A 113,508-nucleotide genomic window follows, 5' to 3' on the forward strand; every position below is an offset into this window, starting at 1 on the left:
AGGCGCAAAACGCTTTTGTCATACCCAGAACGTAGCGCGACGTACTGATGCTTGCCTTCCGTGGCTTCGCGTAGTTACCGCTGCGGAAAAATCCACACATCCTCCGCCGGGAGCGTCAGATGGCAGTGTTCGGCATCGCGCAGCGCCGTTCCGTAGGCGCGCAGCGGAAAGTCGTCGCCTTCGGTACGGAACAGGTACTCCCAGCGGTCGCCGAGGTACATGCTGGTCAGCAGCGGGAGCTGGAGGCTATTATCCTGCGCTGCGCCGTCGAGACGCAGGCGCTCGACGCGGATCACCGCCGTCGCCGGCTGGCCAACGCTGACCCCCTCGCCCGCTCGACCCCACAGCGTCCAGCTGGCGCCTTCAACCCTCGCACGACCGTTTTCCAGCGCCGTCACCTTACCGTGCAGACGGTTATTGCTGCCCATAAACTCGGCGGCGAACAGCGTCGCCGGGCTGCCGTACATCTCCTGCGGCGTCCCCTGCTGCTCAATGACGCCATTGTTCAGCAGCAGAATACGATCGGAGATGGCCATTGCTTCATTCTGATCGTGGGTGACCATCAGCGCCGACAGGCCCAGCTTGATGATCAGCTCGCGCAGAAACACCCGCGCCTCTTCGCGCAGTTTGGCATCAAGGTTGGAGAGCGGTTCATCCAGCAGGATCACCGGCGGGTTGTAGACCAGCGCCCGGCCGATGGCCACCCGCTGCTGCTGGCCACCGGAGAGCTGGTGCGGATGGCGGTTGCCGAGGTGCCCCAGCCCCAGCTGATCCAGTACGCGCTGCACCCGCTCTTTTATCTCCCCGGCGGCGACTTTACGCAGCTTCAGCGGATAGGCCACGTTGTCGAACACCGTTTTGTGCGGCCACAGGGCATAGGACTGGAAGACCAGGCCCAGGTTACGCTCTTCGGCCGGGATCTCGCTGCGCGGCGTGCCGTCGTACACCGTACGGTTGCCGATGGCGATCCGTCCGCTCGTCGGTTTTTCCAGCCCGGCCACCGCCCGCAGCAGCGTGGTTTTGCCGCTTCCCGACGGCCCCAGCAGCGACACCACCTCTCCCCGGCCAAGCGTCATGGACACCCCCTTCAGCACCGGGTTGTCGCCATAGGTGAGATGCAGATTTTCTACCGATAACTCAATCATGTAATTTCACTCCAAAGCGCAGGGCGATACCAAGGCCAATCACCACCAGCAGAATATTGATAAAGGAGAGCGCCGCGACGATATCGATGGCCCCCGCCGCCCACAGCGACACCAGCATCGAGCCGATGGTTTCGGTACCCGGCGACAGCAGATAGACGCCGGTGGAATACTCACGCTCAAAGATAAGGAACATCAGCAGCCAGGAGCCAATCAGCCCATAGCGCGACAGCGGGACAGTCACGTGGCGGGTGATCTGCCCCCGGGAAGCGCCGGTGCTGCGCGCCGCCTCCTCCAGCTCCGGGCCCACCTGCAGCAGCGTCGAAGAGATGAGCCGCAGGCCGTAAGCCATCCATACCACGGTGTAGGCCAGCCAGACGCTGAAGATGGTGTTGCGCAGCGCGCGCAACTGCACGATAAGGTGCTCCCGCAGCCAGTCGGCCACCGGCAGCGCCGAGAGCCAGCCGTGCTTCAGCGACTGATCGAGCCACATCGGCACAAACAGGAACACCCACAGAAAGGCCAGCCCGGCCAGCAGCCCCGGGACCGCGCGCGGGACCAGCACGCTGTAGTCAAGAAAGCGGGTGACGTTGTCCGCTTTGCGGTGCATGGCGATACCGACAAACAGATAGCAGATCACCGCCAGCGCGCCGCCGACGATGCCGATAGCCATCGAGTTGACGATCGCCCGCAGCAGGTTGGGCTGCTGCCAGATATTGTGGAACGTCGTCAGCGACAGCTCATCCCACAGCGACACCCCGACGCCCCAGTTGGAGATAAAAGCGCGCAGCGCCACGCCGAGCAGCGGCACGCCGATGGTCACCGTCAGCCAGGCCACCACTACCGCCCCGGCCACCCAGCGCCATTTGCCCAGCGGCAGCGCCCGCGCCTGCGACGCCTTGCCCTTCATGGTGACAAAACGGTTGGCGGTGCGCATCAGCCGCCGCTGGAGCATCACCAGCGGGATGGTGATGCAGATCAGCACCACCGCCACCGCCGCCATCAGATGGTAGGAGGGGGTGCCGAGCTTGTTGGTCAGCTTATAGAGATAGGTCGCCAGCACCATGTTGCCCTCAGGGTCGCCCAGCACCAGCATCAGACCGAAAACCTCCAGACCGAGGAAGAAGAGCAGCACGCAGGCGTAAAGGATGGATGGCCGCACCATCGGCAGACTCACCGAGGTCATCACCTGCAGCGGGGTAGCGCCGACGGTGCGCGCCGCCTCTTCCACGTCGGAACCGACGCTGCGCAGCGCCGAAGAGATATAAAGATAGGCGTGCGGAACGTGGGTTAAGCCGGCGATGACCACAATGCTGAACATCGAGTAGATATTCCACGGCACAAAGCCGATCAGCTGCTGCGCCCACTGGGAAAAGAAGCCTACCGGCCCGGCGGCCACCACGTAGCCAAAGCCCAGCACCATCGGCGAGACGAAGATCGGCACCAGGATCAGCGGCTCAATGATCCGCCGGCCGGGTAAATCGGTGCGCACCATCAGAAACGCCAAAATACCGCCCAGCGGAATGGCAATAATCACCAGGCCAAAGGCCAGAATAAAGCCTGACCTTAACGCCAGATAAAAATCCGGGTCGGTAAAAATAAAGGCAAACGCTTCCAGACTCCAGGATTTGGAGCGGGAAAAGAATGGCGCGGAGAGAAAACTCTGCACCACAATAAATAACAACGGGACGTAAATCACCAGCGCCGTGATGCACACCACCACGCCGCGCGGCAGCCCCTGCCACTTTCTGCGTAATACATTCATGGTTCATCCCTTTGGTCAGGAGAAAAAACCCGCCGGGTGTGAATAAGGGGCATCGGCGATGCCCCGAAGGAGGATTATTTCGCGGCGGCGCTGCGCCATTGTTTAATAAACTGCAGACGTTTTTGCGGCTGTAAATAATCGAGCAGCGTTTCGTTGACCGGGATCGGTTTTAACGCTTTGCCCAACAGCGCGGTCATACCATCGATATCATTTTTACCTTCAATATCGCGACGAATAGAGGGAATATCCGCCTGGCTGGCGAGGATCTGCTGGCCTTTTTCCGACAAGACATAATCCAGCCACAATTTCGCTGCATTGGGATGTTCGCTCTCCTGGCTAATAAACGAGACGCGGGAGAGCACCAGCACGTAATCTTTCGGATAGGCGATGCCTAAAGAGGGATCGTTTTTCGCCCGTGCTTCGGCATAGGAACCAAGAATGTTATAGCCGATCAGGTTTTCGCCAGAGGAGACGCGCTCCATCATCGTGCCGGTGGAAGACTGCACTGTCAGACCGCCTTTAGCGATATTCGCCAGGTCGGCAAAATAGTTCGCGTCGGCCTGGCTGTCCTGCACCGCCAGCATAAAGCCGAGGCCCGATTTTTCGATATCGTAGGTGGTGACTTTGCCTTTAAATTTATCGGCCTGGCTGGCGATCAGTTTTGCCAGCGCGGTATGCGAATCCGGAACCTCATTCTGCGGGATCAGCCGTTTGTTATAGATAAACACCACCGGCTCGTAGGTGGTGCCATAGGCTTTCTGCTGCCAGACCGCCCAGTCGGGTAATTGCTTCACCTCCGGCGAGGCATATTGTTCCGCGTATTCGGTAGCTAATTTCAGCGCGGTATCCATCGACGAGCTCCACACCACGTCCCCGCTGCCGCCCCCGGCGGCCTGCTCGCTGATATAGCGGTTATACAGCTCGGTGCTGTTCATGTCGTTATATTCGACTTTAACGCCCGGATATTGCGCTTCAAATCCTTTAATTAACGGCCCGGCCGCTTTGGTATCGGTGGTGGAATAGATAACCACCTTGCCCTCTTTTACGGCGGCATCCACCGTTTTTTGATAATCCGCGGGATAGCCCGCAGGCACCTCCGCCCAGGCGGCACAGGCGAAAACGGCCGTCAGTGAAACCACTAAACCACTTATTTTCTTATACATGATACCAACCTTTAATCATCAATTAATAAACACAAATTTAACATATAGTGGTATCAGCTCCCCTTGCAACGCCGGGGATGGCTTTTTTCTGGCTTTTGTGACACTGGCAGAATTTAAAAATGTGGTGTTTATGGCGTTAATTAAAACGCGATCCCGGCCCCGTTTTTTATCGCCTGTCGCCTGACTCAGACGCAGTGACGTTCCGCCGGAAGCCCCCGCCCTTGACCTTCTGCGCCGGGCGGCGCAGCATAAAACGGCAAACATAACAAAATAACAACAGACTACAGGAGAGAATCAGTGCCTACAGGACACCGCTTTCTGGCGACGGATCTGCATCAGTTTGTCGTCTCACTGTTTACCCATCTCGGCAGTACCCCAGGGGAAGCCACCCTCGTCGCAGACCATCTGATCGCCGCCAATCTTGCCGGGCATGACTCCCACGGCGTCGGGATGATCCCAAGCTACGTGAAATCCCACGCCGGTGGTTTTCTGCAGCTCAACCGCCACGCCACGGTGACCAAAGACGCCGGCGCCGTGGTCACCCTCGACGGCAACGCCGGCTTCGGCCAGGTGGTCGCCCACGAAGCGATGCAGTTAGGCATTGAAAAGGCGAAGCAGCATGGTATGGCGGCAATCGCCCTGCGCAATGCGCATCACGTCGGGCGCATCGGCTACTGGGCCGAGCAGTGCGCCGCCGCCGGGCTGATCTCCATTCACTTCGTCAGCGTGATTGGCGACCCGATGGTCGCCCCGTTCCGCGGGAAGGACAGCCGCTTCGGCACTAACCCGCTGTGCGTGGTGTTCCCCCGCGAGGGCCATCCGCCGCTGCTGCTGGACTACGCCACCAGCGCCATCGCCTTTGGTAAAACCCGCGTCGCCTGGCATAAAGGCGAAGCCGTGGCCCCCGGCTGCCTGATCGACGCCAAAGGGCTCCCCACCACCGACCCGGCGGTGATGCAGACTTCGCCGCTGGGCGCCCTGCTCACCTTCGCCCAGCACAAAGGCTATGCCCTGGCGACGCTGTGCGAAGTGCTCGGCGGCGCGCTCTCCGGGGGGCAAACCACCCATCAGGAGAGCCTGCAGACCAGCGTTGACGCCATCTTTAACTGCATGACCACGGTGATCCTGCGCCCGGACGCGTTCGATGCCCCGGACAGCCAGGCGCAGACGGAGGCCTTTATCGCATGGTGTAAACAGTCGCCGCACGATGCCGATGCCCCGGTGCTGGCGCCCGGCGAATGGGAGGCTGCCAACCGCGAAGCGCGGCTGGCGCAGGGGATCCCGCTGGATGCCGGCAGCTGGCAGGCTATCTGCGCCGCCGCGCGCGACGTCGGCCTGAGCGAATCGCACTTCGACCGGTGCCGCCCTCTCGCCTAGCCACGTTTACCCCCGCAGAGCGTCTGACGTCGGCGCTCTGCGTCATCGTCATTAGTGACGAGGTCACGTTCCCGTCATCGCACCATTTTAATTTTCACATGTAAATCAACAAATTAAATTCTGGCACAAGACCTGCATAGCGCAGCAGGCCTGCGTCTGCATCACGACCAGGCGTTACCGCGATCGTTGCCCGTCGGGCCCGGCGCGACAGCGATCCTCTGTTCACTGTTAACAGGTCTGTTACTGATGAAAAAAATCACGAGCGTGTGCCCCTACTGCGGGGCGGGTTGCAAACTTAAACTGGTTGTCGACAACAATAAAATCATTCGCGCGGAAGCCGCCGACGGCGTCACCAACCAGAACCAGCTGTGTCTGAAAGGCTACTACGGCTGGGATTTTCTTAACGATACGCAGCTCCTGACGCCCCGTCTCAAACAACCGATGATCCGCTACCAGAAAGGCGGCGCCTTCACGCCGGTCAGCTGGCAGGAGGCGATTCGCTATACCGCCAGCAAGCTCAGGGAGATCAAAGAGAAGCATGGCCCGCGCGCCATCATGACCACCGGCTCCTCGCGCGGCACCGGCAACGAAACCAACTATGTGATGCAAAAGTTCGCCCGCGCGGTGCTCAACACCAATAACGTCGACTGCTGCGCCCGCGTCTGCCACGGCCCCTCTGTCGCCGGGCTGCAGCAGGCGCTGGGCAACGGGGCGATGAGCAACTCGATCAGCGACATCGAAAACTCGAAATGCCTGCTGGTCTTTGGCTACAACTGCGCCGACTCCCATCCAATCGTCGCCCGCCGGGTGATCAAAGCCCGGGAAAACGGCGCCAAAATCATCGTCTGCGATCCGCGGCGCATTGAAACCGCGCGCATTGCCGACCGTCATCTGCAGCTCAACAACGGCAGCAACATGGCGCTGGTGAATGCCTTCGGCTATGTACTGCTGGAGGAGGAGCTGTACAACAAAGCCTATGTCGAACGCTATACCGAAGGGCTGGATGCTTACCGCGAAGCGGTGAAGGATTATGCCCCGGAAGCGGTGGAAGCGATTGTCGGGGTCAGCGCGCAGGCGATCCGTGAGGCGATGCGCATCTTCGCCGCCGCCCCTTCCGCCACTATTATGTGGGGCATGGGCGTCACCCAGTTTGGCCAGGCGGTGGACGTGGTGCGCGGTCTGGCAAGCCTGGCGCTGCTCACCGGCAACCTGGGGCGGGCGAACGTCGGCGTGGGGCCGGTCCGCGGGCAAAACAACGTGCAGGGCGCCTGCGATATGGGCGTGCTGCCGAACCTGTTCCCGGGTTATCAGGAGGTCACCGACCCCGCCGTGCGGGAGAAATTCGCCGCCGCCTGGGGTGTCGACCCGGCGCTGATGGATGACCAGGTCGGCACCCGCATCACCGAGGTGCCGCATAAAGCGCTGACTGGCGAGATCAAAGCCTACTACATCATGGGTGAAGATCCGCTGCAGACTGAAGCCGACCTCGGCCTGGTGCGCAAAGGCATCGAGGCGCTGGACTTTGTGGTGGTGCAGGACATCTTCATGACCAAAACGGCGGAAATTGCCGATGTCCTGCTGCCGGCCACCTCCTGGGGCGAGCACGGCGGCGTATTCACCTGCGCCGACCGTGGGTTCCAGCGGTTTGAACAGGCGATCCCTCCGGCGGGGAATGTGAAGCGCGACTGGGAGATCATTAGCCTGCTGGCCAGCGAAATGGGTTATCCGATGCACTATGAGAACAACCAGCAGATCTGGGACGAGATGCGCGAACTCTGCCCGCTGTTCTACGGCGTGACCTGGGAGAAAATGGGCGATATGGGCCATGTCCAGTGGCCATGCCCGACCCTCGACCACCCCGGCACGCCGTGGCTGTATAAAGACAACCGCTTCGATACCCCATCGGGCAAAGGACAGCTGTTCGCCACCGCCTGGCGCGCGCCGGCGGAGCGCCCGGATGACGAGTGGCCGCTGGTGCTCTGCACCGTGCGGGAGGTGGGGCATTACTCCTGCCGCTCAATGACCGGCAACTGTGCCGCGCTGCAGTCGCTGGCCGACGAGCCGGGACGGGTGCAGATGAATCCGTTGGATGCGCAACGACTGGGGATCGCTGACAAACAGCTGGTGTGGGTCAGCTCCCGACGCGGGAAGGTGATCACCCGCGCCGACCTTAGCGATCGCATCAATCCGGGGGCGGTCTATATGACCTATCAGTGGTGGGTGGGCGCCTGCAATGAGCTGACCCAGGATAACCTCGATCCGATCTCCAAAACACCGGAAACCAAATACTGTGCGGTGAAAGTGGAAGCGATAGCCGACCAGCAATGGGCGGAGCGCTACGCCTGGACGGCCTACAGCGATATGAAGGCGCGACTGAAAGCCGCCGCCGACGTCTGACCTCAGGGAGCGCGCCGCGCTCCCGCTGCCGGTGGGTTACGCCGCCGGCAGCTGTTTCTCCACCAGCGCCACCCACATGGCCACCCCGGGACTAATCAGCGCATCGTTAAAGTCATAGCTGGCGTTATGCAGCGGCTTCGACGGGGTTTCGCCGTCGGTGCCTATCCAGAAATAGGCTCCCGGACAGGCCTCCAGCATGCAGGCAAAATCTTCGGAGGCCATCGACGGCGCCTGGTTCCAGCGCACCGCTTCCGCGCCGAGGGTGGCGATGGCCACCTCGCGCACCTGCTGCGCCTGCTGCGCATGGTTTTTGGTCACCGGATAGCCCGGGAACCAGCTAATCTCACCCTGCACATCGGACACCTGCGGCTGGGTCGCCACATAGCTTTCGATAAGCTCACGCACGCGGGCGCGAACGCGATTGCTCAGGCAGCGGAAGGTACCGCGCAGCACCACGGTGTCCGGCAGGACGTTGATCGCCTCGCCGCCGTTTATCTGGGTGATACTGACCACCGCGGAATCCTGCGGCGACAGGCGGCGGGAAGGAATGGTCTGCAGCGCCATAATCAGCTGCGCCGCCGCGACGATCGGATCGGCCCCGCTCTCCGGCATCGCCGCATGACAGCTCTTTCCGCGCAGGGTGATCTCGAAGGCGTCCAGCGAGGCCATCATCGCGCCATCGCTGAGCGCCACTTCACCAAGGGGGATCCCCGGCCAGTTATGCAGCGCGTAGATGGCGTCCATCGGGAAGCGCTCGAACAACCCCTCTTCCACCATTTTGCGCGCGCCGCCGAGGTTCTCTTCCGCCGGCTGGAAGACAAAGTGGACGGTGCCGCTGAACTGGCGGGTCTGCGCCAGATGGGCGGCCGCCGCCAGCAGCATCGCGGTGTGACCATCGTGGCCGCAGGCGTGCATCACCCCGGGACGGCGCGAGCGATAGCTGACGCTCCCCAGCTCGGTGATCGGCAGGGCGTCCATATCGGCGCGCAGGCCGATGACCGGCCCGGGACCGTTTTCCAGCGTCGCCACGACGCCGGTGCCGGCCAGCCCGCGGTGTACCTGCAGCCCAAACGAGGCCAGCAGCTCCGCAACGCGGCGCGAGGTCTCCTGCTCCTGATATCCGAGCTCAGGCGCGGCGTGAAATTCACGTCGCCAGCCAACGGCTTCGGCGATCAGTGACGGCGATACGGCCATGTATTACTCCTTTCCTGCATAGCGTAATGCTGAATAATCGGTCATGCGTCGCGTTTTTTCCCCGTCGCTCACCGACGTCGGGTCGCTGCCGCTCCCTCCGTTATATCCTGTCGTTAACACGCTGACAACGTCACGAAATGCGGCGGCGGCGCGGCGTACAGCCCTGTCGCCGCCCGGCGGTCCTTTTTTGGTAGTGATTTCAACGGTGACAACGGCCAGGCGATTAATTATTATGCAACTCAGGACGGCAATTTGCCGAAGGATCCACTACTGACCTCTCCTTCATCGGAAATAAAATGTTTAACCCAGACCAGAATCGTCTTGCTCCCACGCTGGCGATGATCATGGCCGCGTCGCTCGTGGGATTTATCACCGGCTATACGGTGCCGTTAATCAGTCTTGAGCTGGCGCAGCAGCAGATCGCGCCGCTGTACGTCGGCCTGCTGGCCGCCCTGCCGCCCGCCGGCATGATGATCTCCTCTTTCCTCTCTCCTGCGCTGTGCCGGCGCGTTGAAATGGGCGTGCTGCTGAGCGGCAGTCTGATCCTGCTGGCGCTGGCGACCATCGCCTCATGCATGACCACCGATATGACGCTGCTTTTGCTGCCGCGCCTGCTGACCGGCCTGGCCTCCGGGGTCATTATCGTGCTGGGCGAAAGCTGGATCACCGGCGGCGCGGCGGGCAGCCAGCGCGCCACCCTCACCGGCATCTACGCCTCGGCCTTTACCGGCTGCCAGCTGGCCGGGCCGTTACTGATCTCCGTCGGCCCCGCCTGGCAGGCCTCGGCGCTGATGGCGATCGTCGCGGTCACCGCCGTCTGCCTGCTGATGCTGCGCCATCTGCCCACCGGCACCCGCGAAAGCCTCGGGGAGCGCGCCAGCTGGCGCAGCCTCGGCGCTTTCCTGCCGGTACTGGCCTCCGGGGTCTTCTGCTTCGCCTTCTTCGACGCCAGCATCCTCGCCCTGCTGCCGCTGTACGGCATGGACAAAGGGCTGAATGAAGGGATGGCGGTGCTGCTGGTCACCGTGGTGCTCACCGGGGATGCGATGTTCCAGACCCCGCTCGGCTGGCTGGCTGACCGGGTCGGCATTCGCCGCGTGCATCTGTCCTGCGCGGTAGTCTTCAGCCTGTCGCTGCTGGCCCTGCCGCTGATGCTCGGCTCGCGCATTCAGCTGATGGCCATTTGCCTGCTGCTGGGCGCCGCCGCGGGCGCGCTTTATACCCTGTCGCTGGTGCGGGCGGGGAAAACCTTCAATGGGCAGAAGCTGATTATGATTAACGCCCTGTTCGGCTTTTTCTGGTCCGCCGGCAGCGTCGCCGGGCCGGTGGTCAGCGGCATGCTGATCGGCATCACCGGCTACGATGGCCTGATCGTCACCCTGGTGGCCAGCGGCGTGCTGTTCCTGTTGATTCAATGTCTATGCAAAAACGAGAAAACCCTGCTTGCCAGTGAGCAGGAAGAGGAGATGGACGAGGCGACGGAGTCCGCACGGTAGTTTTGAGGGGCTGGCCTGGCGCCAGCCAGCCCGCTCGCCAGCAACCAGGCTGAGGTTTTACGCCATCAAACCTGCTCCAGGAGGACATCATGTTTTCATACATCATGCTTGGAACCAATGACCTGCCACGCGCCATCAAATTCTATGACCCGTTAATGGCGCTGCTGGGACACGTCAAAGCCGGCCGTAACGAACAGGGGGCGTCCTGGGGGACCTTCAACGGCAATCACACCTGTGGGCTGTGCGTGGGCGTTCCTTTTGACCAGCAGCCTGCCGGGGTGGGCAATGGAACGATGGTGGCGCTTAACGCCCGCTCCGTCGAGCATATTGCGGAACTGCATGCCCTCGCCCTGCAACTCGGCGGACGTGACGAAGGCGGTCCCGGTCACCGGCCGCAGTATGGCGACGGTTTTCACAGCGCCTACGTCCGCGATCCCGACGGCAATAAGCTGGCGTTTGTTTATTATGCGTCTGCAGATTGAATGGCTGCAGCGGAGGTGACTTTTTCAGGCGGAGGTAAGGGAGTCAGGACGGCCAACTTCGCCGTCCTTATTTCACCGAAAATGGAATAGCCAGCAGCTCAAGCACGGCGGATTTTCTGAGCCGTCGGGTTAGCTACGGTGCCGCTTAAGCACAATTCGGCGTCGCGCATACAGCGTTTCCGCCGCCAGCTGAAAATGATATTCCATCGCCTTCAGCTTTTTCGTCTTGAGCTGTTTTAGTGGAATACCCTCGATATGCCCTGTCGCGACCAACCACCGGATTTCAGCCGTACTCAGCTTGAGCTGTTTTTTCAGTATTGATAGCAGGCTGATGCGAAATGGCTGACTGACGCTGACGCGCACCGTTATCCGCTGACATGCCATCAGCGTTACCGACCATTGCTCGTGAATACGAAAATCAGGTTGCCCCGACGGCTCGGCGCGGTTGCGCTTCAGCGTCGCGAGGTCAGCGGCATAATAGTGAACCATAGCTGCATCGTTCTGCATCAGACGCTGAAGCAGTTTACGGTTTATCTTGCTGACGTGCAGCCTGGAAAACAGGGCGATATTCCAGGTGTAATCGCAGCGCGTGCATTTATAGATGCTCCAGATATCCAGCAGCTTCTTTTGCGAATTCACCCGGATGGCGCCGGAAGGCGCGAAGTCGCGTTTTACATTGCAGGCGGGGCAGCGTTTGGCAATGTGCTGATACCCCACGGGCGTGACCGTCCATGTAACTGTCATAACGTACCTTTTTTAACCCATACGAAACCGAGTCCGTTATTAACGGACCATGATTTTTGGCGTATAAAAAATAGTTAATCGCTATTTTTCAGTGGGTTAAAAAAAGATTTCCAACGTTATTTTCCTGGAGAAGTCCTCATCGGCACCCTGAGATTAACAAAGGGGTTATCGCGGGATATATGAGCCCAGTCAATGTTTGCGCGGATGATTAAAAGCTTCGTCAATACACCCAGAATGCTCAGCGGGCTGGCCTGACGCCAGCCCGCTCGGTTTACAGCACCTTGCTGAGGAACGCGGCGGTGCGTGGGTTGCTCGGCGCGCTAAAGATCTGCCCCGGCTTGCCCTCTTCCTGAATCACGCCCTGGTCGATGAAGATCACCCGGTCGGCCACTTCGCGGGCAAAGCCCATTTCATGAGTCACGATCACCATGGTCATCCCCTCGCTGGCGAGGTTTTTCATCACCTCCAGCACGTCGCCCACCAGCTCTGGATCCAGCGCCGACGTGGGCTCATCGAACAGCATAATCGACGGCTTCATCGCCAGCGCGCGGGCGATGGCTACCCGCTGCTGCTGGCCGCCGGACAGGCTCGAGGGCCAGGCGTCGCGCTTATCGCTTAAGCCCACCTTCGCCAGCAAGGCTTCCGCCAGGTCGACCGCCTGCTGGCGCGGCATATTGCGCAGATTCATCGGCGCCATAATCAGGTTTTCCAGCACCGTCATATGCGGGAACAGGTTAAAGCGCTGGAACACCATGCCGACGCTTTCGCGCATCTTGTTGAGGTCGGTGGTCCGGTCGTGGGCGGCAAAGCCGTTAACCACCACCTCGCCTTCGCTGACCGTTTCCAGGGCATTCATGCAGCGCAGGAAGGTACTTTTTCCCGAGCCGGACGGGCCGATGATGCACACCACTTCCTGCGGTTTAATATCGCAGCTAATGCCGCGCAGCACGTGGCTGTCGCCGAAGCGCTTATGTAAGTTATTAATGTGAATCACTTTTGCCAAACCTCTTTTCCAGACGGTTAACCAGCTGCGCCAGCAGGAAGGTGATCACCCAGTAGACCAGAGAGATGGTCAGGTAGGGTTCCCAGTAGGTGGCGTAGGCGCCGGAGACGGTGCGCGCGGCGTAGGCCAGATCGGCCAGGCCAATCGCCGAGGCCAGCGACGAGTCTTTGACAATGGCGATGGCGTTGTTGCCCAGCGGCGGCAGAATGCGGCGAAACGCCTGCGGCAGGATCACCTTGCGCATGGTTTTCCACCACGGCATGCCCAGCGCGCGGGAGGCCTCCATCTGCCCTTTGTCGATCGACTGGATGCCGGCGCGGAAAATCTCCGACACATAGGCTCCGGCGTTAAGGGTGATCGCCACGATGCAGGAGAGGAACGCTCCGTAGCTGGCGCGCAGCTCGCGGGCAAAGTCGGCGCTCATCAGGCCGCCGGTTACCAGCAGACCGTCGCGCGGGTTGATAAACAGCGGCACCAGCGCAAAGTGCACCACCATAATCTGCACGAACAGCGGCGTACCGCGGAAGGCGCTAACGTAAAAACGCACCGGAAACTGCACCAGGTAGCGGAGAATATATTTCCACGGCCCGTGCTCGGCCTTCGCCATCCGCCCGAGACCGAGAGTTAACCCCCACAGCGTCCCGAGGATCACGCAGATAATGGTACATTTAATCGTCATCAGGGCGCCGTCCACAAACAGCGGGCCGTACTCCTCGATGATCTCCCAACGGAATCCCGTCATAGTCCTTCCCTAAAAAATACGGCTATCGCCTGGGCGATAGCCGTGGTCACTGAAAAAGGTGGATTATTGCGCTGGCAGCGTCGGCACGTTGTCGTCGAACCAGGTTTTATAGATTTTGGCGTAAGTCCCGTCAGCAACAATCTTTTGCAGCCCGGCGTTGATCTTGCCCAGCAGTTCGCTGTTGCCTTTCGCCACCGCAATACCGAAATACTGACGCTCAAATTTGGCATCCGGCACCAGCTTGAACTGCTTCTCCGGGTGCTGTTTGATGTAGTACTTCACCACCCCGACGTCGCCAACCGCGGCGCTGACGCCGTCCTCAAACAGCTCCTGAAGCATCAGCGGGGTATTGTCGAAACGCTTGATCGCGGTGCTGTTTTTGCCCAGCACCTCAGAAACCACGATATCGCCGGTGCTGGAGTTCACCACCCCGACCTTCTCGTTTTTCAGGGCCGCCAGCGAATCCACCTGCGAGTCCTGGGCGACGACGATAGACTGCTCGGCCGGGAAGTACGGCGCGGAGAAATCGACCATCTGTTTGCGCTTATCGGTGATGGTGATCCCGGAGATGATGATGTCGCGGTCGCCGGTGTTCAGCGTGGCGAAGATGCCTTCCCATGGGGTATTGACCAGCTTGACGTCAAAGCCTTCGGCTTTAGCGATGGCTTTGATGATGTCGATGTCGAAACCTTCCAGCTGTTTCTGGCTGTTTTCAAATTCAAACGGCCGGTAGGTGCCGCCGGAACCGACGGTATAGGTTTCCGCAGCCGCCTGTCCGGCTGCCGTCAGCGCGGCCATCATGAAACACGCCTTGAGCAAATTCTTGACCATGAGATTTCCTTTTTATGCATTTATTTTGCATAAAAATACACACACTGACTTTTATATGCAACCGGAAACCTTCCCGCTGGTGAATTATCTCTTCAACTGCCCCGTTTACCGCCGGATTTACCGATGGCCCGGTGCAGGTCGTTGATTCGTTTCAGGGATTTCACCGTTTTTTGTGGCGTGGTGGAGGCCACCGACAGGACAATCATCTCCAGACAGACCAGCACCGTGCCGTGCAGCGGCATCCGGCTGCTGTCCCCGCCGCGCGGGACGTCGATCACTACCTGCGCCTCCTGGCTGAAGCGCGAGTCCACCGCCTGGGTCAGCAGGATGGTCGGAATACCCAGCCGCTTCGCCTCGCGCAGGGTGGTCATCCCTTCGCGATGGGGGGATTTTTGTCCCATCATGATCAGCACATCGCCGCGCTGCAGGCCGATAAGCTGCTCGGCGAGGCTGAAGCCCGTGCGGTTCATCACATACGCCGGCAGGCCAATGCGGCTGAACAGCCGGGCGGTGTACTCGGCGAGGATCCCCGAGGCGCCGATGCCGAAGATCCCTACCTGGCGCGCGTCGCTGAGCAATGCCACCGCCTGGGCCACCGCCGCGCGGTTGTCGGCTCGCGACAGGACCTCGCAGACCCGCTGATGGCCTTCAAGCACAAAATCAATACTGGAGTTGACGTCGCTGGAGAGCGCCGTGACCGTCGAGCGCATCTTTTCCGCCGAGGTGACCGAGGTGCCGAACCAGCGCTCCATGGTCTGCTTAAGCTCGCGAAGCCCGGCGAAGCCCAGCGCCTGGATGGCGCGTACCACCGTGGCGTCGGAGGTCTGGGTCGCCGTGGCGATCTCCATCGCCGTATGCTCCAGCACCACCTCGCGGTTGTCGTTGATATAGCTGACCACGGCCCGTAGCCGGGGGGAAAGCTGGTGCGCCCGGGCGCGATAGCGTTCGCCGAACAAGTCGACTTTGCCCTTCTCTTTTTTTACCGCGCTTTTCATTTGGCCTCCGCCGGGATGGGCCTGCCGGCAATATGCGACTGCACCTGGGCCACCATCAGAGACAGCGCGGCGTAGGAGTTAGAGATCACCTCTTCCCGCGGCAGCAAAATATAGTGCCCGATGCGGCAGGCGCGCATAAAGTCGCACCAGTCGGGCATCACGCCTTCCATCGCCTGCAGCTCATCCTGCGGCTTACCGCCGGTATCCGACCGCCAGGTGGCGAAGACAAAATCGGCGTCCAGCTCCGGCAACTGTTCAGCGCTGACGTCAATGCGCTGACCGTCGGGGATCCGCTCAATCAGCGGCGGAAAGCGGAACCCGGCGTCGCGCAGCACCCGGCCCAGCGCATGATACGAATGATGCACCGTGACCTTGCCGTTGTTCGCCTGGATCACGGAGACGCTGTACTGCGGTGGATTGACCATCGCTTTCAGCTGTTTGATTTGTTCCTGATAGCGGCGCTCAAGGATCGCCAGCCGCGGCTGGGTGCCGGTCAGCTGCGCCAGCTTGCGGTAAATCTCCGGGGCGCTACCCTGCAGATGGTCGATGCTCACCGTCGGGGCAATCTTCTCCAGTTGCTCCACTGACACATGGCGGCTGGGCTCGGTGATAATCAGATCCGGCTTTGCGGCGGCTACCGCTTCCAGATCGATATCGGCGGTGCCAATAAAGCGGATATCGCTGTTGTCGAAATCGACACCGGTGAGCTGGGCGCTGGCGCGCAGATAGTGGCTGCCGTCCGGGCGCGTCCGGCCGTGGCTGGCGATCGGCGGCACCCCGAGCTCAATCAACGGAATGGTAATATCGAGATCGTGCATCGAAACAATGCGCTGCGGATGCAGCGGGACGGTGACCGTGCGGCCTAAATCATCGGTGAAAGTTTGAGTTTGTGGGGCGGCGGCGCTGACGGCCCCCGTCAGCAACAGCAGCAATGAGACGAACCAACGCATACTACCTTCCTGGTTAAAGGGCATCACGGCGACGCCAGAGCAAGACAACAAAGAATGGGCAGCCCACCAGGGCAATGACAATCCCCGCCGGGATCTGCAGCGGGGCAAACGCCAGCCGGCCAAGGGTATCGGTTACCAGCACCAGCAAGGCGCCAATCAGCGCGCTGCCGCACAGCAGCGATACCTGGCCGCCGCGCAGCACAAAACGCGCCATATGCGGCGCCATCAGGCCCACAAAGCCCAGGCTGCCGACGCAGGAGACGCTGGCCGAGGTCAGCAGCACCGGCGCGAAAAAGCGCAGCATCGTCAGCTGCTGCAGACGTACGCCGAGGCCGATGGCGGTCCGGTCGCCCAGCAGCGCCACGTCCGCCGCCCGGGCGGTACAGAACAGGATGATGGCCCCGGGCAGCGCCCAGCAAAAGGCCACCGCCAGCAGCGGCCAGGTCGCGGCCTGCAGGCTGCCCGCCAGCCAGATCATCGCCGTCTGCACGTCGCGAACGTCGGCGGTGGTCATAAAGATGCCGACCGCTGCCGCCAGAGTCCAGGAGACGCCGATGCCAATTAAAATAAAGCGCGGCCGCGAACAGTCGCGCGCCAGCGTCAGGACCAGCAAGGCCACCGCCACGCCGCCGACCATTCCCGCCAGCGGCCGCCAGACCAGGCCTACCGCCGGGAAAAACAGCACCAGCGCCAGCACCACGATGCTGGCCCCCTCTTTGACGCCAATCAGCCCCGGGTCGGCCAGCCCGTTACGGGTGATGCTCTGCATCGCCGCGCCGGCCATCCCCAGCATGGCCCCGCACAGCAGCGCCATCAGGATCCGCGGCAGGCGGATATCAAACAGAATAAAGCGCGGCTGCTCGCCCATATCCTGCGGCGCCAGCAGGGCCCGCGCCAGCGTCGACGCGGGCAACGGAAAGCTGCCGCGGCTGAGGCTGTACAGCCCGAGCGCCAGCAGCATCAGCATCATGATGGCGGCAATGTTGAGCGCCGCCGGGCGCAGCAGCAGCTGGCGGGAGGCGATAACCAGCGGCCGAAAACCGGCCCGGTGAACGGCGCGCGTCATTTAAAAAACCTCGCGGCGATAAAGATAAACAGCGGTGCGCCCACCAGGGCGGTCATCGCCCCGGTCGCCAGCTCCTGCGGCGCGACCAGCGTCCGGGCGGCGATGTCCGCCAGCACCAGCACCAGCGCCCCCACCGGCGCCGCCAGGGGCAGCGCCAGACGGATATCTTCCGTCACCAGACGGCGCACCACGTGCGGCACCACCAGCCCGACAAAACCGATCGGCCCGGCCACCGCCACCGCCGCACCGCACAGCAGCGCAATCGCCAGTAGACCCAGCAGCCTCGTCTGGACGAGATTAATGCCAAGGCCCAGCGCCACCTTATCCCCCAGCGCCAGCACATTAAGCCGTGGGGCAATGAGCAGCGCGACGCCAAGGCCGATCAGCGCCGGAACCAGCGCCGTCTGCAGCGTGCTCCAGTTCAGTCCGGCCAGGTCGCCGGCCAGCCAGGTACGCATCGCCAGCAGCGTCTGTTCATCGAGGATCAATATCGCCGCCGTCACCGCCGACGCAAACGCTGACAGCGCCACTCCGCACAACGTGATGCGCAGCGGCGTCGCCCCGCCGCGCCCGGCAGAGGCCAGCGCCATCACGCCACCGAACAGCAGCCCCGCGCCGCAGGCGGCGGTCAGCGGGCGCCCGGCGGGAAAAGCGCCGAGAGACAGGCCCAGCGCCGAGGTCGCCACCACCGCCAGCGAGGCGCCGGCGTTAAGGCCGAGAATATGCGGCTCGCCAAGTGGGTTACGGATCACCGTCTGCAGCAGCAGCCCGGCGACGCCGAGCGCCGCGCCGGTCAGCAGCGCTGCCGCCAGCCGCACCAGGCGCAGATCGACGATGATTCGCTGGTCGAAGTTGCGCGGATTGTACTCCAGCAGCGCCTGCAGCACCGTCTGTGGGGCGATCCAGCGGGCGCCTAAGCCAAGATGCACCAGCGAGGCGGCGATAAGCAGCAGCGTTAGCAGCAAGAGCGCCAGTCGGGGGCGGGCATGACGCCGCGCGGCGTACATAACGGCGGCGCTCATGCGTCAACGGCCTGGCGGGCGCGAAACGGCATAAAGAACGGTTTGCCGGTTTGCGGGTTAATCGACATCTGCACGTCAACGTCAAACACGCGTTTAATCAGCTCAGGGCTACAGACATCGTTGTCGCTAATCGTGCCGGCGATGCGCCCCTGTTTGAGGAATACCAGCAGATCGGCGTAGTTAACGGCAAAGTTAAGGTCATGGAGCACCGTCACCACCGTGCGGCCATGTTCGCGGGTGAGAGTCTGGAGCAGCTCGAGGATATCGACCTGATAGCGCAGATCGAGCCAGGTGGTCGGCTCATCGAGCAGAATGGTGGCCGTTTGCTGGGCCAGCGCCATGGCGATCCAGCAGCGCTGACGCTGGCCGCCGGAGAGGCTGTCCACCGGCAGATGGGCGAATTCGGCGGTACCGGTTAAGCGCAGCGCCTCCTCCACCGCCAGCTCATCGGCCTCGGACCACTGGCGCATCAGCCCTTGCCATGGGTAGCGCCCGCGCGAGACCAGCTCGAAAACCGTTAACCCTTCCGGGGTCAGCGGCGATTGCGGGAGGATGCCCAGCTGGCGCGAGACGGCCTTCGTCGGCATCTGGTGAATGGCTTGCCCGTCCAGACGCACGCAGCCGCCGAGCGGTTTCAGCATTCTGGCGATGGTCGAGAGCAGCGTGGATTTACCGGAGCCGTTCGCCCCGGCCAGCACCGTCATTTTGCCGGTGGGAATGGTCAGGTTGATATCGTCAACGATCAGGGTCTGGCCGTATCCGGCCGACAGGGCATCCAGTACGATCCCCTGCTCTGCAGGTTTCACCCGCTGTGGCATAACTCGCTCCTGCGCCGCAGCGTTCCAGGCCATCGCTGAACAGTCTGCAGTCAAACAAAAATAAATCTCATTCTCTTTTGATCATGACGGGGATAGATGTAGTAGTCAATACTCGCCATCGTCATCCGTCCGTCGCGAGCACTACAGCGAGGCTGCGCAACAGTAAAACCAACAAAATCATTTAATATCAATAAAATAACAACACACCACCTCATTGAAAAGACGTGATGACCCCGCCATTCCCCACCGCCAATTTTTTATCTTACATAACATTTACTACTACATCCCTTCATGATTGAATGATTCTCAATTACACATCTGAAGGCGCGTTCAGACGCTAAACAGAGTGCTTTTATTATTCAGGGCAATGATTTTATTGGCTTAATCTGACCGCAAAGGCAGATTCGTTCACGAGAAACAGATAATGACTCAACCCCATGTCGCCTGCAGAGCGTTGCAAGGGCGCGCGCTTTTTTCGCTTCTTTTTTTAGCCTCACCGGGATTAATGGCCGCCGACAATAGCGCGGCGAAAAGTAATAACGACGCGGAAGAGACCATCACCGTGGTGGCCGACGGCGCGCAGCAGAGCGCCACCAGCGGCTATCAGCCACTCAGCTCCGCCACCGCGACGCTGACCTCGATGCCGCTGCTGGATATTCCGCAGGTGGTTAATACCGTCAGCGATCGGGTTCTCGAAGATCAGCACGCCACCTCACTCGATGAGGCGCTGTATAACGTCGCTAACGTGGTGCAGACCAACACCCTCGGCGGTACCCAGGACGCCTTTACCCGCCGCGGCTTCGGCGCCAACCGCGACGGCTCGATCATGACCAACGGTCTGCGCACCGTGCTGCCACGCAGTTTTAACGCCGCCACCGAACGGGTGGAAGTCCTGAAGGGGCCAGCTTCGACGCTGTACGGTATCCTCGACCCCGGCGGGCTGATCAACGTCATCACCAAACGGCCGGAGCGGCAGTTCTCTGGTTCGGTTTCCGCGACGTCCACCAGCTTTGGCGGCGGTACCGGCAGCTTCGACGTCACCGGCCCCATCGAAGGCACGAATCTGGCGTACCGGCTGATTGGGGAATACCAGAATGAGGATTACTGGCGCAATTTTGGTAAAAACAAAAGCAGCTTTATCGCCCCTTCCCTGACCTGGTTTGGTGAACGGGCGACGGTGACCGCGTCCTATTCGCACCGCGACTACAGCGCGCCTTTTGACCGCGGCACTATTTTCGATCTGAATACCGGCCATGCGGTGAACGTCGATCGCAAAACCCGCTTCGATGAAGCGTTTAATATTACCGATGGCTATTCCGATCTCGCTCAGCTTAACGCCGAGTATCGCCTTAACGACGCCTGGACCGCGCGCTTCGACTACAGCTACAGCCAGGATAATTACAACGATAACCAGGCGCGGGTGGTGGCCTATGATTCGGCGACCGGCAACCTCACCCGCCGGGTCGACGGTACCCACGGTTCAACGCAGAAGATGCACTCCACCCGCGCTGACCTGCAGGGCAACGTGGTGGTAGGCGGTTTTTATAACGAACTGCTGACCGGCGTCGCCTATGAGAATTACGATCTGTTGCGCACCGATATGCTGCGCTGCAAGAACGTGAAAGGCTTTAACATCTATCATCCGGTCTACGGCACCCTCGACACCTGTAATACCGTCTCCGCCTCCGACAGCGATCAGCGTATCCAGCAGGAGAGCTATGCCGCATACGTGCAGGACGCGCTGTACCTGACTGACAACTGGATCGCGGTCGCTGGCGTGCGCTACCAGTACTACACCCAGTACGCCGGTAAAGGCCGACCGTTTAACGTCAATACCGACAGCCGCGATGAGAAATGGACGCCGAAAGCCGGCCTGGTCTACAAGGTGACGCCGAACGTCTCCCTGTTCGCCAACGTCGCCCAATCGTTTATGCCACAGTCATCGATCGCCAGCTATATCGGCGAACTGCCGCCGGAAGAGTCCACCTCTTACGAAGTGGGCGCCAAATTCGACCTGTTAAACGGCATTACCGCCAATATCGCGCTGTTTGATATTCACAAGCGCAACGTGCTGTACACCGAGAGCATTGGCGATGAGACAGTGGCCAAAACGGCGGGCAAGGTGCGTTCCCAGGGCGTGGAAGTGGACCTGGCCGGGTCCATCACCGATAACCTCAGCGTGATCGCCAGCTACGGCTACACCGACGCCAAAGTGCTGGAAGATCCGGATTACGCCGGGAAACCGCTGCCAAACGTACCGAAACATACCGGCTCGCTGTTCCTGACCTATGACATTCATAACGTCTATAACAGCAATACCCTGACCGTCGGCGGCGGCGGTCATGCGGTCAGCAAGCGCTCCGGCACCAACGGCGCGGATTATTATCTGCAGGGCTATGCGGTGGCGGATGTGTTCGCCGCCTATAAGATGAAGCTGCAGTATCCGGTGACGCTGCAGGTGAATGTGAAGAACCTGTTTGATAAGACCTATTACACTTCCTCGATCGGCACCAATAACCTCGGCAACCAGATTGGCGACCCGCGCGAAGTGCAGTTCACAGTGAAGATGGATTTTTAAGCCGGACCATGGCGTCGCGCCGGATGTTCATTGCCGGGCGGCGCTGCGCTTGCACCGGCCTACCTTTCCGTGACCTTTGTCGCAGCCGCCACCGGGCAATGCGTTCAGCTTACCAGTCCTCCTCCTGGCCGAGGATGCGCAATATATCCTGACGATGCTGCAGCAGTTGCGGGTTATCGCGATGACGGGGAAAATCCAGCGGCAGCGCGAACTCGGCGATAATCCGCCCTGGACGCGGCGACATCACTAGCACCCGCTCGCACAGCAGCAGCGCCTCTTCGATATCGTGGGTCACCAGCAGGCTGGTATACCCCTGCTGCTGCCAGAGGGCGATCAGCTCCCGCTGCATGCTGATGCGAGTCAGGGAATCCAGCTTACCCAACGGCTCGTCGAGCAGCAGCAGGCGCGGTTCGTTCAACAAGGCGCGCGCCAGCGCCGCACGCTGCGCCATCCCCCCGGACAGCTGCCGCGGCCACGCCTCGCTGAAGGCCTGCAGCCCGATGCGGTCAATCAGCGCGTCGGCCTTCGCCTCCAGCCCCTTTTTGCCCTGCGCCTGCGGGCCCAGCAGCACGTTCTGCCGTACCGTCAGCCATGGGTAGAGCGTCGGATCCTGAAACACAAGGATCCGCTCCGGCCCCGGGGCGCCGGGCGCCGCACCGTCGATCTGCATCTGTCCGCTCTGCGGCGCTTCCAGCCCCGCCAGCAGCCGCAGCAGGGTTGATTTACCGCAGCCGGAAGGGCCCAGCAGCGCCACGCTTTCCCCCGGACGCAGCTGTAGACTGATATTCTCCAGCACCGGTACCGTCTGTTTGCCAAGCGTAAACGCATGATGAAGATGGCTGATGGATACCGCCGCGCCGCGCGCTATCGCCGGCGAATCTGACGTCACTGTTACCATTGCATTCCTCCTCGCTGCCAGCTCAGCAGCCGGTCACGCAGCATAAATAATCCGCTTATCAGGCCGGAGCATAACAACGCCATCACCAGCAGCGCGGCGTACATATTCGGATAGGCCGCCCAGCCCTGGGCCCACTGGAGGTAAAAGCCGATCCATGACTTCACCCCGACCATTTCGGCGACAATCAGCACCGAAAACGACGCGCCGAGCCCCATAAACAGGCCGACAAAGACGTTCGGCAGCGCGGCGGGGATCGCCACCCGCAGGATCAGGAAACGCTGGCTGGCGCCGAGGGTCCGCGCCACGTCGTACCACGCCTTATCAATGCCCATCACTCCGGACCAGGTCAGCACCGTGACCGGGAACCAGGTGCTCAGCGCGATCAAAAACACGCTGGCGCCGAAGCTCGAGGGAAAAATAAACAGGCACAGCGGCAGCAGCGCGGTGGACGGCACCGGGCCCAGCAGACGTAACACCGGATGAACCCAGTAGCCAATCCGTTGCGACCAGCCGATGGCCAGACCGGTGATGAACCCGCTGCTGGTGCCCAGCAGCACGCCGAGCCCCAGCAGCCCCAGCGAGTGCAGCAGGCTGTCGAGCAGGCGCGGCCAGTCGTCGTGCAGCACCTCGATCAGCGCCTGCGGCGGCGCGAAAAACGGCACCGGTAGCACGGCGCTCTTGGCGGTCAGCCCTTCCCAGACAGCAAACAGCACCGGCAACAGCGCCAGCCACTTGCCGGCATGCCGCACACGCGCGCCGCGCGCTCGCCAGTAGCGATAGCTCAGCGCCAGCAGCAGTAATCCACTGCCGAGGGTGAATTGCGCCAGCGCCCACCCTTCGCTAAACGGCCAGCGCCGCCCGGCATCGGGCCAGGTCAGAGTAAACAGACCGCCCAGCAGCCACAGCGCGGCGGCCAGCAGCCCTTCTCCCCACAGCGGCGCGCGGCCGGTGGGGCGCGCCAGAGCCTGCTCAGGCGAATACGTTGGCATAGATACTCTCCGCGAACTGATGGGGATCGGTACCCGGCTTGATCACCTGCACCCGCTGCAGGTCGACCGCGTACTGCGTCAGCTCTTTCACGAATGCTTCGCCCACCGCATGATGGCCGTGGCCCTGCCCGTGCAGGATGCCGCTCACCTCCGCTTCACTGGTGTTCAGGGCATGGGCGAGGAAGGATTGCGCCACGCTTTCCGGATGCGCAGCGGCATAGCTGTGCGCCTCAAGGATCGCCTGGGTGAGCGCGGCGGCGGCCGGTTTATGGTCCCGCGCCAGGCTCCCGCTCACCCCCAGCACGCAGCAGCTGAGGTTGGCATAATCCCCGGTCATATTGCTGGCGATCAGCTGATACTTGCCGGTCTCCAGCAGACGATAGCTGAATGGCTCGCTGCCGCTGATGGCGGCGATTTCGCGCTTGTCCAGCGCCACGCTGAGCAGATCCGCCGGGTAGACTTTCCACTGCACGTCGCTGATCGGGTCGATACCGTGGCGCTTAAGCAGAATGGCGAAGAAGTTTTTATCCGGCCCGGCCATATCAGTGACGCCGATGGTTTGTCCCTTCAGGCTCTCGAGGCCGCCGAACGGCGAGTCTTTGGCCGTCAGCAGGTTCAGACAGCCGCCGTGGGTTCCGGCGGTGAGCTTGACGTCAAAGCCCTGCTCCAGCGCCTTCAGCCAGCGCAGCGCCATCCCCACCCCGGCGTCGGCCTTACCGGTGGCGATCGCCTCCAGCAGCACATCGGTGGAGTTGCCGAAGTTAACAAACTCAACGTCGAGGTTATATTTACTGAAAATCTTCTGCTGCTCGGCGACGGCGACCGGCGCAAGGCATACCGCGCTTTTATTGATCGCCAGCTTGATCTTGTAGGGCTCTGGCAGGCGCAGCGCCGGATGGGCATCGCCGCTGGCCATGTTCGCCATATCGTGAGCCCACAGCGGCAGAGAGACCCCGGCCAGCGCCAGGCCGCCGCTGAGCTGTAAAAAACGGCGGCGGGAAAAAGTGTTTCTGGTCATGGTGTCACCTCGGCGGCGGGCACGCTAAAGCTGGGGTCAAAGGTCGGCTTCACGTCCAGCCGGGTGCGGATCAGGCCGTTGGCGAGATAAAAGTCCGCCGTTGCCTGCTGCTGGGTCACCGTTTCCTCTGCCAGCGGCTGCCACTGCGACTGGCGGTTGGCAAATTGCGCGCGGGCGATCTCCGCCGGGAAGCGGATGATCTCCCCCAGCGTTTTGCCGTAGCTGTCGAGATTGGCGTAGGCCCAGCGCTCAGCGCCGGCCAGGCGCTGGAGATAATCCTGCAGCGCGGCGCGTTTTTGCGGATCGTTAAGCGCGGAATCCGTTGCCGCGAGGAAGGTATTCCCCGGCAGCAGCCCTTTGCCGCTCACCAGAATCTGCCCCTCGTTGGTCTTCACCATCTGGGTGGTGTAGGGCTCCCAGGTCGCCCAGGCGTCCACCGAACCGTTAAGCAGCGCCACTTTGGCGTCCACCGGGCCGAGGAACACCCACTGCACCTCCTTCGGTGAAATCCCCGCCTGCTCCAGCGCTTTCAGCGCCACGAAATGACCAATCGACCCTTTACCGGTGGCGATGCGTTTGCCTTTTAAATCGGCGCCGCTTTTTAACGTGCTGCCGGGGGAAACCAGCACCGCGGTCCCCGCCGGGTTGCTTTTATCCACGGCAATGGCCTTGACCGGCGCACCGTTGGCCAGAGCAAACAGCAACGGCGCATCGCCGATGATCCCCGCGTCCACGGCGCCCGCGTTGAGGGCTTCCGCCAGCGGCGCGGCGGCCGGGAACTCGGCCCACTTAATGTCGTAAGGGAGATTTTGCAGGGCGTTGGCCGCCTCCAGCTGCGAACGCATACCGCCTTTTTGATCGGCGATCCGCAGGGTGATCCGCTCCTGCGCTGTCGCGTAGCCGCCCAGCGCCAGCAGCATCAGCGCTGCCGCCACCCGGCCTGAAAATGATAGACGCATCGTGATTATCCTTGTGATTGAAAGACGAAGTTGCCGGCTGCCAGCCAGGCGCTGTCGCTCTGTGGGGTATGTACCCGTCCGCAGAGCACGTTGCGGTAGTGGCGTTCCAGCGGGTTCTGTCGGCTCAGGCCATGATTGCCGGTCAGCTCGAGCGCAATATTCACCGCCTGAATGGCGTTGTCGGTGATGGTGACTTTCGCCAGATTGGCCTCGATAGCGGAAAAGCGCAGCGCGGCGGCCTGCTCCAGCAGGCTGCGGTTGACCAGCAGCAGCCCGGCGATCTGCCCGACTTTCTCCTGCACCCGTGGCAGACTAGAGAGCGGATGGCCGAGACCGGCGGGTACCCGTCCCGCCAGCCACCTCACCAGCCAGTCGTGAGCGGCGTGGGCAATGCTGTCATAGATCGCCGCCAGCAGCGCCGTCTGCCGGTTGGCGAACAGGCGAAACGGTTCGGCCTCCGCGGCGGGTGGCGCATCGGCCGGCCAGACATCCACCGCGTGCTCTGCCGCCACCCGCACGTGGTTAAAAATAACTTCATGGCTGCCGGTGGCCCGCATCCCGGCGTGATCCCAGCTTTTCACCACGCTGATGCCCGGGCTGTCGCCAGCCACCAGCCAGGTGCCCACCAGCGGCGGGTTATCATCGCTTCTGGCCCACACCGCCAGCCAGCGCAGCCCTTCAATGCCGGTGGTATAAATTTTATGGCCGCTGATGTCCCAGCCCTCCGCGCGACGGGTCGCCACGGTGTCCGGCAGGCCGCCCCGTGCCGGGGAGCCCAGCTCCGGCTCGACGCGCAGGCTGTTGATCAGGCCACCGTGTTCGACAGCATCGTGAAAAACCTGCTGGCGCAGCGGCGCGTGCCAGGCGTCGTTTTCCGCCAGCCGCAAATGGTGCAGATACTGCATGCAGACGATCAGCGCTGTCGCCGGCTCTCCCCAGGCGATGGCGGCGATGGCCTGCTGCAGCTGGGCCAGAGTGGCGCCCGCGCCGCCGCAGGATGACGGCACGGCGAGACTTAACCAGCCCCCCGCGCGCAGATGGTCGATATTACGCTGGGGAAACTCGCCGCTGGCATCAAGGCTGGCCGCCTGCTCCGCCATCTGCTGGCGGAGCGCCGTCAGCTGCCGGGCCCAGTCGTCGCGCTCAGGATGGATCACGATGCGCGCTCCGCCACCGCACGCCGGGCAGCTTTTTCCCGGGCGATCGGCAGCAGCGCCCGGCCATAGTCGGCCGCGTCGTTCAGCGGATCGAAGCCGCGGATCAGGAAGTTACGCACCCCGAGGTCGTAGTAATCGAGCAGCGCATCCGCCACCTGCTCCGGGGTGCCCACCAGCGCGGTGGAGTTATGTCCGCCGCCCACCAGCTGGGCGATGCCGGTCCACAGGCGTTTGTCCACCACTCTGCCCTGCGCCGCGGTAGCCCGCAGCCGCTGGGCGCCGATGCTGTCCGGTTTGGCTTTGAACCCGCCTCCGCGCTGCGCCGCCTGCTCGGTGGCGACGTGCAGGATATGCTCGGCTTTCTCCCAGGCTTCGGCTTCGCTGTCGGCGATAATCGGCCGGAACGAGACGCTGAAGCCGATATCACGCTGGTGTTTCGCCGCTTCGGCGCGCACGCGCTGGATGGTCTCTCCGGTTTGCGCCAGCGACTCGCCCCACAGGGCGAAGACGTCGGCATGTTTGCCGGCGACGGCGATGGCCGCTTCCGACGAGCCGCCGAAGTAGATGGGAAGATGCGGTTTTTGCAGCGGGCGAATGGCGGACCAGGCCTGCTCGGCCTGATAAAAATCGTTGTGAATATCCACCGGCTGCTCGCTGGTCCACACCTGGCGCACGGTGTCGAGGAAGGCGTCGGTGCGGGCGTAGCGCTGGTCGTGGTCGAGATAATCGCCATCCCGGCGCTGCTCGGCATCGTTGCCGCCGCTGATGATATGCACCGCCAGCCGGCCCCCCAACAGGTGCTCAAGGGTGGCGAATTTGCGCGCGGCGAGGGTTGGCGAAACAAAACCGGGGCGATGAGCCAGCAGGTAATGGATTTTCTGCGTCGACAGCCCCGCCAGGGCCGTCACCAGAAAGCCGTCGGGTTGATCGGACCAGTGGCCGACCAGCAGACGATCAAACCCGGCGGCTTCATGGGTTTGCGCAAAGCGAACGATATAGTCGCGGTCAAAGATCGGCCCCACCGGGGCAATCGTTTCGGAAGAGAGGCGGTGGCCAATCATGCCGAGAAACTGAATGCTCATGAACAACTCCTTGCGTCAGGGTAATGGAGTGGCCGCGACAGCGGCGCTGGTCATTACCCTATACAGAGTGTGTTAATGAGCAAAATGCATTTTTATCATATCTTAATATGCTGAATTAGCATTAAACAAAAATGCATAGTGCTTTCAGTCGGATACTGTCAGCTGCTGCACCACTTTGCTGGCGAAAAAGGTCAGCGGCGCCTGCAGGTTTGCCAGATACTGGGCGTGGATCAGCCACAGTGAGACCGCAGGCTGAAAATCGCTGAGATTGAGGACCGCGATCTCGTCCCGCCACGGGCTGTTGGCCAGCGCCGCCCGCGGCACCAGACCCAGTCCCAGCCCCTGCGCCACCAGCGCTATCTGCAGCTGCGCGCCCGCGCTTTCGACATTAAGCTTCAACCGCAATCCCTGACTCTGCAGCTCGCGAATGAGCCCGGCGCGCAGGCCACAGCCGTCGGGGTTAAGGATCCAGCCCTGTTCGGCGCACTCCCGCAGGGATGACGCGCGCAAATTCAAACGCCGGCCGACGATCGGCACCACCTCCAGGGGACACAGCAGCCGTCCGCTATAGCCCTCGTCGAAGCTTTGCTGGGCCGGCCCCATCGCCAGCATGCCGTCCAGCTCGCCGTTTTCCAGCCGACGCTGCAGCTGTCCGCTCCAGCCGCAGGTGATCTGCGGCGACAGTCCGGGAAACTGCTGGCTCAGCGCTGACAGCGCCGCCGGCAGGGCAATCTCGCTGAGACTCTGCGGCACACCGAGACGCAGCGCGCCGCGCGGCTCGCCTTGCGGATCCAACAGGCTGTAGAGTTTTTTCGTCTCACGCTTAATGCTCAGACACTGCTCGTACACCCGGTGTCCGGCGGCGGTCAGGGTCAGCGGGCGGGTCTGGCGCTCCAACAGCGTCACATTCAGCTCCTGTTCCAGACGCTGAAGACGCCGGGTGATGGCCGACTGGGTGATCCCCAGATATTCCGCGGCCTGATTGAGGGAGGAAAACTGCACCGTGGCCAGCAAAGCGTCAATATCGTCAATGCGCATAGGATCCTTATGTGAAATTTGCATATTAATATATGCGTAAATTGCATTTAAATAATATTAACGCCTCTGTTAGCGTTTTGACCAGTCCCTCTCACAGGAACCGCACATGACTGCACCACGACTGGAAAAATTACGCCATTTCATTCATGAGGTAGACCGCCTGCACCGTGAGCACCACCAGACCGCCCCGCTGCTTGACGCCGTGGCGCAGCGACTGGCGGCGCTGGTGCGTTACGACGACTGGCTGCCGGAAGAGTACACCCTGCCGCATCCGCACCATTACCAGCAGTATCTGCTGCATGCCGACTCCGGGGAGCGCTTCTCGATTGTCAGCTTCGTCTGGGGACCGGGGCAAGCGACGCCGATCCATGACCACCGGGTGTGGGGGGCCATTGGTATGCTGCGCGGCGCGGAGGAAAACCAGCGCTACCAGCTGGATGCCGATGGCATCCCGCGCGCGCTGGGCGCCGCCACGCTTCTGGAAGCAGGCCAGGTGGAGAAAGTCTCCGCTGACGATGGCGATATTCATCGCGTCAGCAATGCGCTGGCGGATCGCGTCTCCATCAGCATTCACATCTACGGCGGCAATATCGGCGCGGTGAAGCGCGCCGTGTATACCCCGGAAGGGCAGCAGAAACCGTTTATCTCCGGCTACTCTAACCGCCATTTACCCAATATCTGGGATTTGTCCCGCGAACATCAAGGATAACCACTATGCCCACCTACGCTTATCGCCAGGCCGCCGGGATACGCCAGGCGCTGCTCGACCGTCGTGAACTGGCGCTGATCGACGTCCGTGAAGAGGCCGATTTCGCCACCGCTCATCCGCTGTTTGCCGTCAATCTGCCGCTCAGCAAACTGGAGCTGGAGGTCCGCCGGCGGATACCGCGCTTCACCACCCCGCTCACCGTCTACGACAACGGCGAAGGTCTGGCGGAGATCGCCGTCGAACGGCTACGGGCCTGGGGCTATCAGGATGTGGCCCTGCTGACAGAGGGGCTCGCCGGCTGGCGCCGCAGCGGCGGCGAGCTGTTTCAGGATGTCAACTCCGCCAGCAAAGCCTTTGGTGAACTGGTGGAAAGCGTGCGTCACACGCCGTCGCTCAGCGCCCAGGAGGTTCAGGCGCTCATCGACAGCCGGCAGGAGGTGGTGATCGTCGACGCCCGGCGCTTCGATGAGTACCAGACCATGAGCATCCCCGGCAGCATCAGCGTGCCCGGCGGCGAGCTGGCCCTGCGGGTGGAGAGCCTGACGCCCTCCCCGCAGACGCCGGTTATCGTCAACTGCGCCGGACGCACCCGCAGCATCATCGGCACCCAGTCGCTGATCAACGCCGGCGTGCCAAACCCGGTCCATGCCCTGCGCAATGGCACTATCGGCTGGACGCTGGCCGGCCAGACGCTGGCGCACCAGCAGCAGCGGCAATACGATCCCTCCGCCCGCGCCTCCGGCGCCCGGGCCGCTGAGGTGGCGCATCTTGCCGAACGGGCCGGGGTGGCGGTCATCGATGAGGCCACGCTGCAACGCTGGCTGCAGCAGAACGACCGCACTACCTTCCTGTTTGATGTCCGCAGCCCCGAGGAGTACGCGGCGGGTCACTATCCCGGCAGCCTGAGCGCGCCAGGCGGCCAGCTGCTGCAGGAGACCGATCACTTCGCCAGCGTACGAGGGGCGCGAATTGTGCTGCTGGATGACGATGGCATCCGGGCGGCGATAACCGGCTCGTGGCTGGCGCAGATGGGCTGGGAGACGGCGCGGCTGAGCGCGCTGTCGGCCAGCCAGTTGAGCGAACGCGGGGTGCCGGCCGCCGAGGTGCCGCCCGGCCCGCAGGCGGAGGAGATAAGCCCGACGCAGCTGGCGCAACAGCTGGACGAACCCGGTACGGTGGTGCTCGATTTCACCACCAGCGCCAACTTTGTCGCTCGCCATATCCCCGGCGCGTGGTGGCTGACGCGCTCGCAGCTGCGCCAGGCCCTGGATGTGATCCCTCCCGCACAGCGATACGTGGTGACCTGCGGCAGCAGTCTGCTGGCCCGCTACGCGGTGCCGGAGGTGGCGGCCTTGACCGGTAAACCGGTGCAGCTGCTTACCGGCGGGACGCTGGCGTGGATCGCCGCCGGTCTGCCGCTGGCGCATGGCGACAGCGGCCTCGCCGTCGAGCGCCGTGACCGCTATCGTCGTCCGTACGAAGGAACCGATAATTCCGCCGAGGCCATGCAGGCCTATCTGGAGTGGGAGTATGGCCTGGTGGATCAGCTGGCCCGCGACGGCACCCACGGTTTTCGGGTGCTCTAGCGCGAGCGCGCCTCAGGCCTCGCGCAGGATCCACGAATACTGAAAGCTCTTCGGCGCCGGAAAATGGGTCCGGCGTCGGTAGGAGCCCAGCGACTGCGGGGTGCAGTAGGTGCAACTCCCCAGCCATTCAACGCTCGCCGGCGACACTCCCGCCTCTGCGAAGATCGCTTCGGCAAAGGCGCGCAGATCAAACCACAGATTATCGCTGCCGCGTGCGGCGGCTTTGAGCGGATCGCTGACCGGGCCCGAACGGGAATGAAACAGCCGCTGGCGATGGCGGGCCACCCGATCACCGCCGGGCTGGTCCAGCAGTTGCTGATAAAATCCGGCGGAGACTTCGTAACAGCAAGGGTGAATATGCGGCCCCACGGCGATGACCAGATCGGCCAATGCCACCCCCTGCTGGCGAAAACAGGCCAGACTGTTGTCGACAATGCCGCTGACCAGCCCCTGCCAGCCGGCATGCACGCTGCAGACGAAGCGACCGTCGCGCGAGGCGATCAGCATCGGCAGACAGTCGGCGGTCACCACCCCCACCTTTTGCCCGGCTACCGCGGTAAACACCGCGTCGGCGTGCGGGCGCGTCGGCAGCGGCTGCTGATAATGATGAACCTCATTACCATGCACCAGCTTCACCGGAGCCAGCTCGGCATAGGGAAAGGCGGCGGTTTCGTGGACATCGAGAAAAGCGTGGCGGATGCCAGGGATAGCATTGAGCAAACGGGAGGTGTAAGCCATAGGGACGATAAGCGTCAGGGAATGATGTCTTACCATAGGCCAGGTGACGCGGACAGGCAAGGCGGCGGCCCGGCATTTTTTTGCCAGACCGCCGGATGCGTCTCAGACAATCGCGGCGCGCTGCTGACGATGCATCAGCCAGAACACCGCCACGCCGGCCAGCACAATGCCGGGCGCCGAGGCCGCCATCACCCCGATGGTGCCGGTGCCGAGAGCCAGCATCTTGCCGGCCAGCAGCGGGCCGCTCATTGCGCCAAGACGGCCCACCGCCACGGCGGTGCCGACCCCGGTGGCGCGGATCGCCGCGGGGTAAAAAAGCGGCGCCAGGGCATAGAGTACGCTCTGGCCGCCGGTGGCGAACAGGCCGGCGACAAACCCCGCCAGCAGCATTCCGTTTAGCGACGACGCGCTGCCCAGCGCCAGCAGGGAAGCCAGAATCCCGCTGTAGATCAGGAGCGACATCCGCAGCGGGGTGAGCTTATCCATTAGCGCTCCCAGCAGCAGCGTGCCGCAGGCGGCGCCGATCTGTAGAGAGAACATCACCCCCGCCGCCTGGCTGGCGCGGAATCCCTGGCCCACCAGCAGCATCGGCAGCCAGTTGATCAGCATATAGACCACCAGCAGGGTGAAAAAATAACCCAGCCACAACAGCAGGGTGGCGGCGGCATGCCCTGGGGCAAACAGGGTGCGCAGCGGCACGCTGGCCTCCGCGCGCTGAAACGCCTGCGACTCCGGTAGCCAGCGCATCAGCAGCGGGATCAGCAGTAACGGGACCACGCCGCCAATCCAGAAAATAGTCTGCCAGGCCGCGGCGAGACCGGAAAAGCCCAGCGCTGCCGCCAGCGCGGCGCCAATGGGTACGCCGCAGTACATCAGGCTTACCGCCCGGCCGCGGAAGCGTGAGCCAGCGGCTTCCGAGGTTAAGGCAATCAGGTTAGGCAGTGCCGCCCCGAGCCCGACGCCGGTGAGCAGGCGCGCCAGCAGCAGCGTCGGGAAGCTCCATGCCACCGCAGTGGCCAGCGAGAACAGGCCAAACAGCAGCACCGACCCCAGCAGAATGCGCTTGCGCCCGTGGCGGTCCGCCAGCATGCCGCCCACCAGCGCGCCGGGCAGCAGGCCGAGGATCCCGGCGCTGAAGATCCAGCCCATCTGCATTTTATCCAGCGCAAAGGCCTGCGCCATGCCGACGGCGGCGATCCCCGCCGCCTGCAGATCCAGCCCTTCCATCAGGGCCACCATAAAACAGAGCCCGATGGTAACCACCAGGCGCGAGGGGTTTGCAGTCGTTATCTTGGTCATAGGGTACCTTGGCGATAGCCGAACAAACGGAGCAGGTGACTGGCGGCAGATGCTTTGTCAGCCGCACGTTTTTCGTTATTTATTGCGGTTCAGCAGATCCAGCGCGACGTCGACGATCATATCCTCCTGGCCGCCGACCATCCGTCGCTTGCCCAGCTCGACGAGAATATCCACCGCGCTGAGGCCATAGCGCTCGGCCGCCGCTTCGCTGTGGCGCAGGAAGCTGGAGTAAACCCCGGCGTAGCCCAGCGCCAGCGTTTCGCGGTCGACACGCACCGGGCGGTCCTGCAGCGGCCGCACCAGATCATCGGCCGCGTTCATCAGGGCGTAGAGATCGGTGCCATGCTGCCAGCCGAGCTTGTCGGCGGCGGCAATAAACACCTCCAGCGGCGCATTGCCCGCCCCCGCCCCCATCCCGGCCAGGCTGGCGTCAATGCGATCGCACCCCTCTTCCACCGCGACGATAGAGTTCGCCACCCCGAGGCTCAGGTTATGGTGGGCATGCATCCCGGTGGCGGTCTCCGGCTTCAGCACCGCCTTCAGGGCACGGAAACGGTCGCGAATGTCGTTCATGTTCATCGCCCCGCCGGAATCCACCACATAGATACAGGTCGCGCCATAAGATTCCATCTTCAGCGCCTGCTGCGCCAGCGCCTGCGGGGAGATCATATGGCTCATCATCAGAAAACCGACGGTGTCCATTCCCAGCTCGCGGGCATAGGCAATATGCTGCGCCGCGACGTCCGCTTCGCTGCAGTGGGTGGCGACCCGCACCACCCGCGCCCCGGCCTGATACGCCGCTTTCAGATCGTGCAGCGTGCCGATGCCCGGCAGCAGCAAGGTGGCGATTTTCGCCTGGCTGACCGCCGCCGCCGCCGCTTCAATCCACGCGATGTCGCTGTGAGCGCCAAAGCCGTAGTTGAAGCTGGATCCCTGCAGGCCATCGCCATGGGCCACTTCGATGGAGTCGACCCCAGCCTTATCCAGCGCGCCGGCGATCTGCTGCACCTGCGCCAGGGAATACTGGTGACGGATGGCGTGCATGCCATCGCGCAGCGTCACGTCCGAGATATAAAGTTTTTTACCGTTCATGCTGTCGCTCCCGCCGCGCTGTTCATTGCCCCAGCCATTTGCTCCGCCGTCGCCAGCGCCGCCGAGGTCATAATATCGAGGTTGCCCGCGTACGCTGGCAGATAGTGCGCCGCCCCTTCCACTTCGAGGTAAATCGCGGTTTTCAGGCCGGAAAAACAGCCGACGCCGGGCAGGTTGACCGGCTTATCCTCGGGGATAACCTCAAACTGCACCTGCTGCTTCAGCCGGTAGCCTGGGACGTAAGCCTGCACTGCCGCCGCCATTTCGGCGATCGAGGCGGCAATCGCCTCCTGCGACGCCAGCTCGCTCAGGACGTAGACGGTATCGCGCATCATCAGCGGCGGCTCCGCCGGGTTCAGTACAATAATCGCTTTGCCCTTGCCCGCGCCGCCGACTTTTTCAATCGCCTGCGAGGTGGTTTCGGTAAATTCGTCAATATTGGCCCGCGTGCCCGGTCCGGCGGATTGGCTGGCGATCGAGGCCACGATCTCCGCGTAATGCACCTTCGCCACTCGCGAGACCGCGGCGACCATTGGGATGGTCGCCTGCCCGCCGCAGGTCACCATATTGACGTTGCCCTGATGGAGATTGGCCGCGAGGTTGACCACCGGTACGCAGTACGGGCCAATCGCCGCCGGCGTCAGGTCGATGACGCGGATCCCCGGCTTCGCTTCGCGCAGCGCGGCATCGTTTTTGATGTGCGCCCCGGCGCTGGTGGCGTCAAAAACAAAATCGATGTCGGCAAATTCCGCCATCTGCATCAGGCCGCCCACCCCTTCGTGGGTGGTCGCGACGCCCATGCGCCGGGCGCGGGCCAGGCCATCCGACTGCGGGTCGATGCCGACCATCACCGCCATCTCCAGATGCTGGCCGTGGCGCAGGATTTTAATCATTAAATCGGTGCCGATATTCCCGGAGCCGATAATGGCGACTTTACGTTTACGCATCACGATGTCCTTCTCCGGCGGCGACGAAGCGTGCCGCAACTGAGCCAATACCTTCGATATGGGCGACAAAGCTGTCCCCCTCGTTAATCGCCACCATCGGGCCTAACGCCCCGGTCAGCACGATATCCCCCGCCCGCAGCGGTTCGCCGAGACTCGCCAGCTTGCGCGCCAGCCAGACTGCGGCGTTCAGCGGATGTCCCAGGCACTCGCTGCCGCGGCCGCTGGAGACCAGCTCCTGGTTGCGGGTCATGTGCATGGCGCACTGCTTCAGATCCAGTCCTGCCGGGCGCTGCGCCGGGCCGCCAATGACGTACAGGCCACAGGAGGCGTTATCGGCGACGGTGTCGACAAAGCCGATTGACCAGTCGCGAATGCGGCTGCCCACCACCTCCAGCGCCGGCAGCACCCATTCGATGGCGTTATACAGCTCATCAAAGGTGGTATCGGCATGCGGCAGATCCTGCTTCAACACCAGGGCGATCTCGGCTTCCACTTTGGGCTGCAGCACGCGGCTAAACGGCACCTCGGCGTTGTCGCCGTAGCACATGTCGGCAAACAGGGTGCCGAAATCCGGCTGGTTGACCCCCAGCTGCTGCTGCACTTTGGGATGGGTCAGGCCCACCTTGCGGCCCACTACCCGCCGGCCATGGGCCACGTGGTGCTGGACGTTCAGACGCTGGATGGCATAGGCGGCGTCGGCATTGTCGACGCCGAGGATATCGCGCAGCGGGGCGATCGCCTGGCCGGTCTGTTCCGCGTCGCGCAGCTGCCGGGCCAGCGCGTCAAGAGAAAAAGTCATCATTTACTCCTTAAGCCCGTGCGAGGAAATTGAGCACCAGCTGATTAAAACTGTCGGCATGTTCCCACTGCGCCCAGTGGCCGCAGTCGCGGTAAATATGCAGTTCCGAACCGGCGATCCCGGCGAGCAGGCGCAACCCGGCATCCATCGGCACGAAGCGGTCATTGCGTCCCCAGACGATCAGGGTTGGCGCGGTGATTTCGCCCAGCCGCGGGCCAAAGTCAGGAAACTGCTTCGGGTTGGCTTCGAGGCTTTTGACGAAGTTGTCCAGATGATCGCGACGCGACAGCATATTGTTGAGACGCGCCTCGAACAGCGCCTCGGTGAGGTCGCGGGTGTCGAAGACGAAGATGCTCATCATCTTCTTCAGGTTTTCTATGGTCGGCTCGCGGTACAGGGCGTTCAGCAGCTTGATGCCCTCCGTCGGCATCGGCGTAAACAGGCTCATGCCGCCGGTCCCCCCGCCCATCAGCACCAGCTTCGCCACCCGCTCCGGCCAGCTCAGAGTGAAGGCCACCGCGCTATGGCCGCCCATCGAGTTGCCCAGCAGATGGACTTTATCGATCCCCAGCTGATCGACCACGCTTTTCAGAATCCGGGCGTTGAGGTCCGAACGCGAGCCGCTGTTGACGATAGCATCGCTTTTGCCCCACCCCGGACAGTCGAGGAGCAGCACGCGATAGCCCGCCTCGACCAGCGGGTCAATGTTACGGCTGAAGTTGGCCCAGCCGGTGGCCCCCGGCCCGGATCCGTGCAGCATGACCACAGTCTCTTTCCCGTCGCCGCAGTCATTGATATGGATGCGCAGCGTGCGGCCCCCCTCGTTGACATTGAGGAATCGGCTGGTGGCGGCTTCGGTTTGCGGTTGATAGCTCATGTTAGTCTCCCGGTTAATCAAATCTCGGTGGTGGCGCTCAGCGAGCCGAACCCGGCGATCCACTCGGGGATCGGCCGGTAATAGCGGCCTTCACTGCGCCAGCGGCCAAAAGCGGATAGCGCGGCAAAAGCGGCCACCCAGGTCTTAATTTCGTGCGTCGATTTCCCGGCCATCGCCGACAGCTCGTCGTTGCCGATCGCATCCAGCTCCGCCAGCCGCCCCTGCTCCAGCAGGCTCATAAAGCGGTTGTCCCAGACCGGGTTGAGGGGATGGAGCGAGCGCTGGTCTTCGGTAAACCGCCTGGCGGCGTTGATCACCCGCTGCTGGCGCCGTTCGCGTTCGTCCGGCGGCAGCTGTTTTCCGCTGCCGAGCAGGCGATCGCGCAGATGGGCGTCGGCCTTCGCCAGCTCCGGCACCGGCGGCTGGTGCGAGAGTCCGCCCGAGCCGAGGATCAGCACCCGCTTATTGAGGGTATTGAGAAAGCGGCCCATCGCCTCGCCCAGCAGCCGGGTACGTTGAAAACCCGGCAGCGGCGCGGCGACGCCGTTAATAAACACCGGCAGCACCGGCACACGGTCCAGGCCACCCAGCAGAAACTCCAGCGGCTGGGCGAAGCCATGGTCCACCTGCATGTTGTACGATACCGCCAGGTCGATACCGCTGTTGATCACGGCGTGGGCGCAGGCTTCCGCCAGCTCGGTCGGCACCGGCAGGTCGCCGGCGGCGCTGGCGAAGTCGCCAATGGCGGTGGCGCCGACGCCGAGGCAGAACGGCGGCATCACGTCATAGAAAAAACCGTTGTAGTGATCGGGAGCGAAGAGTACCACCAGCTCGGGCTCGAAAGCGGAGATCCGCCGCCGGGCGTCAGCAATCACCCCGTTCACTTCATCAAGGACCGCCTGCTCCGGGTCCACGAATCCCACCAGCGGAGTGTGGGAGAGACAGTGCAAATAGGCATCCATATCAGGCCACCTTCTCTTCAGTGCGGGCGGTATCCCCGGTTGCGAGGGTCATTTTTTCCGCCAGGGCGGTCAGCTGTGCGCCGAGGGTCTGCGGGATGGCGAGAGCGGCGACAAAGCGGTCCGATCTGACCACGGCAATGGCGGTGTTATGCTGAGCAAACCAGCTCTTCAGGCGATTTTGCGTATCGCCTACCCGCAGCGTGCCGGGGGCGTTATCCTGCTCGCGATGGATCTGCACCGCCGGCACCACCTGGATAAAGCGCACGCCAATCGCGCGCCAGCGAGCGATCTGCCCGGCGTCGAGCCCCCACTGCGGGTTGCAGCCCCAGCCGATAATGGCGAAATTCGCGCCGATGACGTCGTCGAGCAGCACGCTCTCGCCGCTCTCCAGCGTCACCTGCGGTTGAATAAACATTTTGCCCACCGGCGAGGTTTTGCCGGCGCCGTCGGTCAGCAGCGCCCCCTCGCGGTACTGCGGCATCGGCTTAAAGCGCATTTCGAGGAAGTAGCGCTTCACCGGCGGCAGGTAGTTCAGCAGCCAGGAGAGACCGTCGCGCACGGCCCCCTGCCAGCGCTTAGGCGGCGCCAGCACGTTGCCGGCGGTGACCGACAGATCAATCATCGCTTTCGCGTGGTCGCGGCGCTCCTGCTGGTAGCTGTCGAGCAGCGCCTCTCCCGCTTTACCGTTGACCACCAGCGCCAGCTTCCACGCCAGGTTGAAGGCGTCGCGCATGCCGCTGTTGTATCCCTGCCCCTGCCAGACCGGCATGATGTGCGCCGCGTCGCCGGCCAGCAGCACCCGGTCAATGCGAAAACGCTCGGCAAGGCGGGCATTATGGGTGTAGACCCGCTGGCGGATCAGCTCGACGCGGTCCGGGTCCGGCAGCACTTTGCTCAGCAGACGACGCATATTGTGCGGCTCGCTGAGCTGGGCTTCGGTTTCTCCGGGCATCACCATAAATTCAAAGCGGCGCACGCCATGGGGCAGCGCGGCGGAAACGTAGGGTCGCACCGGGTCGCAGCACAGGTAAACGTGCGGGGTGGCCAGCGGGTCGTTAGCGATATCGATGACGATCCACTGATTCGGCGCGGTCTTGCCTTCGAAGGGGACGTTCAGCGTACGACGAATAAAGCTGGCGCCGCCGTCGCAGGCCACCAGCCAGTCCGCGCGCACAGTCTCCCGCTCGCCGTCCGGTCCTTTAAGATTTAACGTGACACCGTCACCGTTCTGGCTAAAGGCTTCTACTTCGCGGGAGAAGAGGCAGCGGACCTGCGGGAAACGCTGCAGGCCGTTATACATCACCGCATCGACCTGCGGCTGAATGAAGGCGTTGCGCCGCGACCAGCCAAACTCATCGGTCATCGGTTGGATATCAGCAAAGCAGCGCCCCTTCGGGGTCAGAAAGCGCATGGCGTGCCACGGCGTGGTGTGCGGCAGCACGTCGTTCACCAGCCCTACCGCCTGCATCGCCCGCAGGGATTCATCGTCAATGCCGATGGCCCGCGGGTAATCGATCAGTGTGTCGAGCTTTTCCACCAGCAGCACGCTGATGCCCATCTGGCCAAGGTAGTTGGCCATCATCAGGCCAACCGGACCGGCGCCGGGGATGGCGACCTGAGCGGTATGCTGCACGGCGGGTTGAATATCGGGTGTAGATGTTGTCATTTTCAGCGACCTCACGACTCGGAAACTGCCCGGCTGACAGGCAATTTGTTAATCATGTGTAAACGTATTTTTATAATGGGCTGAGTATAGGGAGGGGGTTTTCGGCTACAATCAAAACATCGCCGAATGTGCACCAGGTGCACAACGCTGTTTATAAAGCATTTTAAGGAAGGATTTATGCGTGACGATGGGTCCACTGAGTACAAAACGGTGCGTGGGTTAAGCCGGGGTTTATTGTTATTAAAATTGTTAAATAAATTCGACGGCGGCGCGACGCCGGGCCTGCTGGCGGAGTTTAGCGGCCTGCATCGCACCACCGTGCGCCGGCTGCTGGAGACGCTGCAGGAGGAGGGTTTTGTCCGCCGCAGCCGCTCCGATGACAGCTTCCGGTTGACCATTAACGTCCGCCAGCTGAGCGATGGATTTCGTGACGAACATTGGATTTCTGCCCTCGCCACGCCGCTGCTCGGCGAGCTGCTGCGCGAGGTGCAATGGCCGACAGACATCACCACCCTCGACGTCGACGCCATGGTGGTGCGCGAGACTACCCACCGCTTCAGCCGACTGTCGTTTCACCGCGCGATGGTCGGACGGCGGCTGCCGCTGTTGCTCACCGCCTCCGGGCTGACGTGGCTGGCCTTTGCCCCCGACGCGGAGCGCGACGCCATCGTCAGCATGCTGGCCGCCCGTCCGGAAGCTGAGTATCAGCTGGCCCGCGAACCGGAACGGCTGGCGGCGATCCTCGCCCGCACCCGCCAGAACGGCTATGGCGAAAACTTCCGCGGCTGGCGGCAGGAGGAGAAAATCGCCTCCATCGCCGTGCCGGTCAGCAGCCAGCAGCGGGTTATCGGCTGCCTGAATCTGGTCTATATCGCCAGCGCGATGACCATTGAGCAGGCGGCGCAGAAGCATCTTTCCGCCCTGCAGAAGGTGGCGAGGCAGATAGAGGCCCGCATGGAAGAGGAAGAAGTGTGGTACGAAATGCCCTGATCGTGATGAGGGTAAATGCGATCACCCATTGCGCCCGGCTTCGTTATATAATTTAATACATAACGAATTTTTCACGCCATTCGGGCCACACCATGTCAAAACACCCCTTACTGCTGGGCCTGACGCTGCTCAGCGCCAGCCTGTTCACCGACCAGGCCTTCGCCGACCGCACCGTCACCGACCAGCTGGGTCGCCAGGTCACGCTCCCCGACCACATCACCCGCGTCGTGGTTCTGCAACATCAGACGCTCAACCTGCTGGTGCAACTGCATGCCGCCGAGGATATCGTCGGCGTCTTAAGCAGCTGGCAGAAACAGCTCGGGCCGCAGTTCGCCCGCTTTATGCCTGAGATCGGGCAACTGGCGACCCCGGGCGATCTCACCCAGGTCAATATTGAAAGCCTGCTGGCGCTGCGTCCGCAGGTGGTTTTTGTCGCCAACTATGCGCCGCCGGCGATGATCGCGCAGATCCAACAGGCCGGGATCCCGGTGGTGGCCATCTCGCTGCGCCAGGACGCCGCCGGGGAAAAAAATAAAATGAACCCCACCATGGCTGACGAAGAGCAGGCCTATAACGCCGGGCTGGTGGAGGGGATCCGCCTTATCGGCGAGGTCGTCGAGCGCCAGCCCGAGGCCGAGGCGCTGATTCACTACACCTTTGCGGCGCGCAAAAAAGCCAATGCGCCGGTGGCCGATATTCCACCGAACCAGCGGGTGCGGGTGTATATGGCCAACCCCGATCTGAATACCTACGGCGCCGGTAAATACACCGGGCTGATGATGGCGCACGCCGGGGCGCTGAACGTGGCGGCCGCCAGCGTAAAAGGCGCCCGTCAGGTGTCGCTGGAGCAGGTACTGGAGTGGAACCCGCAGGTGATCTTCGTCCAGGACCGTTATCCGCAGGTGGTCAAACAGATAGAGAACGACCCGCAGTGGCAGGCGATCGATGCGGTGAAACACCACCGCGTGTGGCTGATGCCGGAGTACGCCAAAGCCTGGGGTTACCCGATGCCGGAGGCCCTGGCGCTGGGCGAGCTGTGGATGGCGAAAAAACTCTATCCTTCGCGCTACCAGAGCATCGATGTGGACAGTAAAGCCAGGGATTACTATCAGCGTTTTTACCGCGTGGCGTGGACGCCAGATGCGCGCTAACCACCATCCCTGGCGGTTGCAGGGTAGCCTGGCGCTGGCGACGCTGGCGATCGCGGTCGCCTCGCTCTGTTTCGGCCAGTACCCGTTAAGCCTGCGCGCCGTTGGCCACACCCTGGTCCATTTGCCGCCAGGTGAAGGGGTGATCGGGCAGATCGTCTGGTCGGTTCGCCTGCCGCGCGTGGTCATGGCTCTGCTGGCCGGGGGCGCGCTGGGGCTGTGCGGCGCCACCTTGCAGGGCGTGTTCCAGAACCCGCTGGTGGACCCGCACATCATCGGGGTGACCGCCGGCTCCGCCTTCGGCGGCACGCTGGCGATCCTGTTGGGCGTCGGCGGTCTGCTGATGATGGCCTCGACCTTTTTCTTCGGCCTCATCGCGCTGGGGCTGATTTACGCCCTCGCCGCCCTGCAGGGGCGGGACAGCACGCTGGGGCTGATTCTGTCCGGGATCATTCTCAGCGGCTTCTTCGCCGCGCTGGTCAGCCTGATGCAGTACCTCGCCGATAGCGAAGAGACGTTACCGAACATTGTTTTCTGGCTGCTCGGCAGCTTCGCGACCGCCAGCTGGCATAAGGTTCTGCTTATGTCCCTGCCCATGGCGCTAGCCGCCGGGGTGCTGTGGAAGCTGCGCTGGCGTATCAACCTGCTGGCGCTGGAGGAACGCGATGCCCGCAGTCTTGGCGTTCCGGTGGCCGCGCTGCGTCGCGGCGTGCTGGTGTGCTGTGCAGTGCTGGCGGCAGCCCAGGTGGCGGTCAGCGGCAGCATCGCCTGGATGGGGCTGGTGGTCCCGCACCTCGCCCGTCTGCTGGTGGGCGCTGACCATCGTCGCCTGCTGCCCACCGCCTTCTGGCTTGGCGCCGCGCTGATGCTGGTGGTGGACGATCTGGCGCGCACGCTGACCCAGGCGGAAATCCCGATCGGGATCATCACTGCCCTGCTCGGGGCGCCGCTGTTTACCTTTTTACTGGTGCAATCCCGGCGCCGGAGTACCGCCCGATGAACAGCTCATTATCGCTGGAAGCGCTACGCTACGGCCACCGTCAGCCGCTCTTCGCCCCGCTCACGCTGACCTGCCGGCCCGGTGAGATCTGGGCGGTGCTGGGCGCCAATGGCCGGGGAAAAAGTACCCTGCTGGACACCCTGACCGGCGTGTTGCCGCCGCTGGGCGGCCAGGTGCAGTGCGAGGGGGGCATCGCCCTGGTCCCGCAGTCGTTTCGTCCCGCTTTTCGCTGGCGCGTGAGCGATGTGGTGCTGATGGGCCGTGCCCGTCATGTGGATCTCTTTGCCCAGCCTGGCGAGGAGGATGCCCGGCGGGTTGAGAACGCGCTGGCGCAGCTGGGGATTGCCGCCCTGGCCGGGGATGACTTCGGCGCCCTCTCCGGCGGCCAGCAGCAGCTGGTGCTGATTGCCCGCGCGCTGGTCAGCGCCAGCCAGAATATCCTGCTGGATGAGCCCTGCTCGGCGCTGGACCTCGGTAACCAGCAGGTGGTATTGCAGCTGATCGGCGACCTCGCTCACCGCCAGGCACGCACCGTCCTGTTCACCACCCATGATCCAAACCATGCGCTGCAGGTGGCCAGCCATACGCTGCTGCTTCTGCCGGAGGGCCAGTGGCTGGCAGGCGAGACCGCCGACGTGCTGAGCGAAACGCACCTCCGGCAAGCGTACGGCCTGCCGGTACGTCTGATCTACCATCCCGCGTCCGCGTCCCCTCTGCTGGCGCCGGGGTTTACTCTGCGTCGCTGAACGGCATAAAACCCGCCTGCCGGAGATACCCCTGGCCAACGTCGCCGAGGATAAAGCGATACAGGGCCAGCGCGGCGGGATCCGCCCTGAGGCGCGCCAGCTGGTAATCGCAACGAATATTCCACGGCGCCGGGATGGTCAGGGTACGCAGATCGTCGCAGGCGGCCAGCGCGGGGCCATAGTGCGCGTAGCCGATAAACAGATCCGCCAGATTCTGGCGAATAAGCCACGCGCCGGCTATCTCGCCCGGCGGCACGCTCAGTGAGTCTCTACCGCCGACCCGCGGCTGCGCCCGCCCGGCTATCGCGTTGCCCAACCCAGGATAGTGCGCCTCAATTCGGGCAAACAGTTGCCAGGTATAATCTCCCGACGGATCGCATCCCGGCGTGGAGGTCGCCAGCCGCAGGCGGGGCGTGCTGAGCAGCGCCAGCCAGTCCAGGCCATCGTTGTCCGGCGACCGCCGGGCGGTCAGCATCAGCTGGTTGCCGGCAAATCCCTGGCATTCCTGCGCCAGACCGACCTGCAGCAGCGCCTGCGGGTGCGCCGCGTTGGCGGACGCAAAAACCGCGCACGGCGCCCCGGCCTCGATCCGCTCGCGCAGCAGGCCGGCAGGGCCAAACTGCGCATCGACCGCCAGGCCAGTGTGCTGCTGAAAGTGCGCCACCAGCGGTAGGAAAGCGCTTCTCAGGCTTCCCGCCGCCAGCAGCGTGAGAGGAGTGGACATCATAGAGAGTCGCTATAAACCGGATAATATAACGCTATATTACCCGGTTTGCCGTCGCGTCAGTAGCGAATTTCCGCCAGCACGCGCAGCTGCTCGGGGGTGGCTACCGGCAGGTCGAAAAAGCGCAGATAAGCGGGGATCATTTCAAACAACATGTCGGTCCCGCGCTGGATATGGCACTGTCGCGCCTGAGCGGCCCTCAGCAGCGGGGTGTACTCCTGGGTCATCACCACCTCCCCCACCCAGGTGCCTGGCGCCAGACGGTCAACGTCCAGCGGCAGCGGATCGCTGGCCTTCATCCCCAGCGGGGTGGCATTGACCACCAGCTCGTGTCCGACAGGGTCGTGCTGCATCAGGGTGATATCGAGCTGCGGATAGTGCTGATGCAGCCGTCCGGCGAGGGCGTGCGCCACCTCGGGCCGGGTATCGTACAGGGTCAGGGCGCTGACTCCCGCCGCCGCGAGAGAGGCGGCGATAGCCGATCCTACCCCGCCGCTGCCGACCACCAGCGCCCGCGTCCCCTGCGGATTAAACCCTTTACGACGCAGGCCCAGCACAAAGCCGTCGCCATCGAACATATCCCCGGAGAGGCTGCCGTCGGCCTCGCGACGGATGGCATTGCAGGCGCCAGCGATGGCCGCCGTCGGGCTCAGGCGCTGGACCAGATCGCAGGTGGCGATTTTATGCGGCATCGTCACCAGCGCGCCGATGATGTTGGTCATCGTAAACAGCGGCGGAATAAACGCGGCGTAGTCCTCCGGCCTGACCCCCATCGGCACCACCTTCACGTCCACCTGCTGGTCGACGAACCACGGGTTATAGATCATCGGCGCCTTAAAACTGGCGGTCGGATAGCCAAGGTGCGCTATCAGCCGCGTATTTCCACTAATCACCATGCCTTGCTCCTTTGCTTACTGCGATAACTCGATACGTTTGACGTCGCCGAGGATAAACAGATAGGCCACCACGCCCAGCAGCGCGGCGCCGCCGATGTAGATCAACGCGTAGAAGAAATTGCCGAACCCGGCAACGATAAAGCCGATCACCAGCGGGGTGAGGATCCCCGCGAGGTTGGCGCAGAAGTTAAACAGGCCGCCGGTCAGGCCGCCCAGCCCCTTCGGGGCAATATCGGAGATCAGCGTCCAGCCAAGCCCCACCATTCCCTGACCAAAAAAGGCAAACGACATCACCAGGATCACCGCCAGGTCGCTCTGCAGCCAGTTGGCGGTAATGATGCAGCTGGCCATCAGCAGACCGGCGACGATCGGCAGCTTACGGCCAAGGTTGGCCGACCCGGTGGCCTTGAGCAGTTTGTCGGAGATCCAGCCGCCAAACATCACCCCGCCCGCGGCGGCGACAAACGGCAGGATGGAGAAGAAGCCCACCTTCAGCCAGGGCATATGCCGCTCGGTGGCCAGCCAGGTCGGGAACCAGGTGAGAAAGAACACCAGCACGGTATTGCCGGCAAACTGGCCGATGCTGGCGCCGATGATCTGCCGCTTGCTCAGCAGCTGGCGGACCAGCGGCCAGCTGAACGCCACCTGCTGGTCCGTCGGGGCGCTCAGGCCGCCGCCGTTTTCGATATGCTCGCGCTCCTGCTGGCTGAGGTGCGGATCTTCATGCGGTTCGCGGTAGCAGCGCCACCACACCAGGGCAAACAGAATACCGACCGCGCCGACGCTGACGAACAGCACCCGCCAGCCAAAGCCGTCCATGATCCAGAACAGCAGCGGCGCAAAGCAGGCCAGCCCGAGGTATTCCCCTACCGTGTACACCGCTGTGGCTTTCGCCCGCTCATGCTGCGGGAACCAGGCGCTGACCACCCGGCTGTTGACCGGAAAGCACGGCGCTTCGCTAATGCCGAGTCCGAAGCGGCACAGCAACAGTGTTTTCAGCCCCACCGCCATGCCGTGGAACAGGGTAAACAGCGACCATAGGGTCAGCGACAGAAAATAGGTCACTTTGTTGCCAAAGCGGTCAAGGAACAGCCCGCCGGGGATCTGCGCCAGGGCATAGGTCCAGGCGAAGGCGGAAAAAAGGATACCCATGATCGCCGGGTCGATCCCCAGCTCACCGGTGAGCTTTGGGGCGGCGATCCCCAGCACGGTGCGATCGAGGTAGTTGATCATGGTACCAATGGCCAACAGCGCAAGGATGCCGATGCGCCGCCGGGAGCGGCGCACGGTGACGGCAGGCTGGGCGGCAGCCGTCGGGTTAGGGCTATATGAGCTCATAGTCAGTTCCTGTCTCGGGTACAGAGGATGTTGTTATTGTGTTTAAAGCATAATGAACCATTTGATTCGGGCTAACAATACTGCATCGCCGCCAGACGGACGGCGGCATTCGCCGCGCCATAGAGCGCGTAACCGGCCCGTCGTTCGGTTAATTCAAAGAAAAAGCGCCCGGCGGTAAAGGGGCGGGTATAAAGATGCAGGAAGGCCCCGCCCTGCGGATCGCGGTCGTAGAGGAGCTGCCGCCGCTGCAGTTGCCCAACGTCCAGCTCGCCGCCGAAGCGCGCCAGCAGATCGTCATAATAATTGGCCGGGATCGGCAGCGCATGGCGGGCAACGTCGGCAAGCTGGTCGCAGGTGGCCGGCAGATCGCGGCAGGCAAAGGCCGCATGCTGCAGCCCTGCCCCCTGGTAGCAGGCGACCGAGCGGGCAATCTGCGTCGCCCGGCTCTGCGAAATATTCAGCGCCAGACGGATATCGCCCTGCGGGCTGCGCACCGCCAGACTGCGCACCAGTCCATACGGGTCCGGCAGCGTCTGCTCATGCTCAAGGGTAAAACCAAACACCGTGCGGAAGAACATCACCCAGTTGTCGCGGCTGTCGGCCTCCATCCCCAGCGCCAGATGGTCGATACCGAGATAATCCTCGCGCACCGTCAGTCCGTCGCGCAGATGAAAATCGCGCTCATAGATCCCTTCCCCGGCCTCGATGAGATAGATAAGGCTACCGTCCGGGGCGCAGATCGCCGGGATCGGCGTTTCGTTCGGCCCGGCATCGCCCTGCCAGGTGGCATACCCCAGCGCCCGGGCGCGGGCCACAATCGGCGCACTGCGATCGACCCGCAGCGCCATGGCGCACAGCGATACGCCGTGGCGTTGATAGAAATGATCGGCCCAGCTGTGGGGCTGATGGTTGATGACGATCCGCGCCCCGCCGTTGCGCCACAGCGTCACCTGTTTGGAGCGGTGGCTTCCCTCGTGCTGAAAACCCAGCGCCTGCAGATGCTGCCCCAGGCGCTGCGCCTCGGCGGCGCTGGCGGCAAACTCGATAAACTCCAGCCCGTGATAGACCGGCAGCGGCGGCGGTGAAAACAGATCGGCATCGCACGTCGGGAGCCGACGGCGGGTTTGCTCCTCCAGCCACAGCAGCGAACGATAACCATCTTTGGCCGTCGCGCCGTTCGGCGAGGCGCGAAAACCGTCATTAAAGATCTCCAGCGACCAGGGGCCGCGATAGCCGCAGCGGGTGACCTGCTCGGCAAACGGCTCCAGCGGCAGCTCGCCCTGCCCGGGGAAGCAGCGGAAATGGCGACTCCATTCCAGGAGATCCATTTTCATGTACGGCGCATCGGCGAGCTGAACAAAGGTGATTTTCTCCACCGGTACCGACGGTAGCGCGTCCAGCGTGTCGCCGCGGGCCAGAATATGGAAGCTGTCGAGCACCAGGCCCAACGCCGGGCTGTCCACCCGCCGCACCCGCTCCCAGGCCTGCTGCCAGCGGTTCACATGGGTTCCCCAGGCCAGCGCCTCATAGCCGATGGTGATCCCCTCTTCTTCCGCCAGCGTGGCCAGCGCCCGCAGATCCGCGACCTGCAATTCGCTATCCGCCGAGCAGTCCGGCTGCACATTGCTGCACAGCAGCAGCGTGTCACAGCCCAGCTCGTGCATCAGGGCAAACTTGCGCCGAGCGCGGGCCATATTCGCCGCAAACTGCGCCCGGCTGGCGCCTTCAAAATCGCGAAAGGGTTGAAAAAGCGTGATTTTTAACCCTAAATCGGCGGCAAGCTGGCGGATTTCCGCCGGCGTCCCCGTATAATAGAGCAGATCGTTCTCGAAAATTTCCACACCCTGATAGCCCGCCGCCGCAATAGCGTGCAGCTTCTCAGGCAGGGTGCCGGAAATCGAAACGGTGGCGATAGAGCGCAGCATAAGGTCCTCGGGTCAACAACTGACGTGAGCCTTGAATATGTATCATTTGGTTCATTTGCGCCATACTAGGTTGCTAAATTGTGATCATTATGTGTATTTTTTGTCACCCAAGAAAAAGGAGTTGCCATGACCGTCGTTGCTCATGATGAAGCACAATCCCTGAAGGCGCGGATTTTCAGCGCCGCTATCGCTGTTTTTGCTGAACACGGGCTGTCAGGCGCCCGCATGGAGCAGATCGCCACCGAAGCGCAGACCACCAAGCGCATGGTGGTTTACTACTTCAAAAGCAAAGAGCAGCTCTATCAGGAGGTGCTGCAGTATGTGTATGCGCGGATCCGCGAAACCGAGCAGCAGCTGGGGCTGGAGAATGTGCCGCCGGTGGAGGCGCTGGTGCGGCTGGTGCGCTGGAGCGTGCGTTATCACGCCACCCACGCGGACTATATGCGGGTGATTTGCATGGAGAATATGCAGCGCGGCAAGTGGTTACAAACCTCGGGTGAACTGAAACCGCTGAATCGTACCGCCCTGTCGATTCTGGAAGACATTTTACAGCGCGGCCAGCAGCAAGGCGTCTTTCAGGCGGGGCTCGAAGCACGCGATGTGCACCGGTTAATCAGCAGCTTCAGCTTTTATCAGGTGTCGAACTTCTACACCTTCAGCAGCCTGTACCTTGACGATCCGTTGCCCGCCATCGACGACGAAGCGATGGTGGCCCACCACTGTGACATTGCCGTCCGGGCGGTGATCCGCTTCGTGATTTCCTGACCCGCCGGCGAAAGACGTTAATGCCCGGAAAGGGCGTGAATGACTTTCTCCATGGCCTCCACGGTGAGCGCCGAACGCTGAATTTTGGCGTTCGCCAGCGAGGTGCGCAGTACGCCGGCAATGACAATGTGTTTCGGCTCCTGGCCCAGGTCTCGCATTTCCAGCACCACTTTACCCACCACGCGGCACATTTCCTGGTACAGCTCGTCGTCTTTGGCTTTATTTCCCATCTGGTTTTGCTCGCACTTTATTATTATCAATCAATTCATTATTGATAGATTTTTTCCGCAACGCAAATTATCCCCGGCGGAATGGGCCAATGGCGCATTTTACTGGTTCATCACGCGAGAAAAAGCGCCTTCCGCTGCCCCTTTGCCTGCCCGGTGATGAAAAAATGTGTTGCGTACTTTTATGCATAACGTGCCGGTTTTGTTACGCGTTTTGTCCATAATTTGAAACGAGGTTTTTATTTTCCTTTTTGATTTCGGCAGCGTATAATGCGCTTCGATTCTTTCTTGAATGGTTTCAGCGCATTGGACTGCATGATAAAACGCATAACACCTTGCCACATTTCATGGGCTGAACCGCCAGCACACATTCTTCTGCACGCTCCGGGGTTGTCACCTATCCTTAGGGCGTGGCTTAGCAACTTTCGTAATACAGGTTTGGCTCCCCGGCAGTGCGCCCGCGGAGCGAGAATTCCATATCCTTCACAACTTAAAGACTAAAACTGTCATGAAAAAGACCAAAATTGTTTGCACCATCGGTCCGAAAACCGAATCTGAAGAGATGCTGACCAAAATGCTGGAAGCCGGCATGAACGTGATGCGTCTGAACTTCTCCCACGGTGACTATGCGGAACACGGTCAGCGCATCCAGAACCTGCGCAATGTGATGAGCAAAACCGGTAAGAAAGCCGCTATTCTGCTGGACACCAAAGGCCCGGAAATTCGTACCATCAAGCTGGAAGGCGGCAACGACGTCTCATTGAAAGCAGGCCAGACCTTCACCTTCACCACCGATAAATCCGTCGTCGGCAACAACGAAATCGTTGCAGTGACCTACGAAGGCTTCACGTCTGACCTCACCGTCGGCAACACCGTTCTGGTGGACGATGGCCTGATCGGCATGGAAGTGACGGCTATCGAAGGTAACAAAGTTATCTGTAAAGTGCTGAACAACGGCGACCTTGGCGAGAACAAAGGCGTAAACCTGCCGGGCGTCTCCATCGCCCTGCCGGCGCTGGCAGAGAAAGACAAACAGGATCTGATCTTCGGTTGCGAACAGGGCGTGGACTTTGTCGCGGCCTCCTTCATCCGTAAACGTTCCGACGTCGTCGAGATCCGTGAGCACCTGAAAGCCCACGGCGGCGAAAACATCCAGATCATCTCCAAAATCGAAAACCAGGAAGGCCTGAACAACTTCGACGAAATCCTCGAAGCTTCTGACGGCATCATGGTTGCTCGTGGCGACATGGGCGTTGAGATCCCGGTTGAAGAAGTTATCTTCGCCCAGAAAATGATCATCGAAAAATGTATCCGCGCGCGCAAAGTGGTTATCACCGCGACTCAGATGCTGGACTCCATGATCAAGAACCCGCGTCCGACCCGCGCTGAAGCCGGCGACGTGGCCAACGCCATCCTCGACGGTACCGATGCAGTGATGCTGTCCGGCGAATCCGCGAAAGGCAAATACCCGCTGGAAGCCGTCACCATCATGGCCACCATCTGCGAACGTACTGACCGCGTGATGACCAGCCGTCTGGACTTCAATAACGACAACCGTAAACTGCGCATCACCGAAGCGGTGTGCCGCGGCGCGGTAGAAACCGCTGAGAAACTGGAAGCGCCGCTGATCGTTGTCGCCACCCAGGGCGGTAAATCCGCACGCGCTGTGCGTAAATACTTCCCGGACGCCACCATCCTGGCCCTGACCACCAACGAAACCACCGCTCGCCAGCTGGTGCTGAGCAAAGGCGTTGTGCCGCAGCTGGTGGAAGAGATCGCCTCTACCGATGACTTCTATCATCTGGGCAAAGATCTGGCGCTGAAAAGCGGCCTCGCGCGTAAAGGCGACGTGGTGGTGATGGTTTCCGGCGCATTAGTGCCGAGCGGTACCACTAATACGGCTTCCGTACACGTGCTGTAATAATTTACAGGTTAATTGGTTTTTTTTAATAAAGCGCCTCTCGGGGCGCTTTTTTTTATTCATTGATTAGCTCTTCCTATTAAAAATGCAAATCGGAATTTACTATTTAATAAGAGATTATCTAAGATGAATCCGATGGAAGCGCGCTGTTTTCACTCGCCTTTTTCAGCGATTTTGTCCAATTCGATGCTTCTTTGAGCGAACGATCAAAAATAAGTGCGTTCAGGTAAAAAAAATATTCTCATCCCAAAAAACTTTGTGTAATACTTGTAACGCTACATGGAGATTAACTCAATCTAGAGGGTATTAATAATGAATCGTACTAAACTGGTACTGGGCGCGGTAATCCTGGGTTCTACTCTGCTGGCTGGTTGCTCCAGCAATGCTAAAATCGATCAGCTGTCTTCTGACGTTCAGACTCTGAACGCTAAAGTTGACCAGCTGAGCAACGACGTGAACGCAATCCGTTCCGACGTTCAGGCTGCTAAAGACGACGCAGCTCGCGCTAACCAGCGTCTGGACAACCAGGCTCACTCTTACCGTAAGTAAGAGTTCTGGTAATAAAAATGGCGCACTCTGTGCGCCATTTTTTTTGCCCTCAGCATGAGGGCTACTGGGTAAGCAGGCTGTTGTCTGACGGCGTGTTCTGCGCCGACAGCGTAGCTGGCGCACTCCCCGTCCCCGTGGACACCACCACCGGATATCCCGCCCTTCTCGACATCGCTTTTTTCAGCTGTGCATCATCGACCGCTTTATCCTCTGCGAAGGCGTGAAACGCCGCAGGCAGCGTGTAGGCGATGGTCCGGGTGTTTTCCCCTTCCGTCTGCGAAAGCGGCCTGTGGACCTCGACATAGCGTTTACCATCCGGTTCGACGGCAAACTTCACCGGCTGATTGATAATCCGTACCGGCGTCCCGGTTTTCACCTGGTTGAACAGCGCTTTGATGTCATCGGCGTTCATTCGCATACAGCCTGAGCTGACGCGTAAACCGACGCTGTCCGGCGCGTTGGTGCCATGAATCAGATATTCGCCGTTGCCATAGGCCAGACGCAGCGCGTAGCGCCCCAGCGGATTGTACGGCCCGGCCGGGACCACCGCTGGTAACGTCACCCCTTTCTCCAGCGAACGCGCCCGAATGCCCGCGGTGGGCGTCCAGGTCGGGTTGGGGATCTTCTGCCCGATGCGGGTGGTCATCTCAGGCGTTTCCAGCCCTAACTGGCCGATACCCAGCGGATAGACCTGCACCTGATTATCTCCCGGCGGGAAGTAATACAGCCGCAGTTCCGCAAGGTTGACGACAATCCCCTCTCGCGGTACGTCGGGGAGCAGCATCTGGGAGGGGATCAGGACCTGAGTACCTGGCTTCGGCTGCACCGGCGCGATGGTATCGTTGGCTTCGAGGATCAGCATCGCCGCGGTATCGAAATGGCGGGCGATCGCCTGCAGGTTGCGGTCTCCCTCCTGTACGGTCCAGTACTGGTTCTGGCCAATCAGCCGGCTGTTGGCGGGAGGAAGCGGGTAGTCGACGGCCCAGGCGGCCGAGGAGGCGCCAAGCGCGCTGAGAAGGGCTAAGGTGATCATCGTTTTGCGTTTCATACTGAGATTCCTTCTTTCGCTGATAAAACGCCAGGAGACTGAACGGCGGCAGGAGCAGAACCCCTACCGGACGTAACAGAATGAAATCTACCTGTTTATTCTAGCTAATATTTGCGGCTTTCGCGCGGATCGCACGGATCATGGCTTCAAGCCCTTGCGAGCGGGAAGGCGTCAGGTGTTGGGTGAGCGCCATTTTTTCAAACCACGGGCGCACATCGAACTCGATGATATCCTGGGCGGTCATCCGATCATAAAGGATAAACACCACCGCAATCAGCCCTTTGACGATCGCCGCATCGCTGTCACCGCGCAGGGTGATAACGCCGGAGGGGTCCTGCGCCATCACAATCCACACCTGGCTTTGGCAGCCCTGAATAATGTTCTGCACGCTATGTTCTTCCGGGCTTAGCGGCGCCAGCCGCTGGCCCAGCTCAATGATATAGAGATACTTCTCTTCCCAGTTGGCGCAACGGCTAAAATTGCGCAACAGTTTGTCTTTGTCTGGTAGTGCCGCCATCGTCACGTCCTTTACCCTAATAATTTGTGGATCCGCTGCAGGCCGGCCACCAGGCGGTCCACCTCTTCCGTGGTATTGTACATCGCCAGCGAGGCCCGACACATAGCCGGTACCTGATACCGGGCCATCAGCGGCATGGCGCAGTGGTGCCCGGTTCGCACCGCGATACCGTAGTTGTCGAGGAAGCTGCCGACGTCATAGGCGTGATGCTGGCCGAGGTTAAAGGCGATCACCCCTTTGCGCTGCGCCGGCCCGTAGAGGATCAGATCCGGCACGGCGCGCAGAGCCTCCAGCGCATAGCGCATCAGGGTCTGCTCGTACTCCGCGATCTGCGTCAGCCCCAGTTGGCTGACGTAGGTCAGCGCCGCGCCGAGGCCAATGATCCCCCCGGTATTCGGCGTACCGGCCTCAAAGCGCCACGGCGCCCGGTTCCAGGTGGTGCCTTCCGTCAGGCTGACGGTGGCGATCATCGACCCGCCGCCTTCCCATGGCGCCATCGCCTGCAGTAGCTCGGAACGGCCATAGAGCACGCCGATCCCGGTCGGGCCATACAGCTTGTGTCCGGAGAAGACGTAGAAATCGCACCCCAGCGCCTGCACATCTACCGGGTGGTGCATCACCGCCTGAGCGCCATCCACCAGCACTTTCGCGCCATGCTGATGCGCAAGGGCAATCAGCGCCGCCAGCGGGTTTTCCGTCCCCAGCACGTTGGAGACCTCGGTTATCGCCAGCAGGCGGGTGCGCGTGTCAAACAGTCCCGGGACAACATCCAGTTGCAGGGTGCCGTCCGGGTTCAGGGGGATCACCCGCAGCTCAGCCCCGACGCGGGCGCACAGCATCTGCCACGGCACAATGTTGGCGTGGTGCTCCATTTCGCTGATGATGATGTTATCCCCGGCGCCGACGTTGGCGTTTCCCCAGCTGTTGGCCACCAGGTTGATACCCTCGGTGGTGCCGCGGACGAACACCACTTCCTCCGCCGACCCGGCGTTAAGGAAGGTGGCCGCCTGCTGACGCACGGCTTCCATCCGCGCGGTGGCTTCCGCGCTGAGGGTATGGATGCCGCGGTGCACCGCCGCGTAGCCGTGGCGATAGAATTCCGCTTCGGCGCCGATCACCGCCTCCGGCTTCTGGGCACTGGCGGCGCTGTCGAGATAGGCCAGTGGCTGACCGTTGACCTCCCGGTTCAGTACCGGAAAATCGGCGCGAACCCGTTCTACTGAAAATGTCATACAGTGCCTCCCGGCAAATGCTGTCCAATCCGCGCCAGCACCTGCTCTCTGAGCGCATCGCTGCGGATAGCCTCGGTGAGCTCGGCGGCGAAGGCGTAGAGGATCATCTGCTGCGCCGCCTGCTGTTCGATACCGCGCGAGCGCAGATAGAACAGCTGTTCTTCATCAATGCGCCCGACGGTCGCCCCGTGGCTGCATTTCACGTCATCGGCGTAAATCTCCAGCTGCGGTTTGGTGTCGACCTCCGCCAGCCGCCCAAGCAGCAGATTGTTATTGGTCATCTGGCCGTCGGTTTTCAGCGCGTGCGGCGCGACGTTGATCAGCCCGTTAAACACCGCCCGACCCTTATCGCTGACGATGGTTTTGTGCAGCTGGCGGCTGTTGCAGTAGCCAACCTGATGGTCGAGCCAGGTGCGGCTGTCGCAGACCTCATTTTTCACCGGCATCGCCAGCGAATTGAGGCGCAGATTGCTGTTTTCACCGCCCAGGCGGGTGCTGGTGTGATGACGCAGCACCTGCCCGCCGAGCAGGAAACTGCTGCTGAAGGCCGAGGCGTCGCGGCCCAGCAGCAGGTCGTTATGGGCGAAGTGGTAGCTGAGCGCGTTCTCAAACGCCAGCTTGATATGCTGGAGGTGCGCGTTATCGGCCACCGTCATGGTCAGTCGCCCGCCGGTGAAGTGCGGCTGCTCATTGAGGCTCAGGTAATGTTCGACCACGGTCGCCTCCGCCCCGCTTTCCAGCGCCAGGTGATGGCGATAGTGGGCGGTATTCAGCGCATCGCCGGCCAGACCGCGGGTGATATGCATCAGCAGCAGCGGCTTATCCAGGCGGCGGTTGCGCGGTACGCGAAGGCGGGTCACCGTCTGCGCCAGGCTTTCGGTCAGATGGAGAAACACCTCCGGATGCAAAGCATCCGGCAGATGCTGGCGTTGGTTATCGACGCTGACCTCCACGCCGCTGGCGGCGAGATCGTCGCTCAGCTCAGGATGATAGCGGCCATCGATAAACACCAGCCGCCAGGCGTCCAGCGGCAGCGCCAGCGCATCACGCTGTTCAGCGCTGAGCGATGCCCCCTCGTCGGCGACAAAGTGACCGTTGAGTAGCGCATCCAGCGGGGTGTATTTCCAGTCCTCGTGCTTACGTGTCGGCAGCCCCAGGCGCAGCAGCTGCTGCAGATGCTGGGTGGCCTCCGCCGTACGCTGGCCGCCCTGCGCTTCAAACAGGTGGTGCCACTGCTGCAGCGCGTTACTGCTGTTCGGTAAGCCAGCCATAGCCCTGCTCCTCCAGCTGTTTGACGAGGGTGAAATCCCCCGACTTCACAATCCGCCCCTGATACAGAACATGGACGTAGTCCGGCTTGATATAGTCAAGAATGCGCTGATAGTGGGTGACAATGATGAAGGCGCGTTTGCCGTCGCGTAGCGAGTTGACACCTTCCGAGACAATCTTCAGTGCATCAATATCCAGCCCGGAATCTGACTCATCAAGAATGCACAGCTCCGGCTCCAGCACCGCCATTTGCAGAATATCGTTACGCTTTTTCTCCCCGCCGGAGAAGCCAACGTTCACCGAGCGGGTCAGCAGATCTGCCGGCATCTGCAGCAGCCTGATTTTCTCTTCCATCAGATCCTGGAAGTCGAAGCGATCCAGCGGCTCCTGGCCGCGATAGTTGCGCACGGCATTCAGCGCGGTCTGCAGGAAGAACTGGTTGCTGACGCCGGGAATTTCCACCGGATACTGGAAGGCCATAAAGATACCTTCTCCGGCGCGATCTTCCGGGGCAAGTTCCAGCAAGTCTTTACCCTTAAATTCGACGCGGCCGCCGGTCACCTCGTAATCCTCACGCCCGGCCAGGGTGGCCGAAAGCGTACTTTTCCCCGAGCCGTTTGGCCCCATAATGGCGTGGACCTCCCCCGGGCGCACCTCAAGGTTCAGCCCGCGCAGGATCGCTTTATCTTCGACGGCGACGTGTAAATCTTGAATACTTAACATCTTTTTTCCTTAATTATCAGCCGACGCTATGTTCAAGGCTAATGGCCAGCAATTTTTGCGCTTCGACGGCGAACTCCAGCGGCAGTTCGGAGAAGACGTCTTTACAGAAACCGTTGACGATCATCGAGATGGCATCGTCTTCGCTGATCCCGCGCTGTAAACAGTAGAACAGCTGATCTTCGCCAATCCGCGAAGTGGTCGCTTCATGTTCCAGCTGGGCGCTGTTGTTGCGGCATTCCACATACGGGAAGGTATGCGCCCCGCAGTCCGGGCCGATCAGCATCGAATCGCACTGGGTGAAGTTGCGGGCATTGGTGGCGGTCGGCATGATTTTGACCAGCCCGCGATAGCTGTTCTGGCTGTGTCCGGCGGAGATCCCTTTCGAGATGATGGTCGAGCGGGTGTTCTTGCCGATATGGATCATTTTGGTGCCGGTGTCCGCCTGCTGGTGACCGCTGGTCAGCGCTACCGAGAAGAATTCGCCGATCGAGTTATCGCCGCGCAGGATGCAGCTGGGGTATTTCCAGGTGATGGCCGAGCCGGTTTCCGACTGGGTCCATGACATCTTGCTGTTCTCCCCTTCGCACAGCGCGCGCTTGGTGACGAAGTTGAGAATGCCGCCGGTGTTGTTGTCGCCGGGGAACCAGTTCTGCACCGTGGAGTATTTCACTTCCGCATCTTTATGGATGATGACTTCAACGACCGCCGCATGCAGCTGATAGCTGTCGCGCACGGGCGCCGAGCAGCCCTCAATATAGCTGACGTAGCTGCCTTCATCGGCCACCAGAATGGTGCGTTCAAACTGCCCGGTCTTTTCGGCGTTGATGCGGAAATAGGTCGACAGCTCCATCGGGCAGCGGACGCCCTTCGGCACATAGATAAAGGTGCCATCCGAAGCCACCGCGGCGTTCAGCGCGGCGAAGAAGTTGTCATTGCCTGGCACCACGGTACCCAGATACTTTTTCACCAGTTCCGGATGGTCGTGGATCGCCTCGCCGAAAGAACAGAAGATGATCCCCTGCTCCGCCAGCTTTTCGCGGTAGGTGGTCGCCACCGACACGGAGTCGAATATGGCGTCCACCGCCACCTCGCGCCCTTCACGTACCGGCACGCCCAGCTGGTTAAAGGCTTCTTCCACCTCGCTGGTCAGGAAGGTGTTGGCCCCGGTCTGCTGCACCGCGCCCGGCTCTGAAGCGCAGGTCTCATCGCAGTTGCCGCAGGAGGGGGCGGAATAGTAGCTGTAGTCCTGATAATTCAGCTTATCGTAATGCGCCTTCAGCCAGTGCGGCTCCTCCATCTCCAGCCATGCCCGGAAAGCATTGAGCCGAAACTCCAGCATCCACTGCGGCTCATTGCGACGGGCGGAAATGGCCCGGACCACCTCTTCATTAATCCCTTTGGCCAGCTCATCGGTCTGCAGCCGGGTGAAAAAGCCCTCTTTATAATTGAGCGGGCCGCCGGTCCAGGTTTTGACATCGTCAGTTGCTTCAGTATTACGCGACATAGTTACTCCGCCTGCACCCCAAAACTTTCGCCACAGCCGCACTCGTGCTGCGCTTTCGGGTTATGAAATTTAAAGATTTCATTTAAACCTTCCCGGACGTAATCGAGCTCCGTGCCGTCAATGAACGGCATCGCCTGCAGCGGCGCCCACAGTTTCGCCCCGTCATGTTCAAAGAGCAGATCGTCGGCTGCCGGCTCGGCAATCATTTCGAGCACATAGCCAAAACCGGCGCAACCGCTGGTTTTTATCCCCAGCCGCAGCCCTTTTTTGTCCGGTTGCTTGCGCATCAGATCGCGAATATGCGCGGCAGCGGCCGGCGTCATGGTCAGTCCCTGCCAGCTAAAATCGGCGGGATTAAAGGTTCCTGCTTGTACTTCCATCGATAGACCTCCAGGTTGGCGCCATCAAGGCATACCGCCATGTTAGTGATAATGATTATCACTTCAACCCATCTGCAGCAGGGGTATTGCCCCATTTAGCGCTTTTTATAAGCATAGACCCTCGCCCGGGGATTATCAGGGTGTGCAGGGTGAACTTAATCTTTTGATTTATAATATGTTATTCTGAAATCGTTCTATATTCGCACGCAATGGTAAAGATGTATCGAAAATACCGATTTATGCAATAGCAGATGACCCGGTTCCTGTTTATCGCACAGCCTGGAGAAGGAAAAGTGACAGTGTCACCTAAAGGCCAACAAGGCCGAGAAGGCGCAGGTCCGGTGGTCAGGATAAGAAAGCGCCAGTCCGTGACGCTTTCAGAAAGCAACAATCGCCGCTCGCCAGGCCGCGATCCAGGGAATGAAAACTGTGATGAAACGGGTAAATGGATTGCCAGGCAGGGTAGCGGTTGGCTAGGTGCCTTTTCTGACCAGGCGGGCGGCCTGAACAAAAACCTCATCTTCCACCCCGTCCCCCTTCTGTCTGCCCAGTCTCACCAGTTCATCCACGATACTCCCCTGATTAATCTGCTTCTGTGTAGCCACTAAGCTAATGACCGCCGCGCCGATGGCCATGCCAATCAATGCCGTTTGTTCATCTTTATCTTTCATGGTGTCGCTCCGTCTGTCCTCCAGAGAAAGGCTAGCAAAAGATACCACCAGCTCAATTTCAAATTCATCTTCTTTACACCTCCCGGAAAACCCAGACGCCGCGCTGACCTCTCCTTCCCCCTGGTGGCGATGGCGCAAAGCGCTGTCGCCTCATACCGGGTCTTTATTTTGCCAGCTTCACGTTGCGCGGAAATAAATAAAAATAACGCGCGCGCCGAAGAGTAAAAAAAGGAAATAACAGCCTCAGCGATAAAACCAGATTATTCCAGCAGGGAATAGCTGGGATGCTAATATTTCATTTCCCCACCGGTTTTTAGAAGCCTATAGTTTTTTTGCCTGCAGAACATCCACTTAGGTTAAAAGACATAAGGACATAATAATGATTGTTTCAGCCCCCAGCGATTATCGCGAAGCCGCTCGTCGCCGTCTGCCCCGCTTCCTTTTCGATTATATTGACGGTGGCGCGGTGGCGGAAAATACCATGAACGCCAACGCCACCGAGCTTGCTTCGGTAGCCCTTCGCCAGCGCGTGCTGTGCGGGGCGGGCGAACCGACGCTGGCCACCACGATCCTTGATGCCTCATGGGCGATGCCCGTGGCGCTGGGGCCGGTCGGCGCCACCGGGATGTACGCCCGCCGCGGCGAAGTTCAGGCGGCCCGCGCCGCCTCCCGCGCCGGGATCCCGTACACCCTGTCCACGGTGTCGGTCTGCTCCATTGAAGAGGTGGCGAGCCAGGCCAGCGGCGCACTCTGGTCCCAGCTGTACGTGCTGAAAGATCGCGGCTACATGCGTAATGCGCTGGAGCGCGCGTGGGCCGCCGGCATGAAAACCCTGGTATTCACCGTCGATATGCCGATCCCCGGCTCGCGGTATCGGGATAATCGATCAGGCATGTCCGGGCCGCACGCCACCCTGCGACAGTATCTCCAGGCCTGTACTCATCCACGCTGGGCAATGAACGTCGGGCTGGCGGGCAGGCCCCTGTCGTTCGGTAATATAGAAGCCTACACCGGCCACAAAATGACCATGGACGACTACATGGGGTTCATCAGCAACAACTTCGACCCGTCCATCGCCTGGCACGATCTGGAGTGGATCCGCGACAGCTGGCAAGGGAAATTAATCATCAAAGGGATCCTCGATGCCGACGATGCGCGCAATGCCGTACGCCTCGGCGCCGATGGCATTGTGGTGTCGAATCATGGCGGCAGACAGCTCGATGGCGCCATCCCCACTGCCCGGGCGCTACCAAGGGTGGTGGATGCGGTCGGCGACGATCTGACGGTGCTTGCTGATTCCGGGGTGCGCTCCGGCGTGGACGTCATTCGCCTGCTGGCCCTCGGCGCGAAGGGCGTGCTGCTCGGGCGGGCCTATATTTATGCCCTGGCCGCGGCGGGCGAAGCGGGCGTGGCGCATCTGCTGCGCTTATTTGCCGAGGATATGAAGGTCACCATGACCCTCACCGGCGCAACCTCGCCATCGGCCATCAGCCTCGATTGCCTTGACCGTCTCGAACAGGATCAACATCGCACTCATGCGGTGCCGGTATCCTTACCCGCCTGACGCTGCCCAGGGCCGGGCCTGACCGCGTTTATCGGCCAGGTCCGGCAAGAGGGAATTACCCCTGCGGGTGCAGCGCCGGGTGTTGCACTGCGTCAGCCGGGGGCTGAGGTCGGATGCGGAACCAGATCGCGTACATGGCCGGCAGGAAAATAAGGGTCATGATGGTTCCCCCCAGCGTCCCGCCAATCAGCGTATAGGCGAGCGTTCCCCAGAAGACCGAATGGGTGAGCGGAATGAACGCCAGGATCGCCGCCAGCGCGGTCAGCAGAACTGGGCGGGCGCGCTGTACTGTCGCCTCCACCACCGCGTGGAACGGATCGAGCCCTGCCTGTTCGTTGTGGTGGATTTGGCCAATCAGGATCAGCGTATTGCGCATCAGGATCCCCGACAGGGCGATCAGGCCCACAAGAGCATTGATGCCAAACGGCTGATTGAACAGCAGCAGTGTCGGCACCACGCCAATCAGCCCCAGCGGCGCGGTCAGGAAAACCATGACCATCGCCGACAGCGAACGCACCTGCAGGATAATGATCAGCAGCGTGAGGGCGATCATGATGGGAAATAACGGCACCATCGCCCGGGTGGCTTTGCCTGATTCCTCGATCGACCCCGCCGTCTCGATGCGATACCCCGGCGGCAGCGAGTCGATAATGGGCTGCAGCGGTTTCATCAGCGCGGTGGAGACATCCGGCGGCTGCAGGTTATCCGCGACATCTCCGCGAACGGTGATGGTCGGCGTGCGATCGCGACGGCGAAGCAGCGGGTCCTCCATTCTGATCGACACGTCGCCAATCTGTGACAAGGGAACCCGCTGCCCGCCGCTGCCCACCAGGGTGAAGTCGGCGATTTTCGCCGGATCCAGACGGATATCGCCCGCCGCGCGGCCGATGACCTGCACGGCGCGAATATCTTCCCGAACGGTGGTGATGGGGATCCCTGACAGCAGGAACTGCAGCTGCTGGGCGACGGACTGGGAGCTGAGTCCGCTCGCCTGCAGCCGGTCCTGATTGAGGCTGAAATGCATCACCGGCACCCGCGAACCCCAGTCGGTATTGACGGTGCGCATCAGCGGACTGGCCTGCAGCACCGATTTAACCCGTTCGGCGATGTCGAGCAAGGTGTGCGGATCGGGCCCCATCACCCGCCAGGCAACCGGATAGGGCGAATAAGGGCCAAAGACCAGCTGAGTGACACGCACCCGCGCTTCCGGCGCCAGGCCATTGGCCACCGCCTCCCGCAGCCGCAGCTTGAGCGCCTCGCGGGCGTCCTGACCGTCGGTCAACACCACCAGTTTGGCAAAGGAGGGATCGGGCAACTCCGGGGCCATCGCCAGGTAAAAGCGCGGCGCGCCCTGGCCGATATAGCTGGTGACAATCTTCGCCTCCGGCTGCTGCTGCAGCCAGTGCTCAATTTTCGCCGTCGCGGCGCTGGTCTGGATAATCGACGACCCGTAAGGCATTTGTACTTCAACCAGTACTTCCGGACGATCGGAGGTGGGGAAAAACTGCTTTTTCACCAGGCTCATTCCCAGTATCGCCACCATAAACAGCACCACCACGCTGGCGGCCACGCGCCATTTGCGGGCGATAACCCGGGTCAGCAGCCGACGGAAACGCTGATAGCGCGGGGTGTCATACAGCGCGGCGTGGCCTGCCGTCGCAGGCTTTCTGTCCGGCAACAGGTGCACCCCCAGCCAGGGGGTAAAAATCACCGCCACAATCCAGGAGGCAATCAGCGCGATACCGACGATCCAGAACACGTTGCTGGCGTACTCCCCGGCGGTGGACTGCGCAAATCCATTGGGCATAAAGCCTACGGCCGTTACCAGGGTACCGGCCAGCATGGGCGCCGCGGTATGGCTCCAGGCATAGGCGGAGGCTTTGAGGCGGTCGTACCCCTCCTCCATTTTGACCACCATCATTTCGATGGCAATGATGGCATCATCCACCAGCAGGCCCAGGGCGAGGATCAGCGAGCCGAGAGTGATACGGTCGAAGTTTTTGCCGGTCGCCTCCATCACCACAAACACCACGGCCAGAGTTAAAGGCACCGCCGCCGCGACCACCACCCCCACGCGCCACCCCATGCTGACAAAGCACACCGCCATCACCACCAGCAGGGCGACAAAGAATTTGATCATGAACTCATCGACTGCGGCGCTGATATTCACCGACTGATCGGTCACTTTGGTCAACGACATGCCGAGCGGCAGGCTCTGATTGATGCTGGCCGTTTCGGCGTCCAGCGCTTTCCCCAGCGCCAGACCATTCCAGCCCTCGCGCATCACCACCCCCAGCAGCAGCGCCGGTTCGCCCTGATTGCGGATCAGGAAGGTCGCGGGATCTTCATACCCTCGCTCAACCGTGGCGACATCGGCCAGTTTCAGCGTTCTGCCCCCGGCAATAATCGGCGTGTCGCGGATCTGCTGCAGGCGGTCGAACGCCCCGTCGAGGCGGATAAAGATCTGCCCGCCCCGGGTCTCAATGGCCCCGGCGGCGGTCAGCACATTCTGGCTGTTCAGCGCGGCAAAAATCGCCTCTGGCGAAAGGCCCAGGGTGGCGAGACGATCATGAGAAAAGGAGAGATAAATGCGCTCCGCCTGTTCGCCGAGGATATTCACTTTTTTCACCCCGGGTACATGCAGCAGCTGCTGGCGCAGGGCTTCAGCGTCACGCACCAGCTGCCGCGGCGGCTCTCCCCGCGCTTTCAGAGCAAAGAGGGCAAAGGTGACATCGGCGAATTCGTCATTCATCATCGGGCCGGAGACGCCGGCAGGCAGGTTTTTCGCCTCATCCCCGAGCTTTTTGCGCGCCTGATAAAACTGCTCCGGCACCTCGGACGGCGGGGTCTGATCCTGCAGCGATAACGTGATCAACGCCATGCCTGGGCGGGTATAGGTCTCCGTGCGATCGTACCACTTCAGCTCCTGGAGCCGTTTTTCCAGCGGCTCGGCGACCTGATCCTGCATCTCCTGCGCGGTGGCGCCGGGCCAGACGGTAATGACCGTCATTTGCTTGACCGTGAAGGGCGGATCTTCCGCCCGCCCGAGTCCGAAGAACGCCACCAGCCCGGCGACGGAGATGAGGATAATCAAAAACAGGGTCACCGACCGCTCGCGGACGGCCAGCGCGGAGAGATTAAAACGCCCGGCGCTCATGGCTGGCTCCCGGCGGCATTATGCTCGCGTCGTTCCGCCAGACGCACCGCCTCGCCCTGGTGCAGAAGATGGGCGCCCAGGGCGACGATGGGCTCGCCGGGCTTCAGCGGGCCGGTCACCCGCGCCGTTTCATCATTCAGGCCGAGCACGGTCACCGGTTGCCAGGAGACGGTGGCCGGACGCGAGGCAATGTGCCAGACGCCAGGGCCGTTGCCCGGATCGTAGACCGACGCCAGGGGTACCTCCAGCACCTGGCCTGGCGCCTGGTCGCTGCCGATACGCAGGGTCACGGTAGACCCCAGCGGGGCATTCGCCAGCGCGCCGTTCAGCACATAGCGCGCTTCAAAGGTGCGGGTGGTGGCGTCAGCCGCGTCCGAAAGCAGTCGCAGGGTCGCCGTGACCGGCTGAGATTCGCTGCCATAGCGTGTCGCCAGCGCCTCGCTGCCGACCGCCGGGCGCAGCGTCTCCGGAAGCTGCACCCGCGCTTCGCGCTGCCCCGCCCGCGCCAGGCGGATCACTACCTGCCCGGCGCTGACCACCTGCCCTGGTTCGGCAAGCGTTTCCACCACCACGCCGTCAGCGTCCGCCAATAGCCCGGCATAGCCGGTGGCGTTTTGCGCCACATTGGCCTGCGCCTGGGCCGCGCTGAGGTCGGCTCTCGCCGCCTCTGCCGCTGCGTTAACCTGGTCGAATTCCGCGGCCGAGACGGCGCCGCTCGCCACCAGGCCGCGATAGCGGGCCAGATCGTTGGTCGCCTTTTTGGCTCGCGCCCGCGCGGCATCCACGGCCCGCTGTTGAGACTGCGCCTGCAAGGTTAAATCAGCCGGATCCAGACGCAGCAGCAGTTGACCGCGCTTGACGCTCTGCCCGGTCTCCACCAGCCGGGCAAGGATTTTTCCCGATACCCGGAAGCCGAGATCGCTTTGGGTACGAGCGACCACCACGCCGGTAAAGGCCCGCGAGCTGGCCTCCGCGCGCTCGACGGTCGCCACCCGGACCAGCGGCGGCCGGGTGCGGGGATCGTCATGATCGGCAGGTTCGCCGCAGCCCGCGAGGGCCAGCGGCAGGAGGCAGACGGCAAGATGGACGGCATTGAGCCTGAGCATGGGTCACCTTAATGAAAAGACCGGACAGTGACCGCATTCTCAGACTAGTGACCAATAAAGTCAATAGTCACTAATCAGGGGGAGAGACTTCTCAGGATCAGGGAGGCAAGCAGCACCGCCGCGGTGGGCGCGGTGTCGAGATTGTATTGCAACTGCACCGGGTTGATGAAAGGACACATCACCATATAGACCGCCAGGGTTGCCTCATCCAGCGGGGTTTTGCGCTCGAACTCACCCGCCTGGCGGCCTTCGACAAGGATTTGACCAATCAGCTGCTGCAGATGACCGGCATACTGTTCCGTTGAAGGCCATTTATCGCGCGCTGCGACGGCGGCGATGTCGTACAGTTTGCGATCCTCAAAAAACAGTTCACTGCCGGCCTCGGTCAGTGCCCGGAACAGGCGGCGCAGTTTCTCGCTGGCGGACGGCGCATCGGCGATAGCCGCGCTGACGGCCACCATGATCTTCTCCAGCCGGCTGGCGCAAATCGCCTCGCCAATCGCCTGCTTGGAGTCAAAGAATTTATAGATATAGGCTTTGGAAAAGCCTATCGCTTTGGCGAGATCGGTGACCGTCGTTTTCTCATAGCCATAGCGACTAAAGTGCGCCATGGCCGCGTCAAGAATCTGGTCCCGAACGCTGTGGTCATGGGGACCACGGCTTGCAGGGGTGGGGGTATTTTTCGTCATCCGTTTAGCTTAATGCGATCGCTATCGTTTGACAACGAGTGACGTTATTATGATTTGGTCACAATAACACCCCGCTCTGTGATCCTCTTGCCGCGTTACGCCTCACCCGCCTCTTGGTTTATCGCGCCGGCGGGCAGACAACCCATGCCTTGCAGCGTCTGAAGCACCGCGCTGTCGAGTGGGGTATGCGGCTCCGCACCTAAAAAATCAACCAGTTTATCGCTGCGCAGGCGTACCGGCAGACGCCAGAGATAGTGCATCTCGACCATTTCCCGCAGGGTGGCGTTAAAGGGCGCCGCCAGCTTTACCAGCCACCAGGGAAAAGACTTCACTGCCGCTCGGCCGCCATAGCGGGCGACCACCCGCTGGATCGCCTGACTCATTTCGCTGCCGTCCGGGTCCCAGTGGCCCTGCATATGAAAACGAGCAAACGGCTCAAGCTCATGCCTGCGGGCCAGCAGCGCGGCGATGGTGTCGGCGACGTCGGGCAGATAAGACCACTGATGCCCGACGCCGATCGCCCCGGGGCGGCTAATGACGCGGGGAAGCTGACCAGGCTTGACCAGCCCCTGAGAAAACCAGTTATTTCCGGCGCGTGGACCAAAAAAATCGCCCGCCCGAACAATCAACGCCCGGCCACCACGCTGCACGTAATCCTCCAGCGCCTGCTCCATCTCTACCCGAATAGCGCCTTTACGGGTCACCGGTTGCTGAGGGGCCGCTTCATCAATCAGCGGAAAGGCATCCGGTCCATAGTTGTAGACCGTGCCGGGCAGAACAACTAACGCCCGCTGTTGTTCGGCGGCCTGCAGGGTGTTGTGCAGCATGGGCAGTACCTGTTGCCGCCAGTGCCGGTAGCCCGGCGGATTGACCGCATGGACGATAACGTCGCAACCGGCAGCCGCCGCCGCAACCTGCCCGGCATTCAGCGCGTCGCCGGCTATCCACTGCATGCCATCTGCGGGACCGCGAATCTGAGCGCCGCGCTTCAGCGCCCGAACCTGCCAGTTGTCCGCCACCAGCCGGCGCGCCACTTCCCCGCCAATCCCCCCGCTTGCTCCCAGAATAAGTACTTTGCCGCTGCTGTTCATCCTCTTTCCCCGTTCGCTAATGGATGCTTGACAGCCTACCTGCCGCTCATATCAAATGAAATTGCATACCATCATCGAGCAGCTATACATTTTTGTATGAATACCTCTATTCCCTGGGAGTGGTACCGAACCTTTCTCGCCGTCCTGCAGGAAGGTTCCTTATCGGGCGCATCGCGCACCCTGAACATCACCCAGCCGACGGCGGGGCGCCATATTGCCGGGCTGGAGGCCGCGCTCGGCCAGGCCTTATTTACCCGCTCGCAGACCGGCCTGCTGGCGACCGACGCGGCGCTGGCGCTGCGGGTGCACGCCGAGGCGATGGACAATACCGCCCGGGCGCTGGAACGCACGGCGGCTAACTTTAGTCGCGACCGAACCGAACTGCGTGGCGTGGTGCGGGTGGCCGCCAGCGAGGTGGTCGGCGCCGAGGTGCTGCCGCCGCTGGTTGCCCGGCTCAGGCAGGCGTGCCCGAATATCGTCATCGAACTGATGCTCTCCAATCGGTTTCAGGATCTGCTTCACCGGGAGGCGGATATTGCGGTGCGGATGGTCGCCCCGCAGCAGGAGCAGCTTATCGCCCGCCGTCTCGGCAGGATCGAGCTTGGGTTACATGCCACCGCCGCCTACCTGACGCGCCAGGGCCTGCCCGCTACCCTCGACGATCTGGCCAGCCACGCGCTAATTGGTTTCGATAGCGCCACCCCACTTGTTCGCCGGGCCCTGCAGGCTTACCCCCGATTTCAGCGCGAAGCGTTCGCGATGCGGACCGATAGCGACCTCGCCCAGTTGAGCCTGATCCGCGCCGGGGCGGGGATCGGCATCTGCCAGGTGCCCCTTGCGGATGGCATTATTCCCCTGCAGCGAGTGCTGGCGGCCGACTTTTCCCTGAATCTCGATACCTGGCTGGTAATGCATGAGGATCTGCGCCACAGCCCAGCCTGTAAGCGGGTATTTGATTTTCTCGCCCAGGGGTTGCAGGCGTATATTCGTGGCCCACTGGCGAGCTGATCCGCCCCATCGCGCGGGCATTTCATTGCCTGCCGAAATAGTCACTCATTGACACTGTAAATATGGCATTGTATAAAACCCCGCCCCAATAATGAGTTTCATTTGCATTACTCCCATTTGCTGGTCATCCACTCGCCTGTTTACAAGGATAGCGTTTAATGAAGAAGGTCCTCTGCGCGTTAGGCTTGATGTTCACCGCCGTCAGTTCCGCGCTGGCAACAACCTACCCCCTGACGATTGAAAACTGTGGCTATCAGGAGACCTTCACCCGGCCGCCGGAGCGCGTGGTCGCGCTGGGGCAAAATACGGTCGAAATTCTGCTGCTGCTCGGGCTGCAAAAGCAGGTGGTCGCCAGCGCCTTCTGGCCGACCAGCGTTTTACCGCAGCTGGCTGAGCAAAACGCGAAGATTAAAACCCTGACGGTGGAAATTCCGAGCCTGGAATCCGTGCTGGCGCAAAATCCCGATTTCGTTCCCGCCCAGTTACCTCTGCTACTGGGGCCGGAAAGCAAAGTCGCTAAGCGTGAAGATCTCGCTACCGTCGGCGTAAACAGCTACGTCTCACCGGGGATGTGCGCCACCAAAAAGGCCACCGGCGATATGTATGGCAGCCGGCAAAAGCTGTGGGATATGACCTGGCTGTATCAGGAAATTAGCGATTTTGCCCGCATTTTCAACGTCGAAGATCGTGGTCAGGCGCTGATTGCCGATTTCAAAAAACGTGAAGCCGACCTGCGCCAGGAGTTTGGTAAAAGCAAAAAGGATCTCTCCTTCGTCTTCTGGTTCTCCAGCGCCTCACCTTCGGCCGATGCCTATGTTGGCGGCAAAAACAGCGCCTCCGGATTTATCGCCAGTGTGCTGGGCGGACATAATGCGATTACCTCCGAAACCGAGTGGCCCACGGTGAGCTGGGAGAGCATTATTGCCGCCAACCCGGATGTGATCGTGGTCTCCAGCCTGGATCGTAACCGCTGGGCGCTGGATAAGGCCGAGGAGAAGATCAAATTCCTCAAAAGCGATCCCGCCGTCAGCCAGCTGGAGGCCGTGAAAAAAGGCCATATCGTGGTCATGGACGGTCAGGCGATGAACCCGACCATCCGCACGCTTTATGGCGCGGAACAGGTGGGCGAGCAGCTGAGAAAAATGGGGCTGAACTGATGAGCGTCGCCGTGCTTCAGACGCGCCGCAGCATGCTGCTCACCGGCTGGTGTTTACTGGCCGTGATCGTGCTGGCGCTGGTGATAGCGGTGGGCGTCAGCGTCGGCGAGCTGGCCATCCCGCTGCAGAATGTCTTTTACGCTATCAGCAACAGAACCGGCTTAACCGCTGAGCCTCTCAACCGTATCTATGAGAGCGTGATCTGGGATTTCCGCCTCAGCCGCGCGCTGGTCGCCGCCTGCTGCGGCGCAGGCCTCGCTATCTGCGGCGTCGTGCTGCAAAGCCTGCTGAAAAATGCCCTCGCGGAACCCTACGTCCTCGGCGTCTCCGCCGGGGCCTCCACCGGCGCGGTGTCGATCGTGGTGTTGGGCCTTGGCGCTGGCGCGATTTCCCTCTCGGCAGGCGCCTTTGCCGGGGCCTTCGCCGCCTTCGCCTTTGTCGCCTTGCTGACTAATGGCGCGCGCGGCGGCAATGAGCGTACGATTCTGGCGGGCGTTGCCGCGTCACAGTTATTTAACGCCATCACGGCTTACACCATCAGCACCTCCGCCAGCGCGCAGCAGGCGCGCGATGTGATGTTCTGGCTGCTGGGCAGCTTCAGCGGCGTCCGCTGGCCCGAATTCCAGCTGGTCATCGTGGTGGTGCTCGCGGGCCTGGCGGTCTGCCTGTGGTATGCCCGGGCGCTGGATGCATTCACCTTCGGCGATGATGCCGCCGCCTCGCTGGGGATTGCCGTGCCACAGGTACGCCTGATCCTCTTCACCACTGCGGCGCTGATCACCGCCACCATCGTCAGTATGGCCGGCTCGATCGGCTTTGTCGGCCTGGTGGTGCCGCACGTGATGCGCTTCTTCTTTGGCCCGCTACACCGGACGTTGCTGATCGCCAGCGCGCTGGCAGGGGCGATATTGATGGTGCTGGCGGACATTGCGTCGCGCCTGCTGATTGCCCCGCAGAGTCTGCCCGTTGGGGTGGTAACCGCCCTGGTTGGGGTGCCTTTCTTTGCCGTGATTATCTACCGCTCAAGGAATAAGTGATGAGTATTTGCGCTGAAAATATCACCTGGAAGGCAGGCAAAAAGGTCATCGTCAATAATGTCTCGCTGCGGGTGTCGCGCGGCGAAACGGTCGGACTGCTGGGACCCAACGGCTGCGGCAAATCCTCGCTGCTGCGCGTTCTGGCGGGCCTGCGCCGCCCGGATGCGGGTCGCGTCACCCTCGACGGCCAGGACATCACCCGGATGGCGAAAAAGCAGCTCGCCCGCCGCGTGGCTTTCGTCGAGCAACACGGCATGACCGAGGCCAATATGCGGGTGCGCGACGTCGTGCGCCTGGGGCGCATACCCCACCACTCTCCGTTTTCAAACTGGAGCGCTCAGGATGATGAGGCGATCACCGCCGCGCTGCAGCGGGTGGCGATGCTGGAAAAAAGCGAGCAGGGATGGTTAAGCCTCTCCGGCGGCGAGCGGCAGCGGGTGCATATCGCCCGCGCGCTGGCGCAGAGCCCGAGCGAAATCCTGCTGGATGAGCCTACCAACCATCTGGATATACACCATCAGATGCAGTTAATGCAGTTGATCAGCGAGCTGCCGGTGACCAGCATTGTGGCCATTCACGATCTTAACCATGCCGCGATGTTCTGCGATTCGCTGATCGTGATGCAGCAGGGGCAGATCCTCGCCAGCGGGACGCCGGAGGAGATTTTGTCCGAAGCGCTGCTGTGGGACGTTTTCCGGGTGAAAACCAAAATCGAGATCTCCCCTTACCACGGTAAAAAACACATTCATTTCATCGTTTAGGTTGGGCGGATATGCCTCTCTTCTCCCTGCGCCCTGCGGCAACCCTCTGGCCTCCCGTGTTACTGGGAAGCCAGTTCGTTTTTAATATTGGCTTTTACGCGGTCATTCCTTTCCTCGCCCTCTTCCTGCGCGACGACATGCTGCTCTCTGGGGGACTTATCGGCCTGATCCTCGGGCTGCGCACCTTCTCTCAGCAGGGCATGTTTATCATCGGCGGGACGCTGGCCGACCGCTATGGCGCCAAGGCCATCATCCTTGCCGGCTGCGTCGTTCGCGTCGCCGGTTATCTGCTGCTGGCGTGCGCTACGTCGCTGTGGCCCATTATCCTCGGCGCCTGCCTGACCGGCGTCGGCGGCGCTCTGTTTTCCCCATCGATCGAGGCCCTGCTGGCGCGGACCGGTACCCACAGCCAGGCCAACGGGAAACGCAGCCGCGCCGAGTGGTTTGCGCTGTTTGCGGTGTGCGGTGAGCTGGGGGCGGTGATCGGACCCGTAGCGGGTGGGCTGCTGAGCGGGATCGGCTTTCGGCATATCGCCCTCGCCGGCGCGGGAATCTTTCTCCTGGCGCTGCTGGTGCTCTTTTTCTGTCTGCCCGCCGACGGGCACACGACAACAACGCGCAGACGAGTCCCATGGTGGATGCCTTTGCGCCAGCCGCGCTTTGTCGCGTTTATTCTCGCCTACAGCTCCTGGCTGTTGAGCTACAACCAGCTGTACCTCGCCCTGCCGGTGGAGATCCAACGTTCCGGCGGTCGTGAGCAGGATCTGGCGCCGCTCTTTATGCTGGCCTCGCTGTTGATTATCACCCTGCAGCTCCCTCTCGCCCGCTTCGCCCGACGAATTGGCGCCGTGCGCATCCTGCCGGTGGGCTTTCTGCTGCTGTCGGCTTCTTTTGTCAGCGTGGCGTTATTTGCCGCCACCCCGCCCGCCGAAGGCTGGCTGCGATTATTGCCGTCGGCCTGCTTTGTCACGCTGCTCACCCTCGGCCAGATGTTGCTGGTGCCCTCAGCCAAGGATCTGATCCCGCTGTTCGCCGATGAGTCGACGCTGGGCGCCCACTACGGGGCGCTCGCCACCGCGGGGGGTTGCGCGGTGTTAGCCGGAAATTTACTGCTCGGTCATTTGCTTGACCAGGCGTTCACCCCCTCGCCGCAGGCGGTTTATCCCTGGCTTCTGCTGGCGCTGTTTCCGCTGTGCAGTGCCGTCGCCCTGCGGACGATCTGCCGCCCGCTGGCGGCAACATGACGCTGAGCGGGCAACAGCCCGCTCAGGAGGTGAACCGGCGATGAGTGACACCGCCAGGGGAAGATAACGGGAATGCGCCCCGCCTTACTTTGCCGCCAGCTCGCGGCGAACGATCTCGGCGCCGGCGCTCAGGGCATGCAGTTTGCCGGTCGCGACATGGCGCGGCAGCGGCGCCATACCGCAGTTGGTGGACGGGTAGAGTTTGTCGGCATCGACGAACGCCAGCGCCTTGCGCAGGGTTTCAGCCACTTCTTCCGGGGTTTCGATAGCATGACTGGCGACATCGATCGCCCCGACCATCACCTTTTTACCGCGGATCAGTTCCAGCAGATCCATCGGCACCCGCGAGTTGTGGCACTCGAGAGAGATAATATCGAGGGAGGATTTCTGCAGCTGCGGGAAGGCCTCCTCATACTGTCGCCACTCAGAACCCAGCGTTTTTTTCCAGTCGGTATTCGCCTTGATGCCGTAGCCGTAGCAGATATGCACCGCCGTTTCACACTTCAGCCCTTCGGTCGCTCTTTCTAAGGCGGCGATCCCCCAGTCGTTGACTTCATCAAAGAAGACGTTGAAGGCCGGCTCATCGAACTGAATAATATCGACCCCGGCGGCCTCTAACTCTTTCGCTTCCTGATTAAGGATTTTGGCGAACTCCCAGGCCAGCTTTTCCCGGCTTTTATAGTGGTTGTCATACAGCGTATCGATCATGGTCATTGGGCCTGGCAGCGCCCATTTGATCGGCTGACTGGTGAGCTGACGCAGATAGCGCGCGTCCTCCACGAAGACCGGTTTCTGGCGCTCCACGGCGCCCACCACGGTTGGAACACTGGCCTCATAGCGGTTACGAATTTTCACGATCTCGCGTTTGGCAAAATCAACGCCGCTGAGGTGCTCAATAAAGGTGGTGACAAAGTGCTGCCGCGTTTGCTCGCCGTCGCTGACAATATCGATCCCGGCACGCAGCTGGTCGTCGAGGGACAAACGCAGGGCATCGCGCTTGCCGGCCAGTAATTCCTCGCTGGACAGTTTCCAGGGCGACCACAGGGTCTCTGGCTGCGCCAGCCAGGACGGTTTCGGTAAACTGCCGGCGGTCGATGTCGGAAGCCATGTTTTCATAATAAGTAGCCTTTTATTTTGGTTTAGCAAAGCGCGAAGTTAGCAGACCATTGCTCAAGCAACGTCTTGTGCGGGTTGATAAAATGTTGTTGTGTAAATTTACCCTGCTCTATCGCCAACAGGCTGCGCTCTTCCCGGTCATAAACAATTTTTGTTAATGAATGATCCAGGTGGTTGAGATTGGGTTGATAGTATTGCCCCGCCGCGGAATTGGCATTGTAGATCTCCGGGCGGTATATTTTCTGGAACGTCTCCATCGTGCTGATGGTCGCGATCAGCTCCAGGCTGGTGTAATCGCTGAGCAGATCGCCGGTAAAATAAAAGGCTAACGGCGCGACACTGTGCTTCGGCATAAAATAGCGCACCTGCAGGCCCATTTTGCTGAAATAGCGCTCCGTCAGCGACACGCCATCCTGAGCATATTCAATGCCGAGGACCGGATGTTCATTACCGGTACGCCGGTAAACATCTTTGCTGGAGACGCTCAGGCAAATCACCGGCGCCTTGCTGAAGCTGGCCTTATAGGCGCTGGATTGCACGAAATCCTTAAAGATATTGCCATGCAGCTCGCCAAAGTTATCGGGCACGCTAAAGCTACCCCGGTTTTTATTATGTTCCAGCAGCAGAACGCTAAAATCATAATCCCGCACATAGGAGGAGAAGTTATTACCGGCGATACCGGCATGGCGCTCTCCGCTCTTTTTATCGACAATATGCGTTTGCAGGATCTCTATCACCGGGAAGCTGGCGCCATCCTGAGCAATATTCATCTCGACAGAAATAATATCCAGTTCCACCGCATAGCGATCGTTATGAGGATTATCCCAGTGCGCCAGGGTATTAAACCGGTTATTCATCATGATTAACGTATTGCGCAGATTTTCCTGACGGTTCTCCCCTCTGGCTAAATTGGCAAAGTTGGTGGTAATACGCGTATTTTCCGCGGGGTTATAGTTTTCATCAAAACGACTGCGCTTAATCGTATAGGTAAATTCGTTAGTCATGGCGATTGTCCATTCTGGTGTTGGGTATGAAGCTGAATGAGCAGATTGCCATTCCACAAGCAACGCGGGGTCAGGCCTGGCGCGCTTCAACCGATAAATGTTGTTGATTCGTTAATGAGTCTATTTTTGCCAGAGTCGGCGGTGGAGGGAAAGCGACTTAAATTCATTGCAACATGAGCCATCCTCATGTTGCTCCGCTGAGCGCTGGTTGCAAGGTGTGGAACCGGTCGTGGTGATGGCGCTATGGTCAGGCGCGGGCAACTCAGGCAACATCTGGCGAATAATCATTTGTCCAGTGAATATATGCCAGGGTACAATCTTTAACCACTATAATACGTGCTTTGACGTCGCCGCCGTGCCGTACCCGTTTGCTGGAGCTTTTGTCGTAAAGAATGATTGTTGATATCAGTATTATGTCGATGTGCATGGCCGTGCTGCTGATTATGAGCGTACTGCTGAACTAAAATGCTTCCCCAATGACACAAGCTCTCATCTGACCTTCACATTCGCGAAGAAAAAAGGAGATTCAGAGGATTCGCGTCGCATGGGATTGTCCCGCCTGCCGCCGCCCTCTACTCTTTTGGTACTTGCTAATCGAGGAATACCAGATGAAAAAAGCTATGACTGCCCTGTTCGCCATCGCCGCGGTTGCCGCCGCCAGCGCCTTTGCGGCCGATAAAACCGACGTCCCGGCGCCCGCCGTTGATAACGGGGCCCACCCCCCGCTGGAGATGGGCCGTGGCCCCCTGCCGCCGTTCCCGCCGCAGCTTCCGCCGCACAGACCGGTGCTGTTTTCGGCCACGGTAGCGACCGATACGCCGGCAGAAACCATTAACAAACTGACCGCGCTGATCCCGGCCAGCCCGGCGAAGCACTACGAAGTTCACGTTGAGGTGGTGCCCGTTACCGGGGATGCCGACGGGCAATAGCCCTTGCGCGGGTCGCCTGACCTGGGCACTGCAATAAAAAAAGCTGCCGCTTATCGCGGCAGCTTTGTTAACGAGAATGAAACAGAATGGCAGAGAATTAACTGCGCACTTTCCGGTAGATAAACAGCACGACCAGCGCGCCGATTACCGCAACCACAAAGCTGCCGAAATTAAACCCGTCGACCTTGCCAAAACCAAACAGGGTACTGATCCAGCCGCCGACCACGGCGCCGATGATCCCCAGAATAACGGTGACAATAAACCCGCCGCCGTCTTTCCCCGGCATAATCCACTTGGCTAAAATACCGGCAATAAGTCCAAAAATGATCCAGGAAAGAATACCCATGGTTAACCGTCCTCTTGTTACCTTTAAGCATTTAGTATTGAAAAGAGTAGCATATATAACGAGAGTGGATCGGCAATAATATATTTATTAGATAATTCCTTGCCGCTGCAGGGTGGTCCGTGCGACAAAATCTCTGGTCCTGACAAACCCGTTACCGTTTATTACCCTGAAAAAAGGGAGGCTATTCGCCTCCCGGTCACGGCTTATATTACTGCGGTGGTTAGCCGCGATGAACAGCATAATCGCGACTGTTCGTCGAAGATTTCGATTTGCCAGACCTGATGACGAGTGCCGACGTGCAGCGCTTTACAGACCCCCCGCACCCGGCCTCCGCGCGCCGAACGAATGTGGTTGGCGTTAACCTCCAGCCCCACCACCTTCTGTTCGCCTTCGCTGCACAGATAACCCGCTACCGACCCCAGGGTCTCCGCCAGCACCACCGAGGCCCCGCCGTGCAGCAGGCCAAACGGCTGCTGCGTACGGCTATCCACCGGCATCGTGGCCTCCAGCGTATCGTCGGTAAAGGTCTCAAAGCGAATATCGAGCAGCCCTACCATGTTTCCCTCACCGAGCCGGTTGAGCTGCTCCAGCGTGGCCTGACGTTTCCAAATCATCCTATTATCTCCAGTAACGCCTGCAGCGGATGGCGAACGCCGCTGCCTTCAATGCGCTTCACCTGACTGCGGCAGGAGTAGCCCGTCACCAGACAGCGGTTACGCGGCAGCCGCTGCATCGCCTGCTGCCAGGAGAGCGCGTAAATGGCCAGCGAGTTGGCATGGTTTTTCACTTCATGGCCATAGGTCCCTGCCATCCCGCAACACCCAACGCTGACGTTTTCCAGTTTCGCGCCAAAGTGGGCAAAAATCTCTGCCCACTGTTTTGTCGCCGCCGGTAGCGCGGTCACTTCCGTACAGTGACCGAACAGGTACCAGGGCTCGCCTCCCTGTTCGGGACGGGCGGCGGTCGTCAACGCCTTCGGCAACCACTCATGGACTAACAGCACCTGGAAATCGCCGCGCTTATCGCCAAGGGTTTGCTTATACTCATCGCGGTAGCAGAGCACCAGCGCCGGATCGACGCCGACCAGCGGCATGCCAAGCTGCGCCACGCGATTGAGGAAGTCCGCTGTCTTCTGCGCGGTGCGAGCAAAGCGGGTGAGGAATCCTTTAATATGCTGCGCCTTACCGTTCGGAGAGAACGGCAGCAACACCGGCTGATAGCCTAACGCTTCGACGAGGCGAATAAAGTCAGCCACCACCTGGGCGTCGTAATAGCTGGTGAAGGGATCCTGTACCACCAGCACCATCTTCGCTTTCTGCTCGTCGCTCAGCGTTTCGAGCTGCTCAAGCGTCATGTTGGCGGAGCGGTGGCCGGCCATCTGCTGCTTCAGCGACGGCGCCGAGAGCAGCGGCAGATCGACCATCCCAATGTGCTTCTCCGACAGCTTTTTCAGCCACGGCTGGTTAATAAAAAAGTTAAAAGTCTTCGGCGCCTGCGCCATCAGCGGCGCATAGGATTCGACCGAGGCCACCAGATGGTCGCGTACCGGGCGCAGGTAGCGGCTGTGATACAGCTGCAGGAAGCGAGAACGGAACTCGGGCACATCGATTTTGATCGGGCACTGGGTCGAACAGGCTTTGCAGGCCAGACAGCCGGACATCGCCTCTTTGACCTCGTGCGAGAAGTCATATTCCCCTTTACGCGCATGCCAGCTGTTCCGCGTGCGCGCCACCAGCGAACGCAGGCTGACGCCCTGCTCCGGCAGCGCCTTCTCCAGCTGGTTGGGATCGACGCCGCGGTCGGCCAGCAGGCGCAGCCATTCACGCACCAACGTCGCGCGCCCTTTCGGCGAGTGGATGCGCTGGTTGCTGACTTTCATCGACGGACACATCGGACTCTTGACGTCAAAGTTGAAGCACAACCCGTTGCCATTACACTCCATCGCCCCGCGCCAGCTGCTGCGCACCGCGATGGGGATCTGCCGATCCCAGGTGCCGCGCTTCACCGCATCGACTTTCATCATCGGCGCGTCGACCCCTTCCGGAGGACAGATTTTCCCTGGGTTCAGGCGGTTATCGGGATCGAAGACTGCTTTGATCTTCCTAAGTTCGCCGTACAGCGCCTCGCCAAAGAAGGCCGGGCTGTACTCCGCGCGGAAGCCTTTGCCGTGTTCGCCCCACAGCAGGCCGCCATACTTCGCCGTCAGCGCCACCACGTCATCGGAGATCTGCTTCATCAGCACCTCCTGCTGCGGATCGCACATATCCAGCGCCGGGCGCACGTGCAGCACCCCGGCATCAACGTGGCCAAACATGCCGTAGCTCAGGCCGTGGCTGTCGAGCAGCGCGCGGAACTCGACGATGTAATCCGCCAGATGCTCAGGCGGTACGCAAGTGTCTTCAGCGAAAGGAATAGGCTTGGCGGCGCCTTTGGCATTGCCCAACAGGCCGACGGCCTTCTTGCGCATGGCGTAGATCCGCTCTACGCCATCGAGATCGTGACAGACCTGCCAGCCGATGACGCCCGCCTCGCTGCCGGCCATCAGCTCATCCAGCCGCTGGCACAGGGTAGTGACCTGCTGGTCAATCAGCGTAGCGTCATCCCCGGCGAATTCGACGATATTGAGCCCGAGCATCTCTTTATCCGGCACGTCGGTGATCAGTTCGCTTACCGAGTGCCAGACGATATCCTCGCGCGCCAGATTCAGTACCTTGGAGTCGACAGTCTCCACCGACAGCGCTTTCGCCTGCACCATAAATGGCGCATTACGCAACGCGGAGTCAAAGGAGTCATATTTAACGTTGACCAGACGGCGCACCTTCGGCAGGCGGGTGATATCCAGCCGCGCTTCGGTAATAAACGCCAGCGTGCCTTCCGAACCGGTTAAAATACGGGTCAGATCGAACTCGCTCATCTCATCGTTAAAGACATGGCGCAGATCGTACCCGGTGAGGAAGCGGTTAAGTTTAGGAAACTTATCAATGATCAGTTCACGCTGCGTCTTGCAGCGCTGGTAGACCGTGTTATAGATCCGGCCAATCGTCGATGGGGTGTTGCCCAGCGTCTCCGCCAGCGCTACTGGCACCGCCTGGGTGTCGAGGATATCGCCGCCCATCAGCACAGCTCGCAGACCGAGCACGTGATCCGACGTTTTACCGTACACCAGCGATCCCTGTCCGGACGCGTCGGTGTTTATCATCCCGCCCAGCGTGGCGCGGTTGCTGGTGGAAAGCTCAGGTGCAAAGAAGTAACCATAGGGTTTAAGAAACTGGTTCAGCTGATCTTTGATGACCCCGGCTTCAACGCGCACCCAGCCCTCTTCGGGGTTAATCTCAATGATGCGATTCATATAGCGGGACATATCGACAATAATCCCGCCGTTCAGCGCCTGGCCGTTGGTGCCGGTGCCGCCGCCGCGCGGCGTGAAGACCAGCGATGTAAAGCGCGGTTCGGCGGCGACGCGCGCCAGCAAGGCCACGTCCGCCGTAGAACGCGGGAAAAGGACCGCATCCGGCAGCAGCTGATAGACGCTGTTGTCGGTGGCCATCGTCAGCCTGTCGGCATAGCTGGTGGCGGTATCGCCGGTAAAACCCTGTTGCTCCAGTACCTGCAAAAAATTCAGCACCAGCTGAACTACCCCTGGTGCCTGAGAAATTTGTGGGATCATCACACTTGACCCTGCCTGACTATGTTGTGTTTGAAAATATTGTGTTGGTGCTAACTAAACGTTTGCGTAGCGCATTCAACTTTTTATCACATTTTTTTCATATGCGCCCACGTGTTTTCTGTGCAAAATCAGCCCGGCAATATTATTGATATTATTATCAGTACATGGATTTACGCGGCGCCAGCTTTTTGGCGCGACTGGAAAGGTAAAATTTCTCTATGATAAACCCCCATCAGCCTCGGGACATTCCGCAAATACTGCTGTCGGTGCTGTTCCTGGCCCTGATTATCATATCCTGCCTGTGGGTTGTGCAGCCGTTTATTCTGTCCTTCGCCTGGGCCGGTACGGTGGTGATCGCCACCTGGCCGGTGCTGCTGCGTCTGCAGCGCGTGCTGTTTGGCAAACGACTGCTGGCGGTGCTGGCGATGACCCTGCTGCTGTTTTTGTTATTCGTTATTCCTATTGCTCTGCTGGTCAACAGCCTGGTGGATAACAGCGTCCCGCTGATCAAACTTATCAGCAGTGGAAATGTGACGCTGCCGGATTTCGCCTGGCTGAACAGCGTGCCGCTGGTCGGCGATAAGCTGTATTCCGCCTGGCATGGCCTGCTGGATATGGGCGGCTCGGCGATTATGGCCAAGGTTCGCCCCTATATTGGCACTACCACCAGCTGGTTTGTCGGGCAAGCGGCGCACATCGGCAAGCTGCTGGTCTACTGCGGTCTGATGCTGTTGTTCAGCGCGCTGCTCTACTGGCGCGGCGAGCAGGTGGCCTATGGTTTCCGCTACTTCGCTACACGCCTCGCAGCCAAACGCGGCGATGCGGCGGTGCTGCTGGCCGGCCAGGCCGTGCGCGCCGTGGCGCTGGGCGTGGTGGTGACGGCCCTTACTCAGGCGGTGCTGGGCGGGATCGGCCTTGCCATCTCCGGCGTGCCCTACGCCGCTCTGCTGACCGTGGTGATGATCTTTACCTGTCTGGTCCAGCTCGGCCCTTTGCTGGTTCTGGTACCGTCGATTATCTGGCTTTACTGGAGCGGGGACACGACCTGGGGCACCGTGCTGCTGGTGTGGAGCTGCGTGGTTGGCACCATGGACAACGTCATTCGTCCGGTGCTTATCCGTATGGGCGCCGACCTGCCGATGATCCTCATTCTTACCGGCGTCATTGGCGGACTGATCGCCTTCGGCATGATCGGTCTGTTTATCGGTCCAGTGCTGCTGGCCGTCTCCTGGCGTCTGTATGACGCCTGGGTACACGAAGTGCCGCCGCCGCCGAAAGACCCCGATGTCGTGCTCGAAGAGCTTAGCGAGCTGGAGGCCGGGCGCAAGTAATGCCCTGGCAGGCGGGGAGACCCGCCTGTTTCCTTGCCCGCCTATTGTTAAGCAAAATTTATTGATCGCCGGCAACGCGCTGGCCCTGAGCGCCATTCCCCTCGCTTTCCTCCCCCGGGGTCCTTCACAACAATTTAACTATTGAGAGGAATCTGATCGACGGCAAAGGCCCCGCTGCCTACTATTAGCTCACGGTTATAAATCAACACCTTGATTTATAAGCATGGAAATCCCCTGAGTGAAACAACGAATTGCTGTGTGTAGTCTTTGCCCATCTCCCACGATGGGCTTTTTTTTGTCCTGCGCATCGCCACAGCGGACAGCCTGCAACAGGCAAAAAAAATCCCCGGCATCGCTGCCGGGGATCGGTGCTGTCAGGGCGAACTTATTTTTTCAGTTCCGCCAGACCTAACCAGGTTTGCACCACGGTATCCGGGTTGAGGGACAGACTGTCGATCCCTTCTTCCATCAGCCAGGCGGCAAAATCTTCATGGTCAGACGGCCCCTGGCCGCAGATGCCGACGTATTTGCCCTGTTTTTTCGCTGCGCGGATCGCCATCGACAGCAGGGCTTTCACCGCGTCGTTGCGCTCATCAAACAGCTCAGAGACCACGCCGGAGTCGCGATCCAGACCGAGCGCCAGCTGGGTCATGTCGTTCGAACCGATGGAGAAGCCGTCGAAGTACTCGAGGAACTGCTCGGCCAGCAAGGCGTTCGATGGGATCTCACACATCATAATGATCTTCAGCCCGTTCTCGCCGCGCTTCAGCCCCTGGCGCTCCAGCTCTTCGACCACCGCTTTCGCCTGGGCGACGGTACGCACAAACGGCACCATCACTTCAACGTTGGTCAGCCCCATGTCGTTACGCACGCGCTTCATCGCTTCACACTCCAGCGCGAAGCAGTCGCGGAAGCTTTCGGAAACGTAGCGTCCGGCGCCGCGGAAGCCGAGCATCGGGTTCTCTTCTTCCGGCTCATAACGCTCGCCGCCCACCAGGTTGGCATATTCGTTCGACTTGAAGTCCGACAAACGCACGATGACGCGTTTCGGGTAGAAGGCGGCGCCAAGGGTAGCGATCCCTTCGGTCAGACGGCCGACGTAGAACTCTCTCGGCGAATCGTAGCCTTTCATCAGCTCACGGATTTCGTTCTGCAGGCCCGGCTCCTGGTCGTCAAACTCCAGCAGCGCGCGCGGGTGAACGCCAATCATGCGGTTGATGATAAATTCCAGCCGCGCCAGCCCCACGCCTTCGTTCGGCAGGCAGGCGAAGTCAAACGCACGATCCGGGTTGCCGACGTTCATCATCACCTTCAGCGGCAGATCCGGCATCTCGCCAACGCTGGAGCTCTTGACGCTGAAGTCCAGCAGCTCGGCGTAAACGTAGCCGGTGTCGCCTTCGGCGCAGGAGACGGTCACGTTCTGGTTTTCCTGAATGCGATCGGTGGCATCGCCGCAGCCGACCACCGCCGGGATCCCCAGCTCACGGGCGATAATCGCCGCGTGGCAGGTACGTCCGCCGCGGTTGGTGACGATCGCCGAGGCTTTCTTCATGATCGGTTCCCAGTCCGGGTCGGTCATGTCGGTGACCAGCACGTCGCCAGGTTCGATGCGGTTCATCTCGCTGATATCGTGGATCACCTTCACCGGGCCGGCGCCAATGCGGTGGCCGATGGCGCGCCCTTCGGCGATGATCTGCCCCTGAGCGTGGAGGGTATAACGCTCCATCACCTGGCCGCGGGAACGCACGGTTTCCGGACGCGCCTGAACGATAAACAGCTTACCGGTGTGGCCATCTTTCGCCCACTCGATATCCATCGGACGGCCGTAGTGCTTCTCGATCTGCACCGCCTGCTTCGCCAGCTCCTGCACCTCCTCGTTAGTTAACGAGAAAACATCGCGCTGCGCCTGCGGCACATCTTCGATACGCACCTGCTTGCCGTGCTCCTGAGTCGGCGCGTATACCATGCGGATCTTTTTCGACCCCATGGTACGGCGCACGATGGCCGGGCGGCCAGCGGCCAGCGTCGGCTTGTGGACGTAGAATTCATCCGGGTTCACCGCGCCCTGCACCACCATCTCGCCGAGGCCCCACGCCGAGGTGATAAACACCACCTGGTCAAAACCGGACTCGGTATCGATAGAGAACATGACGCCGGAGGAGGCCAGATCGGAGCGGACCATCCTCTGCACCCCGGCGGAAAGCGCCACGCCGCGGTGATCGTAACCCTGATGCACGCGATAGGAGATCGCGCGATCGTTAAACAGTGAGGCAAACACGTGCTTCACGGCAACGAGCACGGCGTCAAAGCCCTGCACGTTGAGGAATGTCTCTTGCTGCCCGGCGAAGGAGGCGTCCGGCATATCTTCCGCAGTAGCGGAAGAGCGCACGGCAAATGAGGCCTCGGCGTCATCGGCGGACAGCAGGTCATAAGCATCGCGAATCGCGTTTTCCAGTTCGCTCTGGAAAGGGGTGTCGATGATCCACTGACGGATCTGCGCGCCCGCTTTCGCTAATGCGGAAACGTCGTCAATGTCGGTTTCATCCAGCAGTGCATAAATGCGCTGGTTAACACCGCTTTGGTCCAGGAACTGATCAAAAGCATCAGCGGTGGTGGCAAACCCGTTAGGCACGGAAACACCCATACCGGACAGGTTTGTAATCATTTCACCAAGGGAGGCATTTTTGCCCCCAACTCTGTCTACATCATTCATGCCGAGTTGGTTATACCAAAGCACCAGCGGTGACGAGCCATTGTTGGACATCGAGACAATCCTTTTGTGATTTAATACCAGTGAAAAAAATTTCACGATCGACTGCAGGATTATCCTGACATATTTATGGGGCTGAAAAAAACGGTGAATCGTTCAAGCAAATTATTTTTTCATTTTTCGGACTGTTCCCGCGATATAGCTAACTTGATGATTTTTAGGAATTATGACGAAAAACGCTGGAAATAACGGCAAAAAGAAGAAAATGAACCACCCTTTTCATAAAAAACAAAAATAGCGTTTCAATTTTAACAAGAGACAAATCAAACAGGGATATGCTTAAATTTAATATCCGTATTCAGGCAATTAAACTCATTATACCGGATGGTCAAAATGGAAAGTGCTGTAGATCGCCACGTATTTTATATTTCTGACGGTACCGCCATTACGGCAGAAGTGCTGGGGCATGCCGTGATGTCGCAATTCCCGGTTGCCATCAGCAGCGTGACTCTGCCGTTTGTCGAAAACATCAGCCGCGCGCGGGCGGTAAAGGAGCAGATCGACGCCATCTACCAGCAAACGGGTATTCGCCCGCTGGTGTTCTATTCCATCGTCATCCCGGAAATCCGCGACATTATTCTGCAAAGTGAAGGTTTTTGTCAGGACATCGTGCAGGCGCTGGTGGCCCCGCTGCAGCAGGAGCTCAACCTCGACCCGACGCCAGTGGCCCACCGTACTCACGGCCTGAACCCCGGGAACCTGATCAAATACGATGCGCGTATCGCCGCCATCGATTACACCCTCGCCCACGACGATGGCATCTCCCTGCGTAACCTCGATCAGGCCCAGGTGATCCTCCTCGGTGTGTCGCGCTGCGGCAAGACGCCCACCAGTCTGTACCTCGCCATGCAGTACGGCATTCGCGCCGCCAACTATCCGTTTATCGCCGACGATATGGACAATCTGGTGCTGCCGGCGTCGCTGAAGCCCCTGCAACATAAGATGTTCGGCCTGACCATCAACCCCGAACGGCTGGCGGCCATCCGCGAAGAGCGTCGGGAAAACAGCCGCTACGCCTCTCTGCGTCAGTGTCGGATGGAGGTGACCGAAGTGGAGGCCCTGTATCGCAAAAATAAAATCCCGTGCCTGAACAGTACCAATTATTCTGTTGAGGAAATTGCGACAAAAATCATGGACATCATGGGGCTGAATCGCAGAATGTACTAACACACTAGTACATTATTAAAAATTTGTTTATGCTATCACCCGTGGCCTATACAGGATCATGCCCTGCTCTTGCAATAAGCAGGGATTGGTTTATCGTGATGCGCATCACTTCCCGGCATTTTCGCCGCGGAAGAAACAGATTTTTGAGACCCCAATGAATAAAACAGACGAATTGCGTACCGCGCGCATTGAAAGCCTGGTAACGCCCGCGGAACTGGCCCAGCGCCATCCCGTCACGGCCGACGTGGCCGCCCACGTTTCGGCCTCCCGCCGCCGAATTGAAAAAATCCTCAACGGCGAAGACCGCCGCCTGCTGGTGATTATCGGCCCCTGCTCCATTCACGATACCGACGCGGCGCTGGAGTATGCCCGCCGCCTGCAGGGCATGCGCGAGCGCTACCAGCCGCAGCTGGAGATCGTGATGCGCACCTACTTTGAAAAACCGCGTACCGTGGTGGGCTGGAAAGGCTTAATCTCCGATCCGGACCTCAACGGCAGCTACCGGGTCAACCACGGAATTGAGCTGGCGCGGCGCCTGCTGCTGCAGGTTAATGAGCTGGGGGTACCGACGGCCACCGAGTTTCTCGATATGGTGACCGGTCAGTTTATCGCCGATCTCATCAGCTGGGGTGCCATCGGGGCGCGCACCACCGAAAGCCAGATCCACCGTGAGATGGCCTCAGCGCTCTCCTGCCCGGTCGGGTTTAAAAACGGCACCGATGGCAATACGCGCATCGCGGTGGACGCCATCCGCGCCTCCCGCGCCAGCCATATGTTCCTCTCCCCGGACAAGCAGGGGCAGATGACGATTTACCAGACCAGCGGCAACCCGTACGGGCATATCATTATGCGCGGCGGCAAACAGCCAAACTATCATGCCGAGGATATCGCTGCCGCCGGCGAGGCGCTGCGTGAATTCGATCTGCCGGAACAGCTGGTCGTTGATTTCAGCCATGGCAACTGCCAGAAGCAGCACCGCCGTCAGCTGGAGGTGTGCGCCGATATCTGTCAGCAAATTCGCGCGGGCTCCACCGCCATCGCCGGGATTATGGCAGAGAGCTTCCTGCAGGAAGGCACCCAGAAAGTGGTCCCCGGCCAGCCGCTGACCTGGGGCCAGTCGATCACCGACCCCTGCCTGAGCTGGGATGACAGCGAAAGGTTATTGAGCGAGCTGGCCGCCGCCACCGCTACCCGTCTGTAACCGCTCCGCCCGTCGCGCCTGCGGCGGGCAATTTCCTTCGGTGACTCCCCTACCAAATCCGGTAACACGATAAATAACGCTTGCCGTCAAAAACAACATTATTGATAATGATTATCATTGTTGCTTTGATTTTTATTTTGAGAGCTATGACGCGTATGGATAACACTGCCACAGCTGAAAAACCAAAAGACAATGCCCCCTATCCCGTGGCGACGGACAGGCAGATTAGCAGTCGGGTGCTGTTAGGTAGCGAAGGACGGGTAGTCATCGAACATGGCGGCCAGCGCTATCTGCTGCGCCAGACCAACGCCGGGAAGTTAATTCTGACCAAGTAAGCGCCCCGCTGAGCGCGGGGCGAGGCGAGTTAGCTCGAGCAGCTGACTTCCAGACGTTTCCCCCAGTCCGGTGGGCGGCGGACGTAGTCGTCCTCGCGATCGGTAAAGGGGTCTGCCAGCGCGGCATGCAGGCGCTCCAGCTCGCCCATATCGCCCGCCTCGGCCTGCTCTATCGCCCGCTGCGCCAGCCAGTTGCGTAACACCAGCGCCGGATTTACGCCCTGCATCCGCTGCTGGCGCTGCGCGTCATCCACCTGTTCATCACGCAGGCGCGCACGATACCCGGCAAACCAGATGTCGAAAGCCGCCCGATCGATAAACTCGTCGCGCAGCGGCGAGGCGGCGCTGAGCTGTTCGCTGTGGCTCAGCAGGCGGAACGTTCGGGTATAGTCGCTCTTCTCACGGATCATCAGGGCAAACAGCCCGTCCAGCAGGTCGTTATCCCCTTTCTGCTGGCTGAACAGGCCGAGTTTATCGCGCATCCGCTGGCCATAAGCGGTCAGCAAGGCGTGCTGATACTCATCCAGCGCCGCGTTTAACGCTTCAGCGCTGATAAACGGCGACAGCGATTGGGCGAGACGCTGCAGATTCCACAGCCCCACCGCCGGCTGGTTTTCAAAACTGTAGCGCCCCTGATAATCGGAGTGGTTGCAGATGAAGTCCGGTTGAAAATCGTCAAGGAAGCCATACGGGCCGTAGTCGATGGTCAGACCGAGAATCGACATGTTGTCGGTATTCATCACCCCATGGGCAAAGCCCACGGTTTGCCAGCTGGCGATGGTCTGCGCGGTGCGCGTGACAACGTCACGGAACCATAACAGATACTTGTCTGCCTCATCCTGCAGCTGCGGCCAGTGGTGGCGAATAACATAGTCGGCCAATTGCTGGACCTTCTGCGGCTCACGGCGATAGTAAAAATGTTCGAAATGGCCGAAGCGGACATGACTCTCGGCCACCCGCATCAGCATCGCGCCAGGCTCCACGCGCTCGCGGTAGATCGGGGTATCGCTGGTCACCATCGCCAGGGCGCGCGTCGTCGGGATCCCCAGGGCGTGCATCGCCTCCGACGCCAGACTTTCCCGGATCGTCGAGCGCAGTACAGCGCGCCCGTCCCCCATCCGCGAATAGGGGGTCAGGCCGGCGCCTTTCAGATGCCAGTCGTAACGGCGACCATCCGCAAGCTGCTGCTCACCGAGCAGGATCCCGCGTCCGTCGCCCAGCTGGCCGGCCCAGGCGCCAAACTGATGGCCGCTGTATACCTGCGCCAGCGGCGACATGCCCGGAAGCAGCGCTTCGCCGCCCCAGACACCGGCCCCATTTTCAGGCGCGAACAGGGCGTCGGGCACCCCCAGCTGTTGCGCCAGCGGGGCGTTACGCCAGATGAGTCGGGCGTTATCCAGCGGCGTCGGTGACAGGGAAGTGTAAAAATCCGGCAGTTCATCCCGCCAGTGGGTGGTAAAAGAAAGGGTCATGGTTCCTCCTTCCTTCAGTGTAGTGCCTCAAACAGCGGATTAACACGGGCGGAGTGCAGGGTTATCGGCATAAAAAAGGGAAGCGCTCGCTTCCCTCTTGCTTCTGAATGACGTCAGATACGCCGCGCCTGCCAGAACTTTTTGTTCCAGTAGACGTTATCCAGCGAGGAACGGGTGACGCCCTGGCTGGTGGAGGCATGGATAAACTGGTTATCGGTATCGTAGATGCCGACGTGCAAACCGCTCTCCCCTGAGCCGGTTTTGAAGAACACCAGATCGCCGGGCAGCAGATCGCGCTTATCGATGCGGGTGCCGATTTCCGCCTGCTCGCGGGTTTCACGCGGCAGCTGGAGGGCAAATTTATCGCGAAACGTGCGCACCACGAAGCCGGAGCAGTCGACGCCGCGCGGCGTCATGCCGCCGTAGCGATACGGTGCGCCACGCCAGCTACGCAACTGCTCGTTCAGATTCGCCACCACCGTGATGGAGTCAGCCAGCCGTGGATTCGGCGGCGGTGCCCGATGGCTGCTGCAGCCGGCTAAAATTAACGCCGCCGCCAACATGAACCAGAAGCGCATTTCAGATGATCCCTCTGTCCCTAGTCTCTTTATCGCAATAATTTAGCTTGTTTATCAATACAGTGACAAGATAACTGCGTGCTACTGTGACGCGATGAGCATAATATGACCGGCCACCTCCACGCGCTGGAACGGGATCGCATAGGCAGCGGTTAAATTTTCCTCATTCAGCACCTCGGCGGTCTCTCCGCAGGCGATGGCTTCCCCCTGGCAGAGCAGCCAGCTTTGTCCGGCATGGCGCAGGGTATGGTTGAGATCGTGGCTGCTCATCACCACCGCAATCCCCGCCGCGCTCAGCTCACGTAACAGCCGATCCAGCGCCGCCTGCTGGGCCACATCCAGACTGTTCATCGGCTCATCCAGCAGCAGCAGTTGACCCGCGGGATGACTCAAGGGATCGATCTGCAGGATCACTGCCGCCAGCCGCACGCGCTGCCACTCACCGCCCGAAAGCTGATTAACCTGACGGTCCAGCTTATTGTCCAGACCAAGCCTGGCCGCGATATCGCTCAGACGGGCGCTATCGCCCTGCTGCTGCATATGCAGCGCCAGGTAGTGCCACACCGGCATGGCGAACGGCGGGGTCTGGTGTTGACATAGATATCCGCGACGGCGCGCCAGCTCCGTCGCCGGCCACTCGTCAAGCCGCCGTCCGTTAAAATGAACCGTGCCGGGGCCGTCGGACAGCCCCGCCATGCGGGTCAGCAGCGTGCTCTTCCCTGCGCCGTTCGGCCCCACCAGGTGGACAATCTCCCCGGCGCGAAAGGCCGCAGAAAACGGGGCCAGACGCCCCGCCGCTTCTACATCCTGTAGCTGCATCAGAAACGCCATTATTTCGCCAGCGCTCCTTTAATCGCCGCCACCAGCTGCGGATCGTCCGGCGTCATATCCGGAGAGAAGCGCTCAATGACGTTGCCCTGGCGATCGACGAGGAATTTTTCGAAATTCCACAGAATGTCGTCCACATACAGCGGCGCCCGGCCTTTGCTGGCCATCCGCTCATAAAAACCGCTGCCTTCCGGGGCCACCGCTTTCGGCGCGGCGGCAATCAGTTTTTGATACAGCGGCGCGCGATGTTCACCGTTGACGTCAATTTTGCTGAACAGCGGGAAGGTGACGCCGTAGGTGGTGCTGCAGAAGGTCTTAATCTCTTCTTCACTGCCCGGCTCCTGGCCGAGGAACTGGTTGCAGGGGAACCCCAGCACGCTAAAGCCCTCCCCGGCAAACTGCTTTTGCAGATCCTCGAGTTGCTCATACTGCGGCGTCAGGCCGCATTTCGAGGCCACATTGACGATCAACAGCACCTTGCCGGCAAAGGATGCCAGGGTGGTTTTCTCGCCATCAATGGTCGTCACTTCGGTATTCAGAATGTCATGTTGCATAGCCTGTCCTCAATGGATAAACCGGTTTCCGGTGAAGGTGATCCCTATCTACTGTAGCGGATTCAGCGGCCGCCATTCTACTGCCAATCCCCCCGAGTTGTCGCATGATGTAACAGCGCTTCGCTGGCCGCCAGCAACATGAAATCCTCTCAATTGGGCAGTCGACCATTTCCGTGTACAGTGTCCCGGTAATGTAATATGGTTTCGTTACTTGTTAATTTAAGAGAGTTTTATTGATGAAGAAGTTGTTTAGCCTGGCGTTAATCGCCACCTCTGTCGCCCTGCTGAGCGCCTGCTCTCCGGATGAAGATAATAAAGTGAAAGTCGCTATCAATACCGGGCCGGACGAAGCCATCTGGAAAGTGGTGGAGCAGGTGGCGAAGGATAAATATCATCTCGACGTCGAAGTGGTCTCCTTCAATGATTATGTGCTGCCCAACGAAGCACTGAACAACAAAGATGTGGATGCCAACGCCTTCCAGACCCTGCCGTACCTTGAGGCGCAGTCGAAAGAGCGCGGCTATAAATTTGCGGTGGTCGGTAAAACCTTTGTCTTCCCTATCGCCGCCTATTCTCACCGGATCAAAAACATCAGCGAACTGCCCGAAGGGGCGACGGTGACCATTTCTAATGAAACCACCACCCTGGGCCGCAGCCTGCTGCTGCTCCAGGCGCAGGGGTTACTCAAGCTGAAACCGGGCGTCGGCTATTTACCCACTACGCTGGATATCATCGACAACCCGAAACAGCTGAAAATTGTTGAAGTGGATACCCCACAGCTGACCCGTACCCTTGATGATCCGAACGTTAGCTTGTCAATCATTAACACCAACTTCTCCGCCCAGGCGGGCCTGTCGGCCGCCCGCGACGGTCTGTTTATGGAGGGGCCGGATTCTCCTTACGTGAATGCGATTGTCGCCCGCGAGGATAATAAGGACAGCAAGAAAATTCAGGAGCTGAAAGCCGCCTTCCAGACCAGCGAAGTCGCGGAAAAAGCGAAGGAAGTCTACAAAGGCGACGCGATCAAAGGCTGGTAAGCCTGAACCGGCGCCGTCCCTGCCGACGGCGCCGCGCTATCCCCGCCCCCGCGAACGCAGCAGCAACCAGATAAAGACCGGCGCGCCCAGCGTCGCCGTCACCACGCCAATCGGCAGCTCTGCGGCGGAAAGCGCCAGTCGGGCAATGATATCCGCCCCCAGCAAGGCGCTCGCCCCGGCCAGCATGCAGGCCGGGAGCAACACCCGGTGATCGCTTAAACCACATAGCCGCAGAATGTGCGGGATCACCAGGCCGATAAAGCCAATTGCTCCCGCCAGCGCGACGCTAACGCCGACCAACCAGCCGGTCGCCACCACCAGCAGCTTGCGCCATAGCCACAGCGGCAGCCCGAGCTGACGAGCGGAGACTTCGCCCAGCGCCAGTAAATTCAGGGGTTGCGACTGCAGACAAACCCAGCAAAGCACCGGCAGGAGGGCTATCATCAGCCACAGCTGCTGCCAGTCGACGCCGCCAAACCCGCCCATCATCCAGTACATCAGCTGACGCAGGTCAAAAGAGGTGGAGAAGTAGACCGCCCAGGTCATCAGGGCACTGCAGATGATCCCCAGCGCCACCCCCGCCAGCAGCAGACGGCTGGTAGAGAGATGGCGGCGGGCAAAACGCAGCAAAATAAAGGTGATCAGCAGCGCGCCGAGGATCGCGCACAGGCCGAGCGCCCAGCCGGGCAAGACTCCTTTGCCCAGCAGGACGGCGGCAATCAGCCCGACGCCCGCCCCGTTGGAGACGCCCAGCAGACCCGGCTCCGCCAGCGGATTTTCAAACAACGCCTGCATAATCGCCCCGGAGAGCGCCAGCGCCGCCCCCACCAGCACCACCGCCAGGGTTCGCGGCAGGCGGATCTGCCAGATGAACAACTGGCCTTTCGCGCTCAGCCATTCCCCAGGCGGGATCCATTGATCGCCCGCGCACAGGCTGATCAGTAGCGTAACCAGGAGCAACAGCGTTAATCCAAAGAGCCAACGCCGGCTGCGGCGCTGTTGAAGATGGGCGAGAGTCAGCATAGATTCCATTACGCAGTGGGAACAAGAGGCTGATTTTACGGTGGGTGTCGCGGTGAGAAAAGGAAAACCTCGCGCCCGAATGTCGACGCGGAGGAGGCCTCCCCCGCGTCTGCGGTCATTCGTTACACCAGGATCTGAAACAGCAGCGCAAAGAGAATGATATTCGCCACCACGATTGCCCAGCCGTTATAGAGCATATATTTCAGATGCGTGGACTGCGCCAGCCCCATCTGGCCGAACATGTCCGATGAGGGAAACGGACCGAACCAGTCCACCTGAGACGAGGCGAGCAGCACCGCGGTGGTCCCCTGCGGCGGCACGCCGGCGGCCATCAGCATCGGGCCAAAGATTTTATGGGTAAACGTCATTTGCGCCACCGCCGCACCGGGCACATGGCCGATAATATTGAACGCAAAGATGCTAAAGCACAGCCAGGCCGGGGAGATCCCCTCGAGCAGCGGTTGGGTATACTCCAGCAGCCCCTGATAGGCATGCAGACCATCCATCAGTTCAAGGATTGGGTTATACAGCCAGTAGAGGATAAACATCCACACCAGACGGCCGCAGCCGTGATACAGCGCCTGCAGGATCTGCGTCGGTCGCAGGCCGCCTACCAGCCCGGTCATCAGCGCCACCAGCAGCATCACGATAATCGCAAAGCTGAAGCCAGCTTTGATCACCACGCCAACCACCGCCATCACAATGATCGTCGCGGCGAAGGCCAGCGCGCTTAATTTACGCCGACGCTGCTGCGCGGCGCTGAGATCCTCTTTTGGCTTCTCCGAAAGATCGACGTCATAGCGCAGTTTGCCTTCAGTCATCTTCTGGATCCGCCCCGCCATTATCCAGCCGGCCAGCAGCGTCACCGCACTCATCGGCAGACCGACGTACAGCAGATAATCCGGATAGCTCAACCCGCCGAGGCTGAGGATTGTCACGGTGCTGGGGGTGAAGGGCCCGGTAAAGAGCCCAACGGAGCCGGCGGTCATCATCAGCGCGGCGACCGTCGGCGGCGTTAAGCGTACCGCTGCCGCCACCGGAATGATCACGGCCACGATAATGGCGTTACCACCGGCCATGGTGCCCAGCGAACCACAAATTAAAATCGATGACACCACAATGCCGAACTTAACCCGCGTCTGGCTCGACAGCCCAATACGATGAACCACGAATTTCACCAGCTCAACCGCTGCGCCGGTGCGGGTGGCCACTTCCCCCACGCCGGCGCCGAGCATAATGATAAGCCCTACCGTGGCGATAAATGACCCGGTGGATTTCGCCAGCATCGTGCCCATTTCCGGCAGGCCGGTCGAGGTCATTATCATGGCGATAATAATCGAGGAGATCACCGCCAGCACAATATCAACGCCGATCAGCGATAATATCGCTAGTGCCACCAGCGGCGTAAATCCCAGCAGGCCAAGCTCACTGCCCGGTCGACCGTGGCACCACAGCGCGATCAACACGAACAGCAGCAATAACAGACCAGTAATAACGTTTTTCCGCGTGATATTTCGTCTGACAGGCGCATTGCCTGTGAGCGTTGAGTCACTCATAACACTCCTTAATGCCAATCAATCCGACCGTAAGGGTCAGGAGGTGTATTGGGACCTGCTCAGAAAACATCCCCCCTCTTTTTCATTATTGGCCGCGAGCCTGAGGGTGCGTTTGGGTACAAAGGAATAGATTCTGAGAGCGTAATATTCCGCCATCAGGCGGGGTCTACAGCACAATATGTAACCGGAGCGCTGATTGGAGATTAAATTTATGTTAACTTTGTGTTAGTGGATAATGACTTTTTATCGGTAGGCTATAACCCTGAGTTAACTGTTCATGAAACTGCGTCATCTGGAAATCTTTCACGCCGTAATGACCTGCGGCTCGCTGTCACGGGCGGCGGAAGCGCTCAATATCTCTCAGCCAGCGGCCAGCAAAGCGCTAAAAAGCGCCGAGATGAAACTGGGTTTTACCCTCTTTCAGCGGGTGCGCGGCAAGCTGCTGCCGACCAGCGAGGCGATCACACTTTTCGAAAAAGCGCAGAGCATTTATCAGGACCTCGATAACCTGCGCCTGTTGGCCGACAATCTGGCCCGCGATCCGCGCGCCAAAATCACCTTAGGCTGCCTGCCGAGTCTGGGATTAAGCCTGGTGCCAGAGCTGGTGACCGACTTTTATCAGCAAAACAGCAACCTGGTGATGACGCTCACCACCGAGCACACCGAGACGCTGGTCAAAAAACTGGATTTGTGCGAGATAGATTTGGCGCTGACGCTACAGCCGGTGCAGCAGGGAGAGATCCTGACCACCCTGATTGCCGAAGTACCGCTGGTGTACATCGACCGTCATTATCGTCAGGGGGCGGTGGACATCAGCCAGATCGACCAGCAGCGCTGGATCTCGCCAGGGCCGCACTCGCTCTCTGCGGCCATCGCCACCCGTCGCGACTTTTCCACCACCCGGCTTAACGTTCAGACCTACTATATGGCTACCGAGTTCGTGAAGCGCGGCATGGGCTGCAGCATCACAGATATCTTTTCCGCCCAGCACAACCTGGCTCCAGAGATGATCCACCCCATTACGCCGCCGATTGCCATCAACCTCTGCCTGCTGCGCCGGGCCGATGTTTCGCTGAGTCCAATGGCGCAAAAGTTCGTCGATTTTCTCTGCCAGCGTCTGCGCCAGCAACTCAAGGAGATTAACCTGCGGTTATACCCTGACCATAAAAAGTCAATTGCGCCGCTGGGGTAAATGCTTTGACATAACCCGATAAATTGATTAGCGGTGGATATATCGGGTTATGAACAAACGCATTGTCATTATCGGCGGCGGCGTGGTCGGTCTGGCCACGGCCTGGGAACTGATTAAGCGCGGCCATCAGGTGCAATTACTGGAGCGCAATGCTGAACCGGGCAGTGCCACCAGTTTTGCTAACGGCGGACAATTAAGTTATCGCTACGTTGCCCCCCTTGCCGATAGCGGCGTTCCCCTGCAGGGGATTAAATGGATGGGCAAAGCCGATTCGCCGCTGAATATGCGTCTTAAGATGTCTTTCCAGCAGTGGCGCTGGCTGCTGCAGTTCCTGCGTGCCTGTAATAGCCAGACCAATAAAATGAACGGCGATCATATTTTGCGCCTGTCGTTGCTCAGCCGTCAGGTCATGCAGTCATGGCTGGATGAGGATAATCTTGCCGATTTTCACTGGCGGCGCAGCGGTAAATTAATTATCCATCGCCGCGAATATGATTTTATTAAAGCGGCAAAAGGGATAGATCCTCAGTATCAGCAAGCGCTGAATGCTGACGCCTGTCTGCAACTGGAGCCGGCACTCAGACATATCAGCCCTTCGCTGCAGGGCGGGATTTATTCGCCGGGCGATGAAACGGCAGATTGCCATCAGTTCTGCCTTGCCCTGCTCGACAAGCTCAATGCCAGCAACGACTTTAGCCTGCTGACGCACTGTGAGGTGCAGCAGCTCAATAAGCGCGGCGGACGCATCAGCGCCCTGGAGACCAACCGGGGAACCATCACCGGCGATGATTATGTCGTTGCCGCCGGTAACGGCAGTGGTCCTCTGCTTGGGCATCTGGGGGTTCGCGTGCCGCTGTGCGCCCTGAAGGGGTACAGCCTGACCCTGCCCTATCCTGAAAAAGCAGGTATTGCCCCTGATATCAGCGTCACCGACTACGGGCACAAAATCGTTTATGCCCGCCTTGGCCAACAACTGCGCATCGCGGCGATGGTGGACATCGGCTATGACGGCGACCAACTGCGCGAGAGCCGCATTCAGGCGCTGAAAAACATCGTCGTCCGCAGCTTTCCCGAACTCGAAGGGCTGGACAAGGCCGAAGCCTGGACCGGCATGCGCCCGTCAACACCAGCAGGCCCGCCGATGCTGGGTCGCGCCGGATACCCCAATCTGTGGATGAACCTCGGCCAGGGTAGTCTCGGCTTTACCCTCGCCGCCGGCAGCGCGGTGGTGCTGGGCGCGTTAATCGACAATCAGGCACCCACTATTTCTTTAGAAGGTCTCACATGGAAACAAACCGCATGACCATTATTCGCAATAATCCACAACCTCGCCTTTCCGCCAGCGTTGCGTATGGCAATCTGTTGTTCCTCTCCGGGCAGACGCCAAAAAGCAGCGAAGACGATATCGTTTTACAAACCCGTGAAGTGCTGGAGAAGATCGATGCCCTGTTGGCGGCTGCCGGGAGCGATAAGCGGCAAATTCTCTCCGCGCAGATCTGGCTGAAAGATATCGAACGTGATTTTGTCGCATTCAATGACGTGTGGGTACAGTGGATGCCGGAAGGGCAGAGCCCGGCGCGAGCAGCAGTACAGGCGGAGATGGCGCGACCGGATATCCTGGTGGAGATCATGCTCACCGCCGTCAAAGCGTAAGGACGTATAGAAAAGAAAAAGGCCGCAATGCGGCCTTTTTAATTAGTTCAGATTATTTGTCTTTCGGCGACGCGTTTTCGACACGGCTTTTCAGCTTCTGACCGGGTCTGAAGGTCACCACGCGCCGGGCTGTAATGGGAATATCCTCCCCCGTCTTCGGGTTACGTCCCGGGCGTTGGTTTTTATCCCGCAAATCGAAGTTGCCGAACCCGGAGAGTTTGACCTGTTCTCCGTTTTCCAGAGCACGACGGATCTCTTCGAAAAACAACTCGACCAGTTCTTTGGCATCCCGCTTGCTAAGCCCAAGCTTATCAAACAGATATTCTGACATTTCAGCTTTTGTAAGCGCCATAGGTTCAATCCCTCAATGATGCCTGGAATCGCTCTTTTAATGCCTCTACACATCTGGCAACGGTAGCGGCAATCTCCTCTTCTTCGAGTGTACGGCTGGTATCCTGCAGGATCAGGCTAATCGCAAGGCTCTTATACCCTTCCGCCACACCTTTACCACGGTACACGTCAAATAAGTTTACGCCAACTACCTGATTTACGCCAACTTTCTTACATTCGGCTAAAACATCGGCAGCAGCCACGTTTTCCGCGACCAGCACCGCGATGTCACGACGGTTCGCCGGGAAGCGGGAAATATCGCGCGCCTGAGGCACCACGCGGTCTGCGAGCTTGTTCCACTCCAGTTCGAACACCAGAGTGCGACCGTTCAGATCCAGTTTACGTTCCAGTTCCGGATGAACAACCCCAATGAAACCAATGCGTTCACCTTTAAGATAAATCGCTGCGGATTGGCCTGGATGCAGCGCGGCGATCGCTTCGCCACGGAACTCGATGTCGGCCAATTTACCGGTTAAATCCAGTACGGATTCCAGATCGCCCTTCAGATCATAGAAATCGACCGTCTCTTTCGCCAGCGTCCAGTGCTCTTCGTAGCGGTTACCGCAGATCGCCCCGGCCAGCATCACATCCTGACGAATGCCCAGCGGCGCCTGAGTATCCGGCACGAAGCGCAGGCCACTCTCAAAGATGCGCACGCGGCTCTGCTGACGGTTCTGGTTGTAGACCACGGTACCCAGCAGGCCGGTCCACAGCGACAGACGCATCGCCGACATTTCGCTGGAGATCGGGCTTGGCAGGATCAGCGCCTCTTCCCCGGCGTGGATCAGCTGCTGGATTTTCGGGTCAACAAAGCTGTAGGTGATCACTTCCTGATAGCCTTTGTCGTTCAGCAGCGTTTTTACGCGCTTCAGCGACAGGTCGGCTTCACGATGGGTACCCATGATCAGACCCGCCTGTACTGGCGCATCAGGAATGTTGTTGTAGCCATAAACGCGAGCCACTTCTTCGACCAGATCTTCTTCGATCTCCATGTCGAAACGCCAGCTCGGGGCGACTGCCTGCCATTCGTCCTGACCCACCGTCACTTCGCAGCCGAGGCGCTGCAGAATGTCGGTGACCTGCGCGTCATCAATATGGTGGCCAATCAGGCGATCCAGTTTGCTACGACGCAGGGTAATGGTGGCGCGTTTTGGCAAGGTCTCTTCGTTTGTCACGTCGATCACCGGGCCGGCTTCACCGCCGCAGAGGTCGATCAGCAGACGCGTGGCACGCTCCAGCGCTTTATACTGCAGCGCCGGATCGACGCCGCGCTCATAGCGATGAGAGGCATCGGTGTGCAGGCCATGACGGCGCGCGCGGCCGGTAATGGACAGCGGGCTGAAGAACGCGCATTCCAGCAGCACGTTCTGGGTTTCGTCGTTAACGCCGGAGTGTTCCCCGCCGAAGATCCCGCCCATCGCCAGCGCTTTGTTATGGTCAGCAATAACCAGGGTGTCACTGTCGAGCTTCGCTTCAGAGCCATCGAGCAGCACCAGGGTTTCACCCTCTTTCGCCATGCGCACCACGATCCCGCCTTCGATACGGTCGCGGTCAAAGGCGTGCATCGGCTGGCCCAGCTCAAGCAGGACATAGTTAGTCACGTCAACCACCGCGTCGATGGAGCGGATCCCGCAGCGGCGCAGCTTCTCTTTCATCCACAGCGGGGTCGGCGCTTTGACGTTGATGCCTTTCACCACGCGGCCCAGATAGCGCGGGCACGCCTGCGGCGCGTCAACCTGAATCGGCAGCACGTCGTCAATGGTCGCGGCAACCGGCGTAATTTCCGGCGCGTTCAGCGGCGCTTTGTTCAGCACAGCGACATCGCGCGCCACACCGATGATACCCAGGCAGTCGGCACGGTTTGGCGTGACGCTGATTTCGATAGTGTTATCGTCAAGCTTGAGGTATTCACGAATATCAGTGCCGATCGGCGCATCCGCCGGCAGTTCGATGATACCGCTATGGTCGTCGGAAATACCCAGCTCGGAGAAAGAGCACAGCATCCCTTCTGACGGTTCGCCGCGCAGCTTCGCCGCTTTAATTTTAAAATCGCCCGGCAGCACGGCGCCGATGGTCGCCACGGCGACTTTCAGCCCCTGACGGCAGTTTGGCGCGCCGCAGACGATGTCCAGCAGGCGTTCACCGCCCACGTTGACTTTGGTGACGCGCAGTTTGTCAGCATTTGGATGCTGGCCGCACTCCACCACTTCACCGACCACTACGCCGTTGAAGCTGCCGGCAACCGGCTCAACGCCGTCGACTTCGAGGCCCGCCATGGTGATCTGATCGGAAAGCGCTTCGCTGTCGATCGCCGGGTTAACCCACTCGCGTAACCACAGTTCACTGAATTTCATTGTTCTGTCCTGCCCTTATTTAAACTGTTTGAGGAAACGCAGATCGTTTTCGAAGAACGCGCGCAGATCGGTCACGCCATAACGCAGCATGGTCAGACGCTCCATCCCCATACCGAAGGCGAAGCCGGAGTAAACTTCCGGATCGATACCGACGTTACGCAGCACGTTCGGGTGTACCATCCCGCAGCCCAGCACTTCCAGCCATTTGCCGTTTTTACCCATCACGTCAACTTCTGCGGACGGCTCGGTGAACGGGAAGTAGGACGGACGGAAGCGCACCTGCAGGTCTTCTTCAAAGAAGTTGTTCAGGAAGTCGTGCAGCGTCCCTTTCAGGTTGGTGAAGCTGATGTTTTTATCAACAATCAGACCTTCCATCTGGTGGAACATCGGGGTATGGGTCTGGTCGTAGTCGTTACGATAGACGCGGCCCGGCGCGATAATACGGATAGGCGGCTGCTGGTTTTCCATGGTACGGATCTGCACGCCGGAGGTCTGAGTACGCAGCAGGCGAGTGGCATCGAACCAGAAAGTGTCGTGGTCAGCGCGCGCCGGATGATGACCCGGAATATTCAGCGCATCGAAGTTGTGGTAATCATCTTCGATTTCCGGGCCAGTCGCCACGGTAAAGCCGAGCTCACCGAAGAAACTTTCAATACGGTCGATGGTACGAGTGACCGGATGCAGGCCGCCATTTTCAATGCGGCGTCCCGGCAGCGAGACGTCAATGGTCTCTGCGGCCAGACGCGCATTCAGCGCTGCGCCTTCCAGATCAGCTTTGCGCGCGTTCAGCGCCTGCTGCACCTGCTCTTTCGCTTCGTTGATGACCGCGCCGGCTGCCGGACGCTCTTCCGGCGGTAACTCACGCAGGGTGGTCATTTGCAGGGTCAGATGCCCTTTTTTACCCAGGTATTCCACGCGGACGTTGTCCAGCGCAGCAACATCTGATGCCTCGTTAATGGCTGCCTTGGCACTGGCAACCAGCTCTGCGAGATGTGACATGGTTTTCCTCATTATGTCGGTGCAGACACCGGTTATAGTGAAATTAATATCCCGAATCCATATACGAAAAAAGCCTCCACAGGGGAGGCTTTCTGGCGCTGTTTTCCGTTTCTTCTTTCACGCGCTAGCCTCCTGAGTTCAGGTGCTAAAGTAAAAAAAGAAGCGGAAAATAGCAGCATTCATGCTTGCATTACCTTGTCTGGTAAGAAACGTCAGACCTGTATTGAAAAGCCTGCGCCGATAAAAGTCAATGTATTGATGGTGTTGAAACGAAAAGAGGGAGACAAGCTCCCTCTTTCAACTGGCTTATGCCAGAGCTGCTTTCGCTTTTTCGACCAGAGCGGTGAACGCTACTTTGTCGAATACGGCGATGTCAGCCAGGATCTTACGGTCGATTTCAACAGAGGCTTTTTTCAGGCCATTGATGAATTTGCTGTAAGAAATACCGTTCTGACGTGCTGCTGCGTTGATACGTGCAATCCACAGTTGACGGAACTGACGTTTACGTTGACGACGGTCACGGTAAGCGTACTGACCAGCTTTGATAACAGCCTGGAAGGCAACGCGGTATACGCGAGAACGCGCACCGTAGTAGCCTTTAGCTTGTTTCAAAATTTTCTTGTGACGTGCACGTGCAATTACACCACGTTTTACGCGAGCCATGTGTGCTCTCCTGTATCTATTCTAAGTTAAAAAAGTTAAACGTTAACGACTTATGCGTACGGCAGGCACGCGATAACCAGGCCCAGATCGCCTTTGGAAACCATGGCTTTCGGACGCAGGTGACGTTTACGCTTGGTAGCTTTTTTAGTCAGAATGTGACGCAGGTTAGCGTGCTTGTGCTTAAAACCACCTTTACCGGTTTTTTTGAAGCGCTTAGCAGCACCGCGTACGGTCTTAATTTTTGGCATCTTAATAACTTCCACTTCGCATTGTTAATAAACGAAACATAGGCGAACAACATCAGTGAAGCCCTAAGGCTCCACTGACATCGCTACTTGAAGGCCTTACTGTTTCTTCTTAGGAGCGAGCACCATGATCATCTGGCGGCCTTCGATCTTCGTAGGGAAGGATTCGACTACTGCCAGTTCACTCAGATCGTCACGGACGCGCGTAAGCACTTCCATACCGATCTGCTGGTGGGCCATCTCACGACCGCGGAAACGCAGTGTGATCTTAGCCTTATCGCCATCTTCGAGAAAGCGAACCAGGCTGCGGAGTTTTACCTGGTAATCACCATCATCGGTCCCAGGACGGAATTTAATTTCCTTAACCTGGATAACTTTTTGCTTTTTCTTCTGTTCCTTAGAAGACTTACTCTTTTCATAAAGGAACTTGCCGTAGTCCATGATACGACAAACTGGCGGTTCGGCGTTAGGGCTGATTTCAACTAAATCTACTCCGGCCTCTTCAGCCTTTTCGAGAGCTTCTCTCAGACTCACAATACCCAAAGCTTCGCCTTCCAGACCTGTCAAGCGAACTTCCAGGGCGCGAATCTCGCCATTGATACGATTCGGACGTGCCGTTTGAACTCGTTTTCCGCCTTTAATACCTTATTCCTCCAGTTGTTGAAGACTGCGGCTGCGAATCTCTTGTTGCAGCTTCTCAATCACTTCACTTACGTCCATGCTGCCGAGGTCTTTCCCGCGACGGGTGCGCACGGCCACTTTGCCGGCTTCGACTTCTTTGTCGCCACAGACCAACATATACGGGACACGACGTAAAGTGTGCTCGCGGATTTTAAAGCCAATCTTCTCATTTCTCAAGTCTGCTTTTACACGAATGCCCGCATTTTGTAGTTTACGCGTCAATTCGTTAACGTATTCAGCCTGAGAATCGGTAATATTCATGACCACTACCTGCACTGGTGCAATCCAGGTTGGGAAGAAGCCAGCGAACTCTTCGGTCAGGATGCCAATGAAGCGCTCCAGGGAACCGAGAATCGCACGGTGAATCATGACCGGTACCTGACGCTCGTTATTTTCGCCCACATAAGAGGCGCTTAAACGCTGCGGCAGAGAGAAGTCCAGCTGTACCGTTCCGCACTGCCATGCGCGATCGAGGCAGTCATACAGGGTAAATTCAATTTTCGGGCCGTAGAACGCCCCTTCGCCCAGTTGATACTCAAATGGGATGTTATTTTCTTCCAGCGCCACCGCCAGATCCGCTTCCGCGCGATCCCAGGTCTCATCGCTACCGATACGTTTTTCCGGGCGAGTTGACAGTTTGACGACGATCTTCTCGAAGCCAAAGGTGCTGTACATATCGTAGACCATACGAATACAGGCGTTCACTTCATCGCGAACCTGATCTTCAGTACAGAAGATATGCGCATCATCCTGGGTAAAGCCGCGAACGCGCATCAGGCCGTGCAGCGCGCCAGACGGTTCGTTACGGTGACAGCTGCCGAATTCCGCCATACGCAGCGGCAGATCGCGGTAGGATTTCAATCCCTGGTTGAAGATCTGCACGTGGCCCGGGCAGTTCATCGGCTTAATGCAGTATTCACGGTTCTCGGAAGAGGTGGTGAACATCGCATCTTTGTAGTTGTCCCAGTGGCCGGTTTTCTCCCACAGCACACGGTCCATCATGAACGGACCTTTGACTTCCTGATACTGGTACTCTTTCAGTTTAGAACGAACAAAGGTTTCCAGTTCACGGAAGATAGTCCAGCCGTCGTTGTGCCAGAACACCATACCCGGCGCCTCTTCCTGCATATGATACAGGTCAAGCTGCTTGCCAATTTTACGGTGGTCACGCTTGGCGGCTTCTTCAAGACGCTGCAGATAAGCATTCAGCGCTTTTTTATCCGCCCACGCGGTGCCGTAGATACGCTGCAACATTTTATTGTTGCTGTCGCCGCGCCAGTAGGCACCGGCGGTTTTCATCAGCTTGAAGTGATGACAGAAGCGCATATTCGGTACGTGCGGGCCGCGGCACATATCGATATATTCTTCATGATGATACAAACCCGGCTTATCATCATGAGCAATGTTTTCGTCAAGAATAGAAACTTTATAGGTTTCGCCGCGCTTCACGAAGGTTTCACGCGCTTCGTGCCAGCTGACTTTCTTCTTGATGACATCGTAGTTTTTCTCGGCGAGCTCATGCATACGTTTTTCGAGCGCGTCGATATCTTCCTGAGTCAGGGTGTGGTCGAGGTCTACGTCATAGTAGAAGCCATTATCAACAACCGGACCGATAGCCATTTTGGTGTTGGGCCACAGCTGTTTAATGGCATGGCCTAACAGGTGCGCACAGGAGTGACGAATGATCTCCAGCCCTTCTTCATCTTTCGCAGTGATAATAGAGAGAGTGGAATCGGTTTCGATCGGGTCGCAGGCGTCTACCAGTTCACCGTTTACCCGCCCGGCAATGGTGGCTTTCGCCAGGCCTGGACCGATATCCAGCGCAACATCCATGGGGCTAACAGCGTGGTCAAAATGGCGTTGACTGCCATCAGGAAGCGTAATTACAGGCATTTTATGTCCTTATTTGCAGTGGTGCCCCGCACGAAAGAGCACATACAAAACTATATAATCATAATTATCATCAGGTTAAGGCGCAGTTCCCGCTTCACTCTGCGAAAATAGGAGGACGACCGGATAGACCGTTCCCGCCTGCCACCGCCTGCTGATAACACCGGGGAGTAGTTTACACATCATTGGTACGTGATTAAAGCCGCAAGCGTATAAATGATGGCGGAATGTGGAGAAAACAAGAGAGATTGAGATAAAAAGACGAATATCCTGCTACTGCAGGCGAGAATAATCCCCGGCAAAGCCGGATAATATTATTCGGACGTGATAGTAGAGACGCAATGATATTGCATACTTAATCTTTAACACAGCGCGTTAAACCGGTACCGCTCCACCCGGCTTAATTGACGTATGACGAAATAAAGGTCTGGTATATTATGACCACTCGCCGGCCACCAGCGTATGCACATTAAAGGCATCGCTCATGGATTGTCCGGTAGTTCGGGAACCGGGGGCGATATTCGAGCCAGCCTCAACGTCAGTCGCTTTGGCGATGCCAACCTGAGTATGGTCCTGGTTGCCTGATGGCGGAACGGGCGTGGCAGCGGATGCGCCAAAAGAAAGCACGCACAGCGCCAGGGCTGCGATGGTAAATGAAGTGTTTTTCATGATATTCATTCTCTTATTACGGAAGACAGACCGCGCGATTTCTCCGCCCGGACAGTGCATATCATTATAGATCCAGATCACATATTTGTCCGTCGAATATTTAGCTTTTCGTGTCAAATAGAATGAATATTTGTCAACAAACCGGGAATAATGGAGAAAAGATGGAGGGCTATTTCTTTTTATAAAAACTAAAACGAAAGGCCAGAAAAAATAATGGCACTCATTGCTAAATTTAAAACGAACAGGCCGGGGAAACCCGGCCTGAAAATATTACATTTTATACCCAAGGGACAGCGACGTCCGGCGATCGGTATGCTCCGGCGCAGAGGAAGGCGGTGCCGAGTTCCAGGTCACGTTGTAGGCGACCTTCAGCGCGAAATGGGCGTTAATCGCCACGTTTAACGCGCTCTCAGAGTTGACGGTGGTGTCCTCAGCGCCAAACACCGAGACCCCTTGCGTAAATTTGGCGTTATCGGTCATCTGCCAGGCCCAGGTGCCGGAGGCGTAACCCAGCGGCTGAGTATCGGTTTCTCCATCGGTAAACTCGTCATAGCGAACGCCAGGACCGAATTCAAACCGCAGGCTGTGCACCGGACCGTTGAGGATCTGACGACCATAACCCGCCGTCAGGACATCACGCTGCTGATAGCCATTATAGCGGTCGGTCAGCCAGCTGCCCTGACCAAAAATATAGTTCATATCGGTCAGGTTGTAGCGGCTACGCCCACCGACTGCATATTTTTCTGAGGATCGCTCATCGTTGGAAGAGGTGTTGCTGGCATTCCCCCACAGCGACCAGGCGGTGGTATTACCATACCAGGTCAAGGTGGAATCTGCCGTCATCGAGGAGTTTTTGGTGTTGCCGGACTGCGCCAGGTAGCCTGCGTTAACCACACCTTCGAAAGGTTTTTTAGCAGCGGAAGGGTCATCCATGACGGTAAATACAGAATCATCGGCCATTGCGCCAACAGACGCAAAAAGCCCCCCCGCCAGCATAACCGCTGCGGGTACTGTCTTTAAAAGCTTCATTATAACTCTCTAAAATACATTTTTTAGGACAGTACAAATGATGAACAGACACAACCTGCCCGCTCATTGAATTTAGCGTCCGTACAACATAAAAGAGACCTGAGGGTCCCGGAAACTTTCGCGAGGATCGCGGTGTGCAGGTCCTAAGAAAGGTAGCAAATTATAAAAAAGCACGAATAACATAGCAATCACTTACTCTTTCGTTTTTTGAATAAGACAGCTCCGGAAACAATCTTTATTTCATAATGAAAATACAGGCTTCTTTGCAAATCTCTCAGGAACATCACTTTCCCTCCCGGAGCCATCGTGCCATGCTTAAATAAAGCACAGTCGCCGTATTAAGGAGGAGAAGGAATGACCAAAATTTATACGTTAACGCTGGCCCCCTCGCTGGATAGCGCCACGCAGACCCCACAGATTTATCCCGAAGGTAAACTCCGCTGCAGCGCGCCAGTATTTGAGCCCGGCGGCGGCGGGATCAACGTTGCCCGTGCCGTGACCTTTCTTGGCGGCAAAGCCACCGCCATTTTCCCGGTTGGCGGCGCCACCGGCGAGCACTTAGCAGCCCTGCTGGCCGATGAGCAGGTGCCGGTCGAGACCGTCGAAACCCGCGACTGGACGCGGCAAAACCTGCACGTTCACGTGGCCGCCAGCGGCGAACAATATCGTTTTGTCATGCCCGGCGCAGCGTTGACGGATGATGAGTTCCGTCGGCTGGAAGAGAAAGTCCTGACTATCGAACCCGGCTCACTGCTGGTGGTAAGCGGCAGCCTGCCGCCAGGTATCAGCGTCGAAAACCTGATGCAACTGGTGAAAAATGCGCAACAGCAGGGACTGCGCTGCATTATCGACAGTTCCGGCGACGCGCTGGCTGCGGCGCTGGACGTCGGCAATATTGAGCTGGTGAAGCCGAACCAGAAAGAGCTCAGCGCCCTCGTACAGCGCGATCTGAGCCAACCCGATGACGTACGCCTTGCCGCCCAGTCGTTGATCCAGTCCGGTAAAGTACGCCGGGTGGTGGTTTCGCTCGGGCCGCAGGGGGCGTTAGGCGTTGACGCCAGCGGCAGCGTTCAGGTGGTGCCGCCTCCGATGAAAAGCCAGAGCACCGTCGGCGCCGGCGACAGCATGGTGGGCGCCATGACCCTGCGTCTGGCGGAAAACGCCGGGCTGGAAGATATGGTTCGCTTTGGCGTCGCTGCCGGTAGCGCCGCGACAATCAATCAGGGCACCCGTCTCTGCTCGCAGGCCAATACGCAAAAAATCTACGATTATCTCTGCGGTCGCTGATCTTCCCTGCCCCTCCGCGCTGGCGGAGGGAGCCACGATATTGGCTGGATGGTCTATGCTGGAAAGGCTATGGATAACAATGGGGTGTAGAGATGAGCAATGAGATAACCGCCTGGGTCGTCAGCGTCACCTTTCACGAACAGGCGCTGACGGAGATCAACGAGGTCAGCAACCACTTTACCCGCGCCGGGTTCGTACTGACGCTCAATGATGAAGACGGCAATCCCCATGAGCTGGGGACCAACACTTTTGGCCTGCTCAGCGCCCAGGATGCTGATGAAGTTAAGGCCCTCAGCGCAGGGCTGGCGGAATCGGCTCTGGGCCGCCCGGCAGAGATTACGGTCAGCACATTCGCCGAGTGGTTAAAAGCTCAATAAGTGCGTTTAACGCAACGGAAAGCGTCAGTTGTGCGTCAGTTCCAGGTTTACCCGGTAGCAGTGCGCTAACCTTATGATATGGTGGAAAACATGGGGAGAGACAGCATGTGGCAAGCAATCAGTACACTTTTACGCGATTGGCATTCCGAAAACGCTGAAATCGAACTGAAAACCGAGCTGCCCGGTGGGGAAATCCATTCGGCCTGGCATTTACGCTTCGGCGGGAAAGATTACTTCGTGAAATGCGACGAACGTGAGCTTCTGCCCATCTTCACCGCCGAGGCCGATCAGCTGGAACTGCTGTCGCGAAGCAAAACCGTTCGCGTGCCGCAGGTCTATGCGGTCGGCAGCGACCGTGACTACAGTTTTGTGGTCATGGAATACCTCCCTCCCCGTCCGCTGGATGCGCATAATGCCTTCCTGCTCGGCCAGCAGTTAGCGCATCTGCACCAGTGGAGCGATCAGCCGCAGTTTGGTCTGGATTTCGACAACGATCTTTCCACCACGCCGCAGCCCAACGCCTGGCAGCGTCGCTGGTCGGTGTTCTTTGCCGAGCAGCGTATCGGCTGGCAACTGGAGCTGGCGGCGGAGAAAGGGCTGCACTTTGGCGATATCGATACCTTAGTCGATGTGGTTCAGCAGCGGCTGGCCAACCATCAGCCGCAACCTTCACTGCTCCATGGTGACCTGTGGTCCGGTAACTGCGCCTTAGGACCAGATGGCCCCTATATCTTCGATCCGGCCTGCTACTGGGGCGATCGCGAGTGCGATTTAGCCATGCTGCCGATGCACCCGGAACAACCGCCGCAGATCTATGACGGCTACCAGTCCGTTTCACCGCTGCCAGCAGGTTTTCTCGATCGCCAGCCCATCTATCAGCTGTACACCCTGCTGAACCGGGCGATTTTGTTTGGTGGCCAGCACCTGGTGACGGTCCAGCAGGCGCTGGACGATGTATTGACGGAAAAAACGCGTTAGACAAGACTCACGGCGGACCAGGGGGTCCGCCGCAACGCATTATCAGTTGATCTCGACCCCACTCAGACGGAATTTGATAGTCATCGTCACGCCGGTTCCCGGTCTTGCCTGCTCGTAACGCCATCTGCGCATCGCGCTTTTCACTTCGCGCTCAAACATATTGGCCGGCTGGGCAGAGAGGATCTGTAGGTTGTCGATTCGGCCATCTGGCGTCACGTCAAACTTCACCCGTACCGTCCCTTCGATGCGCAGCGCCTGGGCGCGGGCCGGATAGGTCGGCTGGACACGGCTGATCGCCCGCGGGCCGCTCGGGGCAGTAACGGTGGGTTTGGCGGCCGCGGTCGAGGTGCTTGGCGCGGTGCGCGCTGGCGTCGTGTTGTTGTTTTCAAACGGCGAGGCCGGACGCGGCTCTGCTGCCGGCTTCACGTCCCGCTTCGGCTGCTCAACCTTTTTCTCCGGCTTGGGTTTCGGTTTGGGTTTAGGCTTCGGCTTCGGTTCCGGTTTATGGATCACCACCGGCGCCTCTTTCGGCGGTTCAGGCACCACCTCGGGTTCCGGCTCAGGATCAGGTTCGACAACGGGCTCCACGACTGGCTGTGCCGCCGGGGGCGGTTCAAGATCGGCCGGCGCGACCATCGTAATCTCAATCGGCTGCGTCGGAGAAGGCTGTTCAATAACCTGATGTACCGAGGTATAAAGCAGCCCCGCCACAACGGCACCGTGGATAGCCACGGACAGCAGCGTTGGCCACGGGAAGCGGCGAGGTAAATCAAGGGTCATTGCGCTCATAGTCGTTTCTGTTGAAAAATGATGCTCCGATTTTAAATGCAAATAGCAATCATATTCAATAAGGCGTCTTAACCTGAGTCAATTTTTGCCACCATTTGCAGAAAAAAGCCGCGTCGGCAGCGCATTCGACACCGGTATGCATCTTTGCATTGCAGTCCAAGGCGGTTTAACTTAACGTAATTCGCCTGATTATTGATAAGGAGCTTTGCCGTGCTTTACGTTATCTACGCTGAAGATATCGCCGATTCTCTGGAAAAGCGGCTCTCGGTTCGCCCTGCGCATCTCGCGCGTCTGCAACTCTTACACGATGAAGGCCGGCTGCTTACCGCCGGGCCAATGCCGGCCGTTGACAGCAACGAACCGGGCGCAGCAGGGTTCAGCGGCTCAACGGTGATTGCCGAGTTTGAGTCGCTGGAAGCGGCGCAGTCCTGGGCCAATGATGATCCGTATATTGCGGCTGGCGTCTACCGCCAGGTCTCTGTTAAGCCTTATAAGAAAGTGTTTTGATAAATATTCCCTGCTATTTTTCTGGTTAGCCATAAAAAAGACACCAGGCCATCAGATTAAAGGGCGCATTTTGGTACACAACATTAAAATGTCGCCCTTTTCCATCACGCGAAAAGTTTGGCTGTTCTCTCACTGACATGTCCTGTACAGGGTCAGATCCCCTCTCCTGCCTCAACATCGTCGCCTAACGCCTCACCATCCCTGCATTAATATCAAAAGCCCCCGCTGTCCGGCGGGGGCCTCTGATCGTTATCGCTGATCCAATTATCTGTTACTTATCGAGCGCATAGGCAATCACGTAGTCACCGCGATCCGGCGACTGGCGGGCTCCACCGGCGGAAATCAAAATGTATTGTTTGCCGGTCTTCGGCGAAACATAGCTGATGGGTCCCCCCTGGCTTCCTACCGGAAGACGGGCTTTCCAGACTTCTTCACCCGTAGATGAATCGAAGGCGCGCAGGTAATAGTCCTGGGTTCCGGCAATGAACACCAGGCCGCCCTGAGTTGCCAGGGTTCCACCCAGCGTCGGCATACCGATCGGCATCTGAGCACGCATTTTTATGCCAAACGGACCGGTATCCTGGACGGTACCGACCGGCACCTGCCAGACGATTTTCTGTGTTTTCAGGTCAATCGCGGACAGCGTACCAAACGGCGGTTTCTGACATGGGATCCCCAGCGGCGACATGAAACGGTTTTTGTTGACCGAGTACGGTGTTCCTTTCATCGGGACCGCCCCCATCCCGGCGTTCACCGCTTCACCACCGGTGTTAGCCACCGCGCTTTGTGGGTCCTGCTTAATCAGCTGCACCCACAGACCCAGACGCATATCATTGACGAAGATATAGTGGTTGTTCGGATCGGTAGACAGGCTGCCCCAGTTCATTCCTCCCAAAGAGCCCGGGAAGCTGAGGGAAACATCGGTCCCCGGCATGGTGTACAGCCCGTCATAACGCATCGATTTGAAGCTGATACGACAGACCAGCTGATCAAACGGCGTTGTCCCCCACATATCAGATTCTTTCAGGGTTTCCGCCCCAATCTGCGGCATCCCAACAGAGCGCGGCTGCGTCGCCGGATACTGTTCATTGGGGATATCAGCCGGTTTCACCGGGACCTCTTTCACTTCGGTAAGCGGTTGACCCGTCAGGCGATCAAGTACATAGATTTGACCCGCTTTGGTCCCCACCACCACGGCGGGTTTGTTGCCCTCTTTGGTCGGGAAATCGACCAGGCTTGGCTGCATCGGGACATCGAAGTCCCACAGATCGTTACGCACGGTCTTGTATACCCACTTCTCTTTCCCGGTGGTCGCATCCAGCGCCAGGATTGAAGTGGCGTATTTGTGATCGCCCTGAATACGGTCTGCGCCCCACAGGTCAACAGAGGAGCTCCCCATCGGAATAAAGAGGGTATTCATCGACGCATCCCAGGACATGGGCGCCCAGGAGTTAGCGGAACTGCGTTTATAATGTTCCCCCGGTTGCAGAACATGATTGGGATCCGGATTACGCGGATCAAATGCCCAGCGCTGCTGGCCGGTAATCACGTCATAACCGCGCACCACGCCGCCAGGCATGTCAGTACTGACGTTATCCGCCACGCGGCCTCCAACCACCACCGTGGTGCCAGCCAGCGTCGGGGCTGAAGTCAACACATAGCTTGGATCTGCCGCTGCGCCCATCCCTTCTCGCAGATTCACGCTGCCGTTCGTCCCGAAGTCCGGGCAGAATTGGCCGTTATCTGCGTCTAAGGCGATCAATCTGTCATCAATCGTATTCATCAGGATGCGACGCTGGCATGCTGCACCTGGCGCGACCTGTGCCGGCAGAACCGGTGTGGAGCCTGCCACAGTGGGCTGCGTCAGTGGCTTCGTCGCATCAAAATACGCCAGGCCTCGGCAGCGCATCCAGATGGCGGATTTCGCATTAATTTCCGCTCTCCAGATCTCTTTTCCACTATCGGCATCGACGGCGATCACATTGTTATGCGGGGTACAGAGGAAAACACGATCGCCTACCTGCAGCGGTGTTTGCTGATCTTCTGCGCCATTGCCATCCGGGCTTAACGGGGTGTCGCCAGTATGGAAGGTCCAGACGGGTTTCAGGTTTTTTACATTGTCACGCGTGATCTGGTCCAACGCCACAAAGCGGCTACCGCCGGCAGTATTGCCGTAGTGGTCCCAGTTTTGCTGTTTAGCGTCTTCTTTTACCGGCACCAGCGGTAATTTCTCGCCGCTGAACGCCACTGTGGGATGGGGCTGAAACATCTGAACAAAGGTGACGCCCATGGCGATAACCAGAACAACGCAGACCCCCCATGCCCCTTTGGTGCTGTAAGGCTTTCCTTCATGCTTACGTAGCGCAGGCCAGGTGGCCGCCGCCAGCAGCATCAACCCGGCGGGTACCATCAAACGGGAAACGAGCGGCCAGAAGTCGAAGCCGGCATCAAACAGTGCCCAAATCAGGGTACCCACGAATACCAGAGCAAACAGCCACACCGCGGACGACCTGCGGCGGAAAAACTGAATCGCGGCGAGCAGGGTAATAACCCCGGCAATAAGGAAATACCAGCTTCCCCCCAGGGAAACCAGTTTATAACCGCCGATGACAAAGAACAGGCCTGTCGCAAGCAGTATCACACCGACCAGCAGGCACCACAGGCCTAACCAGCCGGATGAGCGGGGATTCGTATTTGACATAATAACTCTCCTGATAACACCATGAAATAAAACTATTTCTTATTTAACTATCGATGTTTTCCCCGCAGTAAGCCAAACGGCATAAATGAAGCATAATGCCGGGATAGAAAATGGCGATAAAACATCGATGTCGGGAATTATATTTAATTGTTAATAAATTGTGTAAGTCCGTTATGTAAGATCTTGTATTTTATTTATTTATTGATTGTTGTTTGCGCAACACTATTGTGATAAAGCTAAAAAAACGCCAGGAAGGATTAAAAAGAAATGACTACAACAAATAAATAACACAGAATAATATATCGGCATTTATTCATTTCACATCGACATTAGATTGGATAAATGCCTAATTTATGGTTATTGCTCTTTTTTTTACATTGACTGGATAAGCATGTTGATGCGGGTAATTTCTCCCTGCCGATATTAAGCCATGGAATAAACGGGGATTAATGTCCGGTTTTCGCAAGGTACTGAACCGGTCTTAAACAACCTTCCTGCATTCAGGCTCGCGGTGATTTCTCTCCCCCGGAAAATAACCCCGCAATGATATAACCACACACAATATACTGACATGGCCCAATAAAAATCTCACCGTCAGGTTAAAATTGCCGATGATCATTTTTTAACTTCTATTAATTGCCTTGCGTAAAGTTCACGCTGCGTTACTGTAGGGTTATTCGTGCTTGATTAAAAATTTTGAAAGGGAATAACAAATGTTTTCAATAAGACTTCCCTCTTTTTAAGCTACCCTTTGTGTACTTGCCCATTTTGAGGAATTTTTTGTGAACGTTCTGAAAAAAACAGCATTTCTTTCTCTGCTTGCCTTATATATCCCTGTATCACAAGCTGCGGCGACGGAATATAACCTGGATCCGCAGCACACGTCGGTGGTTATTGCCTGGAACCATTTCGGTTTCTCTAACCCTACCGCCTATATCTCTGATGTTTCAGGGAAATTATCTTTTGACAAAGAAAATCCTGAAAAATCTTCTGTTAGCGTTACTCTGCCGGTAAAAACCATTGACACGCATGTCAAAGCGTTAACCGATGAATTTTTAGGCAAAGAATACTTTGATGTCAAAACGTTTCCCGAGGCTACTTTCCGGAGTACCAAAGTGGAAAGCAAGGGCGACAATAAATATGATGTCGAAGGTAACCTGACCATTAAAGGCATCACCAAACCGGTAGTTCTGCATGCAACCCTCAATAAGCAGGACATGCATCCAATGGTGAAAAAAGAGGCGATTGGATTTGATGCAACAGGGGTAATCAAACGTTCAGACTTCAAGCTTGATAAGTATGTGCCCGCGGTAAGTGATAACGTGACCATCACTTTATCCACTGAAGCCTATGCAAAATAAAGTAATGCACGCGTAATAGCGTGCATTTTATTCAGGCGCGTTATCCAGATAACCGTTCTGAAAGGCAAACAAACAGGCGCAGATTATTTAAGACCAGGAGCGGCACGCTTAGCCTCATGCGCCATGATCTGACTGCGCCTGTTTCATCATTCTTCTCAACTTACTTCAGGCTGCATCTGCTGGCCAGTGTGGGCATGCATTCGACAGCGCCGCACCTGTCTGGGTAACAATAAATACTGCATGGCAATTAATTCCTGTGGCGGCAGGAATAGGTTCTGCCTGAAACAAACCGCCCGGAATAACGTGACATGCCTATTTTAATGAGACGTGAAAGCAAGCCAGGCGCAAACTGTCGTTGCACCGCAGTCGAGCAAAATAATGATGTCAAGATGGCAATGATAACGATAATTCAGCGCAGGGCTGAGAAAACGACAACGGCACCGCGTACGGTGCCGTTAGCCTGCTCGCTTAACAGTCGGGAAAAATAAACAGCAGAGCATGACGCTGCCGTTTCACCAGTCCCTTCCTGATAGCAAGGATCCGCATATTGCGGCGCGATTGGGCTTCCAGCCAGCGCGCTTTACGGCGATTCACCTGTCTCAGCATGCGCCAGCGCCCTACTTCCGTTCTACTACGCTTCATTGCAACGACTCTACGAGTGAAAACAGCCTCCATTATAAACCTCTGCCAGCAACTGACTACCGCTTTCGCTGCGTTTTTATTTGCCAGAAAAATACTGATGCGTAAACTCATCACATAACGTCATTCAAAAGGATTTTACATCTATGACAACCTTTTACACGGTGGTGAACTGGCTGGTCATTCTGGGGTACTGGCTGTTGATCGCCGGTGTAACATTAC

At 59.5% G+C, this 113,508-nt stretch carries 105 protein-coding genes, 1 other RNA gene, 2 pseudogenes and 1 other annotated feature (1 of these 109 cut by a window edge); of the genes and pseudogenes, 37 read left to right on the top strand and 71 right to left on the bottom strand.

From position 1 onward, the window contains the following. Window positions 1-74: 74 nt before the first annotated feature. The 3 genes from HMPREF3096_RS19235 to HMPREF3096_RS19245 form a co-directional block, all read right to left on the bottom strand. Window positions 75-1,145, bottom strand: a complete 1,071-nt coding sequence (locus HMPREF3096_RS19235; RefSeq protein ID WP_008804521.1) for an ABC transporter ATP-binding protein — start codon at window positions 1,143-1,145, stop codon at window positions 75-77. After that, window positions 1,138-2,907 carry an ABC transporter permease gene (locus HMPREF3096_RS19240; protein ID WP_023297791.1) on the bottom strand — a complete coding sequence of 590 codons (1,770 nt, stop codon included), beginning with the start codon at window positions 2,905-2,907 and terminating at the stop codon, window positions 1,138-1,140. Before HMPREF3096_RS19240 ends, HMPREF3096_RS19235 begins: the two co-directional genes overlap by 8 nt. A 74-nt stretch (window positions 2,908-2,981) precedes the next feature. After that, complete coding sequence (locus HMPREF3096_RS19245) at window positions 2,982-4,070, bottom strand: ABC transporter substrate-binding protein (protein ID WP_012541442.1); 1,089 nt, start codon at window positions 4,068-4,070, stop codon at window positions 2,982-2,984. Between the two features lie 297 nt (window positions 4,071-4,367). Between HMPREF3096_RS19245 and HMPREF3096_RS19250 the strand changes: the two genes are divergently transcribed. Both HMPREF3096_RS19250 and fdhF read left to right on the top strand, forming a co-directional pair. Beyond that, entirely contained in the window at window positions 4,368-5,447 is a 1,080-nt protein-coding gene (locus HMPREF3096_RS19250; protein WP_023297792.1) for a malate/lactate/ureidoglycolate dehydrogenase, read from the top strand. A gap of 246 nt (window positions 5,448-5,693) precedes the next feature. After that, window positions 5,694-7,844: a formate dehydrogenase subunit alpha gene (gene fdhF / locus HMPREF3096_RS19255; RefSeq protein WP_012967957.1), complete on the top strand. Its 2,151-nt coding sequence runs from the start codon at window positions 5,694-5,696 to the stop codon at window positions 7,842-7,844. Window positions 7,845-7,880: 36 nt separating this feature from the next. Here fdhF and HMPREF3096_RS19260 read toward each other — a convergent pair whose 3' ends face one another. Next, window positions 7,881-9,038 carry a M20 aminoacylase family protein gene (locus tag HMPREF3096_RS19260; protein WP_064169301.1) on the bottom strand — a complete coding sequence of 386 codons (1,158 nt, stop codon included), beginning with the start codon at window positions 9,036-9,038 and terminating at the stop codon, window positions 7,881-7,883. A 296-nt stretch (window positions 9,039-9,334) separates the two neighbouring features. Here HMPREF3096_RS19260 and HMPREF3096_RS19265 point away from each other — a divergent pair, with 296 nt between their 5' ends. Together HMPREF3096_RS19265 and HMPREF3096_RS19270 are read left to right on the top strand one after the other, a co-directional pair. Continuing rightward, complete coding sequence (locus HMPREF3096_RS19265) at window positions 9,335-10,534, top strand: MFS transporter (RefSeq protein ID WP_012541437.1); 1,200 nt, start codon at window positions 9,335-9,337, stop codon at window positions 10,532-10,534. 89 nt (window positions 10,535-10,623) lie between these two features. Next, the gene (locus HMPREF3096_RS19270; RefSeq protein WP_046881204.1) at window positions 10,624-11,016 is read left to right on the top strand and encodes a VOC family protein; all 393 of its coding nucleotides are present in this window, start codon (window positions 10,624-10,626) and stop codon (window positions 11,014-11,016) included. A 129-nt stretch (window positions 11,017-11,145) separates the two neighbouring features. Here HMPREF3096_RS19270 and HMPREF3096_RS19275 read toward each other — a convergent pair whose 3' ends face one another. From HMPREF3096_RS19275 to HMPREF3096_RS19315, 9 genes and pseudogenes are all read right to left on the bottom strand, one after another. Beyond that, complete coding sequence (locus HMPREF3096_RS19275) at window positions 11,146-11,733, bottom strand: DUF1062 domain-containing protein (RefSeq protein ID WP_162550374.1); 588 nt, start codon at window positions 11,731-11,733, stop codon at window positions 11,146-11,148. A gap of 298 nt (window positions 11,734-12,031) precedes the next feature. Continuing rightward, on the bottom strand, window positions 12,032-12,754 hold the full coding sequence (locus HMPREF3096_RS19280) for an amino acid ABC transporter ATP-binding protein (protein ID WP_002908374.1): 723 nt from the start codon (window positions 12,752-12,754) through the stop codon (window positions 12,032-12,034). Then, entirely contained in the window at window positions 12,741-13,505 is a 765-nt protein-coding gene (locus tag HMPREF3096_RS19285) for an amino acid ABC transporter permease (protein WP_008804505.1), read from the bottom strand. Before HMPREF3096_RS19285 ends, HMPREF3096_RS19280 begins: the two co-directional genes overlap by 14 nt. Window positions 13,506-13,568: 63 nt before the next feature. After that, window positions 13,569-14,336 (bottom strand): basic amino acid ABC transporter substrate-binding protein, encoded by a 768-nt coding sequence (locus HMPREF3096_RS19290; protein WP_008804504.1) that lies wholly within the window; start codon window positions 14,334-14,336, stop codon window positions 13,569-13,571. A gap of 92 nt (window positions 14,337-14,428) precedes the next feature. Then, window positions 14,429-15,362: pseudogene (locus tag HMPREF3096_RS19295) on the bottom strand (MurR/RpiR family transcriptional regulator). Further along, window positions 15,328-16,305: an ABC transporter substrate-binding protein gene (locus tag HMPREF3096_RS19300; RefSeq protein WP_176747755.1), complete on the bottom strand. Its 978-nt coding sequence runs from the start codon at window positions 16,303-16,305 to the stop codon at window positions 15,328-15,330. Before HMPREF3096_RS19300 ends, HMPREF3096_RS19295 begins: the two are co-directional and overlap by 35 nt. Next, window positions 16,295-17,347, bottom strand: a complete 1,053-nt coding sequence (locus tag HMPREF3096_RS19305) for a FecCD family ABC transporter permease (protein WP_012967952.1) — start codon at window positions 17,345-17,347, stop codon at window positions 16,295-16,297. The genes HMPREF3096_RS19300 and HMPREF3096_RS19305 overlap by 11 nt, the downstream gene beginning before the upstream one ends. Next, window positions 17,344-18,369 (bottom strand): FecCD family ABC transporter permease, encoded by a 1,026-nt coding sequence (locus tag HMPREF3096_RS19310; RefSeq protein WP_023322816.1) that lies wholly within the window; start codon window positions 18,367-18,369, stop codon window positions 17,344-17,346. Before HMPREF3096_RS19310 ends, HMPREF3096_RS19305 begins: the two co-directional genes overlap by 4 nt. After that, window positions 18,366-19,187 carry an ABC transporter ATP-binding protein gene (locus HMPREF3096_RS19315; RefSeq protein ID WP_008804500.1) on the bottom strand — a complete coding sequence of 274 codons (822 nt, stop codon included), beginning with the start codon at window positions 19,185-19,187 and terminating at the stop codon, window positions 18,366-18,368. The genes HMPREF3096_RS19310 and HMPREF3096_RS19315 overlap by 4 nt, the downstream gene beginning before the upstream one ends. A gap of 505 nt (window positions 19,188-19,692) precedes the next feature. On the opposite strand from HMPREF3096_RS19315, the gene HMPREF3096_RS19320 reads away from it, so the two are divergent. Continuing rightward, window positions 19,693-21,765 carry a TonB-dependent siderophore receptor gene (locus tag HMPREF3096_RS19320; protein ID WP_072123058.1) on the top strand — a complete coding sequence of 691 codons (2,073 nt, stop codon included), beginning with the start codon at window positions 19,693-19,695 and terminating at the stop codon, window positions 21,763-21,765. Between the two features lie 109 nt (window positions 21,766-21,874). Here the strand turns inward: HMPREF3096_RS19320 and HMPREF3096_RS19325 are convergent, their stop codons facing one another. From HMPREF3096_RS19325 to HMPREF3096_RS19355, 7 genes and pseudogenes are all read right to left on the bottom strand, one after another. Then, window positions 21,875-22,663 carry an ABC transporter ATP-binding protein gene (locus HMPREF3096_RS19325; protein WP_032733193.1) on the bottom strand — a complete coding sequence of 263 codons (789 nt, stop codon included), beginning with the start codon at window positions 22,661-22,663 and terminating at the stop codon, window positions 21,875-21,877. Next, complete coding sequence (locus HMPREF3096_RS19330) at window positions 22,657-23,652, bottom strand: ABC transporter permease (protein ID WP_070544548.1); 996 nt, start codon at window positions 23,650-23,652, stop codon at window positions 22,657-22,659. The genes HMPREF3096_RS19325 and HMPREF3096_RS19330 overlap by 7 nt, the downstream gene beginning before the upstream one ends. Continuing rightward, window positions 23,633-24,670, bottom strand: coding sequence for an ABC transporter substrate-binding protein (locus tag HMPREF3096_RS19335; RefSeq protein WP_012541420.1), 1,038 nt, complete (start codon window positions 24,668-24,670; stop codon window positions 23,633-23,635). Before HMPREF3096_RS19335 ends, HMPREF3096_RS19330 begins: the two co-directional genes overlap by 20 nt. Further along, a complete protein-coding gene (locus HMPREF3096_RS19340; protein WP_008804495.1) occupies window positions 24,667-25,629 on the bottom strand; it encodes an ABC transporter substrate-binding protein in 963 nt (320 codons plus the stop codon). Before HMPREF3096_RS19340 ends, HMPREF3096_RS19335 begins: the two co-directional genes overlap by 4 nt. Before the next feature lie 5 nt (window positions 25,630-25,634). Beyond that, entirely contained in the window at window positions 25,635-26,786 is a 1,152-nt protein-coding gene (locus tag HMPREF3096_RS19345; RefSeq protein ID WP_064169303.1) for an acyl-CoA dehydrogenase family protein, read from the bottom strand. Continuing rightward, window positions 26,773-27,868: pseudogene (locus HMPREF3096_RS19350) on the bottom strand (LLM class flavin-dependent oxidoreductase). Before HMPREF3096_RS19350 ends, HMPREF3096_RS19345 begins: the two are co-directional and overlap by 14 nt. A gap of 144 nt (window positions 27,869-28,012) precedes the next feature. Next, entirely contained in the window at window positions 28,013-28,906 is an 894-nt protein-coding gene (locus HMPREF3096_RS19355; RefSeq protein WP_032730629.1) for a LysR family transcriptional regulator, read from the bottom strand. A gap of 106 nt (window positions 28,907-29,012) precedes the next feature. Between HMPREF3096_RS19355 and HMPREF3096_RS19360 the strand changes: the two genes are divergently transcribed. Both HMPREF3096_RS19360 and HMPREF3096_RS19365 read left to right on the top strand, forming a co-directional pair. Then, window positions 29,013-29,615 (top strand): cysteine dioxygenase family protein, encoded by a 603-nt coding sequence (locus HMPREF3096_RS19360; protein ID WP_008804491.1) that lies wholly within the window; start codon window positions 29,013-29,015, stop codon window positions 29,613-29,615. Between the two features lie 5 nt (window positions 29,616-29,620). Further along, window positions 29,621-31,201 carry a rhodanese homology domain-containing protein gene (locus tag HMPREF3096_RS19365; protein WP_064169304.1) on the top strand — a complete coding sequence of 527 codons (1,581 nt, stop codon included), beginning with the start codon at window positions 29,621-29,623 and terminating at the stop codon, window positions 31,199-31,201. Between the two features lie 12 nt (window positions 31,202-31,213). On the opposite strand, the gene HMPREF3096_RS19370 is transcribed toward HMPREF3096_RS19365, so the two are convergent. From HMPREF3096_RS19370 to HMPREF3096_RS19405, 8 genes are all read right to left on the bottom strand, one after another. Next, window positions 31,214-31,939, bottom strand: a complete 726-nt coding sequence (locus HMPREF3096_RS19370; protein WP_023297809.1) for a purine nucleoside phosphorylase YfiH/LACC1 family protein — start codon at window positions 31,937-31,939, stop codon at window positions 31,214-31,216. A gap of 102 nt (window positions 31,940-32,041) precedes the next feature. After that, window positions 32,042-33,238 (bottom strand): 3-(3-hydroxy-phenyl)propionate transporter MhpT, encoded by a 1,197-nt coding sequence (gene mhpT / locus HMPREF3096_RS19375; protein WP_040968611.1) that lies wholly within the window; start codon window positions 33,236-33,238, stop codon window positions 32,042-32,044. A gap of 75 nt (window positions 33,239-33,313) precedes the next feature. After that, complete coding sequence (gene mhpE / locus HMPREF3096_RS19380) at window positions 33,314-34,330, bottom strand: 4-hydroxy-2-oxovalerate aldolase (protein WP_050887053.1); 1,017 nt, start codon at window positions 34,328-34,330, stop codon at window positions 33,314-33,316. Then, window positions 34,327-35,277, bottom strand: coding sequence for an acetaldehyde dehydrogenase (gene mhpF / locus HMPREF3096_RS19385; RefSeq protein WP_032730633.1), 951 nt, complete (start codon window positions 35,275-35,277; stop codon window positions 34,327-34,329). The genes mhpE and mhpF overlap by 4 nt, the downstream gene beginning before the upstream one ends. Continuing rightward, the gene (mhpD, locus tag HMPREF3096_RS19390) at window positions 35,270-36,076 is read right to left on the bottom strand and encodes a 2-keto-4-pentenoate hydratase (protein ID WP_012541411.1); all 807 of its coding nucleotides are present in this window, start codon (window positions 36,074-36,076) and stop codon (window positions 35,270-35,272) included. The genes mhpF and mhpD overlap by 8 nt, the downstream gene beginning before the upstream one ends. A gap of 10 nt (window positions 36,077-36,086) precedes the next feature. Next, window positions 36,087-36,953 carry a 2-hydroxy-6-oxonona-2,4-dienedioate hydrolase gene (mhpC, locus tag HMPREF3096_RS19395; protein ID WP_012541410.1) on the bottom strand — a complete coding sequence of 289 codons (867 nt, stop codon included), beginning with the start codon at window positions 36,951-36,953 and terminating at the stop codon, window positions 36,087-36,089. Window positions 36,954-36,970: 17 nt separating this feature from the next. After that, on the bottom strand, window positions 36,971-37,915 hold the full coding sequence (mhpB, locus tag HMPREF3096_RS19400; RefSeq protein WP_038422711.1) for a 2,3-dihydroxyphenylpropionate/2,3-dihydroxicinnamic acid 1,2-dioxygenase: 945 nt from the start codon (window positions 37,913-37,915) through the stop codon (window positions 36,971-36,973). Window position 37,916: 1 nt separating this feature from the next. Continuing rightward, the gene (locus HMPREF3096_RS19405) at window positions 37,917-39,581 is read right to left on the bottom strand and encodes a bifunctional 3-(3-hydroxy-phenyl)propionate/3-hydroxycinnamic acid hydroxylase (protein ID WP_064169306.1); all 1,665 of its coding nucleotides are present in this window, start codon (window positions 39,579-39,581) and stop codon (window positions 37,917-37,919) included. A gap of 177 nt (window positions 39,582-39,758) precedes the next feature. Here HMPREF3096_RS19405 and HMPREF3096_RS19410 point away from each other — a divergent pair, with 177 nt between their 5' ends. The 4 genes from HMPREF3096_RS19410 (at window position 39,759) to HMPREF3096_RS19425 (ending at window position 43,465) form a co-directional block, all read left to right on the top strand. Continuing rightward, complete coding sequence (locus tag HMPREF3096_RS19410) at window positions 39,759-40,571, top strand: DNA-binding transcriptional regulator (protein ID WP_050887051.1); 813 nt, start codon at window positions 39,759-39,761, stop codon at window positions 40,569-40,571. A gap of 92 nt (window positions 40,572-40,663) precedes the next feature. After that, window positions 40,664-41,722, top strand: a complete 1,059-nt coding sequence (locus HMPREF3096_RS19415) for an ABC transporter substrate-binding protein (protein WP_039103804.1) — start codon at window positions 40,664-40,666, stop codon at window positions 41,720-41,722. Further along, a complete protein-coding gene (locus HMPREF3096_RS19420; protein ID WP_050887050.1) occupies window positions 41,712-42,719 on the top strand; it encodes a FecCD family ABC transporter permease in 1,008 nt (335 codons plus the stop codon). Before HMPREF3096_RS19415 ends, HMPREF3096_RS19420 begins: the two co-directional genes overlap by 11 nt. Continuing rightward, on the top strand, window positions 42,716-43,465 hold the full coding sequence (locus tag HMPREF3096_RS19425; protein WP_012967936.1) for an ABC transporter ATP-binding protein: 750 nt from the start codon (window positions 42,716-42,718) through the stop codon (window positions 43,463-43,465). Before HMPREF3096_RS19420 ends, HMPREF3096_RS19425 begins: the two co-directional genes overlap by 4 nt. On the opposite strand, the gene HMPREF3096_RS19430 is transcribed toward HMPREF3096_RS19425, so the two are convergent. From HMPREF3096_RS19430 to HMPREF3096_RS19445, 4 genes are all read right to left on the bottom strand, one after another. Beyond that, complete coding sequence (locus HMPREF3096_RS19430; RefSeq protein WP_049162340.1) at window positions 43,449-44,192, bottom strand: substrate-binding domain-containing protein; 744 nt, start codon at window positions 44,190-44,192, stop codon at window positions 43,449-43,451. The two genes, HMPREF3096_RS19425 and HMPREF3096_RS19430, sit on opposite strands and share 17 nt — an antisense overlap. A gap of 56 nt (window positions 44,193-44,248) precedes the next feature. Beyond that, the gene (locus HMPREF3096_RS19435; RefSeq protein WP_012967934.1) at window positions 44,249-45,085 is read right to left on the bottom strand and encodes a shikimate dehydrogenase family protein; all 837 of its coding nucleotides are present in this window, start codon (window positions 45,083-45,085) and stop codon (window positions 44,249-44,251) included. Window positions 45,086-45,100: 15 nt separating this feature from the next. Continuing rightward, on the bottom strand, window positions 45,101-46,423 hold the full coding sequence (locus tag HMPREF3096_RS19440; RefSeq protein ID WP_022066372.1) for an MFS transporter: 1,323 nt from the start codon (window positions 46,421-46,423) through the stop codon (window positions 45,101-45,103). A 71-nt stretch (window positions 46,424-46,494) separates the two neighbouring features. Then, complete coding sequence (locus HMPREF3096_RS19445) at window positions 46,495-48,348, bottom strand: bifunctional sugar phosphate isomerase/epimerase/4-hydroxyphenylpyruvate dioxygenase family protein (RefSeq protein ID WP_012541400.1); 1,854 nt, start codon at window positions 48,346-48,348, stop codon at window positions 46,495-46,497. A gap of 126 nt (window positions 48,349-48,474) precedes the next feature. Between HMPREF3096_RS19445 and HMPREF3096_RS19450 the strand changes: the two genes are divergently transcribed. Beyond that, window positions 48,475-49,113, top strand: a complete 639-nt coding sequence (locus HMPREF3096_RS19450; RefSeq protein ID WP_008804472.1) for a TetR/AcrR family transcriptional regulator — start codon at window positions 48,475-48,477, stop codon at window positions 49,111-49,113. 17 nt (window positions 49,114-49,130) lie between these two features. Here HMPREF3096_RS19450 and fumD read toward each other — a convergent pair whose 3' ends face one another. Then, on the bottom strand, window positions 49,131-49,343 hold the full coding sequence (fumD, locus tag HMPREF3096_RS19455) for a fumarate hydratase FumD (protein ID WP_012541399.1): 213 nt from the start codon (window positions 49,341-49,343) through the stop codon (window positions 49,131-49,133). Window positions 49,344-49,579: 236 nt separating this feature from the next. Then, on the bottom strand, window positions 49,580-49,711 hold the full coding sequence (locus HMPREF3096_RS30985; protein ID WP_004217210.1) for a hypothetical protein: 132 nt from the start codon (window positions 49,709-49,711) through the stop codon (window positions 49,580-49,582). A 137-nt stretch (window positions 49,712-49,848) separates the two neighbouring features. On the opposite strand from HMPREF3096_RS30985, the gene pykF reads away from it, so the two are divergent. Together pykF and HMPREF3096_RS19465 are read left to right on the top strand one after the other, a co-directional pair. After that, complete coding sequence (gene pykF / locus HMPREF3096_RS19460) at window positions 49,849-51,261, top strand: pyruvate kinase PykF (RefSeq protein WP_012541397.1); 1,413 nt, start codon at window positions 49,849-49,851, stop codon at window positions 51,259-51,261. A gap of 312 nt (window positions 51,262-51,573) precedes the next feature. Beyond that, a complete protein-coding gene (locus HMPREF3096_RS19465; RefSeq protein ID WP_007374746.1) occupies window positions 51,574-51,810 on the top strand; it encodes a major outer membrane lipoprotein in 237 nt (78 codons plus the stop codon). Window positions 51,811-51,871: 61 nt separating this feature from the next. Here HMPREF3096_RS19465 and ldtE read toward each other — a convergent pair whose 3' ends face one another. From ldtE to HMPREF3096_RS19505, 8 genes are all read right to left on the bottom strand, one after another. After that, window positions 51,872-52,858: a L,D-transpeptidase LdtE gene (ldtE, locus tag HMPREF3096_RS19470; protein ID WP_064169307.1), complete on the bottom strand. Its 987-nt coding sequence runs from the start codon at window positions 52,856-52,858 to the stop codon at window positions 51,872-51,874. A 100-nt stretch (window positions 52,859-52,958) separates the two neighbouring features. Continuing rightward, window positions 52,959-53,375 (bottom strand): cysteine desulfuration protein SufE, encoded by a 417-nt coding sequence (gene sufE, locus HMPREF3096_RS19475; protein ID WP_008804468.1) that lies wholly within the window; start codon window positions 53,373-53,375, stop codon window positions 52,959-52,961. An 11-nt stretch (window positions 53,376-53,386) separates the two neighbouring features. After that, on the bottom strand, window positions 53,387-54,607 hold the full coding sequence (sufS, locus tag HMPREF3096_RS19480) for a cysteine desulfurase SufS (protein ID WP_016161294.1): 1,221 nt from the start codon (window positions 54,605-54,607) through the stop codon (window positions 53,387-53,389). Continuing rightward, entirely contained in the window at window positions 54,604-55,878 is a 1,275-nt protein-coding gene (gene sufD / locus HMPREF3096_RS19485) for a Fe-S cluster assembly protein SufD (RefSeq protein ID WP_064169308.1), read from the bottom strand. The genes sufS and sufD overlap by 4 nt, the downstream gene beginning before the upstream one ends. Continuing rightward, window positions 55,853-56,599 (bottom strand): Fe-S cluster assembly ATPase SufC, encoded by a 747-nt coding sequence (gene sufC / locus HMPREF3096_RS19490; RefSeq protein WP_004184415.1) that lies wholly within the window; start codon window positions 56,597-56,599, stop codon window positions 55,853-55,855. The genes sufD and sufC overlap by 26 nt, the downstream gene beginning before the upstream one ends. Before the next feature lie 16 nt (window positions 56,600-56,615). Beyond that, window positions 56,616-58,103, bottom strand: a complete 1,488-nt coding sequence (gene sufB / locus HMPREF3096_RS19495; protein WP_008804465.1) for a Fe-S cluster assembly protein SufB — start codon at window positions 58,101-58,103, stop codon at window positions 56,616-56,618. Window positions 58,104-58,105: 2 nt separating this feature from the next. Continuing rightward, a complete protein-coding gene (gene sufA, locus HMPREF3096_RS19500; protein WP_008804464.1) occupies window positions 58,106-58,483 on the bottom strand; it encodes a Fe-S cluster assembly scaffold SufA in 378 nt (125 codons plus the stop codon). Between the two features lie 473 nt (window positions 58,484-58,956). Next, window positions 58,957-59,154 (bottom strand): hypothetical protein, encoded by a 198-nt coding sequence (locus tag HMPREF3096_RS19505; protein WP_004203090.1) that lies wholly within the window; start codon window positions 59,152-59,154, stop codon window positions 58,957-58,959. Between the two features lie 379 nt (window positions 59,155-59,533). Between HMPREF3096_RS19505 and lldD the strand changes: the two genes are divergently transcribed. After that, window positions 59,534-60,718 (top strand): FMN-dependent L-lactate dehydrogenase LldD, encoded by a 1,185-nt coding sequence (gene lldD / locus HMPREF3096_RS19510; protein WP_008804462.1) that lies wholly within the window; start codon window positions 59,534-59,536, stop codon window positions 60,716-60,718. A 55-nt stretch (window positions 60,719-60,773) separates the two neighbouring features. Here the strand turns inward: lldD and HMPREF3096_RS19515 are convergent, their stop codons facing one another. From HMPREF3096_RS19515 to HMPREF3096_RS19530, 4 genes are all read right to left on the bottom strand, one after another. Then, complete coding sequence (locus HMPREF3096_RS19515; protein ID WP_064169309.1) at window positions 60,774-63,875, bottom strand: efflux RND transporter permease subunit; 3,102 nt, start codon at window positions 63,873-63,875, stop codon at window positions 60,774-60,776. Further along, window positions 63,872-64,981, bottom strand: a complete 1,110-nt coding sequence (locus HMPREF3096_RS19520; RefSeq protein ID WP_064169310.1) for an efflux RND transporter periplasmic adaptor subunit — start codon at window positions 64,979-64,981, stop codon at window positions 63,872-63,874. Before HMPREF3096_RS19520 ends, HMPREF3096_RS19515 begins: the two co-directional genes overlap by 4 nt. A 74-nt stretch (window positions 64,982-65,055) precedes the next feature. Next, a complete protein-coding gene (locus tag HMPREF3096_RS19525; RefSeq protein WP_004143215.1) occupies window positions 65,056-65,670 on the bottom strand; it encodes a TetR/AcrR family transcriptional regulator in 615 nt (204 codons plus the stop codon). 95 nt (window positions 65,671-65,765) lie between these two features. Next, window positions 65,766-66,761, bottom strand: coding sequence for an NAD-dependent epimerase/dehydratase family protein (locus tag HMPREF3096_RS19530; protein WP_064169311.1), 996 nt, complete (start codon window positions 66,759-66,761; stop codon window positions 65,766-65,768). Between the two features lie 96 nt (window positions 66,762-66,857). On the opposite strand from HMPREF3096_RS19530, the gene HMPREF3096_RS19535 reads away from it, so the two are divergent. From HMPREF3096_RS19535 to HMPREF3096_RS19555, 5 genes are all read left to right on the top strand, one after another. Continuing rightward, window positions 66,858-67,769: a LysR family transcriptional regulator gene (locus HMPREF3096_RS19535; RefSeq protein WP_012541385.1), complete on the top strand. Its 912-nt coding sequence runs from the start codon at window positions 66,858-66,860 to the stop codon at window positions 67,767-67,769. Between the two features lie 158 nt (window positions 67,770-67,927). After that, entirely contained in the window at window positions 67,928-68,926 is a 999-nt protein-coding gene (locus tag HMPREF3096_RS19540) for a siderophore ABC transporter substrate-binding protein EitA (protein ID WP_012967850.1), read from the top strand. Beyond that, window positions 68,926-69,963 (top strand): FecCD family ABC transporter permease, encoded by a 1,038-nt coding sequence (locus HMPREF3096_RS19545; protein ID WP_012541383.1) that lies wholly within the window; start codon window positions 68,926-68,928, stop codon window positions 69,961-69,963. The genes HMPREF3096_RS19540 and HMPREF3096_RS19545 overlap by 1 nt, the downstream gene beginning before the upstream one ends. After that, complete coding sequence (locus HMPREF3096_RS19550) at window positions 69,963-70,724, top strand: siderophore ABC transporter ATP-binding protein EitC (RefSeq protein WP_008804455.1); 762 nt, start codon at window positions 69,963-69,965, stop codon at window positions 70,722-70,724. Before HMPREF3096_RS19545 ends, HMPREF3096_RS19550 begins: the two co-directional genes overlap by 1 nt. Before the next feature lie 56 nt (window positions 70,725-70,780). Further along, complete coding sequence (locus HMPREF3096_RS19555; RefSeq protein WP_176747756.1) at window positions 70,781-71,968, top strand: MFS transporter EitD; 1,188 nt, start codon at window positions 70,781-70,783, stop codon at window positions 71,966-71,968. 84 nt (window positions 71,969-72,052) lie between these two features. On the opposite strand, the gene HMPREF3096_RS19560 is transcribed toward HMPREF3096_RS19555, so the two are convergent. Continuing rightward, entirely contained in the window at window positions 72,053-73,084 is a 1,032-nt protein-coding gene (locus tag HMPREF3096_RS19560) for a methionine synthase (protein WP_008804453.1), read from the bottom strand. Between the two features lie 23 nt (window positions 73,085-73,107). Then, a complete protein-coding gene (locus HMPREF3096_RS19565) occupies window positions 73,108-74,088 on the bottom strand; it encodes a DUF1852 domain-containing protein (protein ID WP_032730651.1) in 981 nt (326 codons plus the stop codon). 608 nt (window positions 74,089-74,696) lie between these two features. Here HMPREF3096_RS19565 and HMPREF3096_RS19570 point away from each other — a divergent pair. Continuing rightward, window positions 74,697-75,017: a hypothetical protein gene (locus HMPREF3096_RS19570; protein ID WP_012541379.1), complete on the top strand. Its 321-nt coding sequence runs from the start codon at window positions 74,697-74,699 to the stop codon at window positions 75,015-75,017. A 97-nt stretch (window positions 75,018-75,114) separates the two neighbouring features. On the opposite strand, the gene HMPREF3096_RS19575 is transcribed toward HMPREF3096_RS19570, so the two are convergent. From HMPREF3096_RS19575 to HMPREF3096_RS19585, 3 genes are all read right to left on the bottom strand, one after another. Next, window positions 75,115-75,363 carry a GlsB/YeaQ/YmgE family stress response membrane protein gene (locus tag HMPREF3096_RS19575; RefSeq protein WP_002909014.1) on the bottom strand — a complete coding sequence of 83 codons (249 nt, stop codon included), beginning with the start codon at window positions 75,361-75,363 and terminating at the stop codon, window positions 75,115-75,117. Between the two features lie 203 nt (window positions 75,364-75,566). Further along, window positions 75,567-75,977: a 1,4-dihydroxy-2-naphthoyl-CoA hydrolase gene (gene menI, locus HMPREF3096_RS19580; RefSeq protein WP_008804450.1), complete on the bottom strand. Its 411-nt coding sequence runs from the start codon at window positions 75,975-75,977 to the stop codon at window positions 75,567-75,569. After that, the gene (locus HMPREF3096_RS19585) at window positions 75,974-79,030 is read right to left on the bottom strand and encodes a D-2-hydroxyglutarate dehydrogenase YdiJ (protein WP_008804449.1); all 3,057 of its coding nucleotides are present in this window, start codon (window positions 79,028-79,030) and stop codon (window positions 75,974-75,976) included. Before HMPREF3096_RS19585 ends, menI begins: the two co-directional genes overlap by 4 nt. 218 nt (window positions 79,031-79,248) lie before the next feature. Between HMPREF3096_RS19585 and ydiK the strand changes: the two genes are divergently transcribed. After that, window positions 79,249-80,361: an AI-2E family transporter YdiK gene (gene ydiK, locus HMPREF3096_RS19590; RefSeq protein ID WP_023322844.1), complete on the top strand. Its 1,113-nt coding sequence runs from the start codon at window positions 79,249-79,251 to the stop codon at window positions 80,359-80,361. Between the two features lie 191 nt (window positions 80,362-80,552). Next, window positions 80,553-80,660, top strand: an RNA gene (gene rprA / locus HMPREF3096_RS19595) — antisense sRNA RprA. An 86-nt stretch (window positions 80,661-80,746) separates the two neighbouring features. Here rprA and ppsA read toward each other — a convergent pair. Further along, window positions 80,747-83,125 carry a phosphoenolpyruvate synthase gene (gene ppsA / locus HMPREF3096_RS19600; protein WP_012541376.1) on the bottom strand — a complete coding sequence of 793 codons (2,379 nt, stop codon included), beginning with the start codon at window positions 83,123-83,125 and terminating at the stop codon, window positions 80,747-80,749. Between the two features lie 75 nt (window positions 83,126-83,200). Here ppsA and HMPREF3096_RS30990 point away from each other — a divergent pair, with 75 nt between their 5' ends. The 4 genes from HMPREF3096_RS30990 to hemP all read left to right on the top strand — a co-directional run bounded on the left by HMPREF3096_RS30990 (window position 83,201) and on the right by hemP (window position 85,834). Then, the gene (locus HMPREF3096_RS30990; protein ID WP_012541375.1) at window positions 83,201-83,320 is read left to right on the top strand and encodes a hypothetical protein; all 120 of its coding nucleotides are present in this window, start codon (window positions 83,201-83,203) and stop codon (window positions 83,318-83,320) included. Window positions 83,321-83,464: 144 nt separating this feature from the next. Next, on the top strand, window positions 83,465-84,298 hold the full coding sequence (locus HMPREF3096_RS19605; protein WP_002909061.1) for a posphoenolpyruvate synthetase regulatory kinase/phosphorylase PpsR: 834 nt from the start codon (window positions 83,465-83,467) through the stop codon (window positions 84,296-84,298). A gap of 154 nt (window positions 84,299-84,452) precedes the next feature. Continuing rightward, window positions 84,453-85,499 carry a 3-deoxy-7-phosphoheptulonate synthase AroH gene (gene aroH / locus HMPREF3096_RS19610; RefSeq protein WP_008804446.1) on the top strand — a complete coding sequence of 349 codons (1,047 nt, stop codon included), beginning with the start codon at window positions 84,453-84,455 and terminating at the stop codon, window positions 85,497-85,499. 155 nt (window positions 85,500-85,654) lie between these two features. Next, window positions 85,655-85,834 carry a hemin uptake protein HemP gene (gene hemP / locus HMPREF3096_RS19615; RefSeq protein WP_012967843.1) on the top strand — a complete coding sequence of 60 codons (180 nt, stop codon included), beginning with the start codon at window positions 85,655-85,657 and terminating at the stop codon, window positions 85,832-85,834. Window positions 85,835-85,863: 29 nt separating this feature from the next. Here hemP and selO read toward each other — a convergent pair whose 3' ends face one another. The 4 genes from selO to HMPREF3096_RS19635 all read right to left on the bottom strand — a co-directional run bounded on the left by selO (window position 85,864) and on the right by HMPREF3096_RS19635 (window position 89,266). After that, window positions 85,864-87,306 carry a protein adenylyltransferase SelO gene (gene selO, locus HMPREF3096_RS19620; protein WP_040968623.1) on the bottom strand — a complete coding sequence of 481 codons (1,443 nt, stop codon included), beginning with the start codon at window positions 87,304-87,306 and terminating at the stop codon, window positions 85,864-85,866. A 113-nt stretch (window positions 87,307-87,419) separates the two neighbouring features. Then, entirely contained in the window at window positions 87,420-87,884 is a 465-nt protein-coding gene (locus HMPREF3096_RS19625) for an NlpC/P60 family protein (protein WP_002909082.1), read from the bottom strand. Between the two features lie 81 nt (window positions 87,885-87,965). Beyond that, entirely contained in the window at window positions 87,966-88,715 is a 750-nt protein-coding gene (gene btuD / locus HMPREF3096_RS19630; protein WP_023297831.1) for a vitamin B12 ABC transporter ATP-binding protein BtuD, read from the bottom strand. Next, complete coding sequence (locus HMPREF3096_RS19635; protein WP_008804442.1) at window positions 88,715-89,266, bottom strand: glutathione peroxidase; 552 nt, start codon at window positions 89,264-89,266, stop codon at window positions 88,715-88,717. Before HMPREF3096_RS19635 ends, btuD begins: the two co-directional genes overlap by 1 nt. A gap of 236 nt (window positions 89,267-89,502) precedes the next feature. Between HMPREF3096_RS19635 and HMPREF3096_RS19640 the strand changes: the two genes are divergently transcribed. After that, complete coding sequence (locus HMPREF3096_RS19640) at window positions 89,503-90,303, top strand: MetQ/NlpA family ABC transporter substrate-binding protein (protein WP_002909085.1); 801 nt, start codon at window positions 89,503-89,505, stop codon at window positions 90,301-90,303. Window positions 90,304-90,339: 36 nt separating this feature from the next. Here the strand turns inward: HMPREF3096_RS19640 and btuC are convergent, their stop codons facing one another. Beyond that, complete coding sequence (gene btuC, locus HMPREF3096_RS19645; RefSeq protein ID WP_008804441.1) at window positions 90,340-91,326, bottom strand: vitamin B12 ABC transporter permease BtuC; 987 nt, start codon at window positions 91,324-91,326, stop codon at window positions 90,340-90,342. 122 nt (window positions 91,327-91,448) lie between these two features. Beyond that, window positions 91,449-92,882: a citrate transporter family protein gene (locus HMPREF3096_RS19650; protein WP_022065337.1), complete on the bottom strand. Its 1,434-nt coding sequence runs from the start codon at window positions 92,880-92,882 to the stop codon at window positions 91,449-91,451. A gap of 277 nt (window positions 92,883-93,159) precedes the next feature. Between HMPREF3096_RS19650 and HMPREF3096_RS19655 the strand changes: the two genes are divergently transcribed. The 3 genes from HMPREF3096_RS19655 to HMPREF3096_RS19665 are packed head-to-tail and all read left to right on the top strand — an operon-like array spanning window position 93,160 to window position 95,727. Next, window positions 93,160-94,074: an HTH-type transcriptional regulator AdmX gene (locus tag HMPREF3096_RS19655; RefSeq protein WP_070544549.1), complete on the top strand. Its 915-nt coding sequence runs from the start codon at window positions 93,160-93,162 to the stop codon at window positions 94,072-94,074. Window positions 94,075-94,123: 49 nt separating this feature from the next. Further along, on the top strand, window positions 94,124-95,377 hold the full coding sequence (locus HMPREF3096_RS19660) for a D-amino acid dehydrogenase (protein ID WP_050887824.1): 1,254 nt from the start codon (window positions 94,124-94,126) through the stop codon (window positions 95,375-95,377). Then, the gene (locus HMPREF3096_RS19665) at window positions 95,374-95,727 is read left to right on the top strand and encodes a RidA family protein (protein WP_008804437.1); all 354 of its coding nucleotides are present in this window, start codon (window positions 95,374-95,376) and stop codon (window positions 95,725-95,727) included. Before HMPREF3096_RS19660 ends, HMPREF3096_RS19665 begins: the two co-directional genes overlap by 4 nt. Before the next feature lie 52 nt (window positions 95,728-95,779). Here HMPREF3096_RS19665 and ihfA read toward each other — a convergent pair whose 3' ends face one another. From ihfA to HMPREF3096_RS19710, 10 genes are all read right to left on the bottom strand, one after another. Next, complete coding sequence (gene ihfA / locus HMPREF3096_RS19670) at window positions 95,780-96,079, bottom strand: integration host factor subunit alpha (protein WP_002909098.1); 300 nt, start codon at window positions 96,077-96,079, stop codon at window positions 95,780-95,782. A 4-nt stretch (window positions 96,080-96,083) separates the two neighbouring features. Continuing rightward, the gene (gene pheT / locus HMPREF3096_RS19675; protein ID WP_012967834.1) at window positions 96,084-98,471 is read right to left on the bottom strand and encodes a phenylalanine--tRNA ligase subunit beta; all 2,388 of its coding nucleotides are present in this window, start codon (window positions 98,469-98,471) and stop codon (window positions 96,084-96,086) included. Window positions 98,472-98,486: 15 nt separating this feature from the next. Then, window positions 98,487-99,470: a phenylalanine--tRNA ligase subunit alpha gene (gene pheS / locus HMPREF3096_RS19680; protein WP_008804435.1), complete on the bottom strand. Its 984-nt coding sequence runs from the start codon at window positions 99,468-99,470 to the stop codon at window positions 98,487-98,489. A gap of 63 nt (window positions 99,471-99,533) precedes the next feature. Then, window positions 99,534-99,658, bottom strand: a sequence feature (Phe leader region). Next, window positions 99,609-99,653: a pheST operon leader peptide PheM gene (gene pheM, locus HMPREF3096_RS30995; RefSeq protein WP_001386830.1), complete on the bottom strand. Its 45-nt coding sequence runs from the start codon at window positions 99,651-99,653 to the stop codon at window positions 99,609-99,611. (Overlaps the previous feature by 45 nt.) Window positions 99,659-99,776: 118 nt before the next feature. Continuing rightward, complete coding sequence (gene rplT, locus HMPREF3096_RS19685; RefSeq protein ID WP_000124850.1) at window positions 99,777-100,133, bottom strand: 50S ribosomal protein L20; 357 nt, start codon at window positions 100,131-100,133, stop codon at window positions 99,777-99,779. 50 nt (window positions 100,134-100,183) lie between these two features. Continuing rightward, on the bottom strand, window positions 100,184-100,381 hold the full coding sequence (gene rpmI, locus HMPREF3096_RS19690; RefSeq protein ID WP_001124225.1) for a 50S ribosomal protein L35: 198 nt from the start codon (window positions 100,379-100,381) through the stop codon (window positions 100,184-100,186). Between the two features lie 96 nt (window positions 100,382-100,477). Continuing rightward, window positions 100,478-101,020 carry a translation initiation factor IF-3 gene (gene infC, locus HMPREF3096_RS19695; protein ID WP_012967832.1) on the bottom strand — a complete coding sequence of 181 codons (543 nt, stop codon included), beginning with the start codon at window positions 101,018-101,020 and terminating at the stop codon, window positions 100,478-100,480. A 3-nt stretch (window positions 101,021-101,023) separates the two neighbouring features. Then, window positions 101,024-102,952: a threonine--tRNA ligase gene (gene thrS, locus HMPREF3096_RS19700; protein ID WP_008804433.1), complete on the bottom strand. Its 1,929-nt coding sequence runs from the start codon at window positions 102,950-102,952 to the stop codon at window positions 101,024-101,026. Between the two features lie 432 nt (window positions 102,953-103,384). Then, window positions 103,385-103,618, bottom strand: a complete 234-nt coding sequence (locus HMPREF3096_RS19705) for a YdgH/BhsA/McbA family protein (RefSeq protein ID WP_012541368.1) — start codon at window positions 103,616-103,618, stop codon at window positions 103,385-103,387. A gap of 270 nt (window positions 103,619-103,888) precedes the next feature. After that, window positions 103,889-104,647 carry a DUF481 domain-containing protein gene (locus HMPREF3096_RS19710; RefSeq protein WP_008804431.1) on the bottom strand — a complete coding sequence of 253 codons (759 nt, stop codon included), beginning with the start codon at window positions 104,645-104,647 and terminating at the stop codon, window positions 103,889-103,891. A gap of 354 nt (window positions 104,648-105,001) precedes the next feature. Between HMPREF3096_RS19710 and pfkB the strand changes: the two genes are divergently transcribed. The 3 genes from pfkB (at window position 105,002) to HMPREF3096_RS19725 (ending at window position 107,289) form a co-directional block, all read left to right on the top strand. Next, complete coding sequence (gene pfkB, locus HMPREF3096_RS19715) at window positions 105,002-105,934, top strand: 6-phosphofructokinase II (RefSeq protein ID WP_008804430.1); 933 nt, start codon at window positions 105,002-105,004, stop codon at window positions 105,932-105,934. A 92-nt stretch (window positions 105,935-106,026) separates the two neighbouring features. Beyond that, the gene (ghoS, locus tag HMPREF3096_RS19720) at window positions 106,027-106,311 is read left to right on the top strand and encodes a type V toxin-antitoxin system endoribonuclease antitoxin GhoS (RefSeq protein WP_008804429.1); all 285 of its coding nucleotides are present in this window, start codon (window positions 106,027-106,029) and stop codon (window positions 106,309-106,311) included. Window positions 106,312-106,416: 105 nt separating this feature from the next. Then, window positions 106,417-107,289 carry a fructosamine kinase family protein gene (locus HMPREF3096_RS19725; RefSeq protein WP_012541366.1) on the top strand — a complete coding sequence of 291 codons (873 nt, stop codon included), beginning with the start codon at window positions 106,417-106,419 and terminating at the stop codon, window positions 107,287-107,289. A gap of 42 nt (window positions 107,290-107,331) precedes the next feature. Here HMPREF3096_RS19725 and tonB read toward each other — a convergent pair whose 3' ends face one another. Continuing rightward, complete coding sequence (gene tonB, locus HMPREF3096_RS19730) at window positions 107,332-108,078, bottom strand: TonB system transport protein TonB (protein WP_022065331.1); 747 nt, start codon at window positions 108,076-108,078, stop codon at window positions 107,332-107,334. Window positions 108,079-108,288: 210 nt separating this feature from the next. Between tonB and HMPREF3096_RS19735 the strand changes: the two genes are divergently transcribed. Then, complete coding sequence (locus HMPREF3096_RS19735) at window positions 108,289-108,585, top strand: YciI family protein (RefSeq protein ID WP_008804420.1); 297 nt, start codon at window positions 108,289-108,291, stop codon at window positions 108,583-108,585. A gap of 271 nt (window positions 108,586-108,856) precedes the next feature. Here the strand turns inward: HMPREF3096_RS19735 and HMPREF3096_RS19740 are convergent, their stop codons facing one another. Beyond that, window positions 108,857-111,286, bottom strand: a complete 2,430-nt coding sequence (locus HMPREF3096_RS19740) for a glucose/quinate/shikimate family membrane-bound PQQ-dependent dehydrogenase (protein WP_064169314.1) — start codon at window positions 111,284-111,286, stop codon at window positions 108,857-108,859. 782 nt (window positions 111,287-112,068) lie between these two features. Here HMPREF3096_RS19740 and HMPREF3096_RS19745 point away from each other — a divergent pair. Next, complete coding sequence (locus HMPREF3096_RS19745) at window positions 112,069-112,647, top strand: YceI family protein (protein WP_008804418.1); 579 nt, start codon at window positions 112,069-112,071, stop codon at window positions 112,645-112,647. Between the two features lie 468 nt (window positions 112,648-113,115). Here HMPREF3096_RS19745 and HMPREF3096_RS30585 read toward each other — a convergent pair whose 3' ends face one another. After that, window positions 113,116-113,289, bottom strand: coding sequence for a YciY family protein (locus tag HMPREF3096_RS30585; protein WP_023290120.1), 174 nt, complete (start codon window positions 113,287-113,289; stop codon window positions 113,116-113,118). Between the two features lie 143 nt (window positions 113,290-113,432). On the opposite strand from HMPREF3096_RS30585, the gene cls reads away from it, so the two are divergent. Continuing rightward, window positions 113,433-113,508 carry the beginning of a cardiolipin synthase gene (gene cls / locus HMPREF3096_RS19755; RefSeq protein ID WP_008804416.1) on the top strand. It continues 1,385 nt past the right edge of the window, so 76 of the gene's 1,461 nt are visible here — the first part of the coding sequence; it begins with the start codon at window positions 113,433-113,435; its stop codon lies off the right edge, out of view.

The sequence above is a fragment of the Klebsiella sp. HMSC25G12 genome (assembly GCF_001807705.1).
GTDB classification, from domain to species: domain Bacteria; phylum Pseudomonadota; class Gammaproteobacteria; order Enterobacterales; family Enterobacteriaceae; genus Klebsiella; species Klebsiella variicola.

Coding starts and splice junctions, on each gene's coding strand:
- HMPREF3096_RS19235 (WP_008804521.1), bottom strand. CDS start 1,145: ATGATTGAGTTATCGGTAGAAAATCTGCATCTCACCTATGGCGACAAC.
- HMPREF3096_RS19240 (WP_023297791.1), bottom strand. CDS start 2,907: ATGAATGTATTACGCAGAAAGTGGCAGGGGCTGCCGCGCGGCGTGGTG.
- HMPREF3096_RS19245 (WP_012541442.1), bottom strand. CDS start 4,070: ATGTATAAGAAAATAAGTGGTTTAGTGGTTTCACTGACGGCCGTTTTC.
- fdhF (WP_012967957.1), top strand. CDS start 5,694: ATGAAAAAAATCACGAGCGTGTGCCCCTACTGCGGGGCGGGTTGCAAA.
- HMPREF3096_RS19260 (WP_064169301.1), bottom strand. CDS start 9,038: ATGGCCGTATCGCCGTCACTGATCGCCGAAGCCGTTGGCTGGCGACGT.
- HMPREF3096_RS19265 (WP_012541437.1), top strand. CDS start 9,335: ATGTTTAACCCAGACCAGAATCGTCTTGCTCCCACGCTGGCGATGATC.
- HMPREF3096_RS19270 (WP_046881204.1), top strand. CDS start 10,624: ATGTTTTCATACATCATGCTTGGAACCAATGACCTGCCACGCGCCATC.
- HMPREF3096_RS19285 (WP_008804505.1), bottom strand. CDS start 13,505: ATGACGGGATTCCGTTGGGAGATCATCGAGGAGTACGGCCCGCTGTTT.
- HMPREF3096_RS19290 (WP_008804504.1), bottom strand. CDS start 14,336: ATGGTCAAGAATTTGCTCAAGGCGTGTTTCATGATGGCCGCGCTGACG.
- HMPREF3096_RS19300 (WP_176747755.1), bottom strand. CDS start 16,305: ATGCCCTTTAACCAGGAAGGTAGTATGCGTTGGTTCGTCTCATTGCTG.
- HMPREF3096_RS19305 (WP_012967952.1), bottom strand. CDS start 17,347: ATGACGCGCGCCGTTCACCGGGCCGGTTTTCGGCCGCTGGTTATCGCC.
- HMPREF3096_RS19310 (WP_023322816.1), bottom strand. CDS start 18,369: ATGAGCGCCGCCGTTATGTACGCCGCGCGGCGTCATGCCCGCCCCCGA.
- HMPREF3096_RS19315 (WP_008804500.1), bottom strand. CDS start 19,187: ATGCCACAGCGGGTGAAACCTGCAGAGCAGGGGATCGTACTGGATGCC.
- HMPREF3096_RS19320 (WP_072123058.1), top strand. CDS start 19,693: ATGGCCGCCGACAATAGCGCGGCGAAAAGTAATAACGACGCGGAAGAG.
- HMPREF3096_RS19325 (WP_032733193.1), bottom strand. CDS start 22,663: ATGGTAACAGTGACGTCAGATTCGCCGGCGATAGCGCGCGGCGCGGCG.
- HMPREF3096_RS19330 (WP_070544548.1), bottom strand. CDS start 23,652: ATGCCAACGTATTCGCCTGAGCAGGCTCTGGCGCGCCCCACCGGCCGC.
- HMPREF3096_RS19335 (WP_012541420.1), bottom strand. CDS start 24,670: ATGACCAGAAACACTTTTTCCCGCCGCCGTTTTTTACAGCTCAGCGGC.
- HMPREF3096_RS19340 (WP_008804495.1), bottom strand. CDS start 25,629: ATGCGTCTATCATTTTCAGGCCGGGTGGCGGCAGCGCTGATGCTGCTG.
- HMPREF3096_RS19355 (WP_032730629.1), bottom strand. CDS start 28,906: ATGCGCATTGACGATATTGACGCTTTGCTGGCCACGGTGCAGTTTTCC.
- HMPREF3096_RS19360 (WP_008804491.1), top strand. CDS start 29,013: ATGACTGCACCACGACTGGAAAAATTACGCCATTTCATTCATGAGGTA.
- HMPREF3096_RS19365 (WP_064169304.1), top strand. CDS start 29,621: ATGCCCACCTACGCTTATCGCCAGGCCGCCGGGATACGCCAGGCGCTG.
- HMPREF3096_RS19370 (WP_023297809.1), bottom strand. CDS start 31,939: ATGGCTTACACCTCCCGTTTGCTCAATGCTATCCCTGGCATCCGCCAC.
- mhpT (WP_040968611.1), bottom strand. CDS start 33,238: ATGACCAAGATAACGACTGCAAACCCCTCGCGCCTGGTGGTTACCATC.
- mhpE (WP_050887053.1), bottom strand. CDS start 34,330: ATGAACGGTAAAAAACTTTATATCTCGGACGTGACGCTGCGCGATGGC.
- mhpF (WP_032730633.1), bottom strand. CDS start 35,277: ATGCGTAAACGTAAAGTCGCCATTATCGGCTCCGGGAATATCGGCACC.
- mhpD (WP_012541411.1), bottom strand. CDS start 36,076: ATGACTTTTTCTCTTGACGCGCTGGCCCGGCAGCTGCGCGACGCGGAA.
- mhpC (WP_012541410.1), bottom strand. CDS start 36,953: ATGAGCTATCAACCGCAAACCGAAGCCGCCACCAGCCGATTCCTCAAT.
- mhpB (WP_038422711.1), bottom strand. CDS start 37,915: ATGGATGCCTATTTGCACTGTCTCTCCCACACTCCGCTGGTGGGATTC.
- HMPREF3096_RS19405 (WP_064169306.1), bottom strand. CDS start 39,581: ATGACAACATCTACACCCGATATTCAACCCGCCGTGCAGCATACCGCT.
- HMPREF3096_RS19410 (WP_050887051.1), top strand. CDS start 39,759: ATGCGTGACGATGGGTCCACTGAGTACAAAACGGTGCGTGGGTTAAGC.
- HMPREF3096_RS19415 (WP_039103804.1), top strand. CDS start 40,664: ATGTCAAAACACCCCTTACTGCTGGGCCTGACGCTGCTCAGCGCCAGC.
- HMPREF3096_RS19420 (WP_050887050.1), top strand. CDS start 41,712: ATGCGCGCTAACCACCATCCCTGGCGGTTGCAGGGTAGCCTGGCGCTG.
- HMPREF3096_RS19425 (WP_012967936.1), top strand. CDS start 42,716: ATGAACAGCTCATTATCGCTGGAAGCGCTACGCTACGGCCACCGTCAG.
- HMPREF3096_RS19430 (WP_049162340.1), bottom strand. CDS start 44,192: ATGATGTCCACTCCTCTCACGCTGCTGGCGGCGGGAAGCCTGAGAAGC.
- HMPREF3096_RS19435 (WP_012967934.1), bottom strand. CDS start 45,085: ATGGTGATTAGTGGAAATACGCGGCTGATAGCGCACCTTGGCTATCCG.
- HMPREF3096_RS19440 (WP_022066372.1), bottom strand. CDS start 46,423: ATGAGCTCATATAGCCCTAACCCGACGGCTGCCGCCCAGCCTGCCGTC.
- HMPREF3096_RS19445 (WP_012541400.1), bottom strand. CDS start 48,348: ATGCTGCGCTCTATCGCCACCGTTTCGATTTCCGGCACCCTGCCTGAG.
- HMPREF3096_RS19450 (WP_008804472.1), top strand. CDS start 48,475: ATGACCGTCGTTGCTCATGATGAAGCACAATCCCTGAAGGCGCGGATT.
- fumD (WP_012541399.1), bottom strand. CDS start 49,343: ATGGGAAATAAAGCCAAAGACGACGAGCTGTACCAGGAAATGTGCCGC.
- HMPREF3096_RS30985 (WP_004217210.1), bottom strand. CDS start 49,711: ATGTGTGCTGGCGGTTCAGCCCATGAAATGTGGCAAGGTGTTATGCGT.
- pykF (WP_012541397.1), top strand. CDS start 49,849: ATGAAAAAGACCAAAATTGTTTGCACCATCGGTCCGAAAACCGAATCT.
- HMPREF3096_RS19465 (WP_007374746.1), top strand. CDS start 51,574: ATGAATCGTACTAAACTGGTACTGGGCGCGGTAATCCTGGGTTCTACT.
- ldtE (WP_064169307.1), bottom strand. CDS start 52,858: ATGAAACGCAAAACGATGATCACCTTAGCCCTTCTCAGCGCGCTTGGC.
- sufE (WP_008804468.1), bottom strand. CDS start 53,375: ATGGCGGCACTACCAGACAAAGACAAACTGTTGCGCAATTTTAGCCGT.
- sufS (WP_016161294.1), bottom strand. CDS start 54,607: ATGACATTTTCAGTAGAACGGGTTCGCGCCGATTTTCCGGTACTGAAC.
- sufD (WP_064169308.1), bottom strand. CDS start 55,878: ATGGCTGGCTTACCGAACAGCAGTAACGCGCTGCAGCAGTGGCACCAC.
- sufC (WP_004184415.1), bottom strand. CDS start 56,599: ATGTTAAGTATTCAAGATTTACACGTCGCCGTCGAAGATAAAGCGATC.
- sufB (WP_008804465.1), bottom strand. CDS start 58,103: ATGTCGCGTAATACTGAAGCAACTGACGATGTCAAAACCTGGACCGGC.
- sufA (WP_008804464.1), bottom strand. CDS start 58,483: ATGGAAGTACAAGCAGGAACCTTTAATCCCGCCGATTTTAGCTGGCAG.
- HMPREF3096_RS19505 (WP_004203090.1), bottom strand. CDS start 59,154: ATGAAAGATAAAGATGAACAAACGGCATTGATTGGCATGGCCATCGGC.
- lldD (WP_008804462.1), top strand. CDS start 59,534: ATGATTGTTTCAGCCCCCAGCGATTATCGCGAAGCCGCTCGTCGCCGT.
- HMPREF3096_RS19515 (WP_064169309.1), bottom strand. CDS start 63,875: ATGAGCGCCGGGCGTTTTAATCTCTCCGCGCTGGCCGTCCGCGAGCGG.
- HMPREF3096_RS19520 (WP_064169310.1), bottom strand. CDS start 64,981: ATGCTCAGGCTCAATGCCGTCCATCTTGCCGTCTGCCTCCTGCCGCTG.
- HMPREF3096_RS19525 (WP_004143215.1), bottom strand. CDS start 65,670: ATGACGAAAAATACCCCCACCCCTGCAAGCCGTGGTCCCCATGACCAC.
- HMPREF3096_RS19530 (WP_064169311.1), bottom strand. CDS start 66,761: ATGAACAGCAGCGGCAAAGTACTTATTCTGGGAGCAAGCGGGGGGATT.
- HMPREF3096_RS19535 (WP_012541385.1), top strand. CDS start 66,858: ATGAATACCTCTATTCCCTGGGAGTGGTACCGAACCTTTCTCGCCGTC.
- HMPREF3096_RS19540 (WP_012967850.1), top strand. CDS start 67,928: ATGAAGAAGGTCCTCTGCGCGTTAGGCTTGATGTTCACCGCCGTCAGT.
- HMPREF3096_RS19545 (WP_012541383.1), top strand. CDS start 68,926: ATGAGCGTCGCCGTGCTTCAGACGCGCCGCAGCATGCTGCTCACCGGC.
- HMPREF3096_RS19550 (WP_008804455.1), top strand. CDS start 69,963: ATGAGTATTTGCGCTGAAAATATCACCTGGAAGGCAGGCAAAAAGGTC.
- HMPREF3096_RS19560 (WP_008804453.1), bottom strand. CDS start 73,084: ATGAAAACATGGCTTCCGACATCGACCGCCGGCAGTTTACCGAAACCG.
- HMPREF3096_RS19565 (WP_032730651.1), bottom strand. CDS start 74,088: ATGACTAACGAATTTACCTATACGATTAAGCGCAGTCGTTTTGATGAA.
- HMPREF3096_RS19570 (WP_012541379.1), top strand. CDS start 74,697: ATGAAAAAAGCTATGACTGCCCTGTTCGCCATCGCCGCGGTTGCCGCC.
- HMPREF3096_RS19575 (WP_002909014.1), bottom strand. CDS start 75,363: ATGGGTATTCTTTCCTGGATCATTTTTGGACTTATTGCCGGTATTTTA.
- menI (WP_008804450.1), bottom strand. CDS start 75,977: ATGATTTGGAAACGTCAGGCCACGCTGGAGCAGCTCAACCGGCTCGGT.
- HMPREF3096_RS19585 (WP_008804449.1), bottom strand. CDS start 79,030: ATGATCCCACAAATTTCTCAGGCACCAGGGGTAGTTCAGCTGGTGCTG.
- ydiK (WP_023322844.1), top strand. CDS start 79,249: ATGATAAACCCCCATCAGCCTCGGGACATTCCGCAAATACTGCTGTCG.
- ppsA (WP_012541376.1), bottom strand. CDS start 83,125: ATGTCCAACAATGGCTCGTCACCGCTGGTGCTTTGGTATAACCAACTC.
- HMPREF3096_RS30990 (WP_012541375.1), top strand. CDS start 83,201: ATGGGGCTGAAAAAAACGGTGAATCGTTCAAGCAAATTATTTTTTCAT.
- HMPREF3096_RS19605 (WP_002909061.1), top strand. CDS start 83,465: ATGGAAAGTGCTGTAGATCGCCACGTATTTTATATTTCTGACGGTACC.
- aroH (WP_008804446.1), top strand. CDS start 84,453: ATGAATAAAACAGACGAATTGCGTACCGCGCGCATTGAAAGCCTGGTA.
- hemP (WP_012967843.1), top strand. CDS start 85,655: ATGGATAACACTGCCACAGCTGAAAAACCAAAAGACAATGCCCCCTAT.
- selO (WP_040968623.1), bottom strand. CDS start 87,306: ATGACCCTTTCTTTTACCACCCACTGGCGGGATGAACTGCCGGATTTT.
- HMPREF3096_RS19625 (WP_002909082.1), bottom strand. CDS start 87,884: ATGCGCTTCTGGTTCATGTTGGCGGCGGCGTTAATTTTAGCCGGCTGC.
- btuD (WP_023297831.1), bottom strand. CDS start 88,715: ATGGCGTTTCTGATGCAGCTACAGGATGTAGAAGCGGCGGGGCGTCTG.
- HMPREF3096_RS19635 (WP_008804442.1), bottom strand. CDS start 89,266: ATGCAACATGACATTCTGAATACCGAAGTGACGACCATTGATGGCGAG.
- HMPREF3096_RS19640 (WP_002909085.1), top strand. CDS start 89,503: ATGAAGAAGTTGTTTAGCCTGGCGTTAATCGCCACCTCTGTCGCCCTG.
- btuC (WP_008804441.1), bottom strand. CDS start 91,326: ATGCTGACTCTCGCCCATCTTCAACAGCGCCGCAGCCGGCGTTGGCTC.
- HMPREF3096_RS19650 (WP_022065337.1), bottom strand. CDS start 92,882: ATGAGTGACTCAACGCTCACAGGCAATGCGCCTGTCAGACGAAATATC.
- HMPREF3096_RS19655 (WP_070544549.1), top strand. CDS start 93,160: ATGAAACTGCGTCATCTGGAAATCTTTCACGCCGTAATGACCTGCGGC.
- HMPREF3096_RS19660 (WP_050887824.1), top strand. CDS start 94,124: ATGAACAAACGCATTGTCATTATCGGCGGCGGCGTGGTCGGTCTGGCC.
- HMPREF3096_RS19665 (WP_008804437.1), top strand. CDS start 95,374: ATGACCATTATTCGCAATAATCCACAACCTCGCCTTTCCGCCAGCGTT.
- ihfA (WP_002909098.1), bottom strand. CDS start 96,079: ATGGCGCTTACAAAAGCTGAAATGTCAGAATATCTGTTTGATAAGCTT.
- pheT (WP_012967834.1), bottom strand. CDS start 98,471: ATGAAATTCAGTGAACTGTGGTTACGCGAGTGGGTTAACCCGGCGATC.
- pheS (WP_008804435.1), bottom strand. CDS start 99,470: ATGTCACATCTCGCAGAGCTGGTTGCCAGTGCCAAGGCAGCCATTAAC.
- rplT (WP_000124850.1), bottom strand. CDS start 100,133: ATGGCTCGCGTAAAACGTGGTGTAATTGCACGTGCACGTCACAAGAAA.
- rpmI (WP_001124225.1), bottom strand. CDS start 100,381: ATGCCAAAAATTAAGACCGTACGCGGTGCTGCTAAGCGCTTCAAAAAA.
- thrS (WP_008804433.1), bottom strand. CDS start 102,952: ATGCCTGTAATTACGCTTCCTGATGGCAGTCAACGCCATTTTGACCAC.
- HMPREF3096_RS19705 (WP_012541368.1), bottom strand. CDS start 103,618: ATGAAAAACACTTCATTTACCATCGCAGCCCTGGCGCTGTGCGTGCTT.
- HMPREF3096_RS19710 (WP_008804431.1), bottom strand. CDS start 104,647: ATGAAGCTTTTAAAGACAGTACCCGCAGCGGTTATGCTGGCGGGGGGG.
- pfkB (WP_008804430.1), top strand. CDS start 105,002: ATGACCAAAATTTATACGTTAACGCTGGCCCCCTCGCTGGATAGCGCC.
- ghoS (WP_008804429.1), top strand. CDS start 106,027: ATGAGCAATGAGATAACCGCCTGGGTCGTCAGCGTCACCTTTCACGAA.
- HMPREF3096_RS19725 (WP_012541366.1), top strand. CDS start 106,417: ATGTGGCAAGCAATCAGTACACTTTTACGCGATTGGCATTCCGAAAAC.
- tonB (WP_022065331.1), bottom strand. CDS start 108,078: ATGAGCGCAATGACCCTTGATTTACCTCGCCGCTTCCCGTGGCCAACG.
- HMPREF3096_RS19740 (WP_064169314.1), bottom strand. CDS start 111,286: ATGTCAAATACGAATCCCCGCTCATCCGGCTGGTTAGGCCTGTGGTGC.
- HMPREF3096_RS30585 (WP_023290120.1), bottom strand. CDS start 113,289: ATGAAGCGTAGTAGAACGGAAGTAGGGCGCTGGCGCATGCTGAGACAG.